The organism is Herbaspirillum sp. GCM10030257 (genome assembly GCF_042666555.1).
Taxonomy (GTDB): Bacteria; Pseudomonadota; Gammaproteobacteria; order Burkholderiales; family Burkholderiaceae_D; genus Noviherbaspirillum.
This window is the reverse complement of the sequence record NZ_JBHTDH010000011.1, coordinates 57672-172249: the sequence shown is the minus strand read 5'-3', so window position 1 is coordinate 172249 and position 114578 is coordinate 57672. Positions and strand designations below refer to the sequence as shown.

103 protein-coding genes and 3 pseudogenes (2 of these 106 cut by a window edge) are annotated in these 114578 nt (G+C 57.4%); 48 read left to right on the top strand and 58 right to left on the bottom strand.

The window, feature by feature from the left end:
• The 5 genes from cysN to ACFQUU_RS17775 form a co-directional block, all read left to right on the top strand.
• Window positions 1-1199, top strand: the 3' portion of a protein-coding gene (gene cysN, locus ACFQUU_RS17795; RefSeq protein WP_382249387.1) for a sulfate adenylyltransferase subunit CysN. 703 nt of this gene lie to the left of the window's left edge; only the last 1199 of its 1902 coding nucleotides appear in the window; the start codon falls outside the window, past its left edge; it ends in the stop codon at window positions 1197-1199.
• Entirely contained in the window at window positions 1196-2155 is a 960-nt protein-coding gene (locus ACFQUU_RS17790; protein ID WP_382249386.1) for an acetyltransferase, read from the top strand. The genes cysN and ACFQUU_RS17790 overlap by 4 nt, the downstream gene beginning before the upstream one ends.
• The gene (locus ACFQUU_RS17785; RefSeq protein WP_382249385.1) at window positions 2140-2955 is read left to right on the top strand and encodes a sulfite exporter TauE/SafE family protein; all 816 of its coding nucleotides are present in this window, start codon (window positions 2140-2142) and stop codon (window positions 2953-2955) included. Before ACFQUU_RS17790 ends, ACFQUU_RS17785 begins: the two co-directional genes overlap by 16 nt.
• Window positions 2956-3064: 109 nt before the next feature.
• The gene (locus ACFQUU_RS17780) at window positions 3065-3532 is read left to right on the top strand and encodes an SRPBCC domain-containing protein (RefSeq protein WP_382249384.1); all 468 of its coding nucleotides are present in this window, start codon (window positions 3065-3067) and stop codon (window positions 3530-3532) included.
• Window positions 3533-3542: 10 nt separating this feature from the next.
• Entirely contained in the window at window positions 3543-4316 is a 774-nt protein-coding gene (locus ACFQUU_RS17775; protein ID WP_382249383.1) for an SDR family NAD(P)-dependent oxidoreductase, read from the top strand.
• A gap of 6 nt (window positions 4317-4322) precedes the next feature.
• Here the strand turns inward: ACFQUU_RS17775 and ACFQUU_RS17770 are convergent, their stop codons facing one another.
• From ACFQUU_RS17770 to ACFQUU_RS17750, 5 genes are all read right to left on the bottom strand, one after another.
• Window positions 4323-5111 carry an SDR family oxidoreductase gene (locus ACFQUU_RS17770; RefSeq protein ID WP_382249381.1) on the bottom strand — a complete coding sequence of 263 codons (789 nt, stop codon included), beginning with the start codon at window positions 5109-5111 and terminating at the stop codon, window positions 4323-4325.
• Window positions 5112-5157: 46 nt separating this feature from the next.
• On the bottom strand, window positions 5158-6348 hold the full coding sequence (locus ACFQUU_RS17765; RefSeq protein WP_382249380.1) for a sulfotransferase family protein: 1191 nt from the start codon (window positions 6346-6348) through the stop codon (window positions 5158-5160).
• Window positions 6349-6353: 5 nt separating this feature from the next.
• Window positions 6354-7457 carry a DUF1214 domain-containing protein gene (locus tag ACFQUU_RS17760; RefSeq protein WP_382249378.1) on the bottom strand — a complete coding sequence of 368 codons (1104 nt, stop codon included), beginning with the start codon at window positions 7455-7457 and terminating at the stop codon, window positions 6354-6356.
• Window positions 7458-7836: 379 nt separating this feature from the next.
• Window positions 7837-8295, bottom strand: a complete 459-nt coding sequence (locus tag ACFQUU_RS17755; RefSeq protein WP_382249377.1) for a YaiI/YqxD family protein — start codon at window positions 8293-8295, stop codon at window positions 7837-7839.
• A gap of 190 nt (window positions 8296-8485) precedes the next feature.
• Window positions 8486-8722, bottom strand: a complete 237-nt coding sequence (locus ACFQUU_RS17750) for a hypothetical protein (RefSeq protein ID WP_382249376.1) — start codon at window positions 8720-8722, stop codon at window positions 8486-8488.
• A gap of 847 nt (window positions 8723-9569) precedes the next feature.
• Between ACFQUU_RS17750 and ACFQUU_RS17745 the strand changes: the two genes are divergently transcribed.
• Window positions 9570-10706 carry a carbohydrate-binding protein gene (locus ACFQUU_RS17745; protein ID WP_382249375.1) on the top strand — a complete coding sequence of 379 codons (1137 nt, stop codon included), beginning with the start codon at window positions 9570-9572 and terminating at the stop codon, window positions 10704-10706.
• Window positions 10707-10838: 132 nt separating this feature from the next.
• Here the strand turns inward: ACFQUU_RS17745 and ACFQUU_RS17740 are convergent, their stop codons facing one another.
• The gene (locus ACFQUU_RS17740; protein ID WP_382249374.1) at window positions 10839-11045 is read right to left on the bottom strand and encodes a hypothetical protein; all 207 of its coding nucleotides are present in this window, start codon (window positions 11043-11045) and stop codon (window positions 10839-10841) included.
• A 244-nt stretch (window positions 11046-11289) separates the two neighbouring features.
• On the opposite strand from ACFQUU_RS17740, the gene ACFQUU_RS17735 reads away from it, so the two are divergent.
• The 3 genes from ACFQUU_RS17735 to ACFQUU_RS17725 all read left to right on the top strand — a co-directional run bounded on the left by ACFQUU_RS17735 (window position 11290) and on the right by ACFQUU_RS17725 (window position 13589).
• Window positions 11290-11649 (top strand): DUF1428 domain-containing protein, encoded by a 360-nt coding sequence (locus tag ACFQUU_RS17735; protein WP_382249373.1) that lies wholly within the window; start codon window positions 11290-11292, stop codon window positions 11647-11649.
• Window positions 11650-11701: 52 nt separating this feature from the next.
• Window positions 11702-12073: a VOC family protein gene (locus ACFQUU_RS17730; RefSeq protein ID WP_382249372.1), complete on the top strand. Its 372-nt coding sequence runs from the start codon at window positions 11702-11704 to the stop codon at window positions 12071-12073.
• A gap of 691 nt (window positions 12074-12764) precedes the next feature.
• Window positions 12765-13589: an oxaloacetate decarboxylase gene (locus tag ACFQUU_RS17725; RefSeq protein WP_382249371.1), complete on the top strand. Its 825-nt coding sequence runs from the start codon at window positions 12765-12767 to the stop codon at window positions 13587-13589.
• Window positions 13590-13909: 320 nt separating this feature from the next.
• Here the strand turns inward: ACFQUU_RS17725 and ACFQUU_RS17720 are convergent, their stop codons facing one another.
• On the bottom strand, window positions 13910-14713 hold the full coding sequence (locus tag ACFQUU_RS17720; RefSeq protein ID WP_382249370.1) for a DUF1206 domain-containing protein: 804 nt from the start codon (window positions 14711-14713) through the stop codon (window positions 13910-13912).
• Between the two features lie 647 nt (window positions 14714-15360).
• On the opposite strand from ACFQUU_RS17720, the gene ACFQUU_RS17715 reads away from it, so the two are divergent.
• Together ACFQUU_RS17715 and ACFQUU_RS17710 are read left to right on the top strand one after the other, a co-directional pair.
• Window positions 15361-15756, top strand: a complete 396-nt coding sequence (locus ACFQUU_RS17715) for a hypothetical protein (RefSeq protein ID WP_382249369.1) — start codon at window positions 15361-15363, stop codon at window positions 15754-15756.
• 120 nt (window positions 15757-15876) lie between these two features.
• Window positions 15877-16215, top strand: coding sequence for a hypothetical protein (locus tag ACFQUU_RS17710; RefSeq protein ID WP_382249368.1), 339 nt, complete (start codon window positions 15877-15879; stop codon window positions 16213-16215).
• A gap of 268 nt (window positions 16216-16483) precedes the next feature.
• On the opposite strand, the gene ACFQUU_RS17705 is transcribed toward ACFQUU_RS17710, so the two are convergent.
• From ACFQUU_RS17705 to ACFQUU_RS17690, 4 genes are all read right to left on the bottom strand, one after another.
• Window positions 16484-19021, bottom strand: coding sequence for an NAD-dependent epimerase/dehydratase family protein (locus ACFQUU_RS17705; RefSeq protein WP_382249367.1), 2538 nt, complete (start codon window positions 19019-19021; stop codon window positions 16484-16486).
• 246 nt (window positions 19022-19267) lie between these two features.
• The gene (locus tag ACFQUU_RS17700) at window positions 19268-20176 is read right to left on the bottom strand and encodes a sugar kinase (protein WP_382249365.1); all 909 of its coding nucleotides are present in this window, start codon (window positions 20174-20176) and stop codon (window positions 19268-19270) included.
• 245 nt (window positions 20177-20421) lie between these two features.
• On the bottom strand, window positions 20422-20586 hold the full coding sequence (locus ACFQUU_RS17695) for a hypothetical protein (protein WP_382249364.1): 165 nt from the start codon (window positions 20584-20586) through the stop codon (window positions 20422-20424).
• A gap of 33 nt (window positions 20587-20619) precedes the next feature.
• On the bottom strand, window positions 20620-20832 hold the full coding sequence (locus ACFQUU_RS17690) for a hypothetical protein (protein WP_382249362.1): 213 nt from the start codon (window positions 20830-20832) through the stop codon (window positions 20620-20622).
• A 340-nt stretch (window positions 20833-21172) separates the two neighbouring features.
• On the opposite strand from ACFQUU_RS17690, the gene ACFQUU_RS17685 reads away from it, so the two are divergent.
• Window positions 21173-21451: a hypothetical protein gene (locus ACFQUU_RS17685; protein ID WP_382249360.1), complete on the top strand. Its 279-nt coding sequence runs from the start codon at window positions 21173-21175 to the stop codon at window positions 21449-21451.
• 676 nt (window positions 21452-22127) lie between these two features.
• On the opposite strand, the gene ACFQUU_RS17680 is transcribed toward ACFQUU_RS17685, so the two are convergent.
• The 3 genes from ACFQUU_RS17680 to ACFQUU_RS17670 all read right to left on the bottom strand — a co-directional run bounded on the left by ACFQUU_RS17680 (window position 22128) and on the right by ACFQUU_RS17670 (window position 25965).
• Entirely contained in the window at window positions 22128-22943 is an 816-nt protein-coding gene (locus tag ACFQUU_RS17680) for a PRC-barrel domain-containing protein (RefSeq protein WP_382249412.1), read from the bottom strand.
• 180 nt (window positions 22944-23123) lie between these two features.
• Window positions 23124-24440: a PQQ-dependent sugar dehydrogenase gene (locus ACFQUU_RS17675; protein WP_382249359.1), complete on the bottom strand. Its 1317-nt coding sequence runs from the start codon at window positions 24438-24440 to the stop codon at window positions 23124-23126.
• Between the two features lie 310 nt (window positions 24441-24750).
• Window positions 24751-25965 carry an ABC transporter substrate-binding protein gene (locus ACFQUU_RS17670; RefSeq protein ID WP_382249357.1) on the bottom strand — a complete coding sequence of 405 codons (1215 nt, stop codon included), beginning with the start codon at window positions 25963-25965 and terminating at the stop codon, window positions 24751-24753.
• Window positions 25966-26148: 183 nt separating this feature from the next.
• On the opposite strand from ACFQUU_RS17670, the gene ACFQUU_RS17665 reads away from it, so the two are divergent.
• Window positions 26149-27756: an AMP-binding protein gene (locus ACFQUU_RS17665; protein ID WP_382249355.1), complete on the top strand. Its 1608-nt coding sequence runs from the start codon at window positions 26149-26151 to the stop codon at window positions 27754-27756.
• Between the two features lie 14 nt (window positions 27757-27770).
• Here the strand turns inward: ACFQUU_RS17665 and ACFQUU_RS17660 are convergent, their stop codons facing one another.
• Window positions 27771-28439, bottom strand: coding sequence for a TetR/AcrR family transcriptional regulator (locus tag ACFQUU_RS17660; RefSeq protein ID WP_382249353.1), 669 nt, complete (start codon window positions 28437-28439; stop codon window positions 27771-27773).
• A 1319-nt stretch (window positions 28440-29758) separates the two neighbouring features.
• On the opposite strand from ACFQUU_RS17660, the gene ACFQUU_RS17655 reads away from it, so the two are divergent.
• Window positions 29759-31615 (top strand): amidohydrolase, encoded by a 1857-nt coding sequence (locus ACFQUU_RS17655; protein WP_382249351.1) that lies wholly within the window; start codon window positions 29759-29761, stop codon window positions 31613-31615.
• Window positions 31616-31903: 288 nt separating this feature from the next.
• Here ACFQUU_RS17655 and ACFQUU_RS17650 read toward each other — a convergent pair whose 3' ends face one another.
• On the bottom strand, window positions 31904-32632 hold the full coding sequence (locus ACFQUU_RS17650) for a MarR family winged helix-turn-helix transcriptional regulator (RefSeq protein ID WP_382249349.1): 729 nt from the start codon (window positions 32630-32632) through the stop codon (window positions 31904-31906).
• A gap of 136 nt (window positions 32633-32768) precedes the next feature.
• Here ACFQUU_RS17650 and ACFQUU_RS17645 point away from each other — a divergent pair, with 136 nt between their 5' ends.
• The 12 genes from ACFQUU_RS17645 (at window position 32769) to ACFQUU_RS17590 (ending at window position 43537) form a co-directional block, all read left to right on the top strand.
• Window positions 32769-33992, top strand: a complete 1224-nt coding sequence (locus ACFQUU_RS17645; protein WP_382249348.1) for an ABC transporter substrate-binding protein — start codon at window positions 32769-32771, stop codon at window positions 33990-33992.
• Between the two features lie 9 nt (window positions 33993-34001).
• On the top strand, window positions 34002-35492 hold the full coding sequence (locus ACFQUU_RS17640; protein ID WP_382249346.1) for a 4-hydroxyphenylacetate 3-hydroxylase family protein: 1491 nt from the start codon (window positions 34002-34004) through the stop codon (window positions 35490-35492).
• Between the two features lie 9 nt (window positions 35493-35501).
• Window positions 35502-36056: a flavin reductase family protein gene (locus ACFQUU_RS17635; protein WP_382249345.1), complete on the top strand. Its 555-nt coding sequence runs from the start codon at window positions 35502-35504 to the stop codon at window positions 36054-36056.
• Window positions 36053-36760 carry a DUF2848 domain-containing protein gene (locus ACFQUU_RS17630; protein ID WP_382249343.1) on the top strand — a complete coding sequence of 236 codons (708 nt, stop codon included), beginning with the start codon at window positions 36053-36055 and terminating at the stop codon, window positions 36758-36760. Before ACFQUU_RS17635 ends, ACFQUU_RS17630 begins: the two co-directional genes overlap by 4 nt.
• Window positions 36761-36771: 11 nt before the next feature.
• Window positions 36772-37164 (top strand): cupin, encoded by a 393-nt coding sequence (locus tag ACFQUU_RS17625; protein ID WP_382249342.1) that lies wholly within the window; start codon window positions 36772-36774, stop codon window positions 37162-37164.
• Window positions 37165-37166: 2 nt separating this feature from the next.
• Window positions 37167-38540 carry an amidase gene (locus ACFQUU_RS17620; protein WP_382249411.1) on the top strand — a complete coding sequence of 458 codons (1374 nt, stop codon included), beginning with the start codon at window positions 37167-37169 and terminating at the stop codon, window positions 38538-38540.
• A 48-nt stretch (window positions 38541-38588) separates the two neighbouring features.
• Window positions 38589-39818 carry an IscS subfamily cysteine desulfurase gene (locus ACFQUU_RS17615; RefSeq protein WP_382249340.1) on the top strand — a complete coding sequence of 410 codons (1230 nt, stop codon included), beginning with the start codon at window positions 38589-38591 and terminating at the stop codon, window positions 39816-39818.
• Between the two features lie 17 nt (window positions 39819-39835).
• Window positions 39836-40042 (top strand): hypothetical protein, encoded by a 207-nt coding sequence (locus ACFQUU_RS17610; RefSeq protein ID WP_382249338.1) that lies wholly within the window; start codon window positions 39836-39838, stop codon window positions 40040-40042.
• Between the two features lie 69 nt (window positions 40043-40111).
• Window positions 40112-40885 carry an ABC transporter ATP-binding protein gene (locus ACFQUU_RS17605; RefSeq protein WP_382249337.1) on the top strand — a complete coding sequence of 258 codons (774 nt, stop codon included), beginning with the start codon at window positions 40112-40114 and terminating at the stop codon, window positions 40883-40885.
• On the top strand, window positions 40882-41652 hold the full coding sequence (locus tag ACFQUU_RS17600) for an ABC transporter ATP-binding protein (protein WP_382249336.1): 771 nt from the start codon (window positions 40882-40884) through the stop codon (window positions 41650-41652). Before ACFQUU_RS17605 ends, ACFQUU_RS17600 begins: the two co-directional genes overlap by 4 nt.
• A gap of 11 nt (window positions 41653-41663) precedes the next feature.
• Window positions 41664-42551, top strand: coding sequence for a branched-chain amino acid ABC transporter permease (locus ACFQUU_RS17595; RefSeq protein WP_382249409.1), 888 nt, complete (start codon window positions 41664-41666; stop codon window positions 42549-42551).
• Between the two features lie 29 nt (window positions 42552-42580).
• Complete coding sequence (locus ACFQUU_RS17590; protein WP_382249407.1) at window positions 42581-43537, top strand: branched-chain amino acid ABC transporter permease; 957 nt, start codon at window positions 42581-42583, stop codon at window positions 43535-43537.
• 11 nt (window positions 43538-43548) lie between these two features.
• Here the strand turns inward: ACFQUU_RS17590 and ACFQUU_RS17585 are convergent, their stop codons facing one another.
• Window positions 43549-43686 (bottom strand): hypothetical protein, encoded by a 138-nt coding sequence (locus ACFQUU_RS17585; RefSeq protein WP_382249334.1) that lies wholly within the window; start codon window positions 43684-43686, stop codon window positions 43549-43551.
• A gap of 220 nt (window positions 43687-43906) precedes the next feature.
• Window positions 43907-45397: a putative bifunctional diguanylate cyclase/phosphodiesterase gene (locus ACFQUU_RS17580; RefSeq protein WP_382249333.1), complete on the bottom strand. Its 1491-nt coding sequence runs from the start codon at window positions 45395-45397 to the stop codon at window positions 43907-43909.
• Between the two features lie 586 nt (window positions 45398-45983).
• On the opposite strand from ACFQUU_RS17580, the gene ACFQUU_RS17575 reads away from it, so the two are divergent.
• Both ACFQUU_RS17575 and ACFQUU_RS17570 read left to right on the top strand, forming a co-directional pair.
• Entirely contained in the window at window positions 45984-47765 is a 1782-nt protein-coding gene (locus ACFQUU_RS17575) for a DUF2235 domain-containing protein (protein WP_382249331.1), read from the top strand.
• On the top strand, window positions 47765-48739 hold the full coding sequence (locus tag ACFQUU_RS17570; protein ID WP_382249330.1) for a hypothetical protein: 975 nt from the start codon (window positions 47765-47767) through the stop codon (window positions 48737-48739). The genes ACFQUU_RS17575 and ACFQUU_RS17570 overlap by 1 nt, the downstream gene beginning before the upstream one ends.
• 185 nt (window positions 48740-48924) lie before the next feature.
• On the opposite strand, the gene ACFQUU_RS17565 is transcribed toward ACFQUU_RS17570, so the two are convergent.
• From ACFQUU_RS17565 to ACFQUU_RS17540, 6 genes are all read right to left on the bottom strand, one after another.
• Window positions 48925-49668, bottom strand: a complete 744-nt coding sequence (locus ACFQUU_RS17565) for a TetR/AcrR family transcriptional regulator (RefSeq protein ID WP_382249328.1) — start codon at window positions 49666-49668, stop codon at window positions 48925-48927.
• Between the two features lie 198 nt (window positions 49669-49866).
• The gene (locus ACFQUU_RS17560; protein ID WP_382249326.1) at window positions 49867-50148 is read right to left on the bottom strand and encodes a DUF2164 domain-containing protein; all 282 of its coding nucleotides are present in this window, start codon (window positions 50146-50148) and stop codon (window positions 49867-49869) included.
• On the bottom strand, window positions 50148-51182 hold the full coding sequence (gene dmpG / locus ACFQUU_RS17555; RefSeq protein ID WP_382249325.1) for a 4-hydroxy-2-oxovalerate aldolase: 1035 nt from the start codon (window positions 51180-51182) through the stop codon (window positions 50148-50150). Before dmpG ends, ACFQUU_RS17560 begins: the two co-directional genes overlap by 1 nt.
• A 28-nt stretch (window positions 51183-51210) precedes the next feature.
• Window positions 51211-52092, bottom strand: coding sequence for an acetaldehyde dehydrogenase (acetylating) (locus ACFQUU_RS17550; RefSeq protein ID WP_382249323.1), 882 nt, complete (start codon window positions 52090-52092; stop codon window positions 51211-51213).
• A 21-nt stretch (window positions 52093-52113) separates the two neighbouring features.
• On the bottom strand, window positions 52114-52896 hold the full coding sequence (gene dmpE, locus ACFQUU_RS17545; protein ID WP_382249406.1) for a 2-oxopent-4-enoate hydratase: 783 nt from the start codon (window positions 52894-52896) through the stop codon (window positions 52114-52116).
• 47 nt (window positions 52897-52943) lie between these two features.
• A complete protein-coding gene (locus ACFQUU_RS17540) occupies window positions 52944-54323 on the bottom strand; it encodes a DUF1329 domain-containing protein (protein ID WP_382249321.1) in 1380 nt (459 codons plus the stop codon).
• 390 nt (window positions 54324-54713) lie between these two features.
• Between ACFQUU_RS17540 and ACFQUU_RS17535 the strand changes: the two are divergent.
• Window positions 54714-54836, top strand: a pseudogene (locus tag ACFQUU_RS17535) (sulfate adenylyltransferase small subunit); the annotation flags it as partial.
• Window positions 54822-55784, top strand: a complete 963-nt coding sequence (locus ACFQUU_RS17530; RefSeq protein WP_382249320.1) for an acetyltransferase — start codon at window positions 54822-54824, stop codon at window positions 55782-55784. The pseudogene ACFQUU_RS17535 and the gene ACFQUU_RS17530, both read left to right, overlap by 15 nt.
• Window positions 55785-56223: 439 nt before the next feature.
• Here the strand turns inward: ACFQUU_RS17530 and ACFQUU_RS17525 are convergent.
• The 7 genes and pseudogenes from ACFQUU_RS17525 to ACFQUU_RS17495 all read right to left on the bottom strand — a co-directional run.
• Window positions 56224-56433 (bottom strand): annotated as a pseudogene (locus tag ACFQUU_RS17525) (SRPBCC family protein); the annotation flags it as partial.
• Window positions 56434-56465: 32 nt separating this feature from the next.
• Window positions 56466-57257: an SDR family oxidoreductase gene (locus tag ACFQUU_RS17520; RefSeq protein ID WP_382249319.1), complete on the bottom strand. Its 792-nt coding sequence runs from the start codon at window positions 57255-57257 to the stop codon at window positions 56466-56468.
• Window positions 57258-57288: 31 nt separating this feature from the next.
• Entirely contained in the window at window positions 57289-58452 is a 1164-nt protein-coding gene (locus ACFQUU_RS17515; protein ID WP_382249318.1) for a sulfotransferase family protein, read from the bottom strand.
• Between the two features lie 2 nt (window positions 58453-58454).
• On the bottom strand, window positions 58455-59561 hold the full coding sequence (locus ACFQUU_RS17510) for a DUF1214 domain-containing protein (protein ID WP_382249317.1): 1107 nt from the start codon (window positions 59559-59561) through the stop codon (window positions 58455-58457).
• The gene (locus tag ACFQUU_RS17505) at window positions 59558-60073 is read right to left on the bottom strand and encodes a nuclear transport factor 2 family protein (RefSeq protein ID WP_382249316.1); all 516 of its coding nucleotides are present in this window, start codon (window positions 60071-60073) and stop codon (window positions 59558-59560) included. Before ACFQUU_RS17505 ends, ACFQUU_RS17510 begins: the two co-directional genes overlap by 4 nt.
• A gap of 77 nt (window positions 60074-60150) precedes the next feature.
• On the bottom strand, window positions 60151-61530 hold the full coding sequence (locus tag ACFQUU_RS17500; protein WP_382249315.1) for a DUF1329 domain-containing protein: 1380 nt from the start codon (window positions 61528-61530) through the stop codon (window positions 60151-60153).
• 117 nt (window positions 61531-61647) lie between these two features.
• A complete protein-coding gene (locus tag ACFQUU_RS17495; RefSeq protein WP_382249314.1) occupies window positions 61648-63372 on the bottom strand; it encodes a DUF1302 domain-containing protein in 1725 nt (574 codons plus the stop codon).
• Window positions 63373-64145: 773 nt separating this feature from the next.
• Between ACFQUU_RS17495 and surE the strand changes: the two genes are divergently transcribed.
• From surE to ACFQUU_RS17470, 5 genes are all read left to right on the top strand, one after another.
• Window positions 64146-65162 carry a 5'/3'-nucleotidase SurE gene (surE, locus tag ACFQUU_RS17490; protein WP_382249312.1) on the top strand — a complete coding sequence of 339 codons (1017 nt, stop codon included), beginning with the start codon at window positions 64146-64148 and terminating at the stop codon, window positions 65160-65162.
• A gap of 8 nt (window positions 65163-65170) precedes the next feature.
• Window positions 65171-65806, top strand: a complete 636-nt coding sequence (locus ACFQUU_RS17485; protein ID WP_382249311.1) for a hypothetical protein — start codon at window positions 65171-65173, stop codon at window positions 65804-65806.
• A gap of 75 nt (window positions 65807-65881) precedes the next feature.
• Window positions 65882-66598 (top strand): EthD domain-containing protein, encoded by a 717-nt coding sequence (locus ACFQUU_RS17480; protein WP_382249310.1) that lies wholly within the window; start codon window positions 65882-65884, stop codon window positions 66596-66598.
• 321 nt (window positions 66599-66919) lie between these two features.
• Complete coding sequence (locus ACFQUU_RS17475) at window positions 66920-67612, top strand: TetR family transcriptional regulator (RefSeq protein ID WP_382249309.1); 693 nt, start codon at window positions 66920-66922, stop codon at window positions 67610-67612.
• A 321-nt stretch (window positions 67613-67933) separates the two neighbouring features.
• Window positions 67934-72049 (top strand): DUF4214 domain-containing protein, encoded by a 4116-nt coding sequence (locus tag ACFQUU_RS17470; protein WP_382249307.1) that lies wholly within the window; start codon window positions 67934-67936, stop codon window positions 72047-72049.
• 196 nt (window positions 72050-72245) lie between these two features.
• Here ACFQUU_RS17470 and ACFQUU_RS17465 read toward each other — a convergent pair whose 3' ends face one another.
• Window positions 72246-73016 (bottom strand): SDR family oxidoreductase, encoded by a 771-nt coding sequence (locus ACFQUU_RS17465; RefSeq protein ID WP_382249306.1) that lies wholly within the window; start codon window positions 73014-73016, stop codon window positions 72246-72248.
• Between the two features lie 126 nt (window positions 73017-73142).
• On the opposite strand from ACFQUU_RS17465, the gene ACFQUU_RS17460 reads away from it, so the two are divergent.
• From ACFQUU_RS17460 to ACFQUU_RS17445, 4 genes are read left to right on the top strand one after another with little or no spacing between them, the layout of a single operon-like run.
• On the top strand, window positions 73143-73982 hold the full coding sequence (locus ACFQUU_RS17460) for an alpha/beta fold hydrolase (protein WP_382249305.1): 840 nt from the start codon (window positions 73143-73145) through the stop codon (window positions 73980-73982).
• Window positions 73979-75154 carry an LLM class flavin-dependent oxidoreductase gene (locus ACFQUU_RS17455; protein WP_382249304.1) on the top strand — a complete coding sequence of 392 codons (1176 nt, stop codon included), beginning with the start codon at window positions 73979-73981 and terminating at the stop codon, window positions 75152-75154. The genes ACFQUU_RS17460 and ACFQUU_RS17455 overlap by 4 nt, the downstream gene beginning before the upstream one ends.
• A gap of 15 nt (window positions 75155-75169) precedes the next feature.
• Window positions 75170-75955: an SDR family NAD(P)-dependent oxidoreductase gene (locus ACFQUU_RS17450; protein WP_382249303.1), complete on the top strand. Its 786-nt coding sequence runs from the start codon at window positions 75170-75172 to the stop codon at window positions 75953-75955.
• A 39-nt stretch (window positions 75956-75994) separates the two neighbouring features.
• A complete protein-coding gene (locus ACFQUU_RS17445) occupies window positions 75995-76402 on the top strand; it encodes a nuclear transport factor 2 family protein (RefSeq protein ID WP_382249302.1) in 408 nt (135 codons plus the stop codon).
• Window positions 76403-76709: 307 nt separating this feature from the next.
• Here the strand turns inward: ACFQUU_RS17445 and ACFQUU_RS17440 are convergent, their stop codons facing one another.
• Together ACFQUU_RS17440 and ACFQUU_RS17435 are read right to left on the bottom strand one after the other, a co-directional pair.
• Entirely contained in the window at window positions 76710-77924 is a 1215-nt protein-coding gene (locus ACFQUU_RS17440) for a helix-turn-helix transcriptional regulator (protein ID WP_382249301.1), read from the bottom strand.
• A 12-nt stretch (window positions 77925-77936) separates the two neighbouring features.
• Window positions 77937-78971 (bottom strand): Rieske 2Fe-2S domain-containing protein, encoded by a 1035-nt coding sequence (locus ACFQUU_RS17435; RefSeq protein ID WP_382249300.1) that lies wholly within the window; start codon window positions 78969-78971, stop codon window positions 77937-77939.
• Window positions 78972-79101: 130 nt separating this feature from the next.
• Between ACFQUU_RS17435 and ACFQUU_RS17430 the strand changes: the two genes are divergently transcribed.
• The 5 genes from ACFQUU_RS17430 (at window position 79102) to ACFQUU_RS17410 (ending at window position 84058) form a co-directional block, all read left to right on the top strand.
• The gene (locus ACFQUU_RS17430; RefSeq protein ID WP_382249299.1) at window positions 79102-79923 is read left to right on the top strand and encodes an SDR family NAD(P)-dependent oxidoreductase; all 822 of its coding nucleotides are present in this window, start codon (window positions 79102-79104) and stop codon (window positions 79921-79923) included.
• A 35-nt stretch (window positions 79924-79958) separates the two neighbouring features.
• On the top strand, window positions 79959-80888 hold the full coding sequence (locus ACFQUU_RS17425) for an alpha/beta hydrolase (protein WP_382249298.1): 930 nt from the start codon (window positions 79959-79961) through the stop codon (window positions 80886-80888).
• Window positions 80889-80890: 2 nt separating this feature from the next.
• The gene (locus tag ACFQUU_RS17420; protein WP_382249297.1) at window positions 80891-81994 is read left to right on the top strand and encodes a 3,4-dihydroxy-2-butanone-4-phosphate synthase; all 1104 of its coding nucleotides are present in this window, start codon (window positions 80891-80893) and stop codon (window positions 81992-81994) included.
• Window positions 81995-82047: 53 nt separating this feature from the next.
• Window positions 82048-83670, top strand: coding sequence for a methyl-accepting chemotaxis protein (locus ACFQUU_RS17415; protein WP_382249296.1), 1623 nt, complete (start codon window positions 82048-82050; stop codon window positions 83668-83670).
• Window positions 83671-83791: 121 nt separating this feature from the next.
• Entirely contained in the window at window positions 83792-84058 is a 267-nt protein-coding gene (locus ACFQUU_RS17410; RefSeq protein WP_382249295.1) for a hypothetical protein, read from the top strand.
• A 52-nt stretch (window positions 84059-84110) separates the two neighbouring features.
• Here the strand turns inward: ACFQUU_RS17410 and ACFQUU_RS17405 are convergent, their stop codons facing one another.
• On the bottom strand, window positions 84111-85178 hold the full coding sequence (locus ACFQUU_RS17405; protein WP_382249294.1) for an AraC family transcriptional regulator ligand-binding domain-containing protein: 1068 nt from the start codon (window positions 85176-85178) through the stop codon (window positions 84111-84113).
• A gap of 188 nt (window positions 85179-85366) precedes the next feature.
• On the opposite strand from ACFQUU_RS17405, the gene ACFQUU_RS17400 reads away from it, so the two are divergent.
• The 4 genes from ACFQUU_RS17400 to ACFQUU_RS17385 are packed head-to-tail and all read left to right on the top strand — an operon-like array spanning window position 85367 to window position 88185.
• Window positions 85367-85711 carry a hypothetical protein gene (locus ACFQUU_RS17400; RefSeq protein ID WP_382249293.1) on the top strand — a complete coding sequence of 115 codons (345 nt, stop codon included), beginning with the start codon at window positions 85367-85369 and terminating at the stop codon, window positions 85709-85711.
• On the top strand, window positions 85701-86339 hold the full coding sequence (locus ACFQUU_RS17395) for a Dabb family protein (protein WP_382249292.1): 639 nt from the start codon (window positions 85701-85703) through the stop codon (window positions 86337-86339). Before ACFQUU_RS17400 ends, ACFQUU_RS17395 begins: the two co-directional genes overlap by 11 nt.
• Entirely contained in the window at window positions 86336-87208 is an 873-nt protein-coding gene (locus ACFQUU_RS17390) for an SDR family NAD(P)-dependent oxidoreductase (protein ID WP_382249291.1), read from the top strand. The genes ACFQUU_RS17395 and ACFQUU_RS17390 overlap by 4 nt, the downstream gene beginning before the upstream one ends.
• A 2-nt stretch (window positions 87209-87210) precedes the next feature.
• Complete coding sequence (locus tag ACFQUU_RS17385) at window positions 87211-88185, top strand: NADP-dependent oxidoreductase (protein WP_382249290.1); 975 nt, start codon at window positions 87211-87213, stop codon at window positions 88183-88185.
• A gap of 370 nt (window positions 88186-88555) precedes the next feature.
• Here the strand turns inward: ACFQUU_RS17385 and ACFQUU_RS17380 are convergent, their stop codons facing one another.
• From ACFQUU_RS17380 to ACFQUU_RS17270, 23 genes and pseudogenes are all read right to left on the bottom strand, one after another.
• On the bottom strand, window positions 88556-89422 hold the full coding sequence (locus ACFQUU_RS17380) for an SDR family NAD(P)-dependent oxidoreductase (protein ID WP_382249289.1): 867 nt from the start codon (window positions 89420-89422) through the stop codon (window positions 88556-88558).
• Complete coding sequence (locus ACFQUU_RS17375; protein ID WP_382249288.1) at window positions 89419-91173, bottom strand: FAD-dependent oxidoreductase; 1755 nt, start codon at window positions 91171-91173, stop codon at window positions 89419-89421. Before ACFQUU_RS17375 ends, ACFQUU_RS17380 begins: the two co-directional genes overlap by 4 nt.
• Window positions 91170-93575, bottom strand: a complete 2406-nt coding sequence (locus ACFQUU_RS17370) for an RND family transporter (RefSeq protein ID WP_382249287.1) — start codon at window positions 93573-93575, stop codon at window positions 91170-91172. The genes ACFQUU_RS17375 and ACFQUU_RS17370 overlap by 4 nt, the downstream gene beginning before the upstream one ends.
• A gap of 63 nt (window positions 93576-93638) precedes the next feature.
• Window positions 93639-94607 carry a WD40/YVTN/BNR-like repeat-containing protein gene (locus ACFQUU_RS17365; RefSeq protein ID WP_382249286.1) on the bottom strand — a complete coding sequence of 323 codons (969 nt, stop codon included), beginning with the start codon at window positions 94605-94607 and terminating at the stop codon, window positions 93639-93641.
• Window positions 94608-94917: 310 nt separating this feature from the next.
• Window positions 94918-96123 (bottom strand): acetyl-CoA C-acyltransferase, encoded by a 1206-nt coding sequence (locus tag ACFQUU_RS17360; protein WP_382249404.1) that lies wholly within the window; start codon window positions 96121-96123, stop codon window positions 94918-94920.
• A 23-nt stretch (window positions 96124-96146) separates the two neighbouring features.
• Complete coding sequence (locus tag ACFQUU_RS17355; protein ID WP_382249285.1) at window positions 96147-96608, bottom strand: MaoC family dehydratase; 462 nt, start codon at window positions 96606-96608, stop codon at window positions 96147-96149.
• 15 nt (window positions 96609-96623) lie between these two features.
• Entirely contained in the window at window positions 96624-97424 is an 801-nt protein-coding gene (locus ACFQUU_RS17350) for an SDR family oxidoreductase (RefSeq protein ID WP_382249284.1), read from the bottom strand.
• Window positions 97421-98557 carry an acyl-CoA dehydrogenase family protein gene (locus ACFQUU_RS17345; protein ID WP_382249403.1) on the bottom strand — a complete coding sequence of 379 codons (1137 nt, stop codon included), beginning with the start codon at window positions 98555-98557 and terminating at the stop codon, window positions 97421-97423. Before ACFQUU_RS17345 ends, ACFQUU_RS17350 begins: the two co-directional genes overlap by 4 nt.
• A gap of 99 nt (window positions 98558-98656) precedes the next feature.
• Window positions 98657-99757 (bottom strand): annotated as a pseudogene (locus tag ACFQUU_RS17340) (acyl-CoA dehydrogenase family protein); the annotation flags it as partial.
• Between the two features lie 40 nt (window positions 99758-99797).
• Window positions 99798-100676 (bottom strand): SDR family oxidoreductase, encoded by an 879-nt coding sequence (locus tag ACFQUU_RS17335; RefSeq protein ID WP_382249402.1) that lies wholly within the window; start codon window positions 100674-100676, stop codon window positions 99798-99800.
• An 8-nt stretch (window positions 100677-100684) separates the two neighbouring features.
• Window positions 100685-101839, bottom strand: a complete 1155-nt coding sequence (locus tag ACFQUU_RS17330; RefSeq protein WP_382249283.1) for an acetyl-CoA C-acetyltransferase — start codon at window positions 101837-101839, stop codon at window positions 100685-100687.
• A gap of 5 nt (window positions 101840-101844) precedes the next feature.
• On the bottom strand, window positions 101845-102894 hold the full coding sequence (locus ACFQUU_RS17325; RefSeq protein WP_382249282.1) for an acyl-CoA dehydrogenase family protein: 1050 nt from the start codon (window positions 102892-102894) through the stop codon (window positions 101845-101847).
• 15 nt (window positions 102895-102909) lie between these two features.
• The gene (locus ACFQUU_RS17320; RefSeq protein ID WP_382249281.1) at window positions 102910-104079 is read right to left on the bottom strand and encodes an acyl-CoA dehydrogenase family protein; all 1170 of its coding nucleotides are present in this window, start codon (window positions 104077-104079) and stop codon (window positions 102910-102912) included.
• Window positions 104080-104083: 4 nt separating this feature from the next.
• Window positions 104084-104845 (bottom strand): enoyl-CoA hydratase family protein, encoded by a 762-nt coding sequence (locus ACFQUU_RS17315; protein WP_382249280.1) that lies wholly within the window; start codon window positions 104843-104845, stop codon window positions 104084-104086.
• Window positions 104842-105960 (bottom strand): NAD(P)H-dependent flavin oxidoreductase, encoded by a 1119-nt coding sequence (locus ACFQUU_RS17310; protein ID WP_382249279.1) that lies wholly within the window; start codon window positions 105958-105960, stop codon window positions 104842-104844. Before ACFQUU_RS17310 ends, ACFQUU_RS17315 begins: the two co-directional genes overlap by 4 nt.
• The gene (locus ACFQUU_RS17305) at window positions 105957-106844 is read right to left on the bottom strand and encodes an enoyl-CoA hydratase (protein ID WP_382249278.1); all 888 of its coding nucleotides are present in this window, start codon (window positions 106842-106844) and stop codon (window positions 105957-105959) included. The genes ACFQUU_RS17310 and ACFQUU_RS17305 overlap by 4 nt, the downstream gene beginning before the upstream one ends.
• Complete coding sequence (locus ACFQUU_RS17300; protein WP_382249277.1) at window positions 106841-107668, bottom strand: CoA-transferase subunit beta; 828 nt, start codon at window positions 107666-107668, stop codon at window positions 106841-106843. Before ACFQUU_RS17300 ends, ACFQUU_RS17305 begins: the two co-directional genes overlap by 4 nt.
• A gap of 11 nt (window positions 107669-107679) precedes the next feature.
• Complete coding sequence (locus ACFQUU_RS17295; protein ID WP_382249276.1) at window positions 107680-108573, bottom strand: CoA transferase subunit A; 894 nt, start codon at window positions 108571-108573, stop codon at window positions 107680-107682.
• Window positions 108574-108585: 12 nt separating this feature from the next.
• The gene (locus ACFQUU_RS17290) at window positions 108586-109476 is read right to left on the bottom strand and encodes a VOC family protein (RefSeq protein WP_382249275.1); all 891 of its coding nucleotides are present in this window, start codon (window positions 109474-109476) and stop codon (window positions 108586-108588) included.
• A gap of 395 nt (window positions 109477-109871) precedes the next feature.
• Entirely contained in the window at window positions 109872-111419 is a 1548-nt protein-coding gene (locus ACFQUU_RS17285; RefSeq protein ID WP_382249274.1) for a FadD3 family acyl-CoA ligase, read from the bottom strand.
• 4 nt (window positions 111420-111423) lie between these two features.
• Window positions 111424-112455: a 2Fe-2S iron-sulfur cluster-binding protein gene (locus ACFQUU_RS17280; protein ID WP_382249400.1), complete on the bottom strand. Its 1032-nt coding sequence runs from the start codon at window positions 112453-112455 to the stop codon at window positions 111424-111426.
• Between the two features lie 43 nt (window positions 112456-112498).
• Window positions 112499-113254, bottom strand: coding sequence for a glucose 1-dehydrogenase (locus ACFQUU_RS17275; RefSeq protein ID WP_382249273.1), 756 nt, complete (start codon window positions 113252-113254; stop codon window positions 112499-112501).
• A protein-coding gene (locus ACFQUU_RS17270; protein ID WP_382249272.1) for an FAD-binding protein crosses the window boundary here: on the bottom strand, window positions 113241-114578 show its 3' portion. The gene runs 369 nt beyond the window's last position; the window shows 1338 of its 1707 coding nt (coding positions 370-1707); its start codon lies beyond the right edge, outside the window; it ends in the stop codon at window positions 113241-113243. The genes ACFQUU_RS17275 and ACFQUU_RS17270 overlap by 14 nt, the downstream gene beginning before the upstream one ends.

The following is a 114578-nucleotide window of genomic DNA, read 5'->3' as shown; positions in this document are numbered from 1 at the left end:
ATGCCGCCGCGCAGTCGCGGCCGTTCCGCCTGCCTGTCCAATGGGTGAATCGCCCGAATCTCGATTTCCGCGCCTATGCGGGCATGATCGCCGGTGGCACGGTGCGCCCGGGTGACCGCGTGCGCGTGCTCCCGTCGGGCCGTGAAAGCCGCGTTGCGCGCATCGTCAGTAGCGAGGGCGACCTAGCGCAAGCGGTTAGCGGCCAGTCCGTCATGCTGACGCTGGAAGATGAAATCGACGTCAGCCGCGGCGATGTGCTGGCGACTGTCGATGCTCCGCCCGGCGTGGCCGACCAGTTCGAGGCGACACTGGTGTGGATGAGCGACGAACCGATGCTGCCGGGCCGCCCTTACCTGCTCAAGCTCGGCACCAGGACAGTCACCGCTACCAGCGCTACGCCGAAGTACAAGGTCAATGTGAACACGCTGGAACACCTGGCGGCGAAAAAACTGGAGCTCAACGATATCGGCGTCTGCAACCTGAGCTTCGATCAGCCGGTTGCCTTCGACGCCTACAGCGACAACCGCGATACCGGCAGCTTCATCGTGATCGATCGCCTGTCCAACAACACCGTCGGCGCCGGTATCCTGCACTTCGCCTTGCGTCGTTCGCATAATATCCACTGGCAGGCGATCGACGTCAACAAGCAGGCGCACGCCAGCCTGAAGCGACAGAAGCCGTGTGTGCTGTGGTTCACCGGATTGTCCGGCGCAGGCAAGTCGACCGTGGCCAACATGGTCGAGAAAAAACTGCATGCACTCGGCAAGCATACTTACCTGCTCGACGGCGACAACGTAAGGCATGGATTGAACAAGGATCTCGGCTTCTCCGATGCGGACCGCGTGGAAAACATCCGGCGCGTCGGTGAAGTCGCGCGACTGATGGTGGACGCGGGGCAGATCGTGCTGGTGTCGTTCATCTCACCCTTCCGTGCGGAACGCAGGATGGCGCGCGAGCTGGTCGAGCAGGACGAGTTCTTTGAAATTTTCATCGATACGCCGCTTGGCGTCGCCGAACAGCGCGACCCGAAGGGGCTGTACAAAAAGGCGCGACGCGGTGAACTGAAGAATTTCACCGGCATCGATTCACCTTACGAAGCACCGGAACAGCCGGAAATCCGCATCGATACCACGACGCACACGCCTGAACAGGCGGCAGAGTTGGTCATCAACCATCTGACTGCGTGTGGGGTGATATGACGCACTACTATGCTTTCAACGGCGACGCGGATGGTCTGTGCGCGCTACAGCAGTTGCGGCTGAGCGATCCGCGGGACGCGGTACTGGTGACTGGTGTCAAGCGCGACATCAAGTTGCTGCAACGTATCGATGCGGTTGCCGATGACAGCATCACGGTACTCGATATCTCGCTCGATCAGAATCGCGAGGATCTGCAGCGCGTGCTCGCCGCCGGGGCGGCGGTATGTTATTTCGACCATCATCATGCGGGCGAGCTGCCGCGGCAGGGGCATTTCATGTCGCATATCGACGAGAGTCCCGAGGTATGCACCAGCATTCTGGTCGACCGCTATCTGGGCGGGCGCCATCGCGCCTGGGCCATTGTCGCCGCGTTCGGCGACAGTTTGCCGGAAGTGGCGCACGCGATGGCGTCAGTCGCCGGGGTCGACCGGCGCACCGCGCTTCTTCTCGAACAACTTGGCACCTGTCTCAATTACAACGCGTATGGCGAAACGGTGGCGGACCTGCATATCGATCCGGCCGAACTTGCGCGGCACATGCTGCCGTTTGCCGATCCGCTGGAGTTCATCGCGCATTCCGGGATATACGCTCGACTCGCCGCCGGCTATGAGCAGGATATGCAACAGGCGCGCAGGCTGACGCCGGCGCAGCAGATGCCAGGAGCGAGACTGTTCATGCTACCTGACGAGCCTTGGGCGAGGCGTGCCATCGGTGTGCTGGCCAATGAACTGATGCAGGCGCAGCCTGACTGTGCGCTCGGCATCCTGTCTCCGAAATCCTGTGGCGGGTATACCGTAAGCCTGCGGGTTCCGGCCGGTAGCGCGGTAGGTGCGGCGGAGTTCTGCCGCAACTTCGATACTGGCGGCGGCAGGAAACTGTCCGGCGGCATTAACCATCTTCCGAAAGAGAACGTCGACCATTTCGCCAGCAGCTTCGCTAAATGCTTCAGAACATAACAGCCAATGTAAGCATGGAATTAACTCATTCATTAGCGGGATTCCTTGTGGGCATGCTTGTCGGCTTTACGGGAGTAGGTGGAGGCGCGCTCATGACCCCTGTGCTTATTTTTTTACTGGGTGTGGCGCCACATACCGCAGTAGGCACCGATCTGCTTTTCGCTTCGCTTACCAAGGGCGCCGGCGGATGGGTGTATGGCGCACGCGGTTCGATCGACTGGCTGGTGCTGCGCCGCCTGTCGCTCGGAAGCCTGCCCGCGGCAGCAATCACGCTGCTGCTCATCAAGGACATCGAAGCCGGAAAAGGTTTTGAGACCGTCTTGCTGCAATCGCTAGGCTGGATGCTCGCGGTAACCGGCGTGACGATGATATTCAGGTCCAGACTCCATCATATTGGCCAGTGGCGGCGCACCGTTGCACCGGAACGGTTCAAGCAGGTACAGCCGGCACTGACAGTGGCGGCCGGCGCACTCCTCGGGGTTCTGGTGACGCTCACGTCAGTCGGCGCGGGGGCTCTTGGCGCCGTGATACTACTCTATCTCTATCCGTATCGCCTTACCCCGAAGAAGCTCGTCGGCACTGATATCGCGCACGCGATACCGCTCACACTGGTTGCCGGCCTGGGCCACCTGACTCTCGGTAACATCGACTTTGCACTGCTGGGATCGCTTCTGATGGGATCGATTCCCGGCGTCCTGCTCGGATCACGTCTGGGCGTCAGCATCAATGGCCGATGCTTGCAGAATGCCATCGCCGCAATTCTGATGTTTGTTGGAGTGAGGCTTGTGCTTAATGGTTGATGAATGATTGATGTCCAGATCTGTAGTAAAGGCGGTGCGCAGACCGGCGTGCCGCTCGATGCAAACGGCGGCAAGTGCGCCAGGTTATCTCTCAATTAGGAGCATTCATATGAGCAAGGCAGAAAATCTCGTCACTTCAATCAAGGTGGAAATCGATGCACCGACGTCGCTGGTGTGGGAGGTGTTGACCGACTTTGAGCGCTATTCGGAATGGAACAGCTTCTGCCCCGAGCTCAAGACGAGCGGCAAGCTGGGCGACATGGTTTACATGCAGGTGCGCATTCCCGGGACCGACCAAACCATCCCCGTCAACGAGTATCTGGTGGCCTATGAGCCTGAGCTTCTGCTCTCTTGGGAACAGCGACCGACCGATAGCAACAAGGATGCAGCCCGCCGCGACCAGTACATCAATGCACTCGGCGCTGAGCGCAGCAGTTATTTCACCACCGATCTGTTCCTGGGCATAAATGCCGACAAGATCATGAAAGAGCACGGCGCTTGGGTGAAACAGGGCTTCGACCAAGTGGCGCGCGATCTGAAGCAAAGAGCCGAGGCCCTTTATGCCGGCAGAAAATAAGGGGGCATACATGAGGCAAGCAATTTTTCCGGAGGGTGCCGCATTGGTTTTCGGCGGCAGCGGTGGCATAGGACAAGGCGTTGCGTTGGAGTTTGCGCATGCCGGCACGTCGGTAGCCATTGCCTATCGCAGCAAGGCGGATGTTGCCGAGCGCGTTGCGGGTCAGATCCTCGAGCAAGGTGTTAACGCGAGTACGCATCAGGTTGATGTCGTCGATACGGCGCAAATCAAAACAGCTGTCGACGCGGCGATTGCGGCACATGGCCGGATTCATACCGTGGTCTGGGCCGCCGGTCCGCTGGTCGACCAGTTGCATATCTCCGAGATAAGCAGTGCTCATTGGCGCCGCGCGATTGAAATCGAAGTGGTAGGTTTTTTCAATGTCGTCCAGGCCACGCTACCGCATCTGCGCGACGCAGGCGGCGGGACTTATGTTGCCTTGGGTTCGGCGGGGCATCTACGATGGCCGGACCGCGACGGCCTGTCGGTCGCACCGAAGGCAACCAACGAATCCCTCATCAAGGGAATCGCCCGCGAGGAAGGACGCCACAACATTCGAGCGAACTCCGTGCTGGTCGGCGTGATCGAGGCAGGCATGTTTCTCGAGCTTCTCAGCCAGGGCCAGTTTGACCAGAAATGGATCGACGAGACCCTCAGGATGCTCGCCTTGAAGCGCTGGGGCAAGCCCGAAGACATCGGGCGAGCCGCCGTATTTCTGGCATCGACTCAGTCATCCTATATCACCGGACAGCAGCTCAATGTGTCCGGTGGCTATGGACTCTGAAGACGGTCAAGCCATGAACTCGCCGCCATTGGCGTCCAGCGATGCGCCGGTGATCGCCCTGGCGTAATCCGAGACGAGGAAGAGCGCGGCCTTGGCGCAATCCTCATCGGTCGGCATGTGCCCGAGCGGGATGGCAGCGGCGATCTGGTCGATCAATTGCTGTTCCGGCACATGCTGATCGGCCGCCGTCTGCCGGATATAGCCCTGCACGGGCGCGCCCCACATCCAGCCCATGAACACATTGTTGACCCGGACGCCGTGCGGTCCCAGTTCCTTTGCGAGATACTTGACGGTGGTCGCGAGCGCGCCCTTCGACGCCGCATAACCCGATTCGCCAGGAAACGGTCTGCGCACTGCCGCGGTATTGATCATGGCGATTGATCCGCCACGCTGTTGTTTCATGGCCGGCACGACTTCGAGCGTGAGGTTCATCGTGCCGAACAGATTCGTGTCGAACACCGAGCGCCAGACGTCCAGATCCGCCGCCTCGACCGGCTCGAAGTTGCCATGCAAAAAAGCACTGTTGATCAGCGCGTCGATCCGGCCGAACCGCTCGATGGTCTGACGGACCAAGTGCTTGCACTGGTTGCGGTCGGTGATATCGGTCACGATCTTCAGCACTTCGCAATCGCTGCCCAGTTCCCGGATCCGGTTCTCGGCATCGTCCAGCTTCGCCGCACTGCGCGCTGCAGCCACGACCGCCCGCGCCCCTTCGCGCGCGGCCTCGACCGCGAGCTTGACACCCAGACCGGGACCGATACCGGAAACGATCACTACTTTATCTTGCAACAACATTTGTCTTCCTCCTTATTCGGTGCGATTTCAACTAGCAATGCTTTGTTTATGACTGCGCCGCGCTCTCGTTGGACGGCACGTAGCGTTGTCGGTATGCGGCAAAGTCGGCCTTGAGCTGCTCCTCGCTCAAGCCGAACTGCGCCGCCGAGTACTCGTGGAAAGCACGCTTGTCGCGCCGATTGCCGGCAAGCCATTGCTGCATCGCCTGCTCGGCCTCATCCGTCAGCGGCATACCGATGAAGGTATAGATCGCCCTGACCACATCCATCGGCCGGCTCACCGTGTCGCTGAACCACACATCATGAAAGCGCCCGGACGGGATGCGCTCACGTACCGCCATCGCGCTGTTCAATGCCTTGGCCATCTTGGGTGACCAGTGGCGTCCGACGGCGACCGTATCGGCCCGGTCGCTATAAATTCCCCACAAGGTATGGATGAAGCTGCACAGAGAGGGCACCGTCTGCAGCGGATCGCGGTGGGTCTGGATCACTTGCGCATCCGGGAAAACCTTGAACAGTGCTTCCATCGTCGGCAGATGGTTCGGCGTTTTCAGCACCCAGCGCTCGGCCGGCATGCCGCGCTGGCGCTTTTGCCATTGCAGGAACTGCAGCAGTTTTTTCAGATAGGCATAGGCCGGCGTGTGGTCCTGCTGGTCTTGCCACGCCATGTATCCGGGAACGTCGGCAAACGCATCCATCGCGGCATGGAACGAATGCTCCATCAGCATCACTTCTTCGTCGGCCTGCTCCGCATCGAGCGGATGGATAGCCAGCAGTTGCGGCATTGCTTCGACCATCATCCGCACTTCGGCCTTCGCCAGTTCAATACGTGGATCCGGTTGGCCGGGAACAGCGCCGGCCAGCGGCACCGGATGGCGCGATTCCCACCACAGCATCGGATAAAAGCGTGGATCGCAGGACAGGACGCGCTGCAGCAGCGTCGTGCCGGTGCGCGGCAAGCCGACGATGACGACCGGTTTTTCGATCGGCTCATTCAAGATGGAGGGATGGCGCTTGCAGTAGTCTTCGACCTGCAAGCGGTTACACAGCAGTTCGACGATCCGTTGGCGCAACAGATGGCGTCCGGTATCGGACAGATTCGCCTCTTCGTTCAGCGAGGTCAGCATGGCTTGTAGCGCCGGCCGGAAGCTTCCGTCGCCGAAATCGCTCAGTCCACCGCTGCGTTGACTCGCTTCCGCAAGCAGTACATCCGTCTCGAAGTCGGTCACTCCACCCATATCTGTTATCTCCTTGTCAGTTCAGCGAGTTTCACGACCCGGGTCGTGGGATGCACGTGCTCCGTTGCCCCGACCCAACGCATGCACATGGTTCCGACCCGATGCCCGGCGGTCTTAAGCCAGTTGGGCAGCCCCGGATCACGGTCAGCCAGCACCATGGTCACGCCGCCCTTTTCGTTGTAATGGACGGAATGTTTGTTGAGGTGGATGCGGTGATAGCGGTAGTCGAGCGACTCCATCCAGTAATTGTTGATCTGCAGGTTCCAGAACCGGCACTCCGGCACCCGCTCAACCTCGATCACCAACGCTTCGTCCTGTTCCAGCGCCCAGTAGCCGTGGTAATAAAAAATATTCGGATCACCACCGACCGCCTGGCATAGCGCCTGATTCGCCGGCGGCAGTTGGTTCGGATGCGCTTGATAGCCGCGAGCCCAATCAGCGAAGAGCTTGGCCGTAGTCTCAACAAAGCGCCCAGCGTTCTGCAGACCGCCATGCAAGCGCACAGGGGCCAGCGGCAGCGGCTTGTCGTTCGAGCCGATCGGCTCGATCGACAGTTGCGCCGGCTTTTCATTTCTGCGATCGAGGAAGGTCTGGCGCACCACGAGGGCATTGCTCTGAACCTCCAGCGGCAGCCAGTTGCCCGCATGCGGCTTCTGACTGAGGATGAGCTCGAAGCGGCCGTCCGATTCAAATTGCATGCGTGCAGCGTCGATGAAGCCGGTTTGTTCCATCTTGCTGTCGGTTTCGTAACCGCCTTTTTGGCTGCCGAAGCTAAGGTAGGGCACGGTGCCCCGATTGCCCCGGATGAGGTAGTCGTTGCGCCCGTTGAGGCGTGCGTACTGGTAGAGGTTGTCCGGATTGTCCGCGCCGATTTTTGCGGTTTCGTGACTAGGGATGATCAGGGACGGAAAATCGGGATCGGCGCCTTCGACATGCATCTCCAATCCAATGCGAATCAGCCGGCTGAGATAGCGGAAACCCTCGGCTCTGGTGAAAGCATCTTGCGGGGCTTCGGGACGCAGGATTTGTTCCCCGGCACATTTAAGCATTTCACAAAACTCATGCCACGCTCGACCGGATATGACTTGCTCTTCCAATGAACTTGCCATGCCACCTCCTATCGGAAAATTTGGTAACGGGAAATTGAGTTCCGGTGCACATCACCGTTTCATGTCCGGTTCCTTGCCTGGATTTATCCCGTCTGGATGGCAGCACGATAGCAATTCCCGACGGACTCGCTCTTCGTCTGATCGGACTAACTTTCCGTGAAGCCTTCACTACCCCATTCCAGGGAGCTCGCTGCGATCGTCGACGTTGAAAACGGTGTTCTGAAAGCGGCTCGACGGGTCGTATTGCGACGCAGTCATCCCGTACCCGTATCTACAGCCGTACTTTATCGAGGAGATAGAGGAGGCGAATCGCCGATCGACCAGATTGAATAGAAGTTACCTGTACTTCTAATGTCCGCTTCAGGACATCGAACAGGCGCTATGGCAGTTTGCTCCTGGCCCGTGCGAGTTCGCGGTCGAGCGCATTGGCGAAGTTCTGGCGGTCGGCGTGGCTAAATGCGGCCGGGCCGCCAGTGTCGACACCACTGCTGCGTAGCTCTTCCATGAAAGCCCGCATCGTCAGTTGCTGAGCAATGGTGTCTTTGGTGTACCACTCGCCGCGCGGATTGAGCGGCAAACCGCCCTTCTCCAGCACCAGGGAGGCCAAGGGAATGTCGCCGGTCACGACGATGTCGCCGGGGCTGACGCGATCAACGATTTCGGCGTCGGCCGCATCGGCGCCAGCGGGGACCTGGAGCGCGCGGATGAAGCGCGAGCCCGGCACGCGGATCAACTTGTTGGCAACCAGCGTGACGTTGAGCTGCAGGCGTTCGGCCACCCGAAACAGGATGTCTTTAATGACAGCGGGACAGGCGTCGGCGTCGACCCAGATGTGCATGACAAATTGGATGAGATTAGCAGGATGATGCATTGTAACCGCAAGCTGTCTGGCCGATGCGTGGCACGAACTGCCAGTTCGAGTTGCTTGGCGCCCATGTCGCTCAAGCTCTGTGGTCGGTTGCTGATTTGCCTGAGTGCAAGCTGTTGGCCGTCTACAGCAGAAATGGTCTTCACTTGGACTGACCGCTTTACACCAGGCACCAGAAATAGAACATCATTTCGGCGTGCCTTTTGTAGTCATCTGCTGCAGCTGCGCCTAGCATGATCGCGTCGTCTCCTCGATCCAGCGCCTCTGGAAGCTCTCCTCCATTTCCAGCAGCAAGAGATATCGCTTCGCTCCCCATACGGAAGCAAAAAGGATTCTCACGATATCCGGATCTGGCTTTCCAGGCAGGTCCGCGCATGCCGCAATCGCCTTGATCCATTTTGTGCAGAGTTCCTCGAACACCCGTCGACGATGCTTGGGCTCCGCTATGAAACTTTCCAGTCGTAGCATCGCCACATCGAGTAAGAGGAGCCAGCATCCGTGCCACTGCAATTCACTTGGCACTCACCGACTAAATTGATGAAGGGTAAGAACAAGTTCCCATCTTTTCGGGCACGGATTGAGCGGAATCATTCAAAACCGCTTGCAAGGCTGGGGCGGCTGCACATAATAAATTTGCAGGACTCACTTTGATTTGTTTGGACTATTGCATCACTTAACGACTCGCAACCCCTGCCGCCTTGGCATGCAACCTTGCTAAACGGCACGCAGCAAGCGCGACTGAGAACCAAGGCCCGACCACCAGTGCAGATGGTGAGGCGGCACGGCTGACGAGACGGCGCATCCGTTGTTCGCCGAGCGCGCGTGCAGCTGGTGAAGGGTCGTTCAGCCAACAAGAACAAGGAGGCACAGCATGGTCAAGATCTTCATGCGTAGCGGCATTCCTTAGACTGTGAGTCTCAGATTGGCAAATGTATGCAACGTTTCCCTGGCCGGAGCTTGCAGTGCGTTCCCCGGCGGATTCACTGCCTGATTGCAGACCGCCGCAGTTCCAGCCCGGTCCTTCAGGTATCCGTGCCAAGCCCGCAAGAGGTCCGAGTCCGTCATCTGCCAGCAGGTGATTGTGGCGAAGCGCTCCACCACTACGCCGATCATCCGTTCGCCGCCAATTCCCCGAACTGCGATGGTGCCGTAATGGCTCCATCGTAACAACCTGTTAGCAGTCCGTTCCTTATCAGCCGAATCGTCGGGCAAACCATGCAATAACCACGAAAGGAATAAACATCATGAAAGCGCCATATTGGTCCAGGCTGTGCTCTCTAGGGATGATGGGCATCGTAGCAGTGCTGCTGTCTGGTTATAGTTTCGCGCAAAGCCTGACAGTAGACAGCACTGACAAGAACTCGGCACTCCGGTACAACATTCGCGCGCCGTTTGATCTGGGTGGCGTCGCGTCCAGTCCCATCGCGTTCCCCGGCGTGCTTGAGTGGACGGTGGATGGCCGGCGCATTGCGGTGTATCCGTCGATCCCTGGCAATGGACTTGACGTCGAACATAGCCATCCTGGTTCACATGTTGGGCCGAATCAGATCCATGTGCAGGGTCCGCTATTCGGCTACACCGATGTGACTGGTGGCATCGTCTATACCGTCATCGGTGGCGAGCCTGGAAGCGGGACTTCACGAATTATGGAGAAGGTCGACATTCGCAACAAGTCGGGCCAGCCGGTTGATCTTGGCAGCATCAATGGCCTGGGTTGGCTGCCGAATCCAAACGCCCCACACAATGCCAATCTGGAGGTTCCCGATATTACCGGATTGACCGTGACCGGCGCTACCATCGCATTCACTCAAGGCAGCGGCGTGGGCGCTAACGCGGCACCGCTGCTGACCGACCCTCCTTACGCCCCACTGACGATCTATCCTGCGGCCGCAATCTCTGGATTCAACTCTTTCCGGGTTCCCAGCGTCACGCTAGCATCGGGTGCCACCCTGACTATCATCACCGAGCTCAATGTCAGTAGGACCCCGCCTATCGAGGTTCCACCGGTCGCTTTTATTGAGGGAGAAAGCTTCTCAAGCTCGCGAGGCGCCACGATTGAAGGCACCTACCTCGCAAGCCTGGATAACGGCGACTGGGCGGCTTACGACCAGGTGAATTTTGGTGCCAACGCGACGGTATTCGAGGCGCTGGTCGCGGTTGACCCACAATTCGCCAACCAGAAACTGGAAATTCGCCTGGACTCACCGACCGGGACGAAGATCGGCGAAATGGTGATGCAATCGACAGGCAGCTTCTCCACGTTCGCACTGCAGCGAGCGACGCTGACGCAGCCGGTGGCCGGCGTACATAAGGTCTATTTAGTCGCCGTTGGCACCTACGGCGTGGGCAATGTCGACATATTCCGGTTCATTCCGGGATAAGGAGGTCGGCGCGCGCTGTCGCCGACTGCGACCGGTTCAGATGGACTCGATCTGCACGTCCGCATAGATAATGCAGGCGTGCAGAACCTTATCCAGACAATGGAGCGCCGCAGCCATCGCCTCGCAAACCTGTCACAAGCCGATCAAGCCCATCTGGAGCGCACGGCGTGTCGCTGAACCGGTCGTCACGAAAATTTGCGCGACATGAAACTTGGCGGTATGGCTGGCAATACCGAGCGTGCACACAATTTCACGTTTGACCAAGCCATCGGCCATCAACTCCAGACGCTCAGGCCATGCGCGAGGACGAATCAGATTGACTCCGGACTTGAGCTTCAAGCCAGCGTTAACGCAGTTGAAGTCTTACGCGATTGTGTAAGCCACACCGCTGTTTCCTTGCCGACTTTGAAAAATAAAGTCTGAACCAAGCTTGTATTTCAACGCCGCCTACATATACTGTGCATTCATACAGTATTCATCCCAGCCCGGCATCGAACATGTGCTGCAGGTAGGTTGTGTATTGTCTTTTCCACTGCCGGACTTTTCCGTTCCCTATGAGGATCGACGAATCAAGGAGATTGTAATGGCCTATGTAGATGGTTTTGTGCTGCCACTTCCCAAGACAAAGCTGGAATCCTATCGCGACATTGCGGCAAAATGCGGCGCCATCTGGCGAGAGCATGGAGCGCTGGAATTCCGCGAGTGCATCGCCGAAGACGTCAAGCCGGGCAAGCTGACTTCCTTTCCCCAAAGCGTCAATCTGGAAGCCGATGAAACGGTCGTGTTCTCATGGATCGTCTATACATCGCGCGAGCATCGCGACCAAGTCAACGACAAGGTAATGAAGGACCCGCGGATGGCCGAAATGATGAAACCGGAATTGATGCCATTCGACGGTAAGCGGATGATCTACGGAGGCTTCGAGATGATTGTTGATCTCTAGCCTTGCATGCGGCTCCGATTCCGATGGTCTTTCCTGATGAAAGGGCTTCCCAATGACTAACAACCCTGTTGGCTGGTTCGAGATCTACGTCCAGGACATGAAGCGCGCGAAGGCATTCTATGAAAGTGTATTTGGCGTGCAATTTACAAAACTCGACAGCCCCGAAATAGACATGTGGGCATTTCCCATGGATCCGGAGCGCTCTGGCGCATCGGGCGCCCTGGTGCGGATGCCAGACTTCTCCTCCGGTGCAAATAGTGTCTTGCCTTACTTCAGTTGCACGGATTGTGCGGCGGAGGCAGCGAAGGCGGAACGCTCCGGCGGCAAGGTGGAGAAACCAAAGTTTTCCATTGGCCAATACGGCTATATCTCCCTGATTCGCGATACTGAAAACAATATGATTGGACTGCATTCCATGCAATAAGACTTGCATTCTCCCCCGAGAGCGTGGCTTGAATGCCGAAAATGCAGGCGAGGACAAATTATTGCGTTTGGAGAGCACTCTCGTTCTTGTATCTTTCGCAATCATGTGTTTCAAACATGGCCTTCATGACTTGGTCTCCTTATTGAAGATATCGGGATAAAGACGGTATCTCGAACCGGGCAGATAGTCATCCGAACGATCCCAACCAGCGTTAGATCTAGGGCGGGTAAATGCCAACGTGCATAGCGATATCTACTAAGTCACCGTTAAGTTCACTGTACGGTGACTTTTTTATGGACAATCCATCGGCCCATTAGGTGAGCGGTTACGTCATTGCCCTTATTGGCCTTCAGGTTCGACTGATGGCACTGCGTGAGTAAATCACTGGCATTGGCTTATGCAAAGGTCCGCTGGTGGCCGGGATGCGCCTCATCGGCGAACGATGACGACTCCGTGGCGTATTGCAGCCACTGCCCGAAGAAGCCGAAACAGCCTGTCGCCACCTGAAGCGATCTGCGTCAGCTACAGTGATGTCAGCATCTTCAAAGCCATCGCTCTCGGTGCACAATTCATGCAGACGAATTTCGTCAATAATGTATTGGTACCGAGATCGGTTTTCCCGTCGCCGATGCGAAAACTGTCTGGGTGCAGCAAAACCACCAAGAGCATCCCCAACTACCAGGAGCCCAATATGTCACGTACCGTTGCTGAAAAACGCGCTGCCTTCCGTACACTGCACGCATCCGGCTGTTTCATGCTGCCGAATCCTTGGGACGTGGGAAGCGCCCGCTATCTTGCCAGCCTCGGCTTTTCCGCCATCGCCACCACGAGCGCGGGATTTGCATGGTCGACTGGACATGCCGATAATCATGTCACGCGCGAAAGTATTCTCGGCCATCTGCGCGTGATGGTCGAAGCGACCGATCTGCCCGTCAATGCAGACTTCGAGAACGGCTTCGGCGAAGATCCGGGCGGCGTGGCCGAGAGCGTGAAGCTCGCGGTCGCCACCGGAGTGGCCGGTTTGTCGATTGAGGACTCCACCGGCGATCCGAAGGCGCCTCAGTTTCCGATTGAGGTCGCGGTGGAAAGGCTTAAGGCAGCCCGTCATGCAATTGACGAGTGCGGCGGCGATACGCTGCTGATCGGCCGCGCAGAAAATTTCTTCGTCGGCGTCTCCGATTTGGACGATACGATTTCACGCTTGAAGGCTTACGCGGCCGCCGGCGCAGATTGCCTCTATGCGCCGGGCATACAGACCCGCGAGCAGATTGAAGCCGTGGTCGCCGCAGTAGCGCCCAAGCCTGTGAACGTGCTGGTCGGGTCGACGTCGGATTTCACGCAGGAGGAACTGGCCGCGCTCGGTGTGCGGCGCATTAGCGTGGGCGGCGGGTTGGCGCGGGCAGCTTGGGGAGGCTTCATGCGCGCCGCGCAAGCTCTCGCAAAGGGCCGCTTCGACGGTTTCACCGATGCCGCACCAGGCAAACAACTCAACGCCATGTTTCTCGGAGATGAGTAAGGGCAAAGAGTCCCGTTCGCATCTTTTCCATCTCCTTAAGTTTTAAGGAGCGGGCCGATGGCGCGCGAGCTGATCCGTTTAGAACGTTTGACCAGGCATGCGTAAGAGTGGTGAATTCACTATCTGTATGGTGAATACGTCGTTTCAACAGGCAGTTTGTGACCGGGATGCGCCTTATGGCAATTGATGGAAGTGGCGGCTCTGCGCCATTAGCCAACCATCGGTCGCATCGACCAGAAGTGTCGGACGCGACCGAGGCCATGTGCAAACTGATTACGGTTATTTGTCCTATTTGCTTGCGGCTCATCCGTTCCATGTTTTTAATCATGGTGTGCGATCGAGGTGTTTATACGACGATACGCCGCTTCCAGGAGACAGTAGATACCGAAAGCGAACAGGCCTGCGGCCACGATACCCAGTAACCATGGGCCATATGAGTGGTCACGTAACGCTTGCAGTGCGTCGGACGTTCCATCTATTTCGCGACCTTTAGCCATCCATGCGGCCTTTATCAATAGCCAGCCGATAATCAGCCACACCACACCCCGAGCAATCAGGCCAAACTGGCAAACCGGCCTTGCCCAGTTCCGCTTGTCGGCAGGAATACTCATATATTTTTCAAAGCGGGCGGTAACGCCTTTATAGATATGCGCAAAGCCCGTTGCTATCACGCCGAATCCAGCAATACCGAGCGCAATCTGACCCAGGTCCGTTGTCAGGAAACTACTTCCGTCGCTTTGCAAGGAACCATTCCCGGTGCCCGTCAATAGCTTGGCAGCCCAGAAGGCCAACAGGATATGAGTGACAGCGCTGATGAATAAACCGGATCGCACCGCTAGTCCTTTTCCTGTAGATCCATGTCCATCAGGATCTTTAAAACATTGGATCAGACGCCAGGTGGAATAGCCAAGCAGGCCTATGATGAGTAGGAAAATCATCACGTTTCCAAAAGGCTGTTCAAGGATTTTGAGTATGGCGCCTTTTGAATTTGTGGTCTGCCCTCCCCGCTCCCCAAAGGCGGTGAGCAATGCAAGGCCGCCGATCACCAGATAAATCACGCCTCTGGCGCTGTAACCCATCTGCGCCCATCTCTTAAGCTGCTGATCGAGTTCAACGTTATTCATATTCTGGCCTTTATAAGTGTCGACAGTGTGAGAGAACGAGAATTTGAAGAGGTGAACGTTCGCTGTCATTGCTCCCGATCGAGATTCTGAAAAAATCTTTAGTGTCACTTCACTGCATTATCGAAAAGGAGTACTTGATCCCCAGCGAATCGCGCGAGTGAAGAAGTCGCTCGTTGTCACATTTCATTTCGAATGATGACTTTGCAGCTTCGCATGACCAGAAGCACCGCCAAGACATCCTGCGAGCTTGGTACCGCCCGATATCCGTCTTTCCGTCCATTAGCTGACCACAATACGAATTAACATGTGGCAGTATGAGGATATCCTCCGATACATTGATGGTCTTTGCATACCCGCAAGACAGTGGGCGATGCGTAATGCTGTCAGGCAGCTTTGATTCCAGTATGGAAATTTCAGCTCGTGTCGTTTAGTTGACGCTACTGGTAGTGAGATGTGACAAGAGAACGGTCTGCCGAGATCTTGCGGTAACGCGATATGCGAAGTCCCTACCGTTTGACGGAGAAGTGCACGCCCATCTTGCTGTTGTAGGCGACCAGTGAATAAAGCGCGCATTGCAGGCGGAGTCTTTTTAAATACCCACGGGAAGTCAGCAGAACCGGATCATGTAATTTTGGTACCATTCCACAATGCGTAGCTTCGTCAACCGCTTTCTTGCTTATCTATTCCTGCTGCTGTTGCCTTTACAGTCCCAGGCAACCGTGGCTGTCCTGACTTGTTACGCTGAAATGCGGCACGCAACCGTCGTCGAGCATGCCATGGAAGACTGCCACGATGACGCCATAATCCAAGACTCTATGTCGGATGCCGGCACGCCGGATACCGAACAGCATGCTGGGTCGCCCCACTCTTCTCCTTGTGGCATGAGTAGCAGTTGCTTAGTGCTCGCAGCAAATGCCGTGCTCCCGGATACCCAGGTACTGCTGATTGAACCGGCGATACTGTTAGTCGAAATGACTGACGAATTCTACCTTTCCTTTATCCCAGACGCCTTGCAGCGCCCACCAAAGCCGACCCTGTCTTAAACAGATCCAGGTTCTTTGCAGGGGCGTCTTAAGCAGGCCGGCCAACAAGCCTTCGCGCTTAAGAGCGCTCTCTCATGCAGTAAAGCTGAGTCATGAACTCACAGATATCAGGAATTTGATATGAATATATTTTCGTTTTCTCCATTTGTTCCTGCATTACTTGCCGCCTCTGTTCTGTCAGGCTGTGCAGGTACGTCAGCTAACCCGGACAGTCAACAAGCGCCGATGGCAGCGCGCATGGCTGACCATCATAAAAAAATGGCTGGCGAAGGTTGCAGTTGTTGCGGCAGGCATAAAGAGGGGATGATGAACGACATGAAACAAGGTCAATCTTCCCCACAGCAAGGCGCGATGTGTATGCCGGGCAAGAACAGTACCGGCAAGTCCGGATGTGGTTGCTGCGATATGAGCATGATGGGCTCCGGCGGGCGTAGCTGCTGCGGGATGAGCCAACAATAGCGCTCATCCCTGATACCCATAGATAGGTAATATCGGGTCGGAAGCACTCAGCGAGTAATGTCGAGTGCTTCCATTGCGATCCTCCGTCGGGAGTTAATTGTCCACTCGCAGCGCCTCGACCTGGCCCGCGCGGCCTATAACGCCAGATCGCAAATCGCCGCCCGCGCCTGGACGTTGCGCGAAGACGAGCCGGTTGACCAAGCGATGATAAAGCGGCGCGTACAGGCTGGCGTGCTTCGCCGCGCCGATCGGTCGTCGGCCATCGTCGTCAGGCGCGGGCGTGGTGCGGCATGTGGAGCGGCACCTGCAGCCGCGCAATCCGATCCCAGCTGCCGAAATGCGTGGCGATACGGCCGAGCGGAATCGCCATCAAGACCAGGGCAATGCCGAACAACACGGATGCAACGGCTGCAACTCCGCTGTATCCGCCGATGACCCAGGGAGACGCAAGCAACCAGAGGCCGAAACCGATATTGACGAAGCGCAGCGGGCGCGCAACCTCGCCCCAGGCCATGATCGAGAACGTCACCACCAGCGAACCGACGATATGGTCGTTGTCAGCGGCAGCGCCGGCGGTATCGAACAGTAGCCTGGTGAACATCAGCGCGACGCCGATTGCCGTGCTTGCCAGCAGCGTCCACGGCGCACTGACTCCCGTAATGAACATCTCGCGCAGGATGGCGCCCGGCGAAGATTCAAAATTATCGGCATAGTCCGCGCTGCCACCGGCGACTGTATCGCCGCGCAGCAGCAGGTACCACAGTGGCCGGCCCTGTTTGCGCCGCACCTTCAGGAATTGCAGCGTGGCGAGGATCTCGTCGAAGGAATACGGGATCTGCAGCAGCATGGCCAGCGCGCCGATCAGGCACAACGTGCACCACGTCCCGATCACGATAGGTTGGATGATGATGAAGAACACGCTGACCGCACCCAGCGGGACGATCAGGATGCCGAACGCCAGCACCAGCCAGGGCATGGTCCGCCAGCGGCGCTTGTCCCCGATGATACCGGTAAGGATTTCCAGCACATACACCGTGGCGCCCAGGCCTGCGTCGGCCACCGGCCAGGCTTCCGAGACCGACGAGGTGACGATGCGCTCGGTGCCGTCGCCAAAGAACGGATCCCACGCAGCCTCGATGTGGCCGAGCTGAAATGCAGCCAGATAGCGTGAGATGAACAGACCGACGAAGGCGAGGATGATGATCGGCAGCCGGTTGGTCCAGCCCGATGGTGTGTAGTCCCATCCGGGCGGCGTGTCCGGTCCCGATATGCGTGCAATCGGGTTGATGCCGGGCGCCGACGGAATCGCCACGGCGAATACGATGATCAGCGCACCGACCAGCGTATCGTTGGCGTAGGCGGCCGCGCTCGGCGTCCAGAACAGCAATGGCGCAAACAACAGCCACAGGCCGAGGCCGGAGACCGTCCACCGCGCCCAGCCGGCATCCCGCGACAAGGACACCAATGCGAACAGGACGATCAACGCACCGGTCATCAGCTCGCTTAGCGTCATCCAGGTATCGGAGTACGCCAGGCCGCGGCCGGTCGGGGTGATCGGCGTGCCAGGCACCATCCAGTTTTGTGCCAGTCCGAACACAAAGGGACTACTCATCAGCCATAGGCCGAGCGCCATATTGGCGAAATGGCACCACAGCGTCTGCCGGTGCTCGAAACGGTCCAGTGCATGGTACTCCGCAATTTCCGCCGGGCTCGGCGAGGTTTCGTCGCGGGTTTCCTCCATCCACACCGGCAAAGGAATTTTGTTGCGTTTGTACCAGGCGGTGGGATCATGGCGCAATTCGCCCACCATCAAGGGCAATGCGCGACGCAGGCTGTGTTGCGGACGCCATTCGAGCAGGCGTTCCGCGCGCGAGATATCCAGTTCGTAGTGATCATCGGCGAGATCGACCATAAAGGGTTTGATAAAGGGCTCGATCCCGCGATCAATCGCGTCAAGGATCACGTCTTCCATCTTGTCCTGCAGCCACGCACCGGTGGTCGCTACCGGTTTGGGAATCCGACGTGTTTCCCATGGCTGGCCGTGCACGAGGCGGCCGATCAGGTTCTGCAATGCCTCATAGCTTTCCGTCACCGGTTCACCGATCAACAGCGCCGTTTCCCCCGGCAACCGCCCGCGCCGGTCCACCGCCGCGCGCACTGCACTGGCAACGTCTTCAATGTGCACAAAAGATTGCCCATGGGTTGGGTCACCGGGGAATACCCGGCTGAGCATCTGCCGTTCGTAAATGCGCTGGATCTGGTTTGCGAGCGACGGTACTTCGCACTGGTCCGTGTAGACCCCGGCGATGCGCAGAATCAGCGCGGGAATATGTCCGCGTTCCCCGGCGACCGTGCGCTCGGCATCCAGCTTCGACTGGGGATAAGGCCAGGCAGGCGCGAGCGGTGACTCTTCGTTGATCGGCTGGCCGGGCTCAGTTGGCGCATGGACCAGCATAGTGCTGGCATAGATGAACTGTTCGACGTTAAAGGACTGCAGGGCCCGCAGCAGGCGGCGCGTGCCCTTGACGTTGACTTCGTCGTACATCGGGTGCGGCTTACCGGAGAAATCATAAAAGGCGGCGAGATGGATGACAGATGCGATTCGGTTGCCATAGCGTTGCCGGAGATCGTTACATCCCTTGGCGAGTGCCTCGTCTGAGGTAATGTCGACCGTGATGCAGTTATCGCCCTTGCACTTGCGCTCGAAGCCGACGACCGTATACGTATCCTCCAGGGCGGCCGCAATCACACTGCCGATGCGCCCTTCCGCACCGGTAATCAACACAATGGGTTTCTGAGAAGCCATTCAGTCCTCCTGCAGTTGATCCTGGCAACCGCTGCAGGATGCATGCCATTCTTGCTCGTGCGCTGCGCAAGGACAAAACCGAGCGACCAGGATTTCCTTGCATCATTCCCTTTGTACAAATGTTCCAGGTGTTTGCAGGATTTACATTACTGCCGAGTCACGTCTCCCGTCGGACCATGAGCGCATTGGTCTGCTGCTCGCGCCGCTATCGGTTTGACGGCGCGAAAAGCCGCCAGGTGTGCAGTCTTACTCATCGATAATCGCCCCGGCTACGCGTATCACTCTCGCGGCCAGGTATGCACCAGCCTTTGCGGCATCACCGGGAGATGCGCCGTCAAGCCGTGCGGCGAGATAGGCGGCATTGAACGAGTCGCCTGCCGCCGTCGTGTCGACCGGATTAACCTTTTCCGCAGGCACATTCAGCATACCGTTCATTGCCCCGGTTTGTACCAGGCATCCGTCCTTGCCAAGCTTCACGACGGCCTCCATTGGCCCTGCGGCGAGAGTGCGAGACATTGTCTCGGCCGCGGATGCGTCACCATGCAACTGCGCTTCATCGTCGTACGTGACGAGCGCGTGCGTGACTACGGCGAGTGCGCAATTGGTCCAGTGGAGTGCCTCGTTCCTGCCCTGCCACAATCCTGGCCGATAATTGCTATCGAACCCGACCCAACCGCCGTTAGCCTTCACCGAGGATGCCAATGTGAGCAGCCGTTTGCGCCTGCCATCGTCCAAGATGGCGAGGGTGATGCCAGAGAAATAAAGCATGCCGCAAACGCCAACGCGCGACAGGAGCCTGTCGAAATGCGCTGAATCGAGCATCTGCCGGGCCGCCGATTCGTTCCTCCAGTAGAGGAAGGACCGCTCCCCACCCTCAGAAATTTCGATCAGGTACATCCCGGGCGGTGTGGTTCCTGCGGACGTGACGTAGCCGACGTCCACACCGTGTTTGCTTGCTTGCGCCAGTAATGCCCGGCTCATGCTGTCCGTGCCGACCGCGCTCACGAAACAGGTTCGGCGGGCCGGGGCAGACCTGTGGAAATAGACCGCGGTGTTATAGACGTCGCCGGCAAACGATTGGCGCAACAGACCCTCGCCTGCCCGTCGAAGTTCGATCATGCATTCTCCGATGAACCAGCATTCGTTGGCATTCATTGTCTTTGCCTGCCCTCCTGTCGAATCTTATGCCACGGCACGAGGCTGTGATCTGCATGGACTACCAGCAACTAACATGCCCGTCGCGGCATTTGCAGTGAACCCAAAGAGCCAAAGAGCAATACATTGATTTCGTGGTTGAGTATATGCTTGATTCAAGAGCAAGGACACCAGAATACCGGCCACGACAATCCCAAAATTGGAGGCAAAGTCATTCAAACTCATGGTCCATGCCGCACGCAGATTTACCTCCCCGCGTCGGAATTTTTTAGCAACTTGATGCACAAGGCATTGATCATTGCCGATGCCAGCGCCATGATCATCATCAGGTAGCCAGTTGGATCGGACCCGTTGATAAAACGGTGGATCGCGTCCGCCGCCACGCCAATGGCCAGAACCAGCAGCATCACGTCCGTGATGCTTGCCGCCCTCGATTTCCATAGTTAGGAGCGCGATACCGCGAAGTAACTCACTGCGTAAGTCAAGGCATCGGAGGTGTTATCCAGCGCATTGGCAAGCAGCCCGCTGGAATCTGCAAGGAGACCGCCAGCAAGCAAGGCTGCAGCAAGTCCGGCGTTGAGCAAGAGAACCTGCAGAAGAACACGCCGTTCGGCATCATCCTTTGGCATGTGTCCGGAGTGATACCCAGTACTCATGAATGAAAATCGTCTCCTGTCCAGTCCGTGCACTGCGGCGTGACGCAATGCGTGACGCAATTCCTGCGATGACCATCCATTTCCGGCAACGTCACACTCCCCCGCCGCCGCATTGCCATTGCTTTCCCTCCGTCGTGAAAATAGTCGAAAGATATAAATATGGCCGGCGGGCATAGCGTCGGTTCTGCCATGTCGCAGTTGCACCTTCCTGCGCGATAGAGACCACACTTCATAGCGAGGGAACCTAATCGGCCATCACAATTCAATCAGCCTATAGGCGGTTCCTTTTCATTTTGCCGGACCATTTTCCGGGACCGTAGCGCCTGACTGGGGGAACAGCATGGTGGAAATTTTGATGGTACTCGTGGCGGGACTGCTCCTCGCACTGGCACTTTATGCACAGATGGAAATAGGACACTTCACCGCAGGGACCATTCGCGCAGGTGTGGCGCGGACGATACTTGTCGTGGTCGGCATTGGATTTGGCCTTACCTCGGCAGCATCAGTGGATGGCGCCCCTTCGAAAATTCTGGCGCTGCTGATTGGTTTTGGTACGGTCCATGTGCCCGCCGCAGCCATTTTATTTATCAAAAGGCAACGAGGATCGCGCAAGTCGTAAGCACAATCTTACTGTACCGTACAAATTCCACGTGCCACCACAGGCAGCATGCGTACCTACAGCAATGCCCCTGAGCTTGTGTCATCAGTCACGCAGATTTCCCAATTTGTCATTGAAACGATATGTGCGCCCATCGCGATACTTCCAAAGATTCCACTCTGCCGGGTGCTCAGTGCCCGCCAAACCGGGAGCAAGAAATTCCGAATGTCCCTGCTCCGCAGCCGGAGATCGATCCCAATCGGACGCCGAACCCTGAGATGCCCGGACGTCCGTCGGATCCCGCAGTCCCACCCGGACCGGACGACGGTACAAACACCCCGTATCCTTCGCCACCCACTGCGCCGCCTCCGATTCCTGAGCACGTCTGACAACATAGTCAAGACCTTACCGATCAAACACCTCGTGGCAGGCCAATGGATGACACTCAAGCGGAGTCGCCGGACGATCCCGAGGTGCACACGTCTCTTTGAGCCTCCCTTTGTGTTAGCCGCACCGGCACGAAAATTAGCATGCTCCAATAGACATAACGTTGGATGGAAATGAGATCGCCGGCCTTTCGGATCTGTTCACTGCTCCCAAGATTCATGAGTAGACATGAGTGAGCGAATCTCTGAATTCTTCATTCAAGCGCGGTCGGTAATATGCCGGCAACTCGACGCCGACAGGGGTCTTTGCATCAGTCGATCCTGCCTTGCCGCCGGGTTGCTGCCTGCTCAGAGGTGAAGGGCGGCATTTCCGAGAACCCGTGCGCGTGGCGGTACACCTCCTCGTATTCCGCAGCCGTCGAATGCCGTTCGTCATACTCGGGGCTCTGCTCGATCGCGGATCGTGTCAGATTAACGTTGACCTGCTTCTTGTTCCAGCTGACGCGCTCAATGCGCGCCGGAGATATGAGCACATGCTTTCCGGGCCACCAGTTTCTGGTATCGATCACCAGATGAGAGATCGACCAGTCTTGATCATTGAACAAAAAATCATCCACGTGACCAATGTCATCGTCGGTAGCTTCAATGCGATATCCGACCACTTCGTCCTTGCTTCGAAGATGAGGGTCGTCATCCGATGAATCGGACTGCGCCTGTCTGCCATGCTCTGGTTGCATCACTGATTGGGCGATCGCGGGATCTGCGATCATCGGAAACGCCGTATATCCCCAGATATAGGGACCTGACCAATAATAGGGATAGCTATAGTAGTTTGCCAATGCTGCTTCATGTTGCCGCGAAACCGGTTTTGCCGTCTCGATTCCGGGGCTATCTTCCACCTGCTTCCGGCTCAGCTTCACGATGACCTCCTCACGCGTCCAGTCCACTTCGTGAATGGATACGGGGGACACCAGAACACGACGGCCGCTCAACCAGCCACCCGTATCCACTTCAAGATAACGAACCACCCATCGCTGGTCATCAAAATAAATATCCTTGACCTTGCCTATCAATCCGTCTGACGTCATGATCGGGAAGCCGTCGAGCGCCTTCAGACTACGCAACATGATCAATCCTCCTATATAACGTAATGCAGCTCTACAAATGGTGGATAAACTGCGCAAGCGGACACAGCAACCAGAAACTTTGCAATAGGTTGCAGACACGTGTAGACGATTGCAATACCAGACCGCCTCCGGCACCATGCATTGCAATTGCCAAAGCCGCTAGCGGGGCGCGACATCCATTCACCGCGCCGCCGTTACGCGCCAGATGACGTTACCCACATCGTCCGAGACCAGCAGCGCGCCCGTACGGTCAGTGGCGATGCCAATCGGACGGCCAAGTGCCTTGCCGTCGTCTGAGAGAAAACCGGTGAGCACGTCCGTAGCCGGCCCGGAGGGCTTCCCATCTTTGAACGGCACGTATATCACCTTGTAGCCGCTATGGGGTCTGCGATTCCATGAGCCGTGCTGCGCGACGAAAGCCCCGCCCGCATATTGCTGCGGCAACTGCTTCCCTTCATAAAACAGTATGCCAAACGAAGCGGTATGCGCGCCCAGCGCATAGTCGGGTACGATCGCCGACGCAACCAAATCCGGCCGTGGCGGCTTTATCCTCTCGTCCACGTTTTGTCCGAAATAGCTATAAGGCCAACCGTAGAAACCACTATCCTTAACTGTCGTCATGTAATCGGGAACAAGATCACTACCTATTTCATCACGCTCGTTAACCGTAGTCCAGAGCGCTCCGGTTTGCGGATGCCATGCTAGGCCATTCGGGTTGCGCAGTCCTGACGCAAAGAGACGGGAGGTACCTCTTGAGGGATCGACTTCCAAAATCGCGGCCCGGTTGACCTCGTTCTCCATCCCCACTTCACCGACATTGCTGTTCGAGCCGACGGTAACGTACAGGCGCGAGCCGTCACAGCTGGCGATGACGTTCTTCGTCCAGTGATGATTGATTCGTCCGGCCGGCAGATCAACCACTTTAACGCCAGGCTCCTTGATCTGCGTTGCGCCAGGCTTGTACGGAAAGCGAACCAGGGCATCGGTATTGGCCACATACAGTGTGTCGCCAGCCAGTGCCATGCCGAAGGGTGAGTTCAGCCCTTCAAGAAACGCCGTTCGTACTTCCGGCTTTCCATCTCCGTTCGCATCGCGCAGCAGGGTTATTCGATTGGCGCTCGGCACGCCGGCACCGGCACGCTTCATTACTTTCTTCATGATCCATCCAACGATGCCAGACCGGGCACCTTCAGCGTCGGACGGACGGTTGGATTCGGCTACCAGAACGTCGCCATTCGGCAGCGTGTAAAGCCAGCGCGGATGGTCTAGGCCGCTGGCGAATGCGGTGACCGCCAATCCTGGGCTTGCCTGTGGCACCGCGCCATCCGGCCAGCCCTCGGCTGGGGCAATATTGACCGTCGGAATCAAGCCTTTCACCGGCACCGGAAGCTTCGGATTTTCTCCCATACCCGCTTCCACGGGAAGTTTTGCCTGCTCCGCGCAGGCGCTCAACAACGCTGTCCCGACTAAGATAGTCAAATAACGGCCTGCACGCATGATCGCTCCAGAATTGGGAGAAAACCGGCTCAGACAGAGGACTTCCTTTAAAGACAATATAAATGGCTAAGGGTTCGCTGTTGCCGATTGTCCAGCAATAGCGCGCCACGTTAAGACAGACGATGCGTTTTGCAACAAATTAAGGGATATTTCTGCACTCTACCGGGTACATAAGCGACAGAGGACGCGCGGTCCGCCGGGGAATGCCAGCCTTCAGTATTCTGAGGTGCATTTAACCGGCATTCCGCTGGAGAACTTCTAGAACATCACATCGCGCAAAGCATGAATTGGTATGCGATATGACGAAAGACTATTTTTTGATCATCGGGCAGTTACCTTCCGCCAATGGGCGGAATGCCGCGTCGCCCGGCACAGTTGCCACGATCTTGTAGTAATCCCAAGGATACTTTGACTCGGCCGGCGTCTTCACTTGGATCAGGTACATGTCATGCACCATGCGACCGTCTTCCCGGATTTTCCCGCCTCTCGCGAAGAAATCGTCAATCGGGAGCTTCTTAAGCGTCGTCATCACTGCAGCTGTATCATCCGTGCCAGCAGCCTGCACCGCCTTCAAATAGGTGGTCACAGCGGAATAGGTCCCAGCCTGAGCCATGGTGGGCATCTTGCCAACTTCCTTAAAAAAGCGATTCGACCATTTGCGGGTTTCATCATTGCGATCCCAATAGAACCCGGTAGTGGCGTACATGCCCTGTGCCGTCTCAAGGCCGAGTGCGTGCACATCGGTCAGAAACAGCAACATGGCCGCTACTTTCTGCTTATCGGTAATTTGAAACTGTCGCGCAGTTTTGATTGAGTTGATGGTATCGCTTACTGCGTTCGCCAAAGCGATTACCTGCGACTTTGATGCCTGGGCGGTCAGCAAATACGACGAGAAATCTGGAGCATTCAGCGGATGCTTGACAACCCCAACTACCTTGCCGCCCCCTCTTTGTACTTCATCCGTCACATCCTTAGTCAATGCCTGTCCGAAGGTGTAATCGACTGCGACCATGTACCAGGATTTACCACCCTGCTCAACGATTGCCTTTGCGGTGCTCTTGGCTAAGGCATAAGTATCGTAGGTGTAATGCACGACAACCGGACTGCAATGTTCGCCGGTAATAGCGCTGGAGGCAGCTTCAGTGTTGATGATCGCGCGGTTCTTTTCCTTTCCGACGTTAGCTACCGCCATGTGAACCGCGGTGTTTCCCAAGCCGAACACGACGTCCACTTTTTCCCGGTCAAACCACGTACGTGCAGTCGTCGAGGCGACATCAGCCTTATTCTGGTGATCGGCTGAGACTAGCTCGACAGGCTTGCCCAGCACCTTACCGCCAAAATCGGCGATAGCCATTTTGGCAGCCGCGATAGAACCCTTGCCGCCGATGTCGGCATAAGCGCTTGAGACGTCGCTAAGCACCCCGATCTTTACGACGTCATCCGTCGTCTTCTGTGCCTGCGCCGGCTGCACGCATAGACCTAAAGTTCCTGCAACGGCCAGTAAGTAGCCAACCCGCTTGTTCATGGTGCTGTCTCCGTTTGATTGTTGTGGATAGAGATGAGCGTGTCATCGGCCAGAATTTTTTACTGGCTGGTAGTAATATACTACCAGTTGGTAGGTTTTGCTATGAACACGCGGGGCGCCCCGTGCAGTCAGCCGATTCATTACCCCACTTGAACCGCACACCCATAAAAAGGAGACAACACCATGCACTGCGATACGTATCGACAAGGAGAAAAACCCCTGCATGATTACCTGCGCCAGCATGCCCTGGTTCGTCCGGACAAGGCCGCCTTCATTTGGTACGGCGCCGTCATTACATACGAGGAATTGGACCGCCTGAGCGACGCCTTCGCAAGTAAGCTCGCATCCCTCGGCGTCAAGCAAGGCGACCGCGTTGCCCTGTTCATGCAGAACTGTCCACAGTACGTGATTGCACATTTCGGGATTCAGAAACTGGGAGCCATAGTCGGCCCCTGCGGCCCACTCTTTAAAGAACATGAGTTGGCATATCAACTGGTCGACCTTGGGGCCGAGGTGATTGTGGCAGCCGATAACCTGTATCCGATTGTCGCTGCGGTGCAAGGGCAAACTGCATTAAAGCATTGCTTCCTTACCCATTACGGCGACTTCCTGCCAGCACAGCCGACGCTTGATGTTCCAGAGGAGCTTCGTACGGCCCGGCAACCAATTTCAGGCACACTTGATTTCCTCGACGCGACCCAAGGCCGGCACGAAATGCCGCCGTCTGTCGTAGTTTCCATGGACGATGTCGCCCTGATGACTTATACCTCCGGCTCAACCGGAATGCCCAAGGGCGCGATGCTTTCCTACGGTAACGCGCTATTCAAGGCATCTGCCGCCGGTGATTGTAATCAGCTAAACGAAGATGACATTCTGCTGGCCATCGCGCCGCTCTATCATATCGCTGGCATGCTGATGGGGATTAACCTGACGATCTACACGGGCGCCACCACGGTGTTGATGTATCGCTTCGATCCGGCAACCGCCTTGCAGGCAATCGACCGTTACCAGGTGAGTTGCTGGTACAGCATCGCGACAATGAATGTCGCCTCAATGCAAGTGGAAAATGCGGCCCGGTACAGCCTGCAGTCACTGCGCCTGAATCCTGTAACCAGTTTCGGCATCATCCTGACTGAAGCGCTTGCTGAACAATGGCGCAAGTTTACTGGCCGTTGTCACACCTATGAGGCGACTTACGGTTTGTCCGAGACCCACACTTGGGATACTTATATGCCGTTGGACGCGGTCAAATGGGGAACGCATGGGAAGCTCGTGCCCGGGGTTGAATGCCGCATCCTCAATCCTGAGAACGGTAACGAGCAGCTGAGCGGAGAAATGGGAGAAATCGTGTTGCGCAGCCCCGGCACGTTCAAAGCTTACTGGAACAAGCCCGAAGCGACGGCGGCAACGTTACGTGATGGCTGGGTGCACACTGGTGACATGGGGAATCTGGACGCAGACGGTTACCTGACGTTTTCGGGACGTTTTAAAGAGATGATCAAGATTTCCGGCTACAGCGTGTTTCCAGAGGAAGTTGAAACGATTCTGATCAGACATCCGGCCATTCGACAGGCCGCGGTCATCGGCGTCGCGGATCCTGTTAAGGGACAGTTAGTGAAGGCGGTGGTCGTGCTGAAGGACGATGCAGGTATCCTGACCGACGAGGCACTTATTGCATGGTGCCGCGCCAATATGTCGACGTACAAGGTGCCCCGGATCGTCGAGTTTCGAGAGTCATTGCCGGCGACTGGGACTGGCAAACTGCTCCGGCGCAAATTGGCAAACCCTTGATAGGCTTAATTGGTCTATCGGGGGCAAGACCGACGCCGCGCGCGTGTCGTCCGTTGTCGGTCGCCGGCAATGCGCAACAGGATTGAGGTTAATTGCGCCGCCATGTCTTCCGGGGATATCGCTCCATCCGGCTTGTACCAGGTATAAAGGAATCCAGCGATGCTCCCGATGGCGAACGCTGTCAGCTTCGCGTCCTCGAAGTCAATATCACCATCCTCTCGTCCCTCCTCGAGCAGACTACGCAGTTCCTTATAAAACTTGCGGGCCAGGTTGCGTACCTTGCGGTCTACTTCAGGATGACGCGTGGCGCTTTCACGGTAAGCAAACGTGCCGGATTTGAAATACAGAACATTCGCCGTGGCAAATCGTTGCAGCCCTTCCCTCAGTTTTTCCACCGCAGGTCGGGTGTCGCTTGCGTCAAAATGCATCGCTGTCAGGCAGGCATGCGAAGAACGTAGGGTGAGCGTTTCATATATTTCCGCTTTGTTGCTGAAATAATAATACAGGTATGGTTTAGCAACGCCGAGCTGTTCGACAATGTCCGACATTGTCGTGCCAGCGTAGCCCCGCTGGAAAAAAAGTTCTTCGGCGACGGCGAGGATACGTTCTCGTTTTTGGTCGTGCACCTCCTCCAGGATCATCTCGCGATGCTGGCGCGCGTCTCCAATTGGATCGTTCTTCATAATGCCAAGCAGATAAGTAGAATGGGATATTGGGCTTTCCAGCAACTATACCAGTCAAGCGAACAAGCTTTCTACTTGAGTGCTGCCAGTTTGCCCCATTGTTATCAAAATGATGAGTGTATCGCTCGCATTCAGGGACATTGAACTAAAGCGTTGTCGTATTGCCAGCGGAGAATCCCGTTCATCGCCAAGATTGGATTGGGGCTCGAGCGGGCGGACCAGGTCTCATTTATTGAGTTGCTGCACGTGCCGACCGTTGGCCGTAGCAAACTCACCGCGGAGGATCTCAATTCCGGCTATCTGAATTTATTGAATACGGCGATGCTGGCTGGCGATGCTCGACGCATTTTTGTTTCTGCGGGGTGCGCAGACTCATGCTTGCAAGCGGCCAGTTCGGATGCCTTGCCCATAATCCTGTGTCGACGGGCATGCTACCTTTGCTCTATGACGATGGCCACCGACAGGTGTATCAACATCTTCACTTTTCTAACTATGCGAAGTTTCAGCAACAGGTCGACAGCGAACGAGACGCTATTAGAATGATTCTTTCAATTGACCAAGACGTCGTTACGATAAGCGCTGTTTGAACGTCCTTTGACTCAATCCATGACAGAGGTATCTAGTTCGCCGGCGTCTTGAGCGGAATCGAATGTCATCCGGATGCCTCTGGCGCCTCACCCTCTCGCGTAAGATTTTTCCGCTACATCTTGTACTCCCTTTGCGCGCCGCGGTTTTCGGATCCGACGCATGCGTGCTGCCGTTCCTCAATTTTACGAAACGGTGGCATACATTTTTTAGCCGGCCTCACGTTCACTACGGTCTAGAGTAATTTACACGTTCGCCGCAGATGCCCATTACTTAAATTCGCCAAACGAGCCGCTCGTCGGCTTCCCTTAAGCTTCGCAGCGGGACCCAAGCGCACTTCCAAGGGTGTCGAGAAAAATCAAATGGCTAGTCCGATACTACGGTTGCTATGTTACTTAGCTATGTATATTATAGAACTTGGTTGTCATTGTGATGAGACACCTGGCGGCATCGAGAGGAAGCGCATCAGTCGCATAACATCGACTGTCGTGCAATGTATAGCGACGAAGGCTTCTTTAGAAAGCCATCGCGGACGGTGAACCGCGGTACGCGAGATGCCTCCAGTGACTTCTTTCAATCAGCCGCCGAGCGTGCACGGCACGCTTCCCGCCGGCCTGAAGCTCTCAGCACTAGCGGAGTCGAATTATCAAAGGTCGCAGTCTTACATGACCTTAATCGGCAAAGGAAGAGATCAGGCTAAGTAATCAATTTTTCAGAAGAGAAGGAGATGTCTCGTGGAACGTTGCCTGCATTCATTGAATGTTTTTTCAATCGCCAGTACGGCAGTACCTTGTAGTGTTGAACCGAATTCACCGCCAAAGGCCTTTGGTCCGACACCTCATAAAGACAGATGGTCTACGAATGTGGGGCTACGGGTGCGGCAAGCCGCATTAATAGTACTCGCTATCGCGCTTAGCGCCTGTGGCGGCGGTGGCAGTGGTGAGAATAGTAATGCCACAAAAGCAGATGTCATTTATAAGAATGGCGCTATCTACACTGTCAATGGTAGTCAAGAATGGGCAGAATCGGTTGCGATCTTAAAGGACAAAATCGTCTACGTAGGTAACTCTTCGGGCAGCGCAGCATTTGAGAGCACTAACACCAAAATCATAGACCTAAAAGGGAAAATGGTTCTGCCGGGTTTCATTGACGGCCATAACCACGCCTACTTGATGGCAGAGAGTCTTTTTTGGCTGAATTTGACCCCGTTTACTAGCGTCGAGAGCCGTCAGGCGGCACTTCGAGACTATCTTGCCAAGGACCGTGGAATCAAGCAACTGCGTGGCGTTGGTTGGGATGAAGCAGAAAGTGACGCCAAGGCCAAGGGTGTGCTTCCCAAGAACTTGGTGGACCAAGCTGTCTCAGACATCCCGGTCGTCATCATCGACAATAGCCACCATAACTTTTTGGTGAATTCGAAGGCTCTGCAGATGGCAGGCATCGATCGCAACACGCCTAACCCTCCAGGCGGAACCATTGAGCGGGATCCGGTAACAGGCGAACCCAACGGAATCCTGCGCGAGTTTGCGGCACAAAACCTGGTGATCAACGCGCTTCCACAGCCCGACTTCACGATTGAACAATACAAGGCAACTCTTCGGGCTTGGCAGAAGGTGGCAGCCAAAGACGGGATTACATCGACCTTCGTGCCGATCCACTATCCGACTGAGAGTCTGCTCGCGGCGTTCAAGGCAATGGACGCCGATGGCGAACTGACTGTCCGGTTCGATCTTGCGCTTTGGGCGGATGAGAACAAGGGTATTTCACAGATTCCGCATCTAAAGTCCTTGCGCGATAAGTATCAAGGCGAAAACTACAAAGTTGATTCGGTAAAGATCTTTTCCGATGGCCTTGGCGCTCCCGTTCTCGTTTGGGACCAGAAGGTGCTCGAGCAGACGGTGGCAGCCTTGGACAAGGAGAAGTTTCGCATCTATACGCACGCCATTGGAAGTCCCGACTTTTACCCGTCGAACAATGTGCTGAACGCTCTTGAGTTTGCCGCCAAGGAGAACGGCAAGAGAGATTCTCGACATGCAATCACGCATATAGACTGGGTCAAGGAAGAAGACGTCGGCCGTTTCAAGGATCTCAGTGTTCTCGCCGTGCCTCAACCTGCTTGGTTTGGCAAGCCTTGGTACAACGACGTTACGGGCGAAAAGACTAAAAACAAAAACCGTTTGCAGGGTTTCATGAAAGCTGGCGTTACCGTAGTTTCATCAAGCGATTTTCCTTCTACCGATACCTTCGAGCGCGACATGTATCCGCTTACCGGTCTTGAGGTAGGCATGACGCGACTGGATCCGGATAAAGCTAAAGCCACCGACATTGATTCGGCGAAGGAGCCTTGGGAAAGAGCCACTCTTCAGCAGATGATCACCAGCTACACGATCAATGGTGCCTATCTGATCTTCGATGAACAGAATCGTGGATCAATCGAGGTTGGGAAGAAGGCAGATCTCGTCGTTCTCGACAAGAACCTCTTCAAACTCGCTCCGACAGATATCGGCGAAGCGAAGGTGCTCTCGACGATTTTCGGAGGAAAGGAAGTCTTCCGTGACCCCACCTTTGATTCTGCAGTCGACGCAAAATAGGCAGGTTCACCGTCCAGCAAAGACGCGAGCCATCACTCGATTGATGTGATGGCTTCGCCGTGACACACCTGAGCGCCGTTTTTTATCGGCGTTTTGGTGGTCCGGATCAGATATTACATTCGCTTTCTAACAGCAGGTAGGTTAGCCGGGCTTGCCGTCGCCCTACGGTAAGTAAGTCATCCCAGGCATTTCCCGTCACCTGTGGGCGATACAACGATGGAGGTCAGCCATTGTCAATTCGGTGACCAATTTCGAACCCTTGGCTGAAGGCAAGGATACAGGGGCCGATCAGCCGACTTTCCGGTTAAGCGCGGCCTGCGCACGCTTGTTGCGCTCCTGCCGCATTTGCAGCATTTGAATCGTATTTGCGAAATCGTCGAGCAAGGAACTGAGCGTTGTCGAGAGGCGATCAAAGTCTTCCCCGGACAGATTCTGGAACAGATTGTCATTGACGAACAACCGTTCAGGTTCAACATCACGAATTCGTGCTTCGCCTTCCGCGGACAAACTGAGTAACGTGCTCCGGGCGTCATTTGGATTGGGTCGCTTTTCAACCAACCCGATATTCTCCAGTTTCCTGACTTCCGCCGTGATGAAAGCGCCGGTGACATGCAGATACCGCGCAACATCGCTCACGCTGACACCTTCATCGCCCTGTTTGCGGGCAATGATCATCAGAATATTGTATTGAGGAGAAGTAACACCCACATGGGTTGCGAGATAGGCACGGGCAGCCTCAAGCTGGGTTGCCAACACCGAAAAGTCATACAGAAACTGCCTGAACCGGTGGTCAGTACTTCCCCCTTCATCAAGTAGTTCCGGCTTTGATGTGCTGGGTGCTAATTGAAACTTACCGTCGTCTGCTTTTGAGGTCCGCTGGTGAGACTTGCCTGGCTTGCCGGTTTCCTCGGGTTTCTGCGCGGACACGACAGCTTTCCGCAGACGGGTAGAAGAAGTCGCTTTCTTTTGAGTCATAAAATTCAAGCCGCTTAGGCATAAAGCAAAAGTATAGCCCATACTTACCGAATATTTTTATGTAAGTAACTTACATAATCCACTTGACTAAGTTTATTTGACGTTCTATTCTTCACTCATGAATTGAGCACAGCGACTCAATCCCGGGGGAAATCCCTTTAATCATCGAGGAGACGTCATGATCAGAAAGAAAAAGCTTGCATCCGCGCTCTTGTTGGCGCTTGCCACTATCGCCCAAGGCACACTTGCCCAAAACACCGTGTCGGGCAACGTCATCAAGATCGGCGTGCTGACTGACATGACGTCCCTGTTTTCGGATATCGGAGGAATGGGCTCGGTCGCCGCCGCAAAAATGGCTGTTGAAGATTTCGGCGGCAAGATCAAAGGCGTGCCTATCGAATTGGTATTTGCCGATCACCAGAATAAAACGGATGTGGCGGCAGGCAAGGCTCGTGAATGGTTTGACACGCAAAACGTCGACGCTGTCGTGGATTTGCTGCCTTCATCGGTGGCACTGGCAGTAGCGGAAGTCGCACGTCAAAAGGACAAGATTGCACTCGTTAGCGGTGCAGGTACGTCGCGACTGAGCAATGAGAACTGCTCGCCTAACACCGTCCATTACACCTACGACACGTATGCGCTGGCAAGCAATACCGTCAATGCACTGGCAAATCAGGGGAATGATTCCTGGTATTTCCTCACCGTCGACTATGCGCTTGGCGCCTCGCTGGAAAAAGATGCAACCGATGCGATCACCGCCAATAAGGGCAAGAAACTGGGTTCCATTCGCCATCCGACCAATGCGTCCGATGTCGCGTCCTACCTGCTGCAGGCACAAGGGTCGGGTGCCAAGGTAATCGCACTTGCCAACGCTGGCGGCGACCTGATCAGCATCATGAAGCAGGCAGACCAGTTCGGCCTGCTGAAGGCAAAAAAACAGACCATCGCCGGTCTGCACGTCTTCATCTCCGATGTGCACTCCATGGGCCTGCCGGTTGCCCAAGGCATGGTGCTGACCACAGGATTTTACTGGGATCTCAACGACCAGACCAGACAGTGGTCCCAACGCTTCTTTGAGCGTCAGAAGAAGATGCCGACGATGAACCACGCTGGAATTTACTCATCGGTCATGCACTATCTGAAGGCAATTGAGAGCGCTGGAACGGACAATGCTGCCACAGTAATGGAACGCATGAAGAGTACGCCTATCAACGACTTCTTTGCGAAAAACGGCCGCATCCGTGAAGACGGTCGAATGGTCCATGACATGTATCTCGTTGAAGTCAAGTCACCCCAAGAATCGAAAAAACCTTGGGACTACTACAAGGTCAAGGCCACCATTCCTGCCGATCAGGCATTCCTTCCGCTCTCCAAGAGCGTTTGTCCCCTCATCAAAAAATAGGAACACATCATGTCACGTACCGCGAAAAGCCACCTCGATAGTTTGAATGATGGGCGCGAAATCTACATCAACGGTGAACGCATTACCAATCATGTGCAGCATCCTGCCTTCAAGAACAGCGTGCTATCCGCCGCCAGAATGTACGATTTTCTTCACGAGCCAGAGAACGTTGATCGTCTGACGTTCCGCTCCCCGAAAACTGGCGAAGCCGTCAGCAAGATGTGGCAGTTACCGACCACGTATGCGGAACTGGTCGACCGCCGGAAGGCGCTCGAAGCCTGGTCGGAACTGTCCTGCGGCTTCTTCGGCCGCTCGCCCGACCATGTCGCCTCCGCCCTGTGCGGCATGTACATGGGCATGCCCTTGTTCGAGCGCCATGGTAAGGAACGCGCGTCCGCGCTGTCTGCCTACTATGAATATGCACGCGACACCGACCTGTACCTGACGTACGTCATCATCAACCCGCAGGCCGACCGCAGCAAGAGCGCTGCCGAGCAAGCCGAGGAATTTCTCGTTGCCGGTGTTGTCGATGAAGACCACGAAGGAATCACCATCAAAGGTGCCAAGATGCTGGGCACCGGCTGCCCGATGGCCAACGAGGTCATGGTGGCCGCGATCCAGCCCTTGAAGCAAGGCGACGAAAAATACAGTTTCACCGCAATGGTGCCGCTCAATGCCAAGGGTGTGAAACTGCTGTCGCGAAAGTCCTATGAACAAAACGCTGTATCGAAGTTCGACAATCCGCTCTCATCTTCATTCGATGAGAACGATGCAGTACTGTATTTCGATGAGGTGAAGGTGCCGTGGGAACGTGTCTTTGTCCATAACGATGTGCGCATGGCATCGGCACAATGGCACGAGATCCCGACGCATTGCTACCAGAACTACCAGTGTCAGGTACGGCTTGTCGTCAAAATGCGCTTCCTGCTTGGCCTGACCCGAAAGATCGCAGAAACCAACGGCGTCATTGGTTTTCCACCTGTCCGGGAAGCGCTGGGACAAATGGCCGCTGAAGTGTCGATGGTTGAAGGCATGCTTGAAGCGATGGAAGCATCGGGCAAGCAATACGGCCCCTATTATATTCCCAACGCCGAGCGCTTATATGCATCCAACGTATTGACTCAGCAACTCTATCCGAATTTCGTGCAGAGAATGCGCGAGCTCGCAGGCGGTGGCCTGATCATGCTGCCCTCGTCCGTGTCCGACATGCTCAACAGTGAAACGGCATCGTACATCCGCCAAACCCAAGTCTCTCCGGCAACCGATTCGCTGGGCCGGGTCAAGCTGTTCAAGCTTGCCTGGGACGCAATCGGCTCCGAGTTCGGTTCGCGCCACGTGCAGTACGAAATGTTCTATTCCGGCGCAAACATGGTTACTCGTGCACATGCTTATCGCACGTATGACTGGGAGAAATCGCTCGGTCTGGTCGACAAGTTCATGTCCAGCTACGACCTCGATAGCCCGAAAAGCAATCCTGGCTACATTGCCAAAGCCGCATAAAGGTGCATCATGACTACCACTACTTTCGACCCACGGGAATTCCGTAACGCGCTTGGCTGCTATGCGACAGGGGTCGCGATCATTACCGCGCGCACGGAAGCTGAGACGGATGTCGGCGTCACCGTCAATTCCTTTTCCTCCTTGTCGCTGGACCCGCCGTTGATCCTGTTTTCCGTTGCCAAGACTGCCAATATCCTGGCCACCTTCCAGAAGACAGCGCATTTTGCAGTCAACATTCTGAGCGAGGATCAGCGCGCACTGTCCAATATGTTCGCCAAACCATCGACCGCTGACTTCACCAGAGCGAGTTATCGCCGCGGCTCAAACGGCTCGGCACTGTTCGATGGGGCTCTGGCTCATCTGGAATGCTTCAACTTCCAGCAGGTTGATGGTGGTGATCACATCATTTTTGTTGGACGAGTTGAATCGATGGCAGTGCTGGCTCCTCGCAATCCGCTCCTTTTCTACCGTGGCGCGTACGGCACTTATGAACGCAATGAAGTCCCTCCCCCGCCGACAGCGACACGTCTTGTCAGCACCACAGAACAGGTAATCCGCATATGAACACGTATATCGAGCAAGAAGACGAGCAAACCAGCACGCTTAAATTCTGTATCAATGAGGAACGGCGTGTCGTCACAGTAAAAGATCTCGTCATTGCCGGTTGGGCCGGCCGGGATCCAGCTGCCATCGAGCATCATATCCAGGAACTGGCTGCTCTCGGCGTAGCACGCCCACGCAACATTCCCAGCTTTTATCGACTGAGTGCCAGTCTGCTGACTACGGATCGCCAACTTGACTTTGTCGGCAATGACAGCAGCGGCGAGGTCGAGTGTGTGCTGGTATCGCTTTCCGATGGCATGTATGTCGGTGTCGGTTCCGACCATACCGACCGCAAGGTGGAAGCCTACGGCGTGACCGTGTCCAAGCAGATGTGCGCCAAGCCTGTCGGTCGCAATCTCTGGAAACTCGATGCGCTGCTGGATCATTGGGATCGTCTCGTGCTGCGTTCCTGGGTCACCAGAAACGGCGAACGCACGCTGTATCAGGAAGGATCGGTCACCGGCCTGCTTCATCCGCAGGATCTGATGCGTCGCTTCGATCAGCAGGATCGTCTGCAGCCGGGCACTGTCATGTTCTGCGGAACATTGCCGGTAAAAGGCCAGATCGGCGGCGGGGAACTCTTTGAAATCGAACTCGAAGATCCTGTACTGAACCGCCGTTTGAAACACCAATATTCCGCGCGCGCACTTGCTTACGCGGATTGAAAGGAAACATTATGCCAATCGAAAAAGAGCACAAAGAGTTTTATACCGTTGACCTCGGCAGCAACTGGGAAACGCCGCCCGGCTATCCGTCCGGCATCAAGCAACAGATTCTGGCGGGCAGTCTCGATGAAAAAGCCAAGCGCGGCACGCGTACCCGGCACCTGCGTTTTGAACCCGGCGTCTACACCACCGCACCGTTCAAACACGACTATTGGGAAGAGGTATATCTGGTTTCCGGCGACCTAACCGTTGGCAGCGACGCACAGGGTAACGGCGGCGTCAGCTATGGTCCCAATACATTCGCATGTCGCCCGCCCGGCACACCGCACGGCCCGTTCAAGTCCGAAAACGGTTGTCTGCTGCTTGAGATCCATTACTACGACGAGACCGGAACCCAGTCATGAAGATGTCCATGCGCACGCTTGCATCAAGGATACGCTCGCTCGCGCAGCGCGAGCAATCCAGTGTCAATATGACCGCGGAGGCGCTGGCTGCCGCTACCGATCCTGCTGGCGAAGGTAGGCGTACCTTTAATCGGGTCTATGAGGAGCAAGCGCTCGCAACGGCTGAACAGGTCGACCAGCGGCGTGCAAATGGCGAGTCCCTCGGCCCGCTGGCAGGCATTCCGGTCTCTATCAAGGACCTGTTCGACGTCAAGGGTGAAACAACCCTGGCCGGCTCCATTGTCTTGTCTGCCGCAAGTCCCGCCGAAAAAGATGCCGCCGTCGTGGCGCGCCTGCGTTCGTCCGGCGCTGTCATTGTCGGCCGCACCAACATGACCGAGTTTGCGTACTCCGGTCTCGGTATCAATCCGCACTACGGTACGCCGCGCAATCCTTGGGACCGTCATGTCGGCCGGATACCGGGTGGCTCGTCGTCAGGATCGGCAATCTCGGTAACAGATGGAATGGCCGCCGTGGCCATCGGCACTGACACAGGCGGTTCGGTACGCATTCCGGCCGCGCTCTGCGGCCTGACCGGTTTCAAACCGACCATGCGCAGACTTTCGACAGCGGGTGTATTGCCCTTGTCGCCGGCCCTTGATTCCGTTGGTGTGATCGCACCGACCGTGCAGTGCTGCGCCACCGTCGACAGTGTTCTGACAAGCTCGTCTGCGCTTCCCTTGCCCGCCGTCGACTTGCACACCTTGCGTATTGGCGTACTTCAAGGATACGTCCTCGATGGCCTGGATTCCCATGTGGCCGGTCGCTTTTCGGACGCTATCAATGTCCTTGAGAAAGCAGGCGCCACGGTTTTCGATGTCGACTTTGCCGAGTTGTCACAGATTCCCGAAGTCAATGCCCAAGGCGGGTTCGCGGCGGTGCAATCGTACGCCTGGCACCAGCATCTTCTGGAACGCCTTGCCGGTAAATACGATCCTCGCGTGCTGTCCCGCATTTTGCGTGGACAGGCGATCACTGAACAAGCGCATGAGGAGCTGATTGCTGCACGACGACGCATCGTCATGGCGGCAAACCAGAAGTTTATCGGCACCGACGTATGGATTCTGCCAACCGTGCCCCTGATCGCTCCACCGATTGCCGACCTCGTCAACGACGATAACGCCTATTACGCGGCGAATGCCACCATGTTGCGCAACCCGAGCGTCTTCAATTTCCTGGATGGGTGCGCGCTATCGGTACCGTGCCATCTGCCCGGCGAGGCACCGGTGGGGCTGATGGTGGCAGCACCCGGCGGAACAGACGAACATCTGCTCCGCGTCGGCGCAGCGATAGAAAGAGCGCTTGCGCGTGCAGGACGAGCGATCGTACCCGGCTAGCATCAAGCGCTCATATCTCTGTGCACATTTATTGAATCAGCCATTGCCATGAACACATCGTTGAACACCAAGACCTTACCGGTCTATCTTGACTATTCGGCTACCACGCCGGTTGACCAGCGCGTTGTCAGCAAAATGCTGCCATATTTGACTAACCAGTTCGGCAATCCGGCTAGCCGTTCGCATGTTTATGGCTGGATCGCTGAAGAAGCCGTAGAAGAAGCAAGATCCCATGTCGCCCATCTCCTCGGTGCCGATCCCAGGGAAATTATCTGGACGTCTGGCGCCACTGAAGGAAACAACCTGGCAATCAAGGGCGCGGCGCATTTTAATGCGTCCAAAGGCAAGCACATTATTACGGTTCGCACCGAACACAAGGCGGTACTGGACACGGTGCGTGAACTGGAGCGCCAGGGTTTTACCGCGACTTATCTCGATCCGGAACCCGACGGCTTGCTGGATCTGGACAAGCTGAAGGCGGCAATCCGGCCCGACACGATCCTGATTTCGGTCATGATGGTCAATAACGAAACCGGCGTCATCCAGGATGTCGCGGCCATCGGAAAGCTATGCCGTGCACACGGAATCACGTATCACTGCGACGCTGTTCAAGCTGCAGGAAAGATCGATATCGACCTCGGCAAGCTCGAGATCGACCTGTTGACCGTTACCGCGCACAAACTGTATGGCCCTAAGGGAGTTGGCGCCCTGTTCGTCAGGCGCAAGCCGCGTACCCGCATCGAAGCCCAGATCCATGGTGGAGGCCATGAGCGCGGCATGCGTTCCGGCACCCTGGCTGTGCACCAGATCGTCGGCATGGGCGAAGCGTTTCGTATCGCACGTGAGGAAATGGCCACCGAGATGCCGCGTATCGGACGGATGAAGCAAGCCTTGAAGAATGGCATCCTGGGGCTTGAACATGTCTATCTGAATGGTTCCGAGGATCATTGTGTACCTAACATCCTGAACGTCAGTTTCATGTTCGTCGAAGGCGAGTCTCTCATCATGTCGATGCGCGAGGTTGCCGTATCGTCAGGTTCGGCGTGTACGTCTGCAAGTCTGGAGCCATCCTATGTGCTTAGGGCGTTGGGGCGTTCCGATGAGCTTGCTCACAGTTCGATCCGCTTCAGCCTGGGACGGTATACGACCGACGCTGAGATAGCGCGCGCAGTAGAGGCAGTCCGGCGAGGTGTACTCAAGCTGCGCGAAATGTCGCCGCTATGGGAAATGCACAATGCCGGCATCGACCTGTCGACCGTGCAGTGGTCCGCACACTAATCAACAGAAGCAAAGCTATGGCATTCATCGTCGAAAGGAGCGTGGCGCTATGGCGATGTTTTTTGGGGCGCACACCTGTCCCAGCCGAGCCATTGCCCCATGACTTTGATGGCGCAACGGGAACGGCAATTTCAGACGGTACGGAGGAGCGTGTGCACCGGATGGCGCCCTTCCCATCAGGCAAACCCGAAGACCACGAATCGCCGCCGATTTTCTTTTTATAACGACTACCGCCCATCCTAGACAGGGAGAGAGAGGCGGAAGCATTTTCTTCCAGGTGGAGACATCCAGCAATGCAAACTTACATCCTCGAGGCCTTAGGCCTGACGAAGGATTTCAACGGCTTTCGTGCGGTCGATCAGGTCGACATCCGCGTGAAGGCCGGTGATATCCATGCCCTTATCGGTCCCAACGGGGCGGGCAAGTCAACCTGCTTCAATTTGCTGACAAAATTCTTAAAGCCCACCTCAGGGCAAATACTGTTTAATGGCCGCGATATAACCGCGGAGAGTCCCGCGAGCATCGCGCGCATGGGAATCATCCGCTCGTTTCAGATCTCCGCGGTTTTTCCGCATTTGAGTGTCCGAGAAAATGTTCGCGTCGGGCTGCAGCGACGGCTAGGCACCTCGTTTCATTTCTGGAAGAGCGGTACGCATCTGAACCAGCTTAACGAGCGTGCCCATGCCCTGCTGGACGATGTAGGTCTGGCTTCCTTTACCGATACATTGGCTGGTGAATTGCCGTACGGCCGCAAGCGGGCGCTGGAGATTGCCGTGACATTGGCCATGGACCCGCAAGTCATGTTGCTGGACGAACCAACGCAAGGCATGGGTCATGAAGACATTCACCGGGTCGCTGCCCTGATCAAGCGCGTGTCGAACGGACGCACGGTATTGATGGTTGAGCACAACATGAGTGTCGTGTCGGGAATCTGTGACCGGATCTCGGTACTGCAGCGAGGTAGCCTGCTGGCAGAAGGGACCTACCGTGAAATTTCTGAAAATCCGAAAGTCATGGAAGCCTACATGGGAACGGCGTCTGCACAGCTGTGCCAGGAGGCGGCATGAACACGATTAATCGAAGAGAGGTCTCCCCGGATCCGTCAGCTTCTGCAAATCCGGCCCGGCAGCCATTTGCCCTTGAAATTGCAGGACTGAATGCCTGGTATGGAGAATCGCATGTATTGCATGACGTGAATCTTCAGGTGAAGCAAGGGGAGGTTGTCAGTCTGTTGGGCCGGAATGGCGCCGGACGCACAACCACGCTCCGAGCGATCATGGGTTTGACCGGCCAGCGTACCGGTTCCATCAACGTCAATGGAGTCGACGTCATGTCGCTGCCGACCCACAGGATTGCGCATCAGGGTATCGGTTATTGTCCAGAAGAGCGTGGCATCTTTGCGTCCCTCTCGACCGAAGAAAACCTCCGCTTGCCTCCGAAACTCTCCACCGGGCATGCGGGCATGTCGATTGAAGCCATCTACGAAATGTTCCCCAATTTACTGGAGCGCCGGCACAGCCAGGGCACGCGCCTGTCCGGCGGCGAACAACAGATGCTTGCCATTGCCCGGATACTGCGCACCGGCGCCAGATTGTTGCTGCTCGACGAAATTTCTGAAGGCCTCGCTCCGGTGATCGTGCAGGCGCTTGCCAGGATGATCCTGTCCCTTAAGGCAATGGGATACACGATCGTTATGGTGGAACAGAACTTCCGGTTTGCCGCCCCGTTAGCGGATCGTTTCTATGTGATGGAACACGGTCAGATTGTTGAATCATTTGCCGCTCACGAGCTTGATGCCAAGACAACCGCTCTGGCCGAACTGTTGGGTGTCTAGGAGAACTCATGATGGAAATCTTTGGTATTCCCCTGCCTGCATTGACCGGTCAATTGCTTCTTGGTCTGGTCAATGGCTGTTTTTATGCCATGCTTTCGCTTGGTCTGGCTGTGATATTTGGTCTGCTTAACGTGATCAACTTTTCACATGGTGCTTTTTACATGCTGGGCGCACTCCTGGCATGGGTCGGTCTGAACAATTTCGGTATCGATTATTGGGCCATGCTGGTATGCGCGCCGATCTTGGTTGGCTTGCTCGGCATGGTTTTTGAAAGAACAATGCTGCGGCGCCTTTATAAGCTGGACCATCTGTACGGCTTGCTATTGACGTTCGGAATTACGCTGGTCCTCGAAGGCTTGCTGCGCTCGGTATATGGCGTATCGGGACAGCCGTACTCCGTGCCTACCGCGCTGCAGGGGGTAACCGACCTGGGCGTCATGCTGATCCCAACCTACCGGCTTTGGGTGGTGTTCGCGTCGTTAGGTGTCTGCGCCATCACGTGGCTCCTGATCGAGAAAACCAAAGTGGGCGCTTTCCTCCGCGCTGGCACGGAAAACCCACGATTAGTCGAAGCTTTTGGGGTCAATGTCCCGCTGATGGTGACGCTGACCTACGGGTTTGGCGTCGCGATGGCCGCGCTGGCTGGTGTGCTGGCCGCTCCAATTGTCCAAGTGTCGCCCTTGATGGGCTCAAACCTGATCATTGTCGTCTTCGCCGTTGTTGTTATCGGCGGCATGGGTTCCATTGCGGGTGCCGTCATTACCGGACTTGGACTTGGCGTCATTGAAGGTTTGACGCGGGTGTTCTACCCGGAATTTTCGTCGACCGTCGTCTTCATCGTGATGGCGATTGTCCTGATGGTACGTCCGAACGGATTGTTCGGTAAGGAAATGGCATAAGGGGCCCTATTGTGAGAACAAAACTGCTGATGTTGATCGGGTGTCTGGCACTCGTTGCCCTGCCCTATTTCATTTATCCCGTCTTCCTGATGAAGATCTTATGTTTCGCCTTGTTTGCGTGTTCGTTCAATCTCCTGATTGGATATACGGGCCTGCTTTCCTTCGGCCATGCTGCATTCTTTGGGGCCGCAGGATACATTTCAGGTTATCTGCTGCGTGACGTTGGTCTGACGTTCGAGGTTGCCGTACTGATTGGTACGCTAGGCGCAGGAGTCATTGGCTTCATCATGGGTGGTCTCGCCATTCGCCGGCGTGGCATCTATTTCACGATGATTACATTGGCTCTGGCGCAGATGGTGTATTTCGTATTTCTGCAGGCACCTTTCACGGGAGGCGAAGACGGTTTTCAGAACATACCACGGTCAGCACTACTGGGACTGCTCAATTTGTCTGGGGACATCACCATGTACTACGTCGTGGTCGGCATCGTTATGCTGTCTCTCGCGCTCATTCACCGCATCATCTCGTCGCCCTATGGCAATGTACTTGCTGCAATTCGCGAGAACGAAGCCAGAGCAATTTCCCTGGGCTATGACATCAACAATTACAAGTTGCTGGTATTTGTACTGTCGGCGATGCTGGCAGGCCTGGCAGGCGCGACCAAGGCGGCCGTACTGGGGTTCGAGACATTAGCTGACATCCATTGGTCGACGTCGGGTCTGGTCATCTTGATGACCCTGATCGGTGGCAAAGGGACCTTTACCGGTCCTCTCGTCGGTGCCTTCGTGATCATCCTTTTGGAAAACAAGCTTGGCGAGGCAGGTACTTTCCTTGCACACCTGACTGGCATTGAAGGGTTCCAAGCAATCGGTGAATCCATCACTACCATCATCGGTCTGATCTTTATCGTGTGCGTACTGGCGTTTCGCAAAGGGATCATCGGCGAATTGATTGACAAGCTCGCGCAGCGCAAAGCTGTCCCTTGAATACGCAATAATTATGTTTTTAAGGGCAAATAATGTTTGGGCATTTCGTCGCATTGTTTGCATGATTCATCGCTCAGGCAGTGGCGTTCCTGCACTGCCTGCTTCAGGATGGCGATAATCTGGCTTTCCGACAAACGCGGATTCATCATGTAGAACTTCCTTTTTTACGTAGGAAGTACTACATTCAGATCCGCTTTCTTTTCGGGTGCAGATCAAGGAATTACAGGAAGCGTATGGGGAAGCAATATTTGACCAGATTCTGACTGGTCAATACATCGGCATGCCACGACGAACCCGGATAAATCACGGGTTTCCATAAGCACTCTCACAATGAGCCGTCGATCCCGAACAAGTAAGGCAGCCCTCTTCCTACCATTTTTCTTCTGCTAAAAGACGGATCACCTCTTGTTCGGGAAGTGCCTTGGAGCGGAAGAAACCTTGGAATTCGTCACACCCTTCGTTACGCAGATAAATAAGCTGTTCCTGCGTTTCAACCCCTTCCGCCACCACTTTTAAGCCTAGAGCATGGCCCATGACGATAATGGCGCGTGTGATCGCCACGTCGTCTGAATCTTCGGGAATTCCCTTCATAAACGAGTAATCTATTTTTATACAATCGATTGGCAACCTTTTTAAATAAGACAGAGACGAGTACCCGGTCCCGAAGTCATCGACGGATAACGAAATTCCCATGTCTTTTAATTGACTCATTATGTTTTTCGCCCTTACCGGATCGTCAAGCAGTGCGCTTTCGGTTAATTCGAGTTCCAATTGGTCAGCCGAAAAAACGGCGTTCTTTAGCATTCGTTCGATATCGATTTTTAAATTGGGACTATTGAATTGACGTGCACTCACATTGACTGATAGATGAATCCCCGGCCTAACGTCACTGTGCAATCGATTTAAAAAACAGATTGCATGCTCGAGTACCCAGATTCCGAGAGGCAGTACCGCATTGGTTTCTTCACATAAGGTAATAAACTGGCTTGGTCCAATAAGACCGTAAGCAGGATGATTCCATCGAATTAAAGCTTCTAGCCCGATGACGACGCCTGTCCTTACATCAGTTCGTGGTTGGTAGTACATGACCAGTTCGTTATTCCTCACCGCCTGCTGCAACGCCCGCTGCATATCTAGTCTCTCATCGCTTCGACTCTTATGAAATTCGCCGCGCAAAGCGAGGTATCCAAGCGTATCGCTCAGTCGACGACCTATCATCAGCATGAAACCGACCGTCAGAGCCACAATCGACAATGATTGCGTCGCAAAGTACGCTGTCTGGGATAACGACGCCGTTTCAAGAAAGTGCGTTTTCTCTTCGCCAAGGACCGTGGTGCCAAAACGCGCCAGGGATACGGCTCCCAACAGAGCAAATACCATCATCATGAAATTTTCCGCAACGCCTTTGTATTTCATTTTTAAGATGGCGTTTGCACATGCAGAGCACAGGACAACGATCGTGGCCATTGCCACGAGTACGCGTGCAATGTAAAAATTGTCGACAAAACTGAACCACGCCAACAGGAGTGTCGGAATCAGAACGACATACCAAAGGTGTCGAATTTTTGGAGCACGGCCTGCAAACTGAAGCAAACTTACGTACATCATCCAAAAGGCGAGAAAGAAAGCTGCGTTTGCAAGAAGCTGGGTAACATCAGTAAAAAAACCAGCGGGAAATATCCCTCTTGTGATGAACAGGGTTCCCGCTACGGTCATAAAGCCGCAAGCCCAGCCCCACTCGGAAACCCCAGCTATGGATTGGGGGAGGTTGCGCCGCATCACAATAACAAGGATAACGAAGCACAAGAGGCTCAGCAATGCAGTAATAAAAAAGAAGAAACGCGGATCAACGCCTTGCATAACGGCCTCGCTTTAGTGCCGGCTGTGTCAGTGCTCATTAGCAACGATAGCTAAACTTTTAGGCGCGCTGCTTGCACAGTATGGATATCAAATTATCCGTACTTTGCGCTTCAGATCAAGAACAACATATGGCAAACACTATGGGTAATGGTGTCTGTGCCAGGGTATCGACGTATGTCAATGTAGTTGTCACGCGTCTCGAGCTGCTTGCTTTATACATACGGCGTAATGACGCTTCGGGTTGAGCTCGACCTGCTCCCATGTATATTAGTGACGCGTTAGGTTGGAGCTTGTCTACTTAAGGGCAGTCATGAAACAACGTTTTACTGATGAGCAAATAATTGGTGTATTGCAACAGGCCGAGACCGGCACGAGGTAGCCAGCTTCCGTGCCGCTGAAACCCGGTAATGACTTCTACTTTGCGCTTTCTTATCGAAGGGATAGGCATATCCCTTAGCAGTATTTCCAATCAATGTTTTAGGGAGTACCACGGGTCCTGGATCTTAGGTGGCTACTTCATAAGCAGACTATCGCTCTCTTATTGAGATAGACCAAGAAGCGACCTGTCAAAAGTGCAAAAGTAGACATGGACTTCCACCGCGGGGATGCCATGGATAGCGAGCATCGGTCAGCCAGGGGCAGACAGCTCATTGTGTGCTGCGATGGTACGAGTAACACACTCACCGGGCGCCAGCACGATACGAATGTGTTGAAGACTGTCGAATTGCTCGACCCCGATCGGAATAGTCAAAAGCTCTACTACGATCCCGGTGTAGGCGCCGCCGACCAGATGCCTACAACGACTAACTGGGATGCATTTACCCGGCACCTCAACCGAATTCAGGGTTTGGTGTCCGGAAAGGGAATTTACGAAAATATTGCAGGAGCGTACCAATTTATCGTCGAGAACTTCACGGACGGCGACCAGCTGTACTTATTCGGCTTTTCGAGGGGGGCATTTACGGTCCGAAGCGTCAGCGGCTTGATCAACCTCTTTGGCATTATTCGACCTGAACATATATCGCTGATCCCAACTATGATCAACGTGTATTTCAGTTATCGTGAACCGATCCCCGGGATCTTCGATAAGCGCAAGGAAGTTGCCAACCAGATTCGAGACCGGTTCACGAATCTCCAGGGAAGGTATGCAAAAATTCACTTCATAGGTGTCTGGGACACTGTTGAGTCCGTTGGTTTTCCGTTGCTACAAACGACCATTACCAGTGATGGCATGGCGAAGACGAAACCGCAGCTTACGCATATCAGGCATGCTCTGGCGCTCGATGAGCACCGTTTCGCATTTCGACCACGTTTATATTGGGATGATAACTACGACGAAAATGGCCGGTCGCTGAAGCAATTCTGGTTCCGTGGCGCGCACTGCGACCTTGGTGGAGGCTACGAGCAGGATGATGAATGTCGTCTCTCGGATGATGCGTTTTGGTGGATGATGCAAGAGGCGGAGCAAGCGGGATTACGATTCAACGCCCCCGTGCCGCGGCAGCCATGGCCCGTGACAGAAGACACAAGATGCCTCCTGGTGCATAACGAATGCAGGTCAAATCCATGGTGGGCGGTGACAGGCATGATGATTCGGAATCTCCGCCCACCCAAGGATGCCTTCTGGGAGCGCGGCGTCAACGTAGGGAAACGAAGCGCTGAATCCGAGCTTCACAAGCCGCGGAGAGCCGACGTAGCAAGTAACCAAAAACACGTCGCTTTAAAGAGGCCAGGGGCACGTCAGTGGGAAGGATTGCTGGTTGCGTGCTCGGTCGCCGTTCTGATGTATCTCGTCGTGTGCTGGTTATCCGAATCTGCTTTTACCGGTACGTGGAGAAATCTGTCATCCGGATTGCTGACCACCGATCTGGCGGCTTTAGCGGAGGCCGGACGTATGTTCGCCGCATGGCAGTGGCGCGCGCATGTCACCGCGCCTGCCCTGCCCGACGGGTTTAGCGTCTACTACGCAATGTGGGCAGTGATTTGGGATTTTGCATTCATCGCTGCGTATTCATACGTACTCGGTTTTTTTGCTGCTTGGGCATTCTCGCGTTTGGCCGGGCTGCACGATGTATCAAAACGGGGACCACGTTATCTGCGCGTTGCCGGATGGGTGCCATGCGTGGCCGTATTTGCAGATATCGTGGAAAACTGCACGACATTGACTATGCTGGCGTTCGCCGCAATCGACTGGACACTGTTCGTACAGCTGACTGCAACGTTCGTATCGGCCGCAAGCACCCTTAAGTTCACGATGCTTGCCGCGAGTATCGGGATGATTACCGCTGGCCTATTGCCGTTGAAAGCCGACAGGACGCGAGCCATCGATATGCCGCCGCCAGACGCCGTTCTACCAGGGAGAAGCTGATGTTCAGACTCACAGTATTCCAACCCGACCAGATTCTCAACCCCGGCAATAGCGGAGGTCCGGACCTCCAGCCGTTTCGCCGAAGGTATCTTGCGCAAGGCGATTCGTGGTTTTCGATTGGTGCAATCCCTCCTTTCCAGACCAGTAATCTGCTGTTTGAGATGAGGCTGCAAGACCGCGCGTATGCAGTAAATTGCGCAAACCCCGGAGACCACCTGCAGCACATGCTTGACGGGAGACTCGATCCACAGTTTCGTAGGCTGATGTCTCCAAGGTTCGCACCTGGACGGTGGGACGCCATTTTGCTTTCGGCAGGCGGTAATGATCTGATTGATGCCGCGGGAGTGCTGCCATTCTATCTGGGCGGATCCCCAGTAGAGCCCGAATCCAGACTCCTTCTGAGAAAAGAAGAGTGGAATGGGGTCGGAATAGAGAGATATGTGAGTGCGTCTGGACTAGAGCGATTCCGCTCACATCTTGTCGCACAGTTCAAGGAATTAGTCGCCTTACGCGATGCCGACCCGTTCAGTCACGGAATACCTGTTTTCGCGCACTGCTACGACTACATCATGCCTCGTAACGCGCCTGTGCCTTTCTTTAGTGGCAAGAAAACATGGCTTTATCCGGCGGTTCGCGCCTACCAGATACCAGAGCCGGATTGGTTTGCACTCTCGAAATATCTACTTGATGAACTCAAGAGCCTCTTGCTTATGCTGAATCTACCGAACCTCCATATCATCGATACGACTGGTACATTAGTGCCGGCCCCCTCGGGGGTGGAGGTGGCAACGCTTGACTGGGAAAATGAGATTCATCCCACACAAACCGGTTACCAGAAACTGGCGCGTAAATTCGTGCATGTGATTGATCGCTATTTTGCCGACGCTGATCTACGCGGCGTTGGCCATGATGTACTCGGAGGCACGCCTTTCGGAGCACCAAAATCGATTTCCGGGATGGGCTCCCCGCTCTGAGCATGGCGGTTGAGTAAGCGACATCTCAAGGCCTTCGCAGCGACATACGATGCGTCGAATGTCACGAAGGGCATCACCATGGCTTAGTATCGAGCAAAGAAACCGTCCGCATCCTAATGTTCAAAGCTGGCATATGTTTCGGCGCAAACTGGGAAGGTAAGAATGGACCACGCAGGCTAATTGCTTCATGCCCACGTGCGGGGGAGCGAGCCGGGAATTAACGGTGAAACTGCCGTTGGCGATGCACGCCTGATCTCGCATTTCTGTTCTATTGCGTCTTTTAGCTTCTCACTGAAACGATCCGCATTAGGCACTCCTGCATTGAACAATAAACGATTAAACGCATTCACCGACCGCTGTGCACTTCCGGCACGCCGTAATACGCGCATGTCGTGATGCATCCCAAGTATCAACCCATACACCTCATAGATGAATTGAGCCGCATCCGTATCCGCAGAAAGGTGTCCCAAGTGAATAGCCATATCGACACATTGTCTTAGTGCTGCTTGCCAGTCAGCAATCATGGCGACCAGAGCATCCCGCAGCGGCCCTGTACGGTTTTCATACTCTACAGCGCCGCTGATATAGATGCTTCCCGACTCAAAGCCGCTGACTTCAAATTGTACCCAGTGCTGGAACATGCTTATCAGCCTTGGCAAACCGGGTTCCGCCTCTGCGGCAGGGAACAATACGGCCTGCTCGAAGCGTTCTCTGTACAAGCGCAATACCCCAAGCTGCAATTTTTCACGAGAGCCAAAGCGAGCAAAAACCCCTGTCTTGCTCATCTTCATTTCATCGGCAATCGTGGCAATGGTAAGAGAATCCAGGCTGCTGCGAAGGGCCATCGACAATGCCTGATGCAGAATCAATGTTCGGGTATTCTCGCCTTTTCCTACCATCTTTGTTGCGTAAACCGTACTCGTCGCCAACTACTTATCCTTTTTTCCATTGCAAACCTGGTTCCAGTGTTATACCAATGCTGACCCATCAGGTAACGGATGAAATCGATGTCGATATTGAATGGCAAGACGCAGGAGAAATCCATAGCCTTGCGCGTGACGACGAACGCGATGCCGGCAGGCGGAAAGTGGTGCGACTTCGTGTCAAGTTATGGGTCGGGATTGGTATTACCTCTTGCGCAGACTCCGTTTTCCCGTTCCGGTCCATGGGTGGGAAAATTCCTCGCAATAATAGTTAACTTCCAGATCGCTTATCTTTTCCTGTAAATACGCCTGTGCGTCGCGTATGGCCAGGTTGTATACGCTTGGTGCAATTTCGTCCAGAATGAATTGCAGCAAAAGCGTGGTCTTCAAGTCGCCGATATCCTCGTCGAAATTCGCGCCCCAATACCGCTGGAGCGAGTCGGCCATACGCTCCAGCGTCTCCTTCGGTAGCCGGCTTGCCTGCATCAGGCGGCCTTGCGCTCACGCGCCATTGTCAGTGCCGTGTCTTCAATCATGTCTTCCTGACCGCCGACCATGCCGCGCCTACCGAGCTCGACAAGAATTTCTCTTGCCGACACGCCGTACTTTGCCTCTGCACGCTTGGCGAACAGAAGGAATGAAGAATACACACCGGCATATCCCAACGTCAGTGCGTCACGGTCAATACGGATCGGACTATCCATGATTGGCACTACCAGATCTTCCGCCACATCCGATATGCCAAAGACATCGACACCGGTCACGATGCCCATGCGTTCGCATACTGCGACCAGAACTTCCATTGGCGTGTTACCGGCACCGGCGCCAAGGCCGGCGGCGGCGGCATCAATACGGCGGGCGCCATATTCAATGGCGGTCAGCGAATTGGCTACGCCCATCGCAAGGTTGTGATGCCCATGGAAACCGATCTCGGTTTCCGCCTTCAGCTTCTCGCGCAACAGGCCGATACGCGCACGCACATGCTCCGGAAGCATGTATCCGGCCGAGTCGGTCACATAGATGCAGTTGGCGCCATAGGATTCCATCAGGCGCGCCTGTTCCAGCAGTTTCTCCGGAGAAGACATGTGCGCCATCATCAAAAAGCCGACGGTGTCCAACCCCAGCTTACGTGCTTGACCGATATGCTGTTCAGATACATCAGCTTCAGTGCAGTGCGTTGCGACACGAATAGTCGCCACGCCACAGTCGTGCGCCATATGCAGATGATCGACCGTAGCGATGCCTGGCAGCAGCAAGGCAGAAGCACGCGCACGCTTGAGCAGTGGAATCACGCCCCGCAGGTACTCCTCGTCACTATGCGCAGGGAAACCATAATTGACTGATGCACCGCCCAGTCCGTCGCCATGGGTAACCTCGATCAGCGGCACGCCTGCCTGGTCAAGGCCGGTGGCAATGTCCTGCATCTGCTTCAATGTGATCTGATGCCGTTTCGGATGCATGCCGTCGCGCAGCGACATGTCATGCACAGTAATCGCCGTTCCGCGCAAATCCTTTTCCATTTTCTATGGTCCTTTCCTCAGACGGCGTTCAAGCGGCCTGCAGTTTTTGGGCGAACAGTTCGGCGGTACGGGTTGCCGCCGCTGTCATGATGTCAAGATTGCCGGCGTAAGTAGGCAGATAATCGCCTAGGCCCGCCACTTCGACATAGATCGATACGCGTTTTCCGTCGAACACCGGACCGTTTTTCAGTGTGTAGCCCGGCACATATTGCTGGACCGATTCGATCATCCTGTGCACCGATTCGGTAATAGCGGCCTGATCCGGTTCATCTACTGTCAGGCAATGGATCGTGTCGCGCATAACGATCGGCGGCTCGGCCGGATTGATCACGATGATTGCTTTGCCTTTTTGTGCGCCACCGACACGTTCGATCGCGCCTGCAGTGGTCCGGGTGAATTCATCGATGTTCTTGCGGGTACCCGGCCCAACCGAACGGGACGACACCGTCGCCACAATTTCGCCATACGCGACCGGCTGCACGCGGGATACCGCATGGACCATCGGGATCGTGGCCTGCCCACCGCAGGTCACCATGTTGAGATTCTTGATGCCCTCCACTTTTTCGGGCAGATTGACGCTCGGTACGCAGTAGGGTCCAAGGGCGGCCGGCGTGAGGTCAAGCATCAGAACACCAAGTTCATTCAGCTTGCGCGAGTTCTCCGCATGGACATAGGCGGATGTTGCGTCGAACGCGATACGGATGTCGTCCTTCTTCACATGGGGAAGCAAGCCGTCAATGCCATCCGCCGTGGTAAGCAAACCCATTTCCCTCGCGCGCGCCAAGCCTTCTGACGCAGCATCGATGCCCACCATCCAGGCCGGTTCCAGCCATTCGCTGCGGCGCAGCTTGTACAACAAATCGGTTCCGATATTCCCTGAGCCGATCAATGCGCATTTGATTTTTTTCATTGAGTCTTCGCCCTACCTTATTTATTGAAATGACACGCTGCATGCACCGATACCATCGATACGCACGCGCAGGCTGTCACCTGCGGCAACTGGAATCAGGGATGCCAGGGAGCCGGACAGGATAGGCTCGCCGGCCTTCAAAGTTATGCCGCGCGCACCGAGTTCGTTAGCCAGCCATGCCACGGCATTGGCAGGATGGCCAAGCGCTGCCGCACCTGCGCCTGTTGCCACGACTTCGCCATTTTTCTCGATCACCATGCCGCACGTCTGCAGATCGATGGTTTGCGCATCGACGCGTTCCTTACCCAGCACGAATACTCCGCATGAAGCATTGTCGGCCACCGTATCCTGGATACCGATACTCCAGTTGCGGATACGGGAGTCGACGATCTCGAAACATGCGGCAACTTCCTTGGTCAGATCCATCACCTGCGTGATTGTCACGCCCGGTCCGCGCAGGTCTTCCTTGAGGAAGAATGCGATCTCGCCTTCCGCCCTCGGCTGGATCAACGACGACATGGGAATCGCCGCGCCGTCTTCGTAATGCATGCCCGACAGAAGCACGCCGAAATCAGGTTGGTGTACGTTGAGCATCTGCTGAACTACCTTACTGGTTACACCGATTTTCTTGCCGATGATGCGTTCGCCCTTTTCCAGACGCCGCCCCACCATCCTTTGCTGGATCCGATAGGCGTCGTCGATGGTCAGTCCGGGCAGATCGGCGCTGATCGGCGCGATGACCCGCCGCGACAACCATGCTTCATACAAGGCATCCCCGATGCGGTCGAGCGATTCGTTGTCCATTGCCTTATTCATTTTCTGCTCCCGTTGGTCCATGCGCCGTTTTCAGATTACAGACCATTTTGCCGCGCGGCGTCGGGGGTGAATTGCGAAGGATTCAGTTCGCCGCTGTTAATGCGCGGTGCATTCTTCTGCTCGTTTACGAGGCGATCGGCCATATAGGTACCGGACAGCAGATCGTGATACAGAGCGACGCCGGCGTGATAGCCCGCGAGGTCATACGCGTAATAGAAGTTCATCGTGCCCTGACGCCAGAGCTGGCCACGAGAATCATAGTTGTCGACCATGACGGCATTCCAGCTGTCTTCGTCAATGTAGAACACACGTTTCGCATACTGGTGACGCACGCCCTGCTTGAGATTGGCTTCCAGTACCCAGACACGATGCAGTTCATAACGCATGACATCCGGATTGATATGACCCTTGGTCAGCATGTCTTCATACTTGATCTTCGGATCGTTGATCTTGTAGGCATGGTAGGGAATGTAAATCTCGCGCTTGCTGACGATTTTCCAGTCATAGCGTTCCGGGGAGCCGTTGAACAACCTGTCGTCGTCGACGGTGCGGAATCCGCCGGGGCCTTGTGGCATATCGAAGCCGAAGCTCGGCAATTGGCGTACTCGCCGCGTACCGGGATTGTATTGCCAGGCCTGGCGCGGACGGCTCGCGAATTCCCAATGGTCATAGCCGACGATGATCGTGCCTTTCTCGCGCTCAGGCAACAGCGTCGCCGTGTTGAAGTAAATCGCCGTGCCGTTCCAGTCCTTGCGATTAACCTTTTGATTGTCAACCGCGGACAGCATTTTGTAATCGACCCGTCCCCAGGCAATATTGCCGTCCGGGTATACGACGGCTTGGTCGAATATGGCAACTTCATTCGACGCCTTGGGCGACGACAGCATGTTCCAGACAAGCTCCAGCCCGTTCTTGGGAATCGGGAATCCGGTGCCGCCATAAACGCCCTTGACGCCAGCGCCGCCATCGATCACTTCCGCCTGCAAGGCGTTTTCTTTCACATTGGCAAACACCTTGTCGGAATAGCGGAAATCGCGATGGCTCGGGTACACCGGCATGCGAAACGTTTCGGGATACTTTTTGAACAGGGCCTTTTGCCCTTCGGTCAGACGCTCCGCATGCTGGGCCATGTTTTGCGCGGTGATGACAAATAGCGGCTTTTCGCTGGAATACGGATCGGCATTGTGCGTACCGACACCACGGTGCGTAATACCAGGGGGTGTACCCAGCCACTTGCCGGAATAGGCCGGGAGCGAACCATCCTTGTTGCCCTCCCGCTCTGCACCCATGGGCGTCAAGCTTGTGCCAAGCGCTTTGACCTCGTCCGCACTCAGTTTTGCCCAAGCGGGCGTACCCGCAACCAGCGCCGAAGCAGCCGCTGATGACAATGCCAGTTTGTACAGCAATCGTTTCATTTGCACTTCTCCTCCATATAGTCGGTGCGGACGCTTCATGCTTCATCGCGTGGGATGTCCATTGGAGTCAAAGTATCGATCTACATCCTGAGCCAAACATCGTTTAAACGGACTAGTGGATTGTGGCCTGATCTGCGCGAGGGCACTCACCATGCCTAGCAACTTATTTTCGAACTGTCTTTCGGCCAGTGCCGATATCTGGCTGCACATTGCCGGGAACTTAGTCCAGACGGACGATGAGCGTCTCAGCCAGCTGTGTAGCATCGGGTGAGAATCCAATCCAGTGGTGCATGCGTCTCGTGTTGCACTACTTCGCAATGATGAGACATCGAATATAACTAAAGGAAACACGATGTTGATACACGTGCAGCGGCTGGAGGCAGAGCGAATTCATATCGCGGAGCGCGTCGTGAAGAGGAAAAATCGCGCGCCAAGGAACGGGTATTTTCTCCACGCACCATCCAGCATCGCTGGGATACAAAACTGCAACGTCCCGAGATGAGAAGATTTTATGCTTTCAATGGCGATGCGGATGGCTTATGCGCATTGCAGCAATTGCGCCTCGCCGATCCGCGCGATGCGACTCTTGTGACAGGCGTCAAACGCGATATCAAGCTGTTGCAGCGGATAAGCGCGCATGCCGGCGACGACATTACCGCACTCGACGTCTCCCTCGACCAGAATCGGACCGACCTGCAGCGTCTGCTGGCTGAAGGCGCGTCGGTTCGTTACTTCGACCATCATTATGCCGGCGATCGGCCTGAACATTCCGGTCTCGAACTGCATATCGACGAAAGTGCCGATGTCTGTACCAGCATCCTCGTCGACCGATATCTGGGCGGCCGCTATCGCGCCTGGGCAATTACAGCAGCCTTAGGCGACAATCTTGCCGATGTAGCCCATGACATGGCGCGCGTTGCAGGGATGTCATCCGCGACGATGGTCGTACTGGAAATGCTCGGCACCTGTCTAAACTACAACGCCTACGGGGAATCGATTGCGGATCTGCATATCGATCCAGCGGAGCTTGCACGTCACATGCTGTCCTTTGCGGACCCGGTCGACTTCGCCACCAGCTCGAGGATCTATGCGCGTCTTGCCGCCGGATACCATGCCGACATGGAACAGGCATGCCTCTTTCTACCGGCTCATCAACGCGCTGGAGTGACGGTGATGGTAATGCCGAACGCAGCTTGGGCACGTCGCGCCATGGGTGTGTTGGCCAACCATCGCATCCGGGAACAGCCGGACCACGCACTTGCCATTCTTTCGCCCAAATCAGAAGGCGGCTTTAGCGTCAGCGTTCGCGTACCGGCATCCGCACCGGCAAGCGCTGCGGATTTTTGCCGTGCTTTTGAAACCGGCGGGGGCAGAAAACTCGCCGGAGGAATCAATCATTTGCCCGACGCGGACGTCGAACGCTTTATCGCCAACTTCGACGGCTGCTTTTCACGGCATTGAGTGTGCCGGCTTTTACGTACTGGCTATCTCGCAACGCAGACTTGATGTGGAACTGCATGCGGCAGCCGTCGCACGTAGAAAGAAAATCATCCGGCCCTGATCAAGATCCGTAGTAATTTCATGGCGTAGTACCGGAGTCGCCGGTACTACGCTGTCGAGTGGCAAAGAATCAGGCGCTGGCCCGACGACTCACCCATAACCATTCCGCACGCTTCTTCAGGCTTGATGCGACCGCATCAAAACCTTGCTTGACCCATGGTCCGTGGTTGCGCATGATGGCGTCGGCATTCAGTCCAAGAAAGATATCGGTCGTAAAGTATCGGCATCGGTCCTTGCTCAGGCTCTCGATGTATTGATCGCGCCGGGCCGCGTCCTTGGATTGTGCGGTGGGTCGCATTTCCCAGGACAGCAGCCGTTGTGGTTCGAATGCGACCAAGGTTTCGGGAGCATGAATGTACTGACCAGGCCGCGCCGGGTCGGGCAAGAACAGGTTGACCGGCTCGCCCAGGCGCAACGTCGATTCGACGCGCACCGTATACGGATTCCATTCGGGATAGCGGGCGAGATCGACGAGGACATCCCATACCAGCGAAGCCGGAGCATCGATATCGACCTTGATCGAGGTAACCAGATTTTCTGCTTTGCACATATCGTCATCTCCTGTGTAGACGCAATCCCTGCTCAACCCATGTACTCGCCGCCGTTGGCATCGAGAGAGGCACCGGTCACCGCATTGGCATAGTCAGAGATGAGAAACAGAGCGGCTTTCGCACAGTCGTCATCCGTCGGAATCCTGCCCAATGCCGTGCTGGCAGCGATCGGCGCAATGAGTTGCTCTTCCGGCACGCCGTATTCGGCAGCGCTGCGCTTGATATAAGCCTGCACTGGAGCGCCCCACATCCATCCCATGAACACCGAGTTCACCCGAATCCCATGCTGCCCGAGTTCCTTGGCAAGATACTTCACCGCTACGGCCAAGGCACCCTTCGACGCCGCATAGCCGGCCTCACCAGGGAACGGCCGCCGAGCGGCGACCGTGTTGATCATCGCAATTGCGCCGCTGCTCTGCTTCTTCATCTGTGGCACGACTTCTTGTGTCAGATTCATGGTGCCGAACAGATTGGTATCGAATACTGAACGCCAGGTTTGCAGATCGGCAGTATCGACTGCCTCCGGAAAGTTGCCGTGCATGAAAGCGCTATTGAGCAAGCCGTCAATGCGGCCGAAACGATCGATCGTCTGCTTCACCAGACGCTGGCATTGAGCGCGGTCAGTGATATCGGTCGGCACCTTGAGTACTTGACAATCGGTGCCGAGTGCGCGAATACCTTGCTCGGCCTCGTCAAGCTTGGAAGCGGTACGGGCGGCGAGCACGACTGCCTTCGCGCCCTCGCGTGCCGATTCGATTGCCATTTTTATGCCGAGCCCCGGTCCTACGCCGGATAGGATGATCACCTTGTTCTTCAATAGCATGCGCTTTGTCTCCTGTTAGTAAAAACGCCGTTCACAAATATCGCGCGCGATATTCCGCATAGTCCTGGCTAAGCTGTTCATCACTCAGCCCATAACGCGCAGCCGTGTAATCATGCGGGGCGCGTTTCTCGCGCCCATTCCTTGCAAGCCATCGCTGCATTCCCTCTTCCACTTCGACGTTCAACGGCATCTTGAGAAAGCGGTAAATATCCCTCACGACTTCCATCGGCCGGCTCACCGTATCGGCAAACCTGACGTCATGAAATACGTCGCCATCCAGGCCATCACGCAGCGCCATCGTGCGGCGTAGACCACGCGCAAACTGGCCATTCCATTGGCGGCCTGCCTCACGAGCGTCCGCGTGATCGCTATAGATGCGCCACAAGGTGTGCACGAAACTTGCCAGTGACGGAATGGTTTGCAAGGGATCGCGATGCGTCTGTATCACTTTTGCATCCGGAAAGACCGCCAGCAGCGCCTGCATTGCATAAAGGTGATGTGGCGTTTTTAATACCCAACGTTCGGCCATGATCCCGCGACGCTTCTTTTGCCACTGCAGGAATTGCAGCAGTTTCTTCAGATACGCATAGGAAGGTACCTGATCCTGCTGCTCACGCCAGTCCGCATAGGCAGGGATATGCACATAGGCATCCATCGCGCCGTGAAAGGATTGTTCCATCAGCATGACTTCTTCATCGGCTTCTTCCGCGTCGAGCGGATGAATCGAGAGCAGTTCCGGCATGGCTTCTATCATTGACGCGACTTCGACACGTGCGGATTCGATACGGGGATCGGCCTTGCCTGCCTCGATCAGCGATACCGGCACTGGATGCCGACTTTCCCACCATGCCAGCGAATAAAATCTGGGATCGGTTGCGAGAATCCGCTGCAGCAATGTCGTTCCGGTGCGCGGCAGGCCGACGATCACGACCGGTTCCGCGACCACCTCATCCAGAATTTCGGGATTGCGCTTGCAATAGTCTTCAACTTTCAGGCGATTGCTCAATAGCTCGACAAGGCGCTGCCGGATCAGATGGCGCCCTGTCGATGACAACCTGGCCTCTTTCTCCAGCGATTGCAGCATGATCGATAATGCCGGCCGAAAATGGACATCGCCGAAGTCGCTCAAGCCATTGCTGCGCGCGCTGGCCTCCTGCATGAGAGTATCCATATCAAACGCTTGTACGTCGACCATCGTCATCCTTTCCCGTTCAGCTCGGCAAGCTTCACCACCCGTGTCCGCGGATGCACGGGTGATTTCGCATCGACCCAGCGCAGGCATAGCGTGCCCATCTGGTGACCAGCGGTTTCCAGCCAATTCGGCAAGCCCGGATCGGTGTGCGACAGCACCAGGGTCATGCTGCCGTCGGCGTTCGGCGTCGCACTGTGTTTGTTGAAGCAAATGCGGTGATGGCGGTAGTCGAGAGACTCCATCCAGTAGTTGTTGATCTGAAGATTCCAGAAGCGGCACTCCGGGATGTGTTCGATCTCGATCAGCAACGCCTCGTCTTCTCTTAGCGACCAATAGGAATGGTAATAATAGATATTCGGGTCGCCGCCAACGGATTGGCACAAGGCCTGATCGGCCGGCGGAAGCTGGTTCGGATGCGATTGATAAGCCTGTGCCCAGTCGGCAAACAACGTGGCGGTGTTCTCGACGAAACGGGCCGCCTTGAGCAGGCCGGCATGCAGCGTTGGCGGATCCAGCGGCATTGGACCTGACTCCGCACCGATCCGTTCAATCGTTAACTGTGCAGGCTTTTCCTTTTTGCGATCAAGAAAAGTCTGGCGCACGATCAGTGCATTGCTTTCCTGCTCAAGCGGCAGCCAGTTGCCAGGGTAACGGTGTTGACTGAGCACCAGTTCGAAGTTGCCGTCCGAGTCGAATGTCATCTGCTGTGCATCGATGAAGCCGGTCTGTGTCATTTTCCCGTCCGTTTCGTAGCCGCCTTTCTGGCTGCCGAAGCTCAGGTAGGACACACTCCCACGGTGCCCGCGCACACGGTATTCGTTGCGGCCGTTCAGGCGCGCGTACTGATACAAGTTATCCGGATTATCGGCACCGATTTTTGCCGTTTCATGCGATGGAATTAGAAATCCCGGAAAGTCGGGATCGGCGAACTCGACGTGCATTTCCAGGCCGATGCGCAACAGACGGCTCAGATAGCGATATCCTTCGGCGCGGGTGAATGCATCTGCCGGCACTTCTGGCCTCAGGACTTGTCGGCCGGCCTGTCTGAGGATGTCACAGAACGTATCCCAGGTCTGTCCGGATAGGATAGGATCGTTGGCGGGCGCCGTCATGATTGCTCCTGCGACATTATCTGCTGCGGAATGGAACGGCCGGCAAAGACTATCTTGCTGTCTTGTGCGAAATCACGCACCAATGTGGATGTCACAACGCATCGTGTCTTGCTGATCATCCATTCGCCATCGATTTTTTGGTATTCATCTTCATAATACGCACCAAGCTGGGTCAACCTGTTGTCGACCGTATTGATCTGCTGATAAAACAGGCTCCAGGTGCCGTGCGCCCGATGCTCATCCGTGACGACGATCCGTGGATTGACGCCATGATGCATTTCGACGATATGCTCATGGCAAGCAAGGCGGGTGAATAATTCGACCAGTTCGTCACGATGGCGGAATACGCCTATTGCGCCATAGTCGATGAACACCTCGCCGGGGACGAAGCAGTCGCGTATCGCTTGCGGATTCTTGCTGTCGCAACTGAAAAGATACCGGGATTTCAGCGCTCGTATTTGCTCCAGGTCTTCCAATGCGCGCACGCGCGCTTCCAGTTCGGAAATGGGCATCAAGCCGCTCCTTGGTTGTCGGGAGTTGTGGGAATGGGTGGCGCACGGCCACCCGCTTAACGGACAACGTGTCGGTCTTACAGTCCCTTTTGCCGTGCGGCGTCTGGTGTGAATTGCGACGTGTCCAGCTCTCCACTGTTGATACGCGGCGCATTCTTCTGTTCATTGATCATGCGGTCGGCCATATAAGCGCCTGATAGCAGATCGTGAAACAGTGCGACGCCGGCTTGATAACCTTGCAGTTCATAGGCGTAGTAGAAGTTAATCATGCCAACGCGCCACAACTCACCGCGTGCGTCATAGTTATCGACCATGATGGCGTTCCAGGTATCTTCGTCGGTATAAAACACGCGTTTAGCGTACTGATGGCGTACGCCCGGCTTCAGCTTGGCCTCCAGTACCCATACCCTGTGCAGTTCATAGCGCATGACCTCGGGATTGATATGGCCTTTGCTCAGCATGTCCGCATACTTGATTTTAGGATCGTTGATCTTGTAGGCGTTGTACGGGATATAGATTTCTTTCTTGCCGATGATTTTCCAGTCGTAACGCTCTGGAGAACCGTTGAACAGGCGATCATCATCCACCGTGCGGAAACCGCCCGGGCCTTGCGGCATGTCGAAACCGAAACTGGGCAATTGACGCACGCGGCGCGTACCGGGATTGTATTGCCAGGCCTGGCGCGGATGGTTCACAAAATCCCAATAACCGTGACCAATGATGATTGTGCCCTTCTCGCGTTCGGGCAGCAGCGTCAGGACATTGAAATGATCCGACTTGCCATCCCATGCTTTACGCGAGGCGTTGACATCGTTGACCGTGGCGAGAATCTTGTAGTCGACCCTGCCCCACGCGATATTACCGTCCGGGTAAACCACTGCCTGATCGTAGATTGCGATCTCGCTCGTCGCCTTCGCTGAAGACAGCATGTTCCAGATCAGCTCGATGCCGCTCTTGGGAATCGGGAATGCCGGCCCGCCGAATGCACCCTGAATACCGTTTCCACCTTCGATGACTTCCGCCTGCGCCGCGTTTTCTTTCACATTGGCATGTACCTTGTCGGGATAGCGAAAGTCGCGATGGCTGGGGTATACCGGCATGCGAAAGCTGTCAGGAAATTTCTTGAACAGTGCTTTCTGCCCCTCGCTCAGACGGTCGGCATACTGCGCCATGTTCTGCGCCGTGATGGTATACAGCGGTTTCTCATTGGCATACGGATCAGGCTGGTGCTTGCCTGTGCCGCTGAAACTGACGCCCGGCGGTACCCCCAGCCATTTTCCGGAATATGGCGGGATGCTGCCGTCCTTGTTACCTTCGCGTTCCGCGCCCATGGGCGTGAGTGTCGTGCCTAATGCCTTGATTTCATCCGCATTCAGCTTTGCGGAAACCGGCGCTGCGGCGAATAAGGCAGCGGCCGCCATTGTCGGCAGCATAACTTGATAGAGCATGGATTTCATGTGCACCTTCCTTCTCGAGTAGAGTTAAACAAAGGTAACGCCCAAATCTGAAGCTATTCCTGGACCCCGAGCCTGCAAAGTACCTAAGTACCCAGTGCTGGCACGAGAACCGTTACGTCAAAAGCTGTATTTCGCGCTCAGCGCCAGATAATCGCGGTCCGCGAGTGGCCGCAGACGCAAGTCGGGGCTGCCAAGGAACGCGTTATAAGAGACGCCAAGTTCAAGGTTGTTCAGATACTTGAAGGTAGCGCCCACGCTCAGGCGCTTGTCACCCTCGCCGGTCAGGCTGCCGAAACTGCCCGCCACTGCAGGCACGCCACGCACGAGGTGCTGAAAAGTGATCGGCACGGCGAGGTCCCAGCCATTGAACACATTGTTGTAGTTCAGCGTCCATGCCAGTGCGTAAGCCCACGACGACCGGGTGTTGCTGAGGTCGCTGAACTGACTGCCGGCCATGCTGACCGCTTCGACGCTGCTGACCCGGTGCACACCGACCTCGCCGACCAGTGTCATCGCGTCTGCCAGCGCAGTCGATTCGACGGTCTTGATCGCCGACACTTGTCCTTGCCAGGACTTCGAACGTGTTGCCGTCGGGCCAAGCAAGGTATTGACCAGGACAGGTGCGCCATCGCGATAACTGAGTTCACCTGCCACACTGATGCCTTCAAGCTGTGTTGAAAAGCTTGCGCCGGTCAGCTTGATGTTGTCGAAGTACTTGATCTGGTAGCCAACCGGCAAGGCCTGAAAAGCGGGCGGCAGCGCAGCCGAAGTAATCGGCGGAATCCCAAGGGCGGCATTGCCGGGATAGAGGGAGGCAGTGCCAAGATTAGTCACGACGCTTGGGTTCTTGTCGTGATAACGCAGATGGTAAGCACCGAGTTCAGTCCTGTCGCTGATACGGAAACGACTACCGATACCCCACTGGCCGCTGTCCTTGGGGCGGATATCGGGACCGCGCAGTGCGGTCAGGGAAGTGGGCAAACCTGGGAGTGCAGCTGTCGCCGGGCTCGCCAGCAAGGGATTGGCCATTGTATAAATGCGGTCCGCTCCCGGGCCGATCATATCGGCGGTACTGAAATAGCTGCCGGCCGGTGACAGTTCGGTGGGGCGATACTGATATTGATAGTAGCCCAGCAAACTGACCGCGTCGTTGACGGCCCATTGGCCCGACACCTGGCCGGTCGGCAGCAGGATGTCCTTGACTTCGACACCCGGCACATTGGCCTTGGTGGCATCGGCTGGCGCCTGCGCCCCGGCGATGTTCGGGAAATACAGGGATTCGCCCCATTGCACGACCTGATTACCGGCGCGCAGATTAAGCTTGGTACCGCCGGCATTGAAGTTGCCATACACGTAGGAATCGAGCAGGCGAGCGCGGCGTCCATCATAGTCGCGTGCGCCGCTCGTAAACTCATTGAACGGCCCTGATTTGTTCACGGTGCCGGGCGAGTTGTTATCGTTGCTGCGGTTATAGACCGAGTCATAGAACGCACTGCCGCGCACGAACAAACCAAGGTTGTCATGCTTCAAATGGCCTTCAAGCAGAACGCTGAGACGGTTGGTCGTCAGGCTGCCACGCTTGAAATTGCGATCACCATCGTCGCCATTGATCGTCACAGGCAAGCCTGCCGGACCGATAGGGCCGTTGATCAAGGTATCCGAAGGTTTGCTTGCGCGAACACCTACACCATAGTTGACGGTGGCGCCATAATCGAAGGTCGTCTCGTCGCCAATCTGCACCGTGGTCGCAGCCATCACCGCCGGCGTACATGCCGCGAGCAACACCGCCTCGGCCATGCGTCGCAAACGGAAAGGGCCATCGATTCGTTGATAATGATTCATACCTCTGTTCTCCTCGTTGATCAATCGGGTAATTTTTTTAGCTATCGATGTGGTGCAGATATCGAATCGCGGCTCATGCGAACATCATTTGCATAGACATGTCAGCGGTATTTGCCGACCTGCCGGATACCGCCTTCGGCCATCTCGGCGGTACTTCGAAGACAAAGAACTGCGTCACTTCGTTATCCTGAAAGTTGTCGTGCGTCGGCATCACATGGGTATGGATCCGATTCGACAGGCAAAGCCCTGGGCGCCATCGGCGTCATGTTCGCCACAGCCGGCGTGCGTGATTGCGTCGACTACTGCAGTAATAGGGGCGGCATGGAGCCGCGGCGTGAAATGCCGACTCTGTGTCATTGATACGTCTCCTGGCTGTGATCATTTTTTTTTATTTTTCACGCGGCAAGCAGGGTGAACTGCACTACTGCTTTGCCGATGTGTGGCCAGTATCGAATGGAGATAACTGCCGGACATCGTTTAAACGGACTATTCGGAAAATTTGATCCTATAAAGTTGCATCCTGAACGATGCCTGCCGGGACTGGCTTGCATTCTCAAGGCCATTCAATTCATCAGCGATATCAATGGAAATGCTTGCCTGCCATGGTTCACCTGACTGAACCCCCCGCCTGCATAGTCTCTTCAGACGATGCTGCACATGGAATTCGATGCAAGCATCGGCCCGTTGCCTTCCCCCTGAAGGCGGCAACGATTCGCCAATCCATATCAACAGGCGCAATCGGAAAAATTCCATTCATAACGAGGAGATCATTTATGCAGCCATCCAAGCTGGTATCCGTACTGGGCCTTTCGTTGGCATGTGCCTTCGCCACTCCGGCGCAGGCGCTCAACATCGTCGTCACCAACGACGACGGCTTTGAAGCCTCATTTATTCATGCGTTGTACCAGCGACTGAAGGCAGCGGGTCATAGCGTGATTATTTCCGCTCCTGCTCAAGACAGCAGCGGCCAGGGCGGTGCTCTTAATTTCCTGCGTCCGATAGCCACCATGACAAAGGATTCACGTGCCGGCAGCATCAAGGCTGGCTCACCTGGCGTCGGCACAATGCCCGGAAACAGCGACGTGTACTACGTGGATAGCACGCCGGTCGCGAGCGCTCTTTACGGTATCGATGTCGCAGCGCCCGCGAAATGGGGCAAGGCACCCGATCTAGTGGTGTCCGGGATTAATTACGGCAACAACACCGGCATTATTAACAACGGCTCCGGAACGGTTAACGCCGCGTTAATCGCGATCAACCGGGGGGTGCCAGCAATCGCAGCCAGTGCCGAAGCACCGACCTCTTATCGCGCTTACGACAAGCTGGCTCCCGGCGACGTCGAGTATGAAAACGCCGATATCGTGGTGCGGCTAGTGAACGAACTCGACAAGCAAAAGGCGACTGCCGGCGGGAAGATCTTGCCTGACGGCATCGGTTTGAATGTCAACATGCCAAAGTTCGCCAAGGGCACTGCCGCCAACCTCCCGATCAAAATCAGCAAGGAAGGCCTCGCCAGCAGTGCGACACCCTTCTTCGTGCCTGATCTGTCGAAAGACTCGGTTGCCAATGGATACATCCCGGGCGGCGCACCTCCCTTGCCCGGCGTGACCTTGTATATCGGTGGTCCCAAGCCCGCTAACCTCACGATGCTGACCGATACCGATCCCGCCTCGGAGCAGAACGTGGTGCAGGCAGGAGCGGTCGCTGTCTCGGTGCTGAAAATCAATCACCAAGCCGATCGCGCGCCTGAAGCCGCAGTGCGCATCAAGCTGAATGCTCTTGCAAAGTGAGGCAGCCGATGATTCCAAGAGTCCTGCTGTGTGCCAGCGCGCTGGCCCTCCTCTCCGCATGTGGCGGCGACAACAACGTAGATAGCGCCGTTCTGTCCAGTACACTGGTCGGCGGCGCAAACGCCATGCTGATCGAGGGCGACCCGGATGGGCGTTTTGGCGAAGCGTTTATCGGTAGCGACGGCAACGGCATCCTGCTGGTTGAAAACAACGATCTTCAACCGGCCATCGCCTACTATGACGTCAAGGGCAATGCCATAAGACGTGTGCCTTCCGCCGCTTCCGCAATTCAGCTCAGTACGGTGGCCGGCAGCACGAGCCCGATCCGGACAACTGCATTGTCGCTTTCGGCAGTGGCCGGCAGCTACATGGCAATCGGGCGCGACAATACGGTGACGAATCTCTCGGTCGCCAGTAATGGCGCGATTGCCGGTGGCAATGCGACGTGCAAGATAGCCGGTGCCATCGAGACCACGTCCAACATTATCGGCGCCCTGTCGCTGTCCATCGCGCTGTCCCGCTGTGGCAGCACGGACGGCAACTATCGCGGATATGCAATTGGTGCGAACGAGTATGCCCCCGCCTCCTTCCGCATCGTTGCGGAAAACAGCACATCGTTCCTTGACATGTTGGCATTCAAGTAAGCGTGCGGCCTGCCCGCGATCTGGCGGGCAGGCCGCACGGGTGTTTGCAGCCTTGCAGTGAAAGAAAATAAATCAATGGAAAAAATTATTTACGTCGTATGGCGTAGCGAACATGCCAATGCCGAAGAATTCAGCCGGCATTTGCGTACAAGGCTGGCGGACAAACTGCTCTCGCTCGGCGCACGCGGCTTGCAAGTCAATGTGGCGGATGAGGAAGTGCGAGCTGCGGAAGGATTGCGTCAGACCGCTACCCTGCCACAGATGCACGGCACGCTGTCTCTCTGGGTTGATAGTGCCATCGCTGCTTTTCGTCTGCCGTTCGATCAGGCCATCGAAGCGGACGTCGCGCGCATGGCTTGCTATCTCGTTACCGAATCGCAACCGATTCGCAATACCCGTTTCCCGCCGCAGAACGGTGAACGTACTACCGGGTTTTCACAATTGGCCTTCCTCAAGCGGCCACCGCGTCTTACGCATGAGGCATGGCTCGATGTTTGGCATAACCGCCATACGCAGGTTGCGATCGACACCCAGGATAATTTTCTTTACGTGCAGAACGTGGTTGTGCGTTCCTTGACCCATGCAGCTCCGCCCTACGATGCGATTGTGGAAGAGTGTTTTCCGGCGGCAGCCATGACGAATCCATATGCGTTCTTTAATGCGATCGACGACGAAGAAAAACTCCAGCGCAATCTGCAGGCAATGATGGAGAGCTGCGCACGCTTCATCGACTTTGACAAGATCGATGTCTTGCCTACCAGTCAGTATGTGTTGAAAACGCCAGGACTCTGATGTCGGGAACGTCGACGTCAATCGGCGTGAATACCGAAAAACCTGGATCGTCTTCCCTTTCCCTCCAGAGCAATGTTACGCAGTTCAACTCTAGGCTTCGCCATTTAACCTCCGTACGTTAGTTTTATTGCAATGACATCGGGCGTTGAGAGCAGGCTTGGAGTGCCTAACTCCTGCCCATCAAATCTTTCGTATAATTGACCAGCGAATGGGGCAAAAATGCGGAATTGACGTACTTCGCCGAAACGTCGTCACCATCCACCGCATAGGCATATCCATTCGTCTCCAGCGTTGATTAGGCAGGTAAAAATAGGCGGGTTCATGCGAACATCAGGCAATATGCAAAAAGATCCATCGCACAAATCTCAGAAAGGAAAAAGCGGCTCACAGGATCGAACCCAAAAGACACTCGACAACCTATGTGAGGCCGCATGTCGAATTCTGGAAAATGGCGATCGTTCCGAGTTGACTACACAGAAAGTGGCTGAGGTGTCCGGTTATGGCGTAGGCACGGTATATCAGTACTTTTCTAACAAAGAGGAACTGCTTGAAGCCCTGGCTATGCGTGAACTGGACCGCATGCTGGGCGTGGCCGGAAAAATCCTGACCGATTGGAATGCAGCGCCAAGCGACGCGGTAATGAACTCCCGCCGTCTGATTGCCGCAATGATTGAAATCATCGGCGAACGTCCGCGCTTAGGCGGCATACTGCGCACCGAGATGATCAATGCCCCGGAAGATTCAGCATTAGGCCAGGGACTGCAACGTTACTATGGCTTGATTGTGGGCATGGCGAGCAGAACGCATCCGGAAAAGAGCCATCGCCTGCAGACAGACAGCGCTCGATTCGTATTATTCAGGGCCATCTCCAGCACCATTCAAACCGCCGCGGTTGAACGGCCGTCACTTCTTCGCAGCCGGGAATTCGAAGATGAAATGGTCAGGCTGATTCTCGGCTTTCTAAGCTATACACTCCCCGGTGAGGACGGCTCGGCCGCCACGGCACCGGTGTAAACTGTGGAGGCCTTGGATGGCATCCCGTGCGTCGGCCTTTGGCTCCGAACGGACACCCACAAATCTCCAGAGTTTTCAAGTGGATACTCGCCCTTCGATCCAAATCTGAAAAACATTCAGTTTCGACGTCATTGCCGTTCGTTTCATTGACGGTTTGTCCTTCGAAACGCTCTAATTACTCCCCGTCACATTCGGGGAAATCTGCGCGCATTTGATCATGATTGCATCAAGCATTTGTCGTGCTTGGCATCGATCAGTCAAAAAAACCTACTGCTGTTTCCCGAATCGTCATTGTTCAATATTTCGGTTCGAAGGAAATAAATGTCTCTCTCCCTTACTCAACAAGCTTTTGCAAGATTTTATCTGGCATGTTTTAACCGCGCGCCTGATCTAAGCGGGCTGGCTTTTTGGGTTGAGCAGAGAGAGGCAGGTAAAACCTTTGGCGAACTGACGGATAGCATTTTCAGCCTGGACGTTGTCAAAGCGATTTATCCCTCATCGCAGAGCGACAGCAATTTTGTCAAGGCGATTTATCAGAATGTCTTTGGCAAGGATCCTGACCAGGAGGGGCTTGCATTCTGGACCGACCTTTTGCACTCCGGACAACAGCGCAGCGATGTCATCATGTCGATGATGGATGCCGGTCTGAATTCGCCGGACGGCACTCCCGGAAAAGCGTTTATTACCAATCGACTGGAATCCGCCATACAGGCAGTAGAAAAGCAATTGGTCACCGGGGCGGAAATTCCGGCGGCAAGGCTGATCGATATCATGAAGTCAGTCACAGCTGATGCGGCAAGCGTTGCAACTGCGGCCGTGAAATTGGATCAATATAGCGGTAGCAAAATTGCCGGCACGGTCGCTGTTGATTATCTTCGAGGCGCTACGGTCTTTGCCGATGCAAATGGAAACCGTGTGCTGGACGACGGCGAGGCGCATACCATCAGCGACAGTAACGGCAATTTCACATTATCCAACGCCAAAGGCGCCATCGTCGCCACTGGCGGAACGGGCACGGCGACAAATTTGCCCTATGGTGGTGTGCTTACTGCTCCCATCGGGTCAACCGCTGTCACGCCTCTGACGACCCTGCAACAGATCCTGGTCGAGCAAGGAAAAACCGTCGCAGAAGCCCAAACGACGGTTCTGGCCGCATTCGGCCTGTCTGGAAAGCTCGATTTGCAGGAATACACAGCGCTGGCGAGTGCGCTGAACGAAGCCGCATCCGCTTCTGAAAGAGCGCTCGCGGTGCAAGTCCATGCTGTCGTGGTCAAGATACAGAACCTGGTGACCGCAGCGGGATCCGTATTGCAAGCAGTCGCCGGAACCGACATCGCGTCTGCCGCAGCATCCGATGCCGTATTCCGTTCTTTGGCCGAGCTTATCCAGTCCAGGATAGACACCGTGATCGATCTCACCGACAAATCGGTGGTCAAGTCCGTCCTGACTGGAAGCACCGTCTCGACCAATACGGCAATGCTCGGTGCCGCCGCTGCGACCATTCAAGCACTGTCGACGAGTTTTTCTACCGTGCTTGCAGAAACCGCGTCAAAGATTGATATCGCCGCTCAAACAGCGGGGTCCACGTTGGCGGTCGCCAAAATTGCTCAGATACAGGCAGCAACGCAAGGCACGATCAGCAACACCATTCATGTCGCGGCCCGTCTGGGAACGTTGGATTCCCTTATTGGCACATTGACCGGTATCGCTCTCGACACCATTATCAAGACTTCCAGAGTGAGCGATCTTGATCCGGCAAGCCGCCATGATGATGACGAAATTACGCTGGTGAATGCGGCACTGCACCCGCCAGTGACTGAACCTGACCCCGGGTCCCCGCCGCCGACGTTTACCGTGACCGAGAGCGCGTCCGGCTCGAAGATCTGGACCCTTTCAACGGGTAACGGCAACGTCGTTGTCACTGACGATGGAACGAGCTTTGTCTTTACACCAGGCACCGGCAGCGCAAAATCAGTAGCTAAGACCGGCTTGACCGAGGTCGTTGTTTCCGGGATTACGCTTTCCGGTGCGGCGTCGGTGTTGGCAGGCATCACCAGGATCGACGGCGCTGTGACGGTGAGCGACACGGGAGCCGTCACGGCAGCGGACCTCAAGTCGATCGAGGCAGCGACGACCGGCGTGGTGACCGCCACCAGCGTGACTTCAATTAGCGGCTCTGCGAACGACGCGAAGTTGTTGTTGGTGACCTATGAGGGCACTACCGGCGACAAGATTGATATGCGGGCCGATGTGGCCGTGACCGTATCGGATACCAGCCTCGCTGCCGCGACGCTCACTAGCATTGATGCCGCCACGTCCGGGGCCGTCGATGTTGGCAGCGCGAATACGATAACAGGCACGCTGGCTGATGTGACGACCGTCTATGCAAACAGCGTTTCCAACCCTGGTTCCATCACTGGATTGGGAAATGAAGATATTGCTCTGACCGACACGACAGCAGCCGCGGCCAGCCTCGTTAGTCTTGATGACAAGACGACCGGCAACATTTCGCTTATTAGCGTGACGAACTTGAGCGGCACACTGGCCGACGTGAAGACCGTCGCCTCCGCAAAAGGTAGTGCGGCAAATCAGTTTGATCTCAAGGCAAATGCCACTCTGGCGTTAAGTGACACAACGACTGTTGACGCTGCCGACCTGATCGAATTGGATGGCACGACGACCGGCAATGTGTCTGCAGTAAACGCCTCAACCATCAGCGGCATCTTGGCTGATGTGAAGACCGTCGTCTCTGCAAAGGGTACTGGCGCAAATCAATACAATATGAAAGATAATGCTGCCGTGACCCTGACAGACACAATGGCAGTCGTGGCGGCTGATCTGATTGCGGTGAGCGGCAAAACAGACGGCAACGTTTCGCTTGTCAACGCATCGACCTTGAGCGGTACACTGGCTAATGTGAGGACTGTCACCGTCGCTAAAGGCACTGGCGGCAATCAATATGACCTGAAGGCCGATATCGCCGTCGTCGTAAGCGACACAGCGATGGTTTCGGCGACTAATTTGATCGCGGTGGACAGCAAGACAACCGGCAACATTTCGGCGATCGACGCGGCAACCTTGAGCGGTTCATTCGTCAACGTGAAGACTGTGATGGCCGCAAAAGGGGCTACGGCAAATCAATTTGATCTCAAGGCGGATATCGCACTGAATTTAAGCGATTCAATAGTTGCCGTTGCCGATCTGATCGAACTGAATGGGATGACGACCGGTAATGTGTCTGCTTTGGGCGTAAGCGGAACGCTGGCAGAGGTGAATGCCATCATCGCCGAAAAAGGCGTGGGTGCAAACCAGTACAACCTTGGCTCCAGTTTCTTCGTCACCCTTTCAGGCCCTTTCGTTGCTGCTGACATCAACAGCATTGATGCCGTCAATGGCAACAAAATCATCACGTTCAACGGCACAGCGGATGGTGCAAATACTGCCGACATTCTCGACTTTACTGGTGTCACAGCCGCCCTGACCATCAATGGCAATGACGGTAACGATGTCATTACCGGAGGCAGTGAGATTGACACTATTGGAGGCGGCACCGGCAATGACACCATTATTGGCGGCAATGGCGCGGATGTGTTGACCGGCGGAGCAGGAGCCGATGTCTTTGCATACACGGGCAACGAGATAGCGTCCACTGGAATGGACCGAATAACGGACTTCGACAAAACTGCCGACAAGGTCCGCATCGCGCTCACCGGGTCGAACATCGACGGATCATCGTTTCAAGAGAGTAACGGCACGGGAGGAGTTGTCTGGTCAACGAAGAAGGCGGGAAACATTTTCATCGATGCGTGGACTAGCCATCCAAATTCAACCGATTACGTCTTCATCTTTACGCAGGATTCTTCGGGCGGCACGGCCGAGGCTATAAAAATCGATATTGGCAATATTGTCAATTTAGGCAATCTCGGGTCCACTGCATCGCTTTTCGAGTTCAACCTCACCGGCACAGACAATGGCGATGTGCTCAAAGGCGGTGCTGGCGCCGATACCATCAATGGCGGCAAGGGGGTGGATACGCTGACCGGTAATGGGAGCGCAGACACATTCGTGTTTGCCGGTACTGCCGGTGGAGGATCAAGCGGCGCGACATTCGGCCAAGCCGACATCATTACTGACTTCGTCGTCGGCACCGACAAGCTGCAATTCTCCGGCGTCAGCGCCGCCATATCGGCCCAGCAGAATGATGTTCAGGCGGCTGTCACCGCCTTGGCTGGCGGATCGTCCGCTACGGCAATTGCCAGCGCGATGGCCACCGCCAACCTGACCAACCTCGGGGTTTCGTTTGCCGTCTTTGAGGGCAATACCTATGTGCTGTTTGAAACTACCGGATCCGGAAGTGGTGTGGCGGCGGATGACGTCTTCATCCAGCTAACCGGTGTTTCGGTTCTGCCGACTTTCGCGGCTGCTGTTATCGCCTAGTGCTCTGTCCCGCAGCTAACTTCATTAAAGACCGTATGTCAGATGGCTCAACGGCACGGCATACGAGCAAATGAATATATGAAGTTATTTGCAGGACGCCACACTAGCTCTTGAAGTAGGCGTTTGGTCTGCACCGCTTTGATGGGGGGCAGACATCATTAGAACCTGTCATGGCTGTCGCCCCTAAAAGAGCCAGTCAGCGCTTCGCCTCGGCAGCCGCCAGAAACGCTGGCCGCTCTCCTCCTCCTTCCATGACCAGATTGCTGCCGGTCGCATAAGCTGCGCCCGGTGACGCGAGAAAAAGACAGCCGGCCGCGATATCGTCCGGCGTCGCCAGCCGGCCGAGTGGAATCGTGGCGGACACGGCAGCGAGACCGGCTTCGTCACCGTAATGTTCACGCGCATCGTCGGTGAGTACCAAGCCCGGGCTCAATGCGACCACACGTACCTTGGGTGCCCACTCAATAGCCAGCGAACGCACCAGGCTGATCACGCCTGCCTTGGCCGCGCCGTAAGCTGCCGTCCCCGGCGAGGGGCGCAAGGCGCTCACGCTGCCGATGAACAGGATGACGCCGCCATCGCTCTGCGTTTGCATCAATGCATTGGCCCGCTGCGCCAGGTCGAGCGGTGCCAGCAGGTTGAGCCGAATGATCGATTCATGAAAACGAGGCGATGCATCCGCCGCCAGCACAGGCGGACTTCCGCCGGCATTGTTGACGACCACATCCAGTCGGCCGAACTGTGCGGCAATGCGTTCGATCAGCTGCTTGACCTGCTCCGTATCGCGGACGTCTGTCTGCATGAACACGGCTTCGCGTCCATCGCGATGCAACGGCTGTTCTGGCGCTCGCCGTCCGCAGATAATTACCTGTGCCCCGTTCGCCAGAAACATCTCGGCAATCGCCTTACCGATACCGCGTGTGCCGCCGGTGACCAGCACGACCTTTCCCGCAAAACTCGCCTGCATTGCTCTCTCCCTTGCAAAGCTGCATGGTAAACAAAGCACGCATTGCCTACATAGTCTGAAGGGACGATGTGAAGCCATTCTCCATTTGCCATGATCGGATCACCATGGCAACGGGAGTGCGCTTACATGACTCAACAATTTCCCATCCCTTTCGGCAAACAGGTCGTGCTGAAAAACGGGATGGCCATCCACTATCACGAGGCCGGCCAGGGTGCGCCGGTGGTATTTCTGCACGGCAGCGGTCCCGGAGCCAGCGGCTACAGCAATTTCAAGGGTAACTATCCGCAATTTGCGGAAAGCGGCTGGCGTGCGATCGTGCCGGACCTTCCTGGCTATGGATTGTCTTCCAAACCGGAGGATGCCGAGTATGTGCTCGACTTCTTTGTTGAGGCGTTGCATCAATTTTTGCAGAGCCTAGACATTAAACGTTGCACGCTGGTTGGCAACTCGCTCGGCGGAGCGATTGCGATCAAGTATGCGCTCGACTTCCCCGCTGAAGTCGCAGAACTGATCCTGATGGCACCGGGCGGCGTGGAGGAACGCGAGACCTATTTCCAGATGGAGGGCATCCAAAAGATGGTGGCATTGTTCGCCGGCCGCCAGCTCGATGCGCCCACCATGCACGGCTTGATGTCGCTGCTGGTCTATGACAACAGCCTGCTCACCGATGCCTTGATCGCCGAACGCGTCGGTGTTTGCGACACCCAACCGACCACGGTGCTGTCGACCATGCGCGTGCCGAACATGACTGAGCGTTTGCATGAGCTGGCCTGCCCGGTGCTCGGCTTCTGGGGCACGGAAGACAAATTCAATCCGGTCTCCGGCGTCATGAAACTGATGGCGCACTGCCGCGATGCGCGCTTCCTGCTGATTAACCGCTGTGGACACTGGGTGATGGTCGAACATCGCGACACCTTCAACCGCATGTGTCTCGATTTCTTATCTGAATTAAAGGAAAAACAATGAAATTCTCTCTCATTTACGAAGCACAAATGGTTGACACCTCGCGTGCCAACGAAGCCAAGGTATTCCACGAGACTATCGAACAATGCCTGCTGGCCGAAGAACTCGGTTTTGATAATGTGTGGGCTGTCGAGCATACTTCGCTGACACAGTACTCGCACATGTCGGCACCCGAGACTTTCCTTGCCTTCCTCGCGGGACGCACGACACGTCTCGGCATCGGCCATGGCGTAGTCTGCCTGCCGCACAAGATGAATCATCCGATCAAGGTGGCCGAGCGTATCGCCACTCTCGATATCCTGTCCAAGGGACGACTGCATTTTGGCATGGGCAAGGGAGGCACCCAGCAGGAAGCCGGCGCTTTCGGCGAACAGCTCGACAAGTTGCAGCCGCAGATCGACGAGTCGATGAACATCATTCCCAAAATGTGGCGTGACGGCGTGTTTGAATACAAGAGCGCAACCACCGGTCTCGAGATCCCGCCGCGTCCGATCCATCCGAAACCTTATCAGGACCCGCATCCGCCGCTGTACATGGCATGCACCCGCCATGAAACGCTGGTCACCGCCGGCAAGCGCGGGTTGGGCGCACTAGTGCTCGGCTTCGGTGGTCCGGAGGATATCCGCAAGAAGGTGCAGACTTATCATGAGTCCTTCGACAGCCGCGACCAAAAGGATCAGGTCGGTGAATTCGCTACCCGCCATGTCGCGGCGCTCTGCCCGGCCACGGTGCTGGACGATGCGGAACGGGCGCGCCGTGTCGGTGTACGCGGCCAGCGTTTCTTCGCCGAATCGCTCGCCCGCTGGTATCAGAACGGACCGGAACCCCAGGTTGATGATCTTGATGCGGAAGAAACGATCAACATCATGGATAAGTCGCGTCAGCAGGTCGAAGCCTATCTCGGTCAGGAAAAAATTCCCTACGGAACCGAGGCAACCGGCCTGTACAACGCCGAGCATGCGTACGGCAGTGCTGCCCAATGCATCAACTATGTGCAACAATTGATCGATGCCGGCGCTGACGAAATCCTGTTCCTGGTACAGATGGGAACGGTTCCCGGCGACGTGCAGCTGGAGACGGTGCGCAATATCGGCAAGCACGTCATCCCTTATTTCCGCGAGCAGTCAAAAAAATCCGCCGCGGCATCGAAAACAAAGGCGACCGAAGTCGCATAACAGGAGACATTCAACATGAAACAAGTGGCACGCCTTTTTTCCCTTGACGGCAAGGTTGCCGTTATCACCGGCGGTGCACGTGGTATCGGCGGCGCCACGGCGCGGCTGCTGGCCGATGCCGGTGCCAGGGTCGCGGTGGTCGATTTGCTGGAGGATGAAGGCGAAAAAACCGTCGGTGAAATCGTAGCGGCTGGCGGCGCCGCGCGTTTCTGGCGGCTCGATGTCGGCGATGAAGCGAACGTGGCACGCGTGTTTGCCGATGTGGAAGCCCATTTTGGCCGGCTCGATATCCTGATCAATAATGCGGGTATCGAGGGCGAAAACATTCCCACCGACCAGATGACGCTGGAACAATGGGAGCGCGTGATGCGCATCAACGTGACTGGCACCTTCCTTTGCACCAAGCATGCGGTACCGGCAATGGAACGCGCCGGTGGCGGCGCCATCGTCAACGTATCGTCGATGTATGGCCTCGTCGGCGGACCCGACGTGCCGGCCTATCATGCATCGAAGGGCGCAGTGCGCCTGATGGCCAAAACCGACGCGCAACTCTATGCGACCAGAAATATCCGTGCCAATTCCATCCATCCCGGCTTCATCCGCACCCCGATGCTGGAACAGGCATTGAGCAAGCACGGCCCGCTCGAAAACGTGATCGCCGGCATGGCGCAACTCAATCCCATGCAGCGCATCGGTGTGCCCGAGGATATCGCTGCCGGCATTCTTTACCTGGTATCGGATGCCGGCCGCTATGTGACTGGCACCGAATTGATCATCGATGGCGGCTACACGTCACGTTAAGTCGGCAATGGAAGAATGGGAGTTTAGATGATACAAGCCATGATGAAGCAACTGCTTGGCACGATACGCGCTGACGTCTCGCCCGAGCAGATCAAGGCCGCTGTCGACGGCTATCTCGACAGCTGGCGCAACAATGATGCGCAGGCGCGCGGCGCCCTGTTTGCCGACGATGCGATCTTCGAAGATCCGGTCGGTACGCCGCCGATCGTCGGCAAGTCGGCGCTATTCGAATTCTGGAAGCGCACCGATGCGGTGCCGACCCGGTTCGAACCGGTACTGGAACGCCTCATCGTCTGCGGCAACGAGGCGCTGGTGCAATTTACATTGACCATCACGATCGAAGGCGTGCCGCCCTGCACAATCCGTATCCTGGAAAATTTCAGGCTGGACAAACAGGGAAAAATCGCGCATCTGCGCGCATTCTGGGATGAGAGCAGCGTGGCGTGATGCCCTCTCCTTCGAGCCCTTGCGCTTCGGCCCGCTGACGCTGCGCAATCGCTTTATCGCCAACAGCCTCCATCAAGCCTGCTTGCGTGTCGAGAGGATGCGAAGTCAATGCTACTGCGTCAAAAGCTTCACTGCATGATTCCCTCCCCCTTGCAGGGGGAGGGCTAGGGTGGGGGTAGTGCGCTCGAGGTATCAACTCTATATCTCGAACGTGTCACCCCCATCCCAACCTTCCCCCTTACAGGGGGAAGGAGCCGTTCGGAGCAGGTTTTAATGCGACGGTACTAGCAATCCGTGAGAGGCACCCTCAGCTTTCCCTCACCCCCAAGGTCGCCACACTATTCAAAATAATCCGCACCAGCTCAGTCTGTCGCGTCACATCGGTCTTGGAAAAGATCGCACGCAAATGGGCTCGCGCGGTATTGCGGCGTATTCCCAGCTCCAGCGCCGCCTCTTCCAGAGGCAAACCGTCCGCCAGCAGCATTGCTAGGTTGGTTTCGGCCGGGGTGAAATTGAACAATTGACGCACGATGTCGTGCGGTGCCTGGGCTTTCTGTTCCGGATCGCGGATATACAGTACGGCTGCAGGGCGGCGCACACGTTCCGACCATTCGTTCGGCGGTACGCTATGCACAACGATGCCGAGGTTACGGCGTCCCGACGAACGCGTAATGGACAGTGCATCGATTAGCGAGGCACGCGCATTGCCCTGGCCTTCCAGCGCGCTCTTGATCAGGCGCTGCAGTTCGCGATTGTCTGCCGGGTGGGTCGCATGTGGCATATTGTTGAGGATGCGCATGCCGTCTCCGACCTGGAGGATCGTGTCGGCCATGCGGTTGGTTTGCAGGATATGCCCGTTCTCATCAAGTATCACGGTACCGACCATCAATCGGTCCATCGCACCTGCATACAGCTTGCGTTCCGATTCCACACGGTCGAGCCGGCCATGCAACTGCACCGCGCGCTTGAAATGCGGCAGCAGCGTCGTGCACAGCATCTTGTCGCGCTCGGCGAAGTTGGGCATATTGCGTGGCCGGCAAACCCGCAGCCGGCATTCGCCGCCATCGGCGGTGCGCACATCGGCGCCCATGATGTAATGCACGCCGAAAGGCTGCAGAAATTCCTGATAAAACGGCGATTCTACCCAGCGGGATTCCTCGATGATTTCATTGATGGTGACCATGCGGTCGGACGGCAGTCCGACGAAGGGATCGAGTGCGTAGAAATGGCTGTCATAAGAGATCTGGCCCTCGGTCGTCACATCGCCGACGTTGACCATGAGGCCATGGTCGCCGGCTCGGGGAGGACGCAGGATCAGGGTGACATAGTTGGCCTGCAACTCGGAACGCAGGCGGATCAGACATTTTTGCCAGGGAATTGACTCCAGCAAGCCGTCGTAGACCGCCCCGGTCAATTCGGCAAACAGGTCCAATGAAATAACCGAAGCTGAATTTTTCATCGAAAGGATCTCCGCACTCCCGCCTGTTGTGGCGTAGTCGGCAATGTGTGCAACGGCTTTCATTGGGACCTCCGATCAGCTTGCCTTGACTTCGAATTCGCGCCGTTCTCTCGTTGTCGGACCCACCTCTGCAGCATCTACATAAAACTGCTGATACCACTCGCGCAACTGATAGACCGGACCGTCGGCTTCGCATAGCAGTGGATTGTCGATGCGGGTCTTGTTGTGCCAGATCTCGACGTCTTCGTAGAAGGCATCCTGGGCGAGTCTAACATACTGATCGGCGGCAATTCGGCTTTGTTCTTCCGGCATGCCCGGGAATTTTCGCACCAGCACGCCATAGCGCAGCTCGAAGCTGTTCATGTCGATGGGCACATGGCAATTGAGGAGGACGGAGTCGACCGGATAGCCATCCATCTCGCCTTTCATCACCGTGATCTGATAGGCGGGGCCATAGTAGGTCGCGGTACTGGTCAGGACGCCGTCGCCGGCCAGACGCTTGCTTTTGCTTTCCATGTACTGCGTCGCGATGTGCTTTTCGAACACATTGAAAAAACGTGTCACGAAGGCGCCATGTACCGCGCCAAAATGCGCCATGTCGGAAATATTATCAATCAGCTCACGACAATTGGTATTGATGACCATCTTGTCCATCGCCCACGGCATCCATTCGTCGGAAAAACAAGCATCTATGCGCGGGATGGCGACTTCCGGCGGCGGCGGATTGCCTTCCGGGTCGTGCCAGACAAAGAGCAGATGGTTTTGTTCGCAGGTTGTCCAGGCACCGATGCGGGCTTTCGGTGGCACGCGTTTGCAGTAGGGAATTTCCTTGCAGACACCATCCGTGCCCCAGCGCCAGTCATGGAAGGGACAGGCCAGCGTGTCGCCCTTGACCGTGCCCCGGCTGAGGTCTGCGCCCATGTGCGGGCAGAAGCTGTCAAGGATGTGAATGCCCCCGCTCTCGCCCTGAAACGCAACCAGGCGCGTGCCGAAAATATTCAGTGTATGCGGCTTGCCATCCTTGTAATCCTGGGCCAGCCCCAGACAGTGCCAGCCACGCGCATAACGCTGTTCCAGCGGGCGCGCCTCGATCTTGTATGCCTTTGCCATCTTCTCTCCTATTGGTTTGGGTTTATCCAAAAAGTAAACGGACGGCATGGCAGCGGCATCGTCTCTTCGGACGATGCCGGGCCGCTGCGGTACAGCGATATTGCATCCCAATACCTTCACCGGAGCAGTCATGCCCCCTCTCACCACCCTTTCCAACCTCGGTACTCTCGGCTCTTGCGCCGTAATCACCGGCGCCGCCAGCGGTATTGGCCGCAGCATTGCGCACGCGCTTGCCAGACGCGGCATCAACCTGGTCGTGGCCGATTTGGATGCCGACAGGCTGGATCTGGTGGCCGCAGAACTTGGACGGGCTGCGCCCTCGCTGCGCATTCTTGCCGTGCCCACCGACGTCGCCGACGCCGCGCAGATCAATGCACTGTGCGAACGGGCCTTCGCCACCCTGGGGCGGGTCGACTGGCTCTACAACTGCGCGGGCATCCTGGTCAGCGGCGCTAGCTGGGAAATCGACGAAGCCACCTGGAAGCATGTGCTCGACGTCAACCTGTGGAGCGCGATCCGGACAACGCACGCCTTCGTGCCGCGCATGATCTCGCAAGGCAGTGGACATATTGTGAATGTCGCCTCGCTGGCGGGATTGCTGGTCGGACCATGGGTTTCGGCCTACACGGTTTCCAAGCACGGCATGGTCGCCCTGAGCGAAACCCTGCATCGGGAATTCATCGAGCTCGGCCTGCCGCTGCGCATGACGATTGTTTGCCCCGGGCCGGTGCGCACAGCGATCTTCGACGGACTGGAACAACAGGCATCGGAGATGCATGTCGCACAAACCAACCAGTATTTGCGTCTACTCGGCGACAACGGCATGTCGCCGGACCAGTTGGCGGAGCTCGTGCTGGCGGGCGTCGACGCCGGAAAACTATGGGTTTTCCCGCATGAGGAAATACTCAAGGGCGCGCTACGCGAACGCATGACCACACTATTAGCTGTCTAGCAATAATTTCCAATCTACTTTGCACAGGAGTCTCCATGGCCATCGATCCGCAAGCAGCGGCGATCCTGAATATGTTCGCAGCAATGCCCGAACCCGACTATGCGACGCTTGATGCCGGTGCTTATCGCGCCATCGTTGCACAGCAACAATTGCCGATGTCCAATGAAGCGGTCGCCAGCGTAGAGCACTTCTCGATGCCCGGCGACGGAGGCCCGATTGCCTTGCGTGTCATCCGGCCGGGTCCGGGTGAACTGCCGGCAATCGTATTCTTTCATGGCGGTGGCTGGGTGTCCTGCAACCTCGATACCCATGACAACCTGTGCCGCCGCCTCGCCAACCGCAGTGGCTGCACCGTGATCTCGGTTGACTACCGGCTGGCGCCGGAGTCCCCCTTCCCTGGCCCGGTCAATGATGCCTGCGCGGCCCTGCGGTGGATCAATGCCCATGCCGCGGCGCTGCGCATCGATCCGGTACGCCTCGCCGTGTGTGGCGACAGTGCAGGCGGCAACCTTGCCGCCGCCTGCGCTATGCTATCGCGCGATTCCACCATGGAACTGCCGGCGATAGCGCATCAACTGTTGTTCTATCCGGTCATGGATGCCGCATGCGATACCGGGTCGTTCGATACGTATGCACGCGGCTATCTGCTCACGCGCGACATGATGCGATGGTTCTGGAAACAGTATCTGCGCACACCGGCCGATGCCGACGATTCCCGCGCATGCCCGCTTCGCACTGACCGTTTCGCCGGCCTGCCGGCTGCGACTGTGATCACCGCCGAATTCGACCCGTTGCGCGACGAAGGAGCTCGCTATGCGCAATGCCTCTCTGCGGCCGGCGTGCCGGTCGAGTACAAGTGCTGGGATGGCGTATTCCATGGCTTTGCCAGCATGACCGGCATCCTTGGCGCTGCCGACGAAGCGCTCGAATTTGCCGCACAGGCGGCGCGACGGGCACTGGCTTAAACATGCAAACCGAATCGATTCACAACGTCATCGACGCAATACGCGCAGGCCGAATCGCGGTGCTGGTCGAAGACAACCGCGACGATAGTGAAGGCGTCCTGGTAATGGCGGCCGATGCCGCCGACGAAGCCAGCATCAACTTCATGGCCCGCGAAGCGCGCGGCCTGATCTGTGTCGGCTTGCCGGAAGCACGCTGCCGTGAGCTGCAGTTGTCCGCAATGGTCCCCTCGGCTCGCCGACGTACGCGTTTCACGGTGTCGATCGAGGCGCGTGAGGGCGTCACTACCGGCATTTCGGCCGCCGACCGCGCACTGACGCTGCAGCTTGTGGCCGCATCCGATACGGTTGCGGACGATCTCGTACAACCCGGCCATATCTTCCCCATCATGGCTGCCACCGACGGCGTGATACGTCAGGCCGGATTCGCCGAAGCCGCCTGCGATCTGGCGAGACTGGCCGGTCGCTCGGCAACGGGTGTCCTGGTCAGCATTCTCGACGAGGCCGGCGAATGCGCGCGCGGCCCGGCCATCGCTGCGTTTGCGCAAGCGCACGGCCTGCCGCTGGGCAGTCTGACCGATCTGATCCATCACCGCATCCTTACCGAAGGCTTGCTTGCGCGCACACTGGAAAAGGACATCGCCACCTGCCATGGCCCGTTCCGTCTGGTCGCCTATCACGACACCATCATCAATGCGGTGCATCTGGCGATGGTGCAAGGCGACTTATCAGCACCAGGGGATCCGCCCCTGGTCCGGGTGCAGGGGACGGAAGTGTTGCGCGATGTACTGGATCTCGACTTTTCCGGTGGCCAGCGATACTGGAATGCACGTCGCGCCCTGCAACACATCGCCGACGCCGGCCGTGGTGCGCTGGTCTTGCTGGCCCGCGGCGATGCGGACGCCGAAATCCTGCAGGACATCGAACGCTATGCATCGGCCGACACGCCGCGACCACCACAGTTTGCGCAGCGCATGCTGGGTGCCGGGGCACAAATCCTGCGCGACCTCGGCATCCGCAAAATGCGCCTGATGAGCCATTCCGTGCCCTATCGCGCACTGGCGGGCTTCGAACTCGAAGTCACGGAATTCGTGCCTTTTGATCGTTGACCGCCTGCCTGCAGGCAATTACCGATCAGCTCCCCTATCCACCAGAGAACATCATGAACATTGCCAACATGAAGATCGGTACACGCTTGGGCGTCGGTTTTGCATTCACCCTGACCCTGTTGATCGTGATCGCGCTATTCGGCGTCAACCGCATGGAACAGATCCAGCAGCGCCTGCGTGAAGTCGTCAACGTCAACAATGCCGAAACCAGGCTGGCCGCCGACATGCGCGACTCGGTCTCCGAGCGGATGATCGCCTTGCGCGACCTCACCTTGCTTACCGAGCCAGCGCAGATGCAACCGGAAGTGGAGCGCGTAAAAGCGGAAACGCACAAGTATGCGAAGGCCGAAACGCAGTTGACGAAGCTGCTTTCCGCCAAACCCCAGGCGACGGCGCAGCAAAAGATCCTGACTCGCATCAAGGAGACGGAAGCATCGATCGTACCTTTGATGGACCGTGCGGCGGATTGGGGCATGAATGGCAGGACCGATGAAGTGACCTTGTTGCTCACGCGCGATGTCCGCCCGCTGCAGCAGCAATGGATGGCGACACTCAATGAACTGATCGAACTGCAGACGCAGCGCAATACGCAAGCCGCCGCCGAGGCCGAACAGGCCTTTACCACCGCCCGCGTGCTGATGCTCGGCCTCTGCGTCAGCGCCATATTGGTCGGGAGCCTGATTGCCTGGCTGACCACACGCAGTATCACCCAACCGATCAGGGAGGCGGTACATGTCGCGCAGACGGTTGCCGCCGGCGACCTGACGAGCCAAATTGACTGTCATCGCAAAGATGAGACCGGCCAGCTGCTGCGCGCATTGAAAGAGATGAACGACAGTCTGGCCATCGTCGTTGCCAAGGTACGCGACGGTGCCGATGCAATCACCGGTGCTTCGCGGGAAATCGCCAGCGGCAACCTTGACCTGTCGGCCCGTACCGAAGCGCAAGCCGGCTCGCTGGAAGAGACCGCGTCGGCAATGGAGGAGCTGACCAGCACGGTCAGGCAGAATGCCGACAATACGTCCGAAGCAGACCGTCTCGTCAATTCCGCGTCACAAGTCGCCGTCAAGGGCGGCACGGTCGTCGCGCAGGTCGTGGAGACCATGGCGTCCATCCATGCATCTGCGCACAAGATTGTCGACATCATCGGCGTCATCGACGGTATCGCATTCCAGACAAATATCCTGGCACTCAATGCCGCAGTGGAAGCGGCCCGCGCAGGGGAACAGGGACGAGGCTTCGCCGTGGTGGCATCGGAAGTGCGCAGCCTTGCGCAACGCTCCGCCAGCGCCGCCAAGGAAATCCAGGTCTTGATCAACGATTCGGTGGACAAAGTACAGACCGGCAGCCGCCTGGTCGGTGCGGCGGGGGCGACCATGCAAGAGATCGTCGATAGCGTGCGCCATGTCAACGAGCTTATCGTCGACATCGCCGCAGCCAGCCGTGAGCAGGCCTCTGGCACCGAACAGATCAACCAGGCAATCAGCCAGATGGACCGCACCACCCAGCAAAATGCTGCCTTGGTGGAACAGGCGGCATCAGCATCGGAAGCGCTGCAGGCGCAATCGGCGCAGCTGATGCAGTCGGTCAGCATCTTCAAGCTGGTCGACGTTCACACCGAGACGTCCCCCACACCGTCGCAGGTACCCTTGCTGCCCCGGGTGCAGGCGTCATAGTCCATTTGGACGATGCGAAGCCGGCAGGGCAGTGAAAACATGAATCATGCCCGCGAAGATATCGATCAAGCCAACTGCAATGTACAGCGGGCGTCACGTCGGCAAAAGAATGGAGACAAAGATGACAACTCGCCTTTTCCGTCGCACCAGCACTCGGGCCACCCAATCCGATGCCGGCACACCAAGGCCGCTGCGCCGCAACATGATGGTCGGCAAGGCTGCGGTCATTATCGGCGTTTGCGCACTCGTCGGTTATTCCACCGAGCGCCTGTACGAACATCTTAATGAACGTATTGAGCTCGAGCGTAATGCGACCAGTCGTATGTGGCAATATACCGGTGCCTATTCCGGGGATTTCTGGCGTTTGCTAGCCATGCATACCCGCTGAATACCAATTGAACCGTAGGGCCGGTCGAGCCCTTTTGCAACCGCTCTTCAACTCATGGTTTCGCTGACGCTTTTCCGTCGAAAGGCATGTCACGCCGCAAGCGGCTTGGTGCATGGCCGCTCCAACGCTGAAAAGCCCGCCGGAATGCCGCTTCGCTCCCGAAGCCGAGATACCCGGCAATATGCCCGATGGACCAGTCGGTATGTCGCAAATAACGCTCGGCCGCCTCCCGCAGGCAGTGTTCGCGCAAGGCATGATAGCTGCTGTCCTCTTCCGTCAGGCGGCGGCGCAATGTGGCTTGGCTGATGCCTAGCAAACCAGCAACGTCGGCCTGGCTCGGCAGCGCCTGCTCGCGCGCCAGCGCCGCTTCCAGAAATCCTCGCACTTGCTGCGTGACCGGCATTAGTGCCGGCGATGCGCCGATCGGCCGGAATGGGAAATCCACCAGAAAGGCTTCCAGCTCAGCCGGCTGGCGCAGCACCGGGCGCGTCAGCAATGTCGAATCAAAGTTGAAACCATAGGTTTTCTCGCCCACGCTTACTGATGCATTGAACAGACCCAGAAACGGCATGGCATCCTCGCGCCGGGGATGGGCCAGAAAAATCCTGCCGGGACGGAGCGGCTGTCCAATGAGCCAGCTGAACAGCTGCAAATAGCACAGTACACCGGTCAGATCGACCAGGCAGGCCGCAGAACTGCGCCGCCGCCGCAGCGAATCCATGTGGAATATTGCGCTCGTCCCCTCAATGATGAGATCCAGCTTGCCGGCGCGCGGATGCAGCATGGCGCAGAAGTCGGCTGCGCAACGGATCGCCTCGGCCAGCGTGCGACAGCTCAACAGGCATCGGCACATGAGGGCGACTTCCTCCTTCCGCATCGGCGCGTGGCCGTCGCCATGCGCGACCTGCGTCTCCAGCTGCTCGATGGCCGCCCCATAGAGCGCCGCAAAGCGGTCCGCGCTTAGCTGGCTCGCTGCCAGCTGGTCCAGTGCCGTAGCGTCGGCCGGCGACAGCGCTGTCCCCGACGCTGCAGCATTACGCTGCAACTCATCCAGCAGCCGTTCCGCCAGTCCACGGGGAACGGTGGCGGATCGTAACGATCGTGCACGGGCAGTCTTCATGCAAGTTCCATTTTGATCGCAGCGGTAGTGTTTGTTGATTGATTCGGTACCGGCCCCACTCGGCAGGCCGCCACATAATGGTATCACCCTGATGTCATGTGTCCTATGAACTGCGATGCAAGCACGACATCACCGGGAAAGACCACGCCGGACAGAACTATAAACAATGATTGATATGGAGATGAAGAATGATCCATGTGCTGGATGAAATTGTGCTCGATGCTGCGCATGTTCCCGCAGTGCTGACGCTACTGCATGAACGTTATTTGCCTGGCTGCGCCGCGCGCGGAATGACACCGCTGAATCGCTGGGTGTCGCCACCGGTTGCCGTGAACGGCGAACCCAATACCCTGTGGCTCCTGTGGCAATTGCCAAGCGTGCTTGCTTATTACGGGATGCGCAACAATGCAAGTACCGACCTGCCCGGATTCTGGTCGGCGGTCGATGGCTTGTGCCGGCAGCGCCGCCGCCATGTCCTGGGTTGCGCCGATGAGCCTTTGCAGAAGCCGAAGGAGAGCCAGCATGCGGAGTGAAACGGCACAACTTTATCTCGCCCCCGACGCCGACAAAGAGCGGGTGGAGCGTAACCTGCACGCGCTTGCCGCATCGGTCCCTGGCCTCCGGCACATGCGGATAGGACGCAACCTGGAGGGCTCATGGGGCGCCGGCGATTACACGGTCGATTTGCTATGTGAAACCGATGCGCCGCCTGCCGCCGACCGACTGACACAACTGGCTGGCGTGTCGCGTGTGGACCGCGCCGCTTATCGGCGGCTGGGCGGTGGACAGCGTGCCGCCAATATGCAAAACGGGATCTGGCGCACCCTGATGCTGTGCGTCCGCCCTGAAGCCAGTGCCGAACAGGTGACTGCACTGGAACGCGAGCTTCTGCAGATGCCGCACTACATGCCGGGCATTCGCAATTGGCGGCTCAGCCGCGTCACCTCGAACGATCGCTGGACCCATGTCTGGCAGCAGGAATTCGAGCGCGTCGACGATCTGATGGGTGAATACCTGATGCACCCGTACCATTGGGGCTGGGTGGACCGCTGGTTCGATCCCGAGTTTCCCGAATGGATCGTGACGTCGATTTCCCATGCTTTCTGCCCGCTCGCATCGAGCATCCTGAGTCTGGACACACATAGCAAGGAAGCCACATGACCTCCGTACCCCGAAAATTGAGCGGCAGGATCGCGCTCGTCACCGGCGCCAGCCGCGGCATAGGCCGCGCCATCGCCCAACGTTTTGCCGCGGAAGGTGCCACCGTCGTTGTCACCGCGCGCAGCCTGGATCAGTCCGCGACAATGCCCGGCACGCTGGCCGAGACGGTGGCGCTGATCGCGAGAGCCGGCGGTCGTGCCATTCCGCTGGCCGCCGATCTGGAACGGCCCGCCGAGCGGGACGGCCTGATCGCGCGTGCCGCCGAAGCGGCTGGCGGCCTCGATATACTGGTCAACAACGCAGGTTTCGCCGAATACGACACCGTTGAAAACATGTCGCTGGACATGTTCGACCGCACCATCGAACATTATCTGCGCGTGCCGTTTGCGCTCAGCCGGGCGGCGATTCCATTGATGCGTGCCCGGGGCGGCGGCTGGATACTGAATCTGGGTTCGGTGACGGCACTGCCACCGCTGCGCCCGTATCATGACTTCGATCGTACCGGTGGCATAGCAGTGTACGCGGCAATCAAGGCGGCCATCAATCGGTTTACCCAAGGACTCGCTGCCGAGCTGGAAGCCGACAACATTGCGGTGAACTCGGTAGCGCCGAGCACGGCCATCCGTACACCCGGTGGCGGTCGCTTCATCCCGGACAGTTACCCTACCGAGCCCGTCGAGTATCTGGCAGAAACCGCGCTCGCGCTGTGCTGCCGGCCTGCGCGTGAAAGCACCGGGCTGGTCACGCATAGCCTGCACTTCCCGCTGGCGCAGCAACTGCCGGTTCATACACTGGACGGCAACGACCGTCTGCCTGCCCCGGCCATTCCGGCATGGGCACATCCGGCCATTGTGCCGGGAGGAGAATGACCATGCGCGCCATCGTGATCGACCGCACCGGCGGTCCGGAAGTATTGCGAATCGCCGATGTCGCCAAGCCTGAACCAGGCCCCGGCGAAGTGCTGATTCGCGTCGTCTGCGCCGGCGTCAATCCGGCCGACTGGAAATGCAGAGAAGGCTATCTTGGCGGCTTCATCCAATACAGTTTTCCGTTCATCATCGGCTTCGATCTGGCCGGCACAGTCGAAGCGTCGGGCGACGGTGCGGAAGGCTTCACCAAGGGAATGCGGGTCTTCGCCCAGTCCGATGTCGGCGCCGGCAAATGGGGTTCCTATGCCGAGTATGTGTGCGTCCGTCAGGACTCCGTGGTGCGGATTCCTGAGCATCTGGGTTTTGCCGAGGCTGCCGCTGTCCCTACGCCGGCACTTGCCGCCTGGACCGCGCTCTTCGACGACGGCGGTTTGCAGGCCGGACAGAAGGTGCTGGTCCACGGCGGCGCCGGTGCGGTAGGTACATTCGCCGTTCAATTTGCCAGGCAGGCAGGGGCTGAAGTTGCTGCAACCTGTAGCGCCCGCAATACCGACTACGTCAGGGCGCTGGGCTGCGCCAGGGCCATTGACTACCGTTCGCAGGATGTACGCGCGGTTGTGCAGGACTGGGCACCCGAAGGCGTAGATATAGTACTGGATGCGGTAGGCTGCAACAGCCTGCCTGCGGGCCTGGATATGCTGAGGCCCGGCGGCATCCTGGTCGCTATCCTGACCCTGGTTGCCGGTGACTCCGGCCCTGATCATGCACTGGCGGCAACGCGTGGACTGCGTACTGCAGTGGCCTTCAGCAAAATGCCTAGCGGCGCCCGGCTCGGCAAGATCGCCGCCCTGCTTGAAAATGGCAAGGTCAAGCCGCCACCCATCGAGGTTTTGCCGCTGGAGCACGTAGCACACGCTCATGAGCGACTCCAGCAAGGCACGGCCAAGTCCAAGCTGGTATTACAAGTCTCGTCTTAGCAGCGTTGCCCGGATGACGCATAGCGCAATCCGGGCGTTAACTGTGCCGCTGGCCGCTCGGCTCGTTTGTCTAACGAAAAGCATCTCATGCTCCCATAAAAAAAGCCCGCTGAAATCAGCGGGCTAAAGTCCAACCCTTGGCAGGGAATTGGAAGAGACAAACGTAGTTCGGGACTTGCGCCATCGTGACGGCGTATTTATACCAATCCCAACCTGTAACGTGACAAATGAGATCGATGGATTTTTTTGACTGGCAAGGCGCGGGAGGAGTCAATAGCGGGCTATTGACGACGAGTGCAACACAGCCAGGCGGCTCGGCGCCCCCGGAAAAAGACACGATGTCATGTTGCGTTATGGGTTGGGATTGGTATTACTCGACTATCGCCGGATGCGCCTGCACCGGCCCTCCCAGGAAAGCCCGATGCGAGGGCGGTTGCTTGCCGTTGATGTCGACGATGCCGTATTCCTGTGCGATTTCCGCGCCGACCAGCACCTGGCCGGATTTCTCCATCACGGCGGGATCGCGGTAGAGGGCGTCGATCACCAGGCCGGTGAACTGCGGCGTCTCGGCCAGCGGGGCAAACTCGCCGTATTTGCCGGGCTCGCGTTCCCATACCCGCATCGTACGTTCGGTCTGCAATGGTCCCATCCAGATCGATACCGTCGCCACGCCATGCGGACGCAAATCGACCGCCATGTCCTTGGCGAACTTGTCGACACCGGTCTTTTGCGCGCCATACGCCGGGCCGTGCATGTAGCAGCTGGCACCAAACGATGAGGTGAATGCGATCAAACCTTTGCCCTGCCCTATCATCAGCGGCGCGGCGTAATAGCTGGCCACGTAAGCGGAGCGAAGTCCGACGTCGAGGATATTGACGAGTTCCAGCGGTTTTTCCCAGAAGCCGCCACGCTCGATCAATTGGTCATGCAGATACGTTGCGTTGTTTACCAGGATGTCGAGCCGACCCTGTTCCTGGGCGACCCGCTGGAACAAGGCCTGTACCTGGCTGTCGATCGCATGGTCGCAAGGGACCGGGATACCCTTGCCGCCCAATGCATTGACTTCCTCTGCGGTGGCATAGATGGTTCCCGGCAAGTCGGCGTCGCCCTCGCGCAAGGAGCGACCGGTGATGTACACGGTCGCGCCCTTCGACGCGAGTGCCAGGGCAATGCCTTTGCCGGCGCCGCGCGACGCGCCGGTCACGACGGTAACCAGGGGTAAATGGGATTGGGTCATACAGTCTGTCTCCTGTTTTCCTGCTGGGATGAAGCCGGTACAACGGCGTTTGCGGAACGCGCCGCATGAGCGATATCGTCCGCTGCCTGCATGCCGAACACCATGGCAGGGCCGATGGTTGCCCCGGCGCCCGGATAACTCGTGCCCATGACCGCGGCACTCGTGTTTCCGATTGCATAGAGCCCTTTAATTGCCACGCCGGACCGGTCGAGCACACGCGCATGTTCATCGGTGACCAATCCCCCTTTGGTGCCGATATCGCCTGGCACCAGTTCGAGCGCATAGAACGGCGCCTGGGTGATTGCTGCGAGGCAGGGATTGGGTTTGACGTTGATATCGCCGTAATAGGTGTCAAAGGCATTGTCGCCTTTGCCGAACGCGGCATCGACACCCGTCACTGCGGCCTTGTTGTTTTGCGCGAGCGTGTCAGCCAGTCCAGTCGGATCGACCCCGATCTTTGCCGCCAAGGCTTCCGGCGTGTCGGCTTGATACACGATGGCGCGTATTCCCGCAGGCAGACGATGGTCCGGTACGAAGGCACCGGGCAGCAAAGGCCCGAACGGATAGTTTTTGCGGAAACGCGCATCGAAGATCACCCACGCCGGGACGGTCTTCTGGCCTTGCTCCAGGCGGCGATACATGGTCTGGACGAACTCCGTATAGGCAAGATTCTCATTCAGGAAACGTCGTCCGGCCGCATCCACCACGACGCATCCCGGCAGCGCACGCTCGACAAACACCGGATGGGCATAGGGCTGGCCCGGTACTTGCAGCGCAGGCACGCCCCATTGGTATTGCATCAGATCGAGCGCAGCGCCAGCCGCCGCGCCGGCGCGAATAGCATCACCGGTATTGGCATGCGGCGGCGTCACGCTCCATTCCGTGCGCGATGGCTTGGGCAGGTACTGATCACGCATGGCCTGGTTCCATTCGAATCCCCCCGCAGCGAGAATCACGCCATGGCGCGCGCCGATCCGCAACGGTACGCCGTCGCGCTCGATCACCACGCCGGTGACCCGGCCCCCGTCAAGCTGCAACTCGCGCAACGGCGAATTAAGCCAGAGCGGGACCTTGCGATCCTGCAGAGAGAGACGCAATGCGGCAACCAGCGCCGCGCCCAGTGTCAGGCGGCGATCACGCCGTGAACGCAACCGCCAGCGGATATCGCCCCAGTAGCCTGCCATCAGCCGCAATGCAAGCCCAAACCAACCTGGATGCTTGCCTAACATCTTTCTGGCTTCAGTCTGCGTCATGGCGATGCGTCCGCCCACCAGCGTCGCCGGCAAAGGCGGCCGCTGACGCTCGAACTCCTTGCCAAGGCGACGGGCATCGAATGGCACCGGATCGAGCGAACGATGTCCGGGCTTTGCGCCCGGCTGATGCTGGAAGTAGTCTGCGTACTCGGGCAGCGTGGTAAAACGCACGCGGGTCGTATCGTGCAGGTAACGCACCATACGCGGTCCCTGCTCCAGATAAGCGCGTATCCTGGCTTCCGGCGACGCGTCGCCGACGCAGGCCCGCACATAGGTGTAGGCTTCGTCGAAGCTGTCCCGCGCGCCGGCCTCCATGGCGAGATGGTTCATGGGAATCCAGATGCCGCCCCCGGAGATCGCCGTCGTGCCGCCATACATCGCGCACTTCTCGACGATCAACACTGACAAACCCTGGTCAGCGGCGCGGCAGGCGGCGAGCATTGCGCCACCGCCCGAGCCGACAACGACGACATCGTATTCGTTCTTATCCGGCATCATGCGCCTCCTCTTGATTCCTTGACTGTCTCTGCAATAAAAGCGGGCGGGATAATGGCACTCTCCTGCCGGCGCAACAAACCCGCACCAAGCGCCGGCAGCAGGAAGACGGCGCCTAGTACATTCACCAGGAACATGAAGGCCAGCAGCACGCCCATGTCGGCCTGGAACTTCAGTGCCGAAAATGCCCAGGTGCCGACACCGATCGACATCGTCAGGGCGGTAAATAATGCAGCGGTGCCACGCTGGCGCAAGGCTTCATAAAATGCGTGACGGAAATCCCGACCGCTCTCCATTTCGTGCTGGATGCGCTCGTACAGATAAATGCCATAGTCGACGCCAACACCGACGCCAAGTGCGACAACGGGTAGCGTAGAAACCTTCAGGCCAATCCCGAGCATTGCCATCAAGGCATTGCACAGGATAGATACCAGCGCAAGCGGAACGATGATGCAGAGGACCGCCTGCCAGGACAGGAAAGTAAGAAAACACAGCAGTGTGATGGCGCCGAAGATAGCCATCAGCATGGTGATTTCCGCCTGCTCCACTGCCTCGTTGGTTGCCACCATGACCCCGACATTGCCACCGGCCAGGCGGAACTTCACCTTGGCAGTTTTCTCGGATGCCACATAGCGTTTGATTTCGTCCACAATATGGGCAATCGTTGTGCCTTCATGGTTGTCGGTATAGATCAATACCTGGATCGCCTTGCAGCTTTCGGTATTCATGCCGTAGTCGGGGTTGAAGCTGCGCGAACCTTGCGCCAGCCCTTCGCTATTGCGCGGCAGCGCCTGCCAGCGCGGATTGCCTTCGTTGAAAGCGGCAATCGTCACCTTGGCCAGCGACGGAACACTGACTACCGAGCGGACACCCGACACGCCGCGCAAAAAGATTTCAAATCGCTCGATCGCATTCATCACCGGATACTGCAGGCAGGCGTCACCCTCGACGTCGCTCTCGACGACCACGGTAAGTACATCGATGCCGATGTTGTAATGACTGGTGATGGCTGCATTGTCCCGGTTGTAGCGCGCGCTTTCACGCAACTCCGGCACGCCGTCGCCGATGTCGCCGACTTTGAGCAATCGCGCCTGATAGGCACCGGCAGCCAGTAGCAAGGTACTGATCGTGATGACGAGCAGCGTGCCACGGGGCGTTGCCACGCCCGACATCGCCCACCAGAAACGGACAGGCTTGCCTGCCACCGCGCTCGCGGCTGCCGGACCTGCGGCATTGCCATTGTTGAAGTAGGAGAGCAATACCGGCAGGAAGATCTTGTTGGTCAGGATCATCAGCAGCACGCCGAGACAAGCCGTAATACCCAGTTCGCGCACGATATCGATCTGGATCACCATGATCACCATGAAACCGAGCGCATTGGTCAGCAACGCCACCGTGCCCGGCACAAACAGCTTGCGGAACGCGTCACGGGCCGCTTCCTGCGAATCGACGCCAGTATCGGCTGCCTGACGCCACGCATTAGTCATTTGCACGGCATGCGACACACCGATGGAAAAAATCAGGAACGGCACCAGGATGGACATCGGATCGATACCGAAGCCGATCAGCGGAAGAATACCGAGCAGCCACACAACCGGCAGCAACGCGACCACCAATGCCAGCAAGGTCATCTTGCGCGAGCGCGTGTACCCGTACAGCATGCCGGCGGTAATGAGGAAGGCAATGCCGAAGAAAACAATGGCGCCGCTGATACCTTCGATCACATCGCCGACCAGCTTGGCAAAGCCGGTGATGTGCACTTCGATGTTGTCGTTGCCGATCTTTTCGCGAATCTGCTCCAGCTTCTTGGCTACCTCGACATAGTCGATTTTTTCTCCCGTCGTTGGATCGACCTCGCGCAGTTCGGCGCGCACCATCGCACCCTTCAGATCGTTGGCCACCAGCTGACCGATCTGTCCGGAACGGGCAACGTTGCGGCGTACCGTATCCAGTTCATCCGGCTGCGCGGAAAAACGCGCGGGCACCACGACGTCGCCATAAAAGCCAGCCTCGGTGACTTCGGTGTAACGCACGTTTGGCGTAAAGAGTGAAAATACCCGGCCACGTTCCACGCCCGGAAGAAAGAACACATCGTCGGTCACGGTGCGTAGGGCATCGAGGAATTCGCGATTGTAGATATCGCCCTCGCCTTTCCAGCGCAGATCAACCAGGATGCGATTGGCGCCCGAGAAGGCACGTGCATATTCAGTAAAGGTCTGCATGTAAGGATGCTGCAGCGGCACGGTCTTGGCAAAACCCGGATCGAGACGGATGCGCGTTGCGGACGCGGCCAGCAATACGGTTGCCACGACAAACACGTACAGCAGCAGGCGGCGGTGACGAATAATGCCGTTGGCGCAGACGTCGATCAAGGTGACCAAACGTTGATTGGAAAACAGGTTCATGACTGGATACTCACGCGGAAAGTTGCTGCAACGGATAAAGCATGGAAAAAGGGAGCGGTCATCTCACAGCCTTTCAAGTGCGATGCCAGCCTCGCCGCCAACGAGTGCCGTACCGGGTGAAATTTCGACGATGCTGGTCAGCGTTGCCATGCCGCCGATACGGTGGATGCGGAAACTTTTTCCAAGGTCGTCAGACACCAGCATCGCGCCGCCCTGACCGACCAGGACAATGCGTCCATCCTGCAGGCGGGTGCCACCAAAGAACGACGTTTGCAGCCCGGTCTTGACCGGTTCCCAGCTTGCTCCGAAATCCTCGCTGCGCAACACATTGCCGCGCATGCCGAATGCCAGCCACAGGTCCGGGGACAATGCCATCGCGCCGAACATCGATCCCTTGTATGGCAGAGACAGGCGTTCCCAATGCACACCGCCATCGGGCGAGCGCAGCAGCAAACCGTTTTCTCCTGTCAGCATCAAGCGGTTACCGGGTCCGACGACCAGTGCATTCAGATGTGCCTCATCGATCTTCGGCAACGAAGCAACATCGTCCCAGTGTTCGCCGCCGTCGCGCGAGACCAGGAAACGGCCGAAGCTGCCCACCGCATACAGCTTCATTCCCGACCGTTCCCCGATGGCAGCGGCATTGAGCAGGGGCTCGGAATGCTGATCGTCAAACCGGACCCGGCGCCATGCCGTGCCCCCGTTGTCGGTCTTCAGGATTGTGCCGTCATGACCGACGGCAATACCGTGTTGCGCATCGGTAAAAACGATTTGATTCAGCGTGGAACGGGCTTGCTCGGGAACCGACGCCTGGCGCCAATGCGCTCCACGATCATCGCTATACAGGATGTTGCCGGCTTCGCCGGCGGCGACGAGACGCGACGCAGCTTGCGCAATGCTGTTGATTTGCAGACGGTCGGCACGTATGGTACTGGCCGCGAACGGCGGCAGCTGACGCGGTGCAAATGCATACGCGGCAGCAGCGGCGACTGCGATGACCATTACCAGACTGGCTAATCGGATTACATTCACTTTGTTGTCTCCTTGGCGTTTTCGCCGATTTCTTCTTTTGGTCTTTCAGGTAGCGCGCTTTGCAAGGCAGCGCTTTACTAAGCCTGAGGCCGGTACCAATAGTCCATCACACCCCAGTTCGCTTGAGCCATTCCCTATCGGATCCCCTCCCCCTTGCAGGGGGAGGGTTAGGGAGGGGGTAGTGAGGTGGAGCATTCACCTGTGAGAATTCAACCTCATCCCCCCCATCCCAACCTTCCCCCTACAAGAGGGAAGGAGCTCGTCCGGGCGTTGACCAAAACCGACAAAAATTTGATATATAACGTCGCTACTACAACACCTCAAACAATCCGGCTGCGCCCATCCCTCCACCTATACACATCGTCACCACCGCATATCGCTCGCCGCGCCGCTGTGCCTCCAGCAGCGCATGCCCCACCATCCGTGCGCCCGACATGCCGAACGGATGACCGATTGCGATGGCGCCGCCATTCACATTCAGGCGATCATTCGGAATGCCGAGCTGATCACGGCAGTAAATCACCTGGCAGGCGAAGGCTTCGTTCAATTCCCAGACACCGATATCGGCCACTGTCAAACCATGCCGCTTGAGCAGCTTGGGGATCGCGAACACCGGACCGATACCCATTTCATCGGCAGCACAGCCTGCGACCGCGAGGCCACGGTAAGCACCGAGCGGGACAAGGCCGCGACGCTGTGCCTCGGTACGACTCATCAGCACACTGGCCGATGCACCATCCGAGAGTTGCGACGCATTGCCGGCTGTAATGAAGCCGCCCTCGCTTACCCATTGCCCGTTCTTCCATACCGGCTTCAGTGCGGCGAGGCTTTCCGCGCTGGTGTCGGCACGATTGCACTCATCTTTGGCGGCCTCCACGCGCTGCGTTCCGGTGGGATTGCCTTCCTTGTCGAACAAGAGCTTGTCCGCCGCCAGCGGGATAATTTCAGCAGCGAAAAAGCCCTCACGCTGTGCACGAGCGGTCCGTTGCTGGCTCTGCAATGCATACTCGTCTTGCGCTGCGCGCGATATGCCGTAGCGCTGCGCGACGATTTCCGCCGTTTCTATCATCGGGATATAAGCGGCGGGATGCAGCGCAAGCACTGCCTCCGACTGGCTGCGGTAGCTGTTCTTGTGCTTGGTCTGCGTCAGTGAAATCGATTCGACGCCGCCGGCGACGGCAATCGTCGCTTCGCCGCACATGATGGACTTGGCCGCGCCGGCAATCGCCATCAGGCCGGACGAGCACATGCGGTCCAGCGCCATGCCGGGCACGCTCTCCGGCAATCCGGCGGCGAGCGCACTCAAGCGACCGATGTTGTAGCCTTGCGTGCCCTGCTGTGCCGCCGCGCCCATCAATACATCATCGACTTCCTCGGGTGCGACTTCAGGCACCTTCGCGAGCGCGGCACGGATCGCATGGCCTCCCAGCACCGGTGCTTCGGTATCATTGAATGCGCCGCGAAACGCCTTGCCAATCGGCGTGCGGGCAGTGGAAACAATCACGGCTTCTTGCATGCTCAAGCTCTCTTCAAAAAAATTCAGGTGAAAAAATAACGGCTGATGGTGTCGGCCACGCAACCAGGTTTGTCATGCCCTTCGATCTCGACCGTGACACGCACGACCGATTGCACGCCGTTGTTCGGCATGGCTTCCGCACGCAGCAGTTCGCCCCTGCCGCGAATCCGCGCACCAACCGGCACTGGCGCCGGAAAGCGCACTTTGTCGCAGCCGTAGTTGACACCCATGGACAGGTTTTCCAACTTCACCAGTTGCGGCAGGAACAGATTGACCAGCGACAGCGTCAGAAAACCGTGCGCGATGCAGCCGCCGAACGGGCCGGCTTTGGCACGCTCGGGATCGACATGAATCCACTGGTGGTCGCCAGTGGCCTCGGCAAACAGGTTGATGCGCGATTGCTCGACCGGTACCCAGTCGGTTGCGCCCAGCGGCTGTCCCACGCGTTCAAGAAAATCCGCCGGGGACCGGAAAAGAATGGACATGGCTTCTCCTTCCCTTTACGCGTGCTGGCTACTGACGGAGAGCACCTCGCCGGTCATATAGGAGGCATAGTCGCTGGCGAGAAACATCATCACGTTCGCGACTTCCCATACTTCGGCAGCGCGGCCAAACGCTTCGCGCGAGGCCAGTTGCTCCAGCAATGCCTGTGGCGCGCTTTTGCGCAGGAAATCGTGCAGCGCGATACTGGGTGCGACGGCATTGATACGGATACCGAATTCCGCCGCCTCCAGCGCGCTGCAGCGGGTGAGCGCCATCACACCGGCCTTCGCCGCCGCATAATGTGCCTGTTCCTTTTGAGCGCGCCAGCCCAGCACCGACGCATTGTTGACAATCACGCCACGGCGGCGCGGCTGCATTCTTTGCAACATCGCACGCGTCATACGGAAGGTGCCGGTCAGCGTGATGTCGAGCACCTTGTTCCACTCTTCATCCGACATGTCGGCGACGCGGCGCGATCCACCGAGGCCGGCGTTGTTGATCAGCACATCGACGCCGCCCAGCCTGCTTTCGGCAGCGTCGATCAATGCCTGCACTTCGGCCTCGTCGGTCACATTGCCTACCTGGCCGTAGATTTCCTTGAGGCCGGTTTCCGCACGCAGCTTTTCCACCGCGGCTTCCAGACGTCCGGCGTGAATGTCGGAAATCATCAGCGCGCGGCATCCCTCTTCCGCACTGCGGCGAGCGGCCGCAAAGCCGATGCCGGCGCCTGCGGCGGCGGTAATCAACACGGATTTATCTGTCAGCAGGCTGTGGCCAGGCACATAGGCCGGGGCGGTAACGATATGTGTATCGGTCATGCTTGAACTCTCGCTTCCTTGGGCATGCCGAGACCACGCTCGGCGATGATGTTCAACTGGATTTCATTGGTGCCGGCGTAAATGGTGTCCGCACGCGAAAACAGAAACAGACCCTGCAGCCTGGCGCGCCGTGCATCGTCCGCGCCAAGCAGATTGCCTTCCGCGCCGAGCACATCCATCGCCAGTTCACCCAGCTGGCGGTGCCAGTTCGACCAGTAATATTTGTAGATCAGCATTTCGCCGCGCAACTGTCCGTCGTCATTGCCGGACAGCATGCGCAAGGCGTTGTAGCGCATCGTCCGCAGCCCTGCCCAGGCAGTCGCCAGGCGCCGTTTGATCGCCGGATTACGCAGCGCGCCGTTTGCACGGGCGGCAGCAATGACCATGTCGAGCTCATGACGGAAATGCATCTGCTGGCCGAGCGTTGACAGACCGCGCTCGAAGCCCAGCAGCGCCATCGCGATCTTCCAGCCTTCGCCCGGTGCGCCGACCACGTCCGCAGCCTTGGCGCGTGCGCCGTCGAAGAAGACTTCGTTGAATTCCGCCGAACCGCTGATCTGGCGGATCGGCCGGATGTCGATGCCCGGCTGCTTGAGCGGCATAAGCAGGAAAATCAAGCCACGGTTGCCGCGCGAACCGGCGTCACACCGGGCCAGCACAAAGATCCAATCGGACTCGTGCGCCAGTGAGGTCCACACCTTCTGGCCATGGACAATCCAGTCGCCGCTGGCGCCATCCTGCACGGCCCGTGTTTGCACATTGGCCAGATCGGATCCGGCATTCGGCTCTGAGTAGCCCTGGCACCAGAAAGTACTTCCATCACGAATCCCGGGCAGAAAACGACGCTTCTGGTCCTCGGTGCCATGGGCGATCAAGGTCGGGCCGATCAATCCTTCGCCGATATGTCCCATGCGACCTGGCCCGCCGGCGCGTGCGTACTCTTCATGAAAAATCACTTGCTGCGCAATGGACAAACCGCGTCCGCCGTATTCCGTCGGCCAGCCCACGCAAGTCCAGCCGCCTTTGGCAAGCTCGCCTTCCCAACGTTTGCGCAGCGCCGGAAAGGCGTCTTCGTCGCCAGGGCCGCCGCGATGATGCAACGGGGCGAATTCGCCTTGCAGGTGGGTATGCATCCACTGCGCGATCTCTGCGCGGAAAGCCGCATCGGCACTGGCCGAGGCTGTGCCGACCTCGCGCTGTTCTTCGGCGGCGTCGCACAGATGTGCAGCAATACGGGAATAACACTCGTCGTCATCCCCAAACCAGGTGCGCGCTGCCTGCGCCCGCTTGAAGTAGAGCTGCGGATCATATTCCCAGGTGAAGCCCACGCCGCCATGCAACTGGATCGCCTCTTGTGCACAGAAGAACAAGGCCTGGTTCGCAGCCGCTTTCGCGCAGGCGACGTCCAGTGTCAGGCGGTCTGCATCCTTTTCACCGGCCACGGCGCGGACGGCGCCGTACACAATGGATCGCGCGGATTCCAGCGCGATCATCATTTGCGCACAGCGATGCTTGACCGCCTGGAATGAGGCGATCGTCCGCCCGAACTGTGTCCGTTCACTGATATACGCAAGGGTCAGGTCCAGGCATTGCCGGGCACTGCCAATCTGTTCCGCCGCCAGCGCCAGCGCAGCGAAATCGGAAGCACGGCGCAGGCCGTCGTGCAAATCCTCGGTCCAGCCGGCGGCATCAATCCGCGCATCGGCAGCGACACGAACCTGCCGCAGTTCAACGCGTGCAATCTGACGGGTCGCATCAAGCACCGGCAGCGCTGTTACTTGCAGGCCCATGGTGCCGGCTGCGACGGCAAACAAGCCATAGGCGTCCGGCTGATCGACCAGACGCGCCGGCACCAGCAGCAGGTCGGCATGCGTCGCGCCCAGCACTTGCTGCGCCGCGCCGTTCAGTACATAAGCATCGCCTTCGCGCAGTGCGCTGATCTTGCATGCGCTGGCTTGCCAGCCCAGTGCATGCGGCAAGGCAAGTGCCGCACTGATGGTGCCATCGGCCAGTTGCGGCAGATAGCGTTGCTGCGCCTGAGGATGTGCCGCATACACGAGGGCATCCACCGCGAGACAAGCACTTGCGAGATAGGGGACGCAAGTCAGACGGCGTCCCATCTGTTCCATCAGCAACGCGCGCTCCACCTGTCCCAGTCCCATGCCGCCAAACGTTTCGGGAATCGTTATGCCGCACCATCCGAGTTCCGAACGTATCGTGCGCCAGAGGTCGGCGTCATGCCCGTCGTGCCCATCGTACTTTTCCAGCACGCGGCGCACCGCCGCCGAATCGCTTTGTTCCGCGAGAAATTGTTCGGCCGAGTCCAGGATCATTTGCTGATCGGCATTGAGTGTGAAATCCATTGTCGGTCCGTCAGCTGCCAAAAACCTTTTGCACCGGCCACGCTTCCGCGAGCAAAGCATTGACCGCGCCGCCAACTTCCTCAGGGCGCCAGCGCGCACCCTTGTCTTTCTGCACGCCGCTGCGCCAGCCGTCGGCGATTCCTATCATGCCGCCGGCCACTTCGAATATCCGCCCACTGACCTGGCGCGACTGCGCACTACCTAGCCACACGACCAGCGGGGCCACGTTGGCCGCATCGAAGTAGTCGAAGGCATTGCCTTCCGGCTTTTTCATAACATCGGCGAACACACTCTCGGTCATGCCTGTTCTCGCGACCGGCGCCAGGCCGTTGGCGGTCACCCCGTACCGGGCCAGTTCCACCGCTTGCACCAGGGTCAGTGCGGCAATGCCCGCCTTGGCGGCGGAATAATTGGATTGTCCGACCGAGCCCTGCAAGCCTGCGCCCGAACTGGTGTTGATGATGCGCGCATCAACCGCCTTGCCGGCTTTGGCCGCATCGCGCCAGCGCCTGGCCAACACATTAGCCAGGCAGAAATGGCCCTTCAGGTGCACCCGCATCACGTCGTCCCAATCCGCTTCGGTCAGGCTGACGAACATGCGGTCGCGGCAGATGCCTGCGTTATTGACCAGCACGTCAACCTCACCGAAGGCTTCGCATGCGGCCGAGACGATACGTTCCGCACTCTCCAGGTTGGTAATGTCTCCATCGTTGGCCAGCGCCACGCCGCCCTTTGCCTTGATATCGGCGCACACCGCTTCGGCAGCCTCACGTCTCACGTCATTGACTACGACGCGTGCGCCTTCCGCAGCGAAGGCCAACGCATACTCGCGCCCGAGGCCACCGCCTGCCCCGGTGATGATGACGGTTCGGTTATCGCAGATTCCCATTGTTTTTCTCACAGTCTTTCGATAATCGTGACGTTGGCCAAGCCACCGCCTTCGCACATGGTTTGCAACCCGTATCGTCCGCCGCAGCGTTCGAGTTCATGCAACAGGGTTGTCATCAGGCGTGCGCCGGTCGCTCCCAGCGGATGACCGAGCGCAATTGCGCCGCCGTTGACGTTGGTTTGCGCATGCGGGTAACCAGTCTCCTTCAACCAGGCTTGCGCGACGGAGGCGAAGGCTTCGTTGATCTCGACCCGGTCGATGTCGCTCCATTGAAGGCCGCACTGCTTGAGCGCACGCTGCGTGGCCGGAATCGGCGCGGTCAGCATCCAGATCGGGTCGTCGCCCAGCACGCTGAGGTGATGGATGCGTGCGCGAGGTTTCAGGTTGTAGCGCTTCAACGCCGCTTCGGAAACGACCAGCAGGGCCGCTGCCGCGTCCGCGGTCTGGCTTGACACGGCGGCGGTCAGTGGACTGCCCGGCTCCAGTGCTTCAAGTTCCGCCATCTTTTGCAAGGACGTCAATCGCGGAGTCTCATCGCGTTCCAAACCCATGCAAGGAATGATCTCTCGCGTGAAACGGCCTTCGGTAGTCGCCTCCAGTGCGCGCCGATGGCTTTCCAGCGCATAAACTTCCATGTCTTGCCTGGAAAATCCCCAGTGTTCGGCGATCTTGCGTGCCGCATTAAACTGCGACACCGGCTCGGCACCGAAGCGCTGACGCCAGCCGCTGCTGCCGGAAAAAGGATCGCTGAAACCGTAGGCCTGACCGGCAATCATTGCCGAAGAAATCGGAATCTGGCTCATGGTTTGCACGCCGCCCGCAATCACCACATCTTGCGTGCCGCTCATCACCGCCTGTGCGGCGAAATGCAACGCCTGCTGCGAGGAACCGCACTGGCGGTCGATCGTCACGCCCGGCACCGTCAACGGAAGGTCGGCGGCAAGCCAGGACGAGCGTGCAATATTTCCGGCCAGCGGACCGATGGTATCGACGCAACCGAATACGACGTCGTCATATTCGGCGGCCGGGATGACATTGCGCTCGACGAGATGGGTCAGCACGAAGGCGCCCAGGTCAGCCGGATGCGCCTGTGACAGACTGCCGCGGCGGCGCCCGGTGGGCGTGCGTAATGCGTCGACGATATAGGCTTCAGTTTTCTGCATGACGGTTAGTCCTTAAACGTGTGGCCGGGGCCGAGCGCGGCATCGTCCTGCAAGACGAACTGACGCACACGTGCCAGGTGGAAGCTGCGATCGCCATAGGCGCCATCGAGCGCCCAGGCCATCTTCATGAAAATTTGCAAATCCATTTCCCAGGTGTAGCCCATCGCGCCGTGCACCTGGATGCCGTTGCGCGCGGCAAGCAAGGCTGCTTCGGCGGCGGCCACCTTTGCGTGGGAAACATGGAATCCTGCGTGCTGCTGACCATGCGCGAGTGCATACGCGGCGCGATGGACAACGGGGCGGGCGAACTCCAGCTTGATTGCGACATCGGCGAGATGGTGCTTGACCGCCTGGTAGGAACCGATCGGCTTACCGAACTGCTTGCGCTGGGCGGTATAGTCGATCGACAAATCCAGCATGCGTTGCGTCAGACCAAGCAGTTGCGCGGCAGCGGCCAGCGCGCCACGGTTGCATGCCTGCGTCCAGATGCCATCCGCATTGGTCGCGACGCGCTCCGCATCACGGGGATTCCAATCCACTGAATAGAGCCGGCGTGACAGATCGATGCTCGGCTGCATGGTGAGCTGCGCCAGTTGCGGCGAGACGGCATACAGGACGCCGTCATGCGGCATCAGTATCACGCTGGCCAGGTGCGCGTCGGGCACCAGCCCGCTCTGCGCTTGCGCCAATGCGATGCGCGCGCTACCGTCAGCGATCTTGGCAAGCCACTGCGAGCGGAACTCGCTGTCCGGCAATGCAGCAATCAACCCGGCGCCAGCCCACGCCGTGTCCAGCAGCGGCTCCGGCAATGCGTAATAACCGCATTCCTGGGCGATCAATACCCAGTCGGTGTCGTTCATGCCCATGCCGCCGGACGCTTCCGGCACCGACAAACCGGTCAAGCCTTGTGCGGCGAGCAGATTCCATAATTCGCGCGAGCGGCCCGTCGGGCGGGTCCATAGTTCACGGATCAGTTCCGGGGATACTTCGTTCATCAAGAATTTGCGAACGCTGTCCACCAGCAGGATTTGATCTTCGTCGAAAGTAAAGTCCATGTGAAGATTCCGATCTTAGGAGCGCGGCATGCCGAGCATGCGTTCGGCAACGATGTTGCGCTGGATTTCATTGGTGCCGGCGTAGATCGACCCCGACTGCGCGAACAGGAAGCCTTCCAGCCAGCGGCCATGTTCAACGGCAAGCGCACCGTCCCCAGTCAATTCGGCAAACGGCCCCGCGAGACGTTGCGCCGTTTCATGCATGCGAATGTCGAGTTCGGACCAGAACACCTTGTTGGTGCTTGACTCGGCGCCGATATGACCACCCTTCTGCAGACGGCTGGCCGTTGCGTAGGTGGACAAGGTATAAGCTTCCGCATCCATCCAGGCCCGGGCCACTTCTTCACCCAGCACCGGGTCTGCATTGCCATCCTTGTCTTTGCGCCGCTGGTGCAAGGCGGCCAGTGCACGCGCAGTCTCCTGGAAGCGCGCCGGCGAACGCAGCATTAGCCCGCGCTCGAAGCCGGCGGTCGCCATAGCGACTTGCCATCCCGAGCCTTCTGCGCCGAGGCGGTTTTCCATGGGGACGCGTACATTGTCGAAAAAAATTTCAGCGAACCCGGTCTGGCCGTTGAGCTGCCTGATCGGTCTGACCGTAATACCCGGCGAACGCAAAGGGAGCAGCAGAAAGGACAAGCCGTGATGGCGACTCGATGTGGTATCGGTACGGAACAGGCCAAACAGCCAGTCTGCCCACACCGCACGCGTCGACCAGATTTTCTGGCCGTTGACAACATAGCTGTCACCATCGGGCACCGCGGTACAACGGATAGCCGCCATGTCAGACCCTGCGCCCGGCTCCGACCAGCCCTGTGCCCAGATATCCTCGCCAGCGGCCATGCGCGGCAAAAAGCGCGCCTTCTGCTCCGGTGTGCCGTAATCCATGAGGGTCGGGCCGAGCAGAAAGATGCCGTTCTGGTTAACACGCAGCGGTGCACCGGCACGCCAGTATTCTTCCTCGAAGATCAGCCATTCGATCAGATCACAGCCGCGTCCACCCAAAGCCTGCGGCCAGGTCACCATGCTCCAGCGGCCGGAATGCAGGACGCGCTCCCATTCGCGGTGCTGGGCGAATCCTTCGGCGGTATCAAAACTTTGCAGCGCCTCCTTCGGCACATGGGCGGCGAGCCATTCACGAATCTCAGAGCGGAACGCACGCTGCTTCGACGTATAGATCAGATCCATGGCATCAGGCTCCGGCAAAGTTGGCGTCGCGTTTTTGCACGAAGGCCGCACGTGCCTCACCCGAATCAAGGCTCATGTAGGCCTGGAGCGTAAAGCCTTGCTCCCAGCGGTACTTGTCCTCCAGGTTGCCGTCTTCGACGCCATTCAGCGATTCCTTCGCCAGCTGCAGCATCGTGGAGCTTTTGGCAGCAATCGCACGTGCGGTTTCCATGGCGGCATTGCGCAGGTCGGCACGCGGCACTACACGCTCAATGCCGCCGAGGCGATACGCTTCCGCCGCATCGATCATCAGACCGGTGAAATACATCCATCGTACTTTTTGCAACGGGAATAATCGCTGCAGATGCGCGCCGCCGCCCATCGCGCCGCGATCGATTTCCGGCACGCCGAACCGCGCGCAGTCGGAGGCAATGACGATATCGGCCGCTCCCGACAAGCCGATACCGCCGCCCAGCACGAAGCCGTGGACTGCCGCGATCACGGGCTTGGGGTTGCGGTGCACGGCACGGAACGACGCGTAGTTGCCGGCATTGACTTCCACGATGCGCTCTGGATGCGCGGCCAGCTCCTTGATATCGACACCAGCACAGAAACCGCGTCCTTCACCGCGCAATACGATCACGCGCACGCGCTCATCGCGGCCCAGACGATCGATTTCGTCTGCAAGTGCATGCCAGCCAGCGCAGTCAAGTGCATTGACAGGCGGGTGGTCGATGACCAGTTCGGCGATACCGTCGCCGATGTCGGTATGAAATGGTTTATTCATGTGTTTACCTTTTCTGATTCCTGCGGCGCGACTGACCCGCGCTCCCTGTTCATGCCCATTTCCGCAAGCCGCTGTTCTGCCCGTGCGACGATGTTCTCGATCACTTGCTGTACGCTGTCGATGCGCCCAATCGCTGCGGCCGCCTGGCCGCTCGGAAGGACGCCTTCGTCCGGGATACCGTCGACCATCGCCCGTTGGATCAATACCGGCGCGTTGGCGGCCATCAGCGTCTGTGCGAAACTGATATCGCCGCTGCGCAGAGCCTTTATCGCCGTCGTCAGCATCTGTGTGGTTTTCATTCCTGTGTGCCGCCGCCACTGCCATGCCGCGCGTAGCGCGATCAGCAGGCGTAGCCGGGGTGTTGCACTTTCCAGCCGCGCGAGATAAGGGTTGTCGATCATTCGCTGGGGCAAGCCGTCAATTGCATGCGATACACGGATAGCCGCTGGATCGTGTACCTCGACATAACGCTGCAAGGTGGCCGCCGGTACCGGCGACTCGGCGCTCATCAGGAAACGCGTTCCCATTGCCACGCCATCCGCGCCGTAGGCAAGCGCAGCCGCCAGACCGCGTCCGTCAAAGAAACCGCCGGCTGCGACGACCGGCACCTGGATCGCGTCGAGTACCTGCGGCAACAAGATCGAAGTGGGTACCGCACCGGTATGGCCACCGCCCTCGCCACCCTGAATCGTCACGATGTCGGCCCCCATCTGCACCGCTTTCACCGCATGCTTGACAGCACCGACGGTTGGCATGCACAGCACGCCGGCATTCTTGAGGCGGCGAATGGTTGCGGCATCCGGGCCGCGGCCATAGCTGACGGCGCGCAGTCGATGCTTGATCGCCAGTTCGACCGCTTCCATCGCATTGGGTTGAAACATATGGAAATTCAAGCCGAACGGGGCATCGGTCAAGGACTTGACCTTGAGGATTTCTGCTTCAAGCTGCTCGGGCACAATCGTGGCACCCGCGAGGAAGCCGAATCCCCCGGCGTTGCCTGTTGCGGCAACAAGTCGCGCATCGGCCACCCAACCCATCGCGGTCTGCACGATGGGATAGCGACTGCCCAGCAGCGGGCAGAGGCGCGTGTAGAGCAAAGACGAATGGCCGCTCATGCGTTCGCATCCTTCGTTTGCTCTGCCGGTTTGCCTGCCTCGCGCTGCGACGCGGCCATCGAGCGCGCGTCATAGCCGCCGAGCTTGTCGCCACTGATCAGTTCATTGTGCGCATGCGCAAAATGATGCCATGCGAAAGCAGCGTCCATCGCCGTGCGTTTACCCTGCAAGTCCTCCACGTGATTGATCGCCTGTTTGGTCAACGTCAGCCCCAGTCGCGGCATTTGTGCAATACGCTTGGCGATGCAATAGGTTTGTTCTTCCAGGAATTCGCGAGGCACGACACGATTGACCATGCCCATCTGATAAGCACGTTCCGCGTTCATGCGGTCACCAAGAAACAGAAATTCCTTCGCAATGCGGGGATTCAGTTCATAGGGGTGAGCAAAATATTCAACACCCGGAATACCCATGCGCACCACCGGATCAGAGAAAAAAGCGTCTTCCGAAGCCACGATCAGATCGCATACCCACGCCAGCATCAGCCCACCGGCGATGCAAGCGCCCTGCACCATCGCGATCGTCGGTTTCGGCAACTCGCGCCAGCGGCGGCACATGCCGAGATAGACTTCCTGCTCACGGGCGTAGAGAAACTCTCCGCCCGGCTTGTTCACGTGGTCGTACCAGAGCGAACTGCGCTCGAACGACTGATGGATGTCACGCCCCGGCGTGCCAATGTCATGACCTGCCGAGAAATGTTTGCCCGCGCCGCGCAACACGATCACTTTGACGTTGTCATCGTCCGCTGCACGCCGGAATGCCGCATCGAGCGCATAGGTCATCTTCGAATTCTGCGCATTATGGAACTCCGGCCTGTGCATGGTCACACTGGCAATACCATCGGCGACCTCGTAGAGGACGACTTCTTCGGCGCCGGCGTTCATGCTGTCACCTCTGCGGTTGACGTCACGCGAATGGCGGGCGGATTGTTGCGTAATGCACTTGCACGCTGGTTGAACGGATCCAGCCGGCGAATAATGTCCAGTTGTTCTGCATCGGGCAGGGGCGTGACGCCAAGATCAGGCGCAGCCATCAGTTCGAAACCGGTTGCCGCCTGCACCGCATCGAAGCTCACGCCCGGATGCAGCGAGCGCACGCGGATCGCATGCTGCGGACCTTCAAAGTCGAGTACGCACAGATCGGTGACGATGCGGCGCAGATCGATGAAATCCCCGCGCATGCCGGCTTCGCGCCGTGCCGGGTTGTAACCGACACCGGCGATCATGTCGACCTCTCCCTTGACAAAACTGCGCAGGCCATGGGAGGTGATCAGATAAGAGTTGACGTGATTGATGCTGTTGCCAGGATAACCGCGTGCACCCAATAGTTGCGTCTTGGGACGGTGATAGTCGCTGCCAAGGCAGGAGATATTGGTTTGCCCATAACGATCGATCTGGGTCGGCATCGTCAGCGCGTGCCGCGCGCCACCCCAGACGCATTCGAAAATACGCGAAAAGGGCATCCACCCGGCCGCTTGCAGACGGAACCCTTCGGGTCGCGGCCCAAGAGGAATCGGTTCCTCGATCAGATAGGCTTCGCCGTCGGTAAGCAATAGTTCGGGACTATGTGTCAGCTTGGCCAGACCGGCTGAGATACGAGGAATGGTGCCGATGCCAGAGGCAAGCACCTCGCCGTTGTCGCGCCATGCGTCGGCGCATGCCGTGATCAGCAGCTCGGCGAGGGTAATGTCGTGTTGATTGGTATCCATGCCATGCCTCCTCAGATTGCCGTGACCGGCAAATTGCCGATATGCCCGGCGCCGCCTACGCTCGCCTGATAATCGGGTTCGCCGCCAGAAAGATGCTGGGTTGCGTAGCTTTGCCAGCCCTTGTCCTGTTCCGCGCTGGCGCAGTACTGTTTCAGATGGGTCATATCCCAGCCGTAATGCGGTGCGCAGGAGGTCGGATGCGCGCCGCCAGGAACGTGCACGACAGCGCTCACCAGATAGCGCTCGAAGGTATTGCTGCGGGCGTTCATTGGACTACCCGATTCGCCTTGGTCCAGGCGATCGAAAATCTGTTCGCAGCTGACGTAGCAACGGTCTGCGGCACGGGCAAACAAATCGTCGAAATAGGGGTCGGGACCCAGAATGCGGCTGTTGCCGAGAAGGTCGCACTGGTCGACGTGCAGCAGCGCGGCGTCCAGCCGCAGGGCCGGCATCGCCAGCAGTGTTTCGCCATCCGCGTATGGAGACGTAATCGTTTTAAGGTGCGGGTTGTACTTGTGCACATCGCTCGCCAGGCCAACCCGGGTCGGCAGAAAAGGCAAACGCATCGCGGCGGCACGCAAGCCCCACTGCAACATGCCTTCGTCGAGTTCCTCGATTTCCAGCCCGCCCTGTTCGCGAGCCCGGCGGAAATAAGGTTCGAGTGGAATCGCGTCCATCGAGACAAAGCCGAAGATCAGTTTTTTTACCTTGCCTGCTGCACACAGCATGCCGACTTCCGGCCCGCCGTAAGCGACGACGGTGAGGGCTTGCAGGTCCGAGCGCAGGATTTCGCGCACCAGGGCCATGGGCTTGCGCCTTGCTCCCCAGCCGCCTATGCCGATCGTCATGCCGTCGCGCAGTTGCGCAACCACATCGCGTGCGCTGCATTGTTTATTGAGTGCCATATAGAACCCGCCTTATTGATAACCGATACTGAAGTCGTGACCCCACAGACTGACCGCCGTTGCTTCGTAGACGCTGTGTTTTTCCCAGTCGACCTGCAATCCGCCGTGACCGTATTCAAGATCAAAACCGCCCGGTGTCTTCATGTAAAAGGAAGTCATGAGGTCATTGCAGTGACGCCCAAGCGTGGCGGACATTTTTACGTTGTGCTGGCGCACGCGGTCCAGCGCGCGGCCCACCTCGTCCATCGTTGGCACTTCGACCATCGCGTGCACGCAGCCGCTAGGCATCTCCATCTCGAAAATCGCCAGACTGTGATGACGGCTGTTGTTGCAATGCATGAAATAAATGCGCTTTTCAGGCTCGTTCGGATCAGGTGTAAAGCGCACGCGGAAGATGTCCGATAACCGAAAACCAAGCACATCCGAGAGAAAACGATAGGTCTGATCGAAGTTCGGTGCCGGCAGCACGACATGGCCCAGGCCCATGTCGCCGGTCACGAAAGACGGCACGCCAACCGGCGAAACGAAACGGCGGAAGTCCGACTTCGGTCCCCAGCAGATTTCGTGGCGATTGCCTGATGGATCAATGACCCAGCACATCTGCTGCACTTTACGCAATGCACAGTCGGCTTCACTGCCATGTTGCACTTCGATGTTTTGCAACGATGCCAGGGCTTCTTCGAAGGCGCGTGCGTCAGCCACTTCCCATCCGGATGCCAGATAGCGGTCCTGCTGCCCTTTCACCACGATGAAACGATATGCGCGCTCGTCCATTTTCAGGTAAAGCGCTCCATCTGGCCCGTCTTCGACCATCATGCCGAGCACCTGTTCGCCATAGTCACGCCATCTGGACGGCGCAGTCGCCTCAACGACGATATAGCCCAAACCGCGAATATCGGTCATTCCGCTCTCTCCAAGAGTTGGTTGATCTCTGTTGATGATTCTGCGGAATGAGAGAGGAGGCGGCATCGTCTGATAAGACTAGCCGGAGTGAAATTTGTGGAAGGTGTTGTAGACAGGACGGGGGCAATGGGGAAGTAATTCGCCCGGCGCGGCGGCACGGACGCATGCGCTATCGATCGCAACGGCAAGAATGCGGATAGAAGCCCTTGTAAAACCTATTGCGCCCTGCCGTGCCCGCCTGCGCGGGAACGACAGGGTTCCAGCTGCATTTTTGGGAGAAAGGATAGTGGACCGCTGCGAGCCCGACATACTCCTACGGAGAATCGAGAAGCGGGAAACAACAGAATTGAGACACTGAAGAGAAACATTAATTTCGCAATAAGAGAGCTACCCGCTCACCGCAATTGATGCTTCAATACCTTCCCTGCGGCATTCGTCGGCAATTCCTGCAATACCTCCACCACGGACGGCACCTTATAGTTAGCCATGCGTTCCCTGGCCCAGACGATCAGTTCGGGGCTGTTGAGAGTACGGTCATTTCGCAATACCACGTAAGCCTTGCCGACCTCGCCCATCCGCTCATCGGGCACGCCCACTACCGCTACCTGTGCAATGTCCGGATGCGCGGACAGCAACCGCTCGATCTCCGCCGGATAGCAATTGAATCCGCCGCTGATGTACATGTCCTTGAGCCGGTCGGTGATACGCAGATAGCCATGCTCGTCCAGCATGCCGACATCGCCGGTGTGCAGCCAGCCGTCGGCATCAATGGCCTCGCGAGTTGCCATGTCGTCGTTGAAGTAGCCACGCATCACGTTGTATCCGCGAATGACGACTTCTCCGGTGACGCCGGGTCCCACGGGTTGGCCGTGTGTATCGATGCAGCGCAATTCGATACCGGGAATCGCGCGACCGCATGTGCTTGCAATCGTATCGGCATCATCATTCGGCTGACATAGCGTCGCAAAGCCGCATGACTCGGTCAAACCATAACCGGTCAGCACAATCTTGAAGCCGAGCTCGCGGCGCATCCGCTCGATCAGCACGGGAGGAATGCTCGCGGCACCGGTGATTGCCGCGCGCAGGCTGGACAGGTCGAATTCGGCCAGCCGCGGGTGAGCCAGAATGCTGTGATACAAGGTCGGCGGGCCGGGCAGCACATTGATCCGTTCGTTGGCAATGCGTTGCAGAACCCTCTCTGCGTCGAAGATAAGCTGGGGAAGAATCGTGACCCCATGCATCAGCGCGGCCAACCAGCCCGCCTTGTAGCCGAATGCATGGAAGAACGGGCCGACGACCAGATAACGTTCACCTGGAATCAGGCCGACGGCATTTCCCCAGCTTGCCACGGCACGCAGGTTCTGCCCATGCGCAGTCATCACGCCTTTCGGGCGGCCGGTGGTTCCGGAAGTAAACATCAGGTCGGACAGATCATCGGCGGCAAGTGTGTCGGCGCGGCGGAGCGCCTGCGCCTGGCTGACTGTTTCAGCCCTTTCCAGGAAGCTTTCCCAGGCATTTCCCGCTCGCAGAACAATGATGTGCTCGAGCGTCGCGGGCCGGTGCTGTCCCAGCAGATCGGGATAGTAGGCACCAAGGAAATCGCCGATACAAAACAGTACACGGGCTCCGCTATCATTCAGGATGTCGCCAGCTTCATTGCCACGCATGCGTGTATTGACCGGCACGAGCACTGCGCCGGCACTGTGAATGGCGAGCGCCGCGACGATCCATTCCCAGACATTCGGCGCCCAGATGGCGACGCGGTCTCCGGGAAGGACGCCAAGTGACATCAGGGCACGGGTCGCACGCCAGCGCATGGTGTCGAGTTCGGCGTAGGTCAGGCGAAGGGGGCCGTCGTCGATGGCGACGACATCGGGCCAGCGGCGCGCCGCCTCCGACATGAGTGAAGGAATGGTGGCAGGCAATGACAAGTTGGAAGACATTGTATTAATCGGGAAAACGGATGCGGACGGCGGAGCTGACTGGAGTGCCCTGGCAAGCCAGAGTCCAACCCTCGGCGAGGTCGTCGCTATCGAGCACGCTATTGGTCCGGAGCGCGACTTCGCCCTCCTCGACGCGGCACATGCAGGCGCCGCATGAACCGCTGCGGCAGGAATTCGGCGCGCTCAAGCCGGCATGAAGCAGGCTGTCGAGCAGTGTTTCCTCCGTATTACCGGAAAGCGCATGGGTTACGCCATCCAATAGCACTTCGACCGCACATGCGGCTCCGTTCCGTGATGGCGCAGGCGCCGGTATCGCGGCCGGATCGGTATCGAGTGAAACGAAACGCTCGAGATGAATGCGTTCCCGTGGCACATGGAGCGCAGTCAATGCAGCACGCACGCTATCCATGAATGGCGCCGGGCCGCAGACAAAACAGTGCGCGTCGCACCACGGCGCTGCCCAGACTTGCAATTGTTCGGTGCCGGGCACCCCTTGTATCGAGTCGAGCCAATGCAATACCGTAAGGCGGCGGGGGTAAGTCTTTGTCAACTCACGCAAGACCTGACGGAAGATAATCGAATTCTCGTCGCGATTGGCATAGATCAGGGTCACGCGTCCCGTGCCATTGCGCAGCGCCGCCTTGGCAATCGACAGCACAGGCGTGATGCCGCTACCGCCGGCGAACAACAGGAAATCCTGGTCGAGTTTGCGTGGTACGAAGACGCCGGCCGGTGGCAGCACCTCGACCGTGCTCCCTGGACGTAATTCGTCGCAAATCCAGTTCGATGCGCGGCCGCTTGCGACCCGCTTGACGGTGACGCGCGGCATGGCATCGATCCCGGGAGCGCTGGACAACGAATAGCAGCGTGCCAGCGTGCCGCTCACATGGGGAATACGCAAGGTCAGGAACTGGCCGGGCTGGTAGCGAAACTGTTCCTGCAAGGATGGCGGTATGTCGAAAACCAGCGATTTCGCGTCACTGGTTTCTTCGATTACCTGTGCCACCGTCAGGGTGTGATAAGAATCGGCCGCCACCACAGACGCGATAGACGCGGCAGGTGGGGCCGCTACGGCATGGTTAGACATCGATCGACGACTGCCCGTTATCAATGCGCAGTTCGGTGCCGTTGATGAAACGTGATTCATCGGAGGCTAGAAACAGCACAAGGTTGGAAATGTCCTGAGGCATGCACATGCGCGCCATCGGGTCCCCCTTGACTTCGACGGTCGTGTCCGGCGTTGCATTGGCCATCAGGTTCATGACCATCGGTGTCAGGATGCCATCCGGATGAATCGAGTTACAACGGATTTTGTAGCCGCGCTGCTTGCAGTGTGCCGCCACGCTGCGGCTGAGCGCCGTCACAGCTCCTTTGGACGCGCTGTATGCACAGAAATGCGCCATGCCGGAGATCGCGGCCAGCGACGACATATTGATGATCGATCCTCCGTGCTGCTTCATGGCTTCTACGCCATATTTGCAACCTAGAAAGTAGCCGTCGGCATTGATTTTCTGGATTTTCTGCCAGAGTTCCAGCGTGGTCTCTTCAATGCTCGCCATTGCGAGGATTGCCGCATTGTTGACCAGTACATCAAGCTTGCCGAATTTGTCGATGGTCGCGCCAATCACCTTTTTCCAATCCGCTTCGCTGGCGATATCATGACGAACGGCAAGCGCATTCGCACCGATTTCCCTGGCGGCGGCATGTACGCCCTCCTCGTTCACATCGGTCAGCACGACGCGCGCGCCTTCGCGTGCGAGCAACAGGGCGTTTTCCTTCCCTACGCCGCTGGCAGCGCCGGTGATCAACACTACCTTGCCATTAACTCGTCCCATATGTTTTCTCCTGAAGATGATTATTGATGTACGGCGTCGACTCGGTGGACGACATTTCCATAAGACGACCTGCTCGCCGTCCCGACCAGACGCAGTCGGCAAGCGACAAACCGCTGACGTAATGGTTCGATGCAACGCCGAGCGCAGCGCGGCCGGCGGCATAGAGACCGGCTATGCCGGAGCCGTCAGCCTGGAGGACAGCGCCAGTCTTTTCATCGACACGCAACCCGCCCAAGGTAATCACCGGGCAAGGGAAAATCTTGCTGTCCATTGAAATGTCGATCGCATACAGTGGTCCATGATTGATTTCGGCCATCATGGCCGGCGACTTGTCGAAAGCGTCACCGATCTCTCCCCGTGCCGCAGCGTTATATGCATCGAGCGTGGCGCGCAGTCCCTGGGCCGGCATGCCTATCCTTTGCGCCAGCGTATCGGCATCGCGCGCCTTGATTGCACCAAATAGCATGAGCATCAGCGCAGGCCCGCTTTGAAAAAACCACAAACCGCCTTTGAAGCATTGTGACAACGCTTCCTGCCGCAAGCGTGCGTCAAGAATCAGCCAGGCTCGGCCATCGGCCTTCTCGCACATGACATGACCGAGAAGCGCACCGTAGACTTCTTCATTACAAATGCGCTGACCTGCGGCATTGACGACGATGCTGCGCGCCCACGGAAGGGGTGGATTGATGAACCGCCATGCCGATACATTGTGCATCTGCGCACAGTCGCCACCTGCAGCCTGGCCAAGGCGAATGCCGCTGCCATCGCAGCCGGTTGTGCCAAGCCGCCATGCACGCAGATAGCGCGGCGCGTGGTGTGCAAGCATCGCACGGTTGAATATGAAGCCACCGGTGGCAAGCACCACGCGCTTGTTCGCGCGGACATAGGCAGGCATCGCATGGCGGGACTCCAGGGCAGCGACCCCACGACGAAGCAGGTCCGCCGCGCCAGGTGCCGCGTTGTGCAGGCGTTCGGCAAGGCCGGCACCCAGTCGATGCAGGGCTGCGAAGATTCCCTTTATTTTTCCGACTTCCACGCCGATGACTTTACCGCCGACGTCGACAACCAGGCGGCGAGCGCATGACTGCGTCCATACCTGCACACCGGCACTCAGCACCGCATGCCGCAACGCCGACATCAAGGCCGCGCCCGACATGCCGCTGCCCTTGGTACGGTGGCCGCGTGGTGCGGGTGCAGCCAGCCGTGCATACCGGGGTACTGCTTCGTTGCCGGAGTAATAAAGATAGTAGCCGTCGGCAGGATAGGAGGTCTTGACTGGCGGCATTGCCGAGTCAAACTCCACACCATGCCGGGACAGCCAGTC

Excerpts from the sequence above, each read along its gene's own strand:
- ACFQUU_RS17640 (WP_382249346.1), top strand. The coding sequence starts at position 34,002 with ATGTCACGTACCGCGAAAAGCCACCTCGATAGTTTGAATGATGGGCGC.
- ACFQUU_RS17435 (WP_382249300.1), bottom strand. The coding sequence starts at position 78,971 with ATGGCAAAGGCATACAAGATCGAGGCGCGCCCGCTGGAACAGCGTTAT.
- ACFQUU_RS17390 (WP_382249291.1), top strand. The coding sequence starts at position 86,336 with ATGACCTCCGTACCCCGAAAATTGAGCGGCAGGATCGCGCTCGTCACC.
- ACFQUU_RS17355 (WP_382249285.1), bottom strand. The coding sequence starts at position 96,608 with ATGTCCATTCTTTTCCGGTCCCCGGCGGATTTTCTTGAACGCGTGGGA.
- ACFQUU_RS17320 (WP_382249281.1), bottom strand. The coding sequence starts at position 104,079 with ATGGATCTGATCTATACGTCGAAGCAGCGTGCGTTCCGCTCTGAGATT.
- ACFQUU_RS17585 (WP_382249334.1), bottom strand. The coding sequence starts at position 43,686 with ATGATGAATCCGCGTTTGTCGGAAAGCCAGATTATCGCCATCCTGAAG.
- ACFQUU_RS17665 (WP_382249355.1), top strand. The coding sequence starts at position 26,149 with ATGCACTGCGATACGTATCGACAAGGAGAAAAACCCCTGCATGATTAC.
- ACFQUU_RS17705 (WP_382249367.1), bottom strand. The coding sequence starts at position 19,021 with ATGGCTTCTCAGAAACCCATTGTGTTGATTACCGGTGCGGAAGGGCGC.
- ACFQUU_RS17485 (WP_382249311.1), top strand. The coding sequence starts at position 65,171 with ATGATTCCAAGAGTCCTGCTGTGTGCCAGCGCGCTGGCCCTCCTCTCC.
- ACFQUU_RS17610 (WP_382249338.1), top strand. The coding sequence starts at position 39,836 with ATGGCATTCATCGTCGAAAGGAGCGTGGCGCTATGGCGATGTTTTTTG.
- ACFQUU_RS17560 (WP_382249326.1), bottom strand. The coding sequence starts at position 50,148 with ATGCAGGCAAGCCGGCTACCGAAGGAGACGCTGGAGCGTATGGCCGAC.
- ACFQUU_RS17600 (WP_382249336.1), top strand. The coding sequence starts at position 40,882 with ATGAACACGATTAATCGAAGAGAGGTCTCCCCGGATCCGTCAGCTTCT.
- ACFQUU_RS17515 (WP_382249318.1), bottom strand. The coding sequence starts at position 58,452 with ATGGTCGACGTACAAGCGTTTGATATGGATACTCTCATGCAGGAGGCC.
- ACFQUU_RS17715 (WP_382249369.1), top strand. The coding sequence starts at position 15,361 with ATGCGTAGCTTCGTCAACCGCTTTCTTGCTTATCTATTCCTGCTGCTG.
- ACFQUU_RS17625 (WP_382249342.1), top strand. The coding sequence starts at position 36,772 with ATGCCAATCGAAAAAGAGCACAAAGAGTTTTATACCGTTGACCTCGGC.
- ACFQUU_RS17750 (WP_382249376.1), bottom strand. The coding sequence starts at position 8,722 with ATGGATCAAGGCGATTGCGGCATGCGCGGACCTGCCTGGAAAGCCAGA.
- ACFQUU_RS17645 (WP_382249348.1), top strand. The coding sequence starts at position 32,769 with ATGATCAGAAAGAAAAAGCTTGCATCCGCGCTCTTGTTGGCGCTTGCC.
- ACFQUU_RS17475 (WP_382249309.1), top strand. The coding sequence starts at position 66,920 with ATGCGAACATCAGGCAATATGCAAAAAGATCCATCGCACAAATCTCAG.
- ACFQUU_RS17550 (WP_382249323.1), bottom strand. The coding sequence starts at position 52,092 with ATGAAAAAAATCAAATGCGCATTGATCGGCTCAGGGAATATCGGAACC.
- ACFQUU_RS17570 (WP_382249330.1), top strand. The coding sequence starts at position 47,765 with ATGTTCAGACTCACAGTATTCCAACCCGACCAGATTCTCAACCCCGGC.
- ACFQUU_RS17775 (WP_382249383.1), top strand. The coding sequence starts at position 3,543 with ATGAGGCAAGCAATTTTTCCGGAGGGTGCCGCATTGGTTTTCGGCGGC.
- ACFQUU_RS17630 (WP_382249343.1), top strand. The coding sequence starts at position 36,053 with ATGAACACGTATATCGAGCAAGAAGACGAGCAAACCAGCACGCTTAAA.
- ACFQUU_RS17650 (WP_382249349.1), bottom strand. The coding sequence starts at position 32,632 with ATGGGCTATACTTTTGCTTTATGCCTAAGCGGCTTGAATTTTATGACT.
- ACFQUU_RS17290 (WP_382249275.1), bottom strand. The coding sequence starts at position 109,476 with ATGACCGATATTCGCGGTTTGGGCTATATCGTCGTTGAGGCGACTGCG.
- ACFQUU_RS17455 (WP_382249304.1), top strand. The coding sequence starts at position 73,979 with ATGAAATTCTCTCTCATTTACGAAGCACAAATGGTTGACACCTCGCGT.
- ACFQUU_RS17350 (WP_382249284.1), bottom strand. The coding sequence starts at position 97,424 with ATGACCGATACACATATCGTTACCGCCCCGGCCTATGTGCCTGGCCAC.
- ACFQUU_RS17720 (WP_382249370.1), bottom strand. The coding sequence starts at position 14,713 with ATGAATAACGTTGAACTCGATCAGCAGCTTAAGAGATGGGCGCAGATG.
- ACFQUU_RS17495 (WP_382249314.1), bottom strand. The coding sequence starts at position 63,372 with ATGAATCATTATCAACGAATCGATGGCCCTTTCCGTTTGCGACGCATG.
- ACFQUU_RS17680 (WP_382249412.1), bottom strand. The coding sequence starts at position 22,943 with ATGTTGCGTAGTCTGAAGGCGCTCGACGGCTTCCCGATCATGACGTCA.
- ACFQUU_RS17520 (WP_382249319.1), bottom strand. The coding sequence starts at position 57,257 with ATGCTATTGAAGAACAAGGTGATCATCCTATCCGGCGTAGGACCGGGG.
- ACFQUU_RS17745 (WP_382249375.1), top strand. The coding sequence starts at position 9,570 with ATGAAAGCGCCATATTGGTCCAGGCTGTGCTCTCTAGGGATGATGGGC.
- ACFQUU_RS17310 (WP_382249279.1), bottom strand. The coding sequence starts at position 105,960 with ATGAGCGGCCATTCGTCTTTGCTCTACACGCGCCTCTGCCCGCTGCTG.
- ACFQUU_RS17505 (WP_382249316.1), bottom strand. The coding sequence starts at position 60,073 with ATGCCCATTTCCGAACTGGAAGCGCGCGTGCGCGCATTGGAAGACCTG.
- dmpG (WP_382249325.1), bottom strand. The coding sequence starts at position 51,182 with ATGGAAAAGGATTTGCGCGGAACGGCGATTACTGTGCATGACATGTCG.
- ACFQUU_RS17620 (WP_382249411.1), top strand. The coding sequence starts at position 37,167 with ATGTCCATGCGCACGCTTGCATCAAGGATACGCTCGCTCGCGCAGCGC.
- ACFQUU_RS17360 (WP_382249404.1), bottom strand. The coding sequence starts at position 96,123 with ATGCAAGAAGCCGTGATTGTTTCCACTGCCCGCACGCCGATTGGCAAG.
- ACFQUU_RS17470 (WP_382249307.1), top strand. The coding sequence starts at position 67,934 with ATGTCTCTCTCCCTTACTCAACAAGCTTTTGCAAGATTTTATCTGGCA.
- ACFQUU_RS17670 (WP_382249357.1), bottom strand. The coding sequence starts at position 25,965 with ATGAACAAGCGGGTTGGCTACTTACTGGCCGTTGCAGGAACTTTAGGT.
- ACFQUU_RS17540 (WP_382249321.1), bottom strand. The coding sequence starts at position 54,323 with ATGAAACGATTGCTGTACAAACTGGCATTGTCATCAGCGGCTGCTTCG.
- ACFQUU_RS17335 (WP_382249402.1), bottom strand. The coding sequence starts at position 100,676 with ATGGGAATCTGCGATAACCGAACCGTCATCATCACCGGGGCAGGCGGT.
- ACFQUU_RS17735 (WP_382249373.1), top strand. The coding sequence starts at position 11,290 with ATGGCCTATGTAGATGGTTTTGTGCTGCCACTTCCCAAGACAAAGCTG.
- ACFQUU_RS17725 (WP_382249371.1), top strand. The coding sequence starts at position 12,765 with ATGTCACGTACCGTTGCTGAAAAACGCGCTGCCTTCCGTACACTGCAC.
- ACFQUU_RS17415 (WP_382249296.1), top strand. The coding sequence starts at position 82,048 with ATGAACATTGCCAACATGAAGATCGGTACACGCTTGGGCGTCGGTTTT.
- ACFQUU_RS17325 (WP_382249282.1), bottom strand. The coding sequence starts at position 102,894 with ATGGACTTTACTTTCGACGAAGATCAAATCCTGCTGGTGGACAGCGTT.
- ACFQUU_RS17510 (WP_382249317.1), bottom strand. The coding sequence starts at position 59,561 with ATGACGGCGCCCGCCAACGATCCTATCCTATCCGGACAGACCTGGGAT.
- surE (WP_382249312.1), top strand. The coding sequence starts at position 64,146 with ATGCAGCCATCCAAGCTGGTATCCGTACTGGGCCTTTCGTTGGCATGT.
- ACFQUU_RS17430 (WP_382249299.1), top strand. The coding sequence starts at position 79,102 with ATGCCCCCTCTCACCACCCTTTCCAACCTCGGTACTCTCGGCTCTTGC.
- ACFQUU_RS17760 (WP_382249378.1), bottom strand. The coding sequence starts at position 7,457 with ATGGCAAGTTCATTGGAAGAGCAAGTCATATCCGGTCGAGCGTGGCAT.
- ACFQUU_RS17785 (WP_382249385.1), top strand. The coding sequence starts at position 2,140 with ATGCTTCAGAACATAACAGCCAATGTAAGCATGGAATTAACTCATTCA.
- ACFQUU_RS17690 (WP_382249362.1), bottom strand. The coding sequence starts at position 20,832 with ATGAGTACTGGGTATCACTCCGGACACATGCCAAAGGATGATGCCGAA.
- ACFQUU_RS17780 (WP_382249384.1), top strand. The coding sequence starts at position 3,065 with ATGAGCAAGGCAGAAAATCTCGTCACTTCAATCAAGGTGGAAATCGAT.
- ACFQUU_RS17450 (WP_382249303.1), top strand. The coding sequence starts at position 75,170 with ATGAAACAAGTGGCACGCCTTTTTTCCCTTGACGGCAAGGTTGCCGTT.
- ACFQUU_RS17615 (WP_382249340.1), top strand. The coding sequence starts at position 38,589 with ATGAACACATCGTTGAACACCAAGACCTTACCGGTCTATCTTGACTAT.
- ACFQUU_RS17375 (WP_382249288.1), bottom strand. The coding sequence starts at position 91,173 with ATGATGCCGGATAAGAACGAATACGATGTCGTCGTTGTCGGCTCGGGC.
- ACFQUU_RS17385 (WP_382249290.1), top strand. The coding sequence starts at position 87,211 with ATGCGCGCCATCGTGATCGACCGCACCGGCGGTCCGGAAGTATTGCGA.
- ACFQUU_RS17710 (WP_382249368.1), top strand. The coding sequence starts at position 15,877 with ATGAATATATTTTCGTTTTCTCCATTTGTTCCTGCATTACTTGCCGCC.
- ACFQUU_RS17410 (WP_382249295.1), top strand. The coding sequence starts at position 83,792 with ATGACAACTCGCCTTTTCCGTCGCACCAGCACTCGGGCCACCCAATCC.
- ACFQUU_RS17580 (WP_382249333.1), bottom strand. The coding sequence starts at position 45,397 with ATGCAAGGCGTTGATCCGCGTTTCTTCTTTTTTATTACTGCATTGCTG.
- ACFQUU_RS17590 (WP_382249407.1), top strand. The coding sequence starts at position 42,581 with ATGTTGATCGGGTGTCTGGCACTCGTTGCCCTGCCCTATTTCATTTAT.
- ACFQUU_RS17345 (WP_382249403.1), bottom strand. The coding sequence starts at position 98,557 with ATGCATACCCACCTGCAAGGCGAATTCGCCCCGTTGCATCATCGCGGC.
- ACFQUU_RS17305 (WP_382249278.1), bottom strand. The coding sequence starts at position 106,844 with ATGAACGCCGGCGCCGAAGAAGTCGTCCTCTACGAGGTCGCCGATGGT.
- ACFQUU_RS17755 (WP_382249377.1), bottom strand. The coding sequence starts at position 8,295 with ATGCACATCTGGGTCGACGCCGACGCCTGTCCCGCTGTCATTAAAGAC.
- ACFQUU_RS17425 (WP_382249298.1), top strand. The coding sequence starts at position 79,959 with ATGGCCATCGATCCGCAAGCAGCGGCGATCCTGAATATGTTCGCAGCA.
- ACFQUU_RS17380 (WP_382249289.1), bottom strand. The coding sequence starts at position 89,422 with ATGACCCAATCCCATTTACCCCTGGTTACCGTCGTGACCGGCGCGTCG.
- ACFQUU_RS17770 (WP_382249381.1), bottom strand. The coding sequence starts at position 5,111 with ATGTTGTTGCAAGATAAAGTAGTGATCGTTTCCGGTATCGGTCCCGGT.
- ACFQUU_RS17370 (WP_382249287.1), bottom strand. The coding sequence starts at position 93,575 with ATGAACCTGTTTTCCAATCAACGTTTGGTCACCTTGATCGACGTCTGC.
- ACFQUU_RS17330 (WP_382249283.1), bottom strand. The coding sequence starts at position 101,839 with ATGCAGAAAACTGAAGCCTATATCGTCGACGCATTACGCACGCCCACC.
- ACFQUU_RS17300 (WP_382249277.1), bottom strand. The coding sequence starts at position 107,668 with ATGGATACCAATCAACACGACATTACCCTCGCCGAGCTGCTGATCACG.
- ACFQUU_RS17530 (WP_382249320.1), top strand. The coding sequence starts at position 54,822 with ATGAGAAGATTTTATGCTTTCAATGGCGATGCGGATGGCTTATGCGCA.
- ACFQUU_RS17440 (WP_382249301.1), bottom strand. The coding sequence starts at position 77,924 with ATGAAAGCCGTTGCACACATTGCCGACTACGCCACAACAGGCGGGAGT.
- ACFQUU_RS17635 (WP_382249345.1), top strand. The coding sequence starts at position 35,502 with ATGACTACCACTACTTTCGACCCACGGGAATTCCGTAACGCGCTTGGC.
- ACFQUU_RS17730 (WP_382249372.1), top strand. The coding sequence starts at position 11,702 with ATGACTAACAACCCTGTTGGCTGGTTCGAGATCTACGTCCAGGACATG.
- dmpE (WP_382249406.1), bottom strand. The coding sequence starts at position 52,896 with ATGGACAACGAATCGCTCGACCGCATCGGGGATGCCTTGTATGAAGCA.
- ACFQUU_RS17675 (WP_382249359.1), bottom strand. The coding sequence starts at position 24,440 with ATGCGTGCAGGCCGTTATTTGACTATCTTAGTCGGGACAGCGTTGTTG.
- ACFQUU_RS17395 (WP_382249292.1), top strand. The coding sequence starts at position 85,701 with ATGCGGAGTGAAACGGCACAACTTTATCTCGCCCCCGACGCCGACAAA.
- ACFQUU_RS17275 (WP_382249273.1), bottom strand. The coding sequence starts at position 113,254 with ATGGGACGAGTTAATGGCAAGGTAGTGTTGATCACCGGCGCTGCCAGC.
- ACFQUU_RS17420 (WP_382249297.1), top strand. The coding sequence starts at position 80,891 with ATGCAAACCGAATCGATTCACAACGTCATCGACGCAATACGCGCAGGC.
- ACFQUU_RS17405 (WP_382249294.1), bottom strand. The coding sequence starts at position 85,178 with ATGAAGACTGCCCGTGCACGATCGTTACGATCCGCCACCGTTCCCCGT.
- ACFQUU_RS17400 (WP_382249293.1), top strand. The coding sequence starts at position 85,367 with ATGATCCATGTGCTGGATGAAATTGTGCTCGATGCTGCGCATGTTCCC.
- ACFQUU_RS17500 (WP_382249315.1), bottom strand. The coding sequence starts at position 61,530 with ATGAAATCCATGCTCTATCAAGTTATGCTGCCGACAATGGCGGCCGCT.
- ACFQUU_RS17660 (WP_382249353.1), bottom strand. The coding sequence starts at position 28,439 with ATGAAGAACGATCCAATTGGAGACGCGCGCCAGCATCGCGAGATGATC.
- ACFQUU_RS17285 (WP_382249274.1), bottom strand. The coding sequence starts at position 111,419 with ATGTCTTCCAACTTGTCATTGCCTGCCACCATTCCTTCACTCATGTCG.
- ACFQUU_RS17465 (WP_382249306.1), bottom strand. The coding sequence starts at position 73,016 with ATGCAGGCGAGTTTTGCGGGAAAGGTCGTGCTGGTCACCGGCGGCACA.
- ACFQUU_RS17460 (WP_382249305.1), top strand. The coding sequence starts at position 73,143 with ATGACTCAACAATTTCCCATCCCTTTCGGCAAACAGGTCGTGCTGAAA.
- ACFQUU_RS17700 (WP_382249365.1), bottom strand. The coding sequence starts at position 20,176 with ATGAATGCCAACGAATGCTGGTTCATCGGAGAATGCATGATCGAACTT.
- ACFQUU_RS17685 (WP_382249360.1), top strand. The coding sequence starts at position 21,173 with ATGGTGGAAATTTTGATGGTACTCGTGGCGGGACTGCTCCTCGCACTG.
- ACFQUU_RS17765 (WP_382249380.1), bottom strand. The coding sequence starts at position 6,348 with ATGGGTGGAGTGACCGACTTCGAGACGGATGTACTGCTTGCGGAAGCG.
- ACFQUU_RS17790 (WP_382249386.1), top strand. The coding sequence starts at position 1,196 with ATGACGCACTACTATGCTTTCAACGGCGACGCGGATGGTCTGTGCGCG.
- ACFQUU_RS17480 (WP_382249310.1), top strand. The coding sequence starts at position 65,882 with ATGGAAAAAATTATTTACGTCGTATGGCGTAGCGAACATGCCAATGCC.
- ACFQUU_RS17595 (WP_382249409.1), top strand. The coding sequence starts at position 41,664 with ATGGAAATCTTTGGTATTCCCCTGCCTGCATTGACCGGTCAATTGCTT.
- ACFQUU_RS17605 (WP_382249337.1), top strand. The coding sequence starts at position 40,112 with ATGCAAACTTACATCCTCGAGGCCTTAGGCCTGACGAAGGATTTCAAC.
- ACFQUU_RS17315 (WP_382249280.1), bottom strand. The coding sequence starts at position 104,845 with ATGAATAAACCATTTCATACCGACATCGGCGACGGTATCGCCGAACTG.
- ACFQUU_RS17575 (WP_382249331.1), top strand. The coding sequence starts at position 45,984 with ATGGACTTCCACCGCGGGGATGCCATGGATAGCGAGCATCGGTCAGCC.
- ACFQUU_RS17295 (WP_382249276.1), bottom strand. The coding sequence starts at position 108,573 with ATGGCACTCAATAAACAATGCAGCGCACGCGATGTGGTTGCGCAACTG.
- ACFQUU_RS17445 (WP_382249302.1), top strand. The coding sequence starts at position 75,995 with ATGATGAAGCAACTGCTTGGCACGATACGCGCTGACGTCTCGCCCGAG.